Below are 115,343 nucleotides of genomic sequence, written 5' to 3' on the forward strand. Positions count from 1 at the left end.
CGTCATCGCTCTTCCAGGGCCAGCAGAACCCCGGCGGCGTGATCAACATGGTCACCAAGCGTCCGCAGTACGAGACGCACACCGAGATCAGTGGCGAGGTCAGCTCCTTCGGCGGTGGCAATACCACCCTGGACACCACCGGCCCCATCGAGGACACCGGTCTGGCCTATCGCTTCATCCTCTCCCATGAGGATGAGGACTCCTGGCGCGAATACGGCAATGACCGTCGCACCACCATCGCCCCGTCACTGCGTTGGGAAGGCGAGCACAGCAGTGCCCAGATCAGCTACGAGTACCAGGACTACGAGCTGGATATCGATCGTGGCACCGTCTTCTACAACGGCAGCGCCGCCAACGTCACGCGTGGCACGCGTTTCGATGAATCCTGGAACCGCGTCTATGGCCATGACGAGTCCGTCAATGCCTGGTGGAAGCAGGAAGTCACCGACAACTGGGATATGAAGCTGACCTACGGCTGGACGCGTCGTCAGTACAGCGATGCACGCGCCAATGTCACCGATGTCAGCGACAGCGGCGATGTGACCGTGCGCGCCGAAGAGAACCAGGGCTATGATCGCAGCGAGCACTACACGGCGCTGGACGCCATGGGCGATGTCGAGATCGCGGGCCAGCGTCACCAGCTGGTCATCGGGGCGGACTACGAGACCACTCGCGACTATCTTGATGAGCGCTATTTCGGCGATTCCGTCACGGTTTCCACCGTCACCAACGTGAACCACGGCCAGCTGGCCCAGGTGACCTCCGACGACATCAATACCTCGCGCAGCAATCGTCTCGACGAGACCCAGGCCATCGGGGTCTATGTCAGCGACCGCTGGTATCTGACCGACAAGTGGATTCTGGGCCTTGGCGGGCGCTACACTTGGTTCGATCAGCAGAGCGGGCAGGGCGAGGACTTCGTGTCTGACCCCGATTACAGCGACGACCTGTTCCTGCCCTCCGCGAACCTGCTCTATCGCATCGACGATGCCAGCTCCGCCTACATCAGCTACAGCGAATCCTTCGTGCCGAATGGCAGCGACAGTGACAGCGGCGAGAGCCTCGACCCCGAGCTCGGCAAGGGCTACGAGATCGGTTACAAGCGTCAGTGGAATCCGCGTCTGGCGACCTCCGTGGCGCTTTACCAGATCCGCAAGGAAAACGTCGCAGTCACTGACAATGGTGTGACTCGCACCATCGGTGAAGCCGGCTCGCAAGGCCTGGAATTCAGCCTCGAAGGGGCCCTGACGGATCGCACTTCCTTGCTGTTCAGCTACGCCTACACCGATACCGAAGTGCTGGAGGATACCGAAGGCACCGAGGGCAATCGTCTGCCGAATGCGGCGCTCAACGCGGCCAGCCTCTATCTGGCACATGATCTGGCGATCGATCCGTCCTACGGCGAGTGGCGTGTCGGCGGTGGCGTGCGCTATGTCGGTGAGCGTGAAGGCGATGACGACAACAGCTTCTCGATGGATGCCTACACCGTGGCAGATGCCTTCGTCGGCTGGCGTCATGACTTCTTCGGCCCGGACACCGAATTCAAGCTGAATGCGAAGAACCTGTTCGATACGGGTTACTACTACGGCAGCGGCGGCGATACCCGCGTGCTGGTGGGTGACCCGATGGAAATCACCCTGTCAGCCAGCGTCGGCTGGTAATGCGGCTCCCTCTGGCAAGCTGACTCGCCAGGGACGGCTAGATGCCAGGATAGTCACGACATATAGACAGTCACGACATATAGACAGTCACGGCATCCAGACAGGCAAGACAGACGATATAAGCCAGTTTCGGAAGTCGGGTGATCTGGTGACCTGGTCATAGACTGGTGATCTGGTAATGGTCTGGTGATCTGGTAATGGGCTGGTGATCTAGAAATAAAAAGGGGCGCTCATCAGCGCCCCTTTTTGTATGCGTTATCTAACGCCAAGGATCTTCACGCGCCATTTGTCGTCTTGAAGACCTTGTGACAGAAGACGTCGATGCGGCTGGTAGACTGCTGGCATGATGCTCCGTGACTGACTGTCTTCGATCCCGTGTCTTCAATTACGTGTCTTCGGTCGAGTATCTTCGATTGAGTGTCTTGGCGTGCCTGCCTCTGTGTTCCCTCTCGACATCACACCTCTGGAGAGCCCCATGCTCGAGTCGCTTCCTCTGGCCGATATTCGTGCCTTCGTCATGACGGCGGATCATGGCAGCTTCACCCGCGCCGCCGATCAGTTGGGCGTGTCGCGGTCGCAGGTCTCCAAACAGGTGACTGCGCTTGAACAGGCACTGGGCGTGTCGCTGATGCAGCGTTCGACACGCTCGTTGCGACTCACCGAGAGCGGTCATCTGCTGCATGCCCAGTGTCGCAGTGCGTTGGGTGACATCACCCAGATCGTGACGCTGGTACGTGAGGAGCGCAATGCCATGCGCGGGAGGCTGCGCATCAACAGCGTCGGCGGGCCGATCGGCGAGCGGCTGCTGGCACCCGCCGTGCATGCCTTCATGCAGACATGGCCGCAAGTGCAGGTGGAGCTGGATTTCAGCAGTCATCGCGTGAACCTGATTCGTGACGATTTCGATATCGCCCTGCGCATGGGCGCCCTCGAGGATGCCGATTTCATCGCGCGTCCGCTGATGACATTGCCCTACGTGGTGGTGGCCAGCCCCGACTATCTCGCTCGCCATGGCGCGCCGAACACGCCCGGCGAGCTGGTGGATCACCGCTGCCTGGTTGGCTCGGTCTCGCGCTGGTCCTTCACCACGCGCGGGGCAGAGTCTCGCGAGTTGCAGGTGGACGTGGGTGGCCAGCTTGAGTGCCGCAACGGGCATGTGCTGGTCAGTGGTGCCATCGCCGGCAATGGCATCATTCGCGTGCCCAGGCTCTACTGTGAATCAGCCATCGCGAGAGGAGAGCTGCAGGAGTTGCTGAGTGACTGGCAGCCGGCGGATGTGCCGTTGTCATTGATCTATCATCGTGAGCGCCATCGTCCGCTGCGCACGGTGCGCTTGATCGAGCATCTGCTGGAATGGTTCGCGAGATGATATGCGCGCGTCTCTGAGCGCGGTATGCGTCATTGCTGCAATACGAATAAGGTAAAGATTTGATGAAGGAAACATTGAGACACGTCATTATTATCGCCTAATATTCACCAGGTACTTTTTATCACGTGCTGTCTATCAAGTCCTTTTTAGCAAGCCCTTTTTAGCAAGTGCAGGGTCTTGGAAGAGCTGGTCTTCGAAGCGGATATGAAGGCCCGAGCTTGCGAGACGGATGTGAAACACAAATCTAAAAAACGAACGACAAATAGGCATTCGTCATTTTGGGCTGATGCGACCCTATCTGGTGCATCGATCATGCGCCCCCTGATGACTCACGACCCTTGATAGGCAGATTGAACAGGGAGCCCCCATGAAACATGCCCTGTGCGCGACGCGATTCGCGCCCGCCGGTGATGCCCCCTTGCCGGATTACCTCTTCAAGCCGCCGCCCGGGGCGAAGACGCTCGAACCCGGGGTCCTGGCCTTGGCGCGCCTCCTTCATCGTCATCATGGCGATACCCTGGCGCATTCCTGGCGGGTGGCGGGGCTGACGGTATTTCTCTACGCAAGGCTGTTGCCGTCCGGTCAGCGCAAGGTGCCACTGCATGATCTGCATAGCGCGGCCTTGCTGCATGATATCGGCAAGGTCGGGATCTCGACGGAGCTTCTGAATGCCCCGCGTGCGCTCAGTGATGAGGAACGCGTCACGATGCGCGATCATGCCAGTCACGGCGGGCGCCTGTTGTTTACGCTGCGCGGCCCCCTGAGAGCGCTGGCCAGCCTGGTGGCGATCACCCACCACGAGGGTTGGAATGGCCAAGGCTATCCTGCCGGGTCCACCGGGGGTGCCTTGCCACTGCATTGTCAGGTAGCCGCGATGATGGATGTCTTCGATGCCCTGGCCTCGCCGCGCGCCTACAAGCCGGGTTGGTCGTTGAAGCGTCTGGTCGGATTGTTCAGCGAGGAATCCGGCAAGCAGTTTGATCCTCGCCTGATTGCCCGCATGGCGCCGCTCTGGACATCGCTGCACGCCGAACATCGCCGTTTGTATGAGCAGACAAGCCGGGGATAAGGCGGCGATGTCCATTCACGAAATGACAAAGCCCCCTGCCGAGAGTCTCGGCAGGGGGCTTTGTTACATCAGTATTCGATAAAGGCGGTCAGCGTACCAGAAGTCGCATCAGCAGCAGCGCTCACGCTTGATGGCGGCCCAGTCGGTGGTGGGGTGCTGGCGGCCGTGGTTGCCAGCGTAAGCCGCGACCTTGGGCGACTCCCAGCCTGCGAGAACATCGCCTTCCAGTCGGTAGATCTCGACACCGAGCGGGTTGCAGGTCTCGAGCGGGTCACGCGCATCAGGGCCCCACAGGTCCACTGACAGATCGCCACCCGGGCAGCAGGACATCGCGCACAGCAGGTCCGTCTCGGCGAAGAACTCTAGGTAATCACCCTTGCGTGCCGGGCAGGCCTTCATGAAGTACTTGTCTTCATTGTTGAGGCCGGTGCACTGGAAGATGTTGAGCACATCGTGGATATCGAATTCGGTCAGGCCCCAGGGCTCCACTGCACGCACCAGGTTGGAGTGACAGTGGTGATCGAAGTCCTCGCCGGTCAGCAGGCGATTGACGTAGGGGTCGCAGCGCGTGCCCAGCAGGTCATGCACGCGACCGCCTTCTGCATCGACGCCATAGTCGGCGAGGGTGTCATCGATGATGGTCGCCATCGGGCGCAGGTAGGGCAGTGTGGACCACAGGCGATCATAGGTGCTGACATGCGCGCGCTGCAGCTGGCGGGTGCGAGACGCCCACATGCGCTCACGCGGGTTGTGCAGGTTCCACATGTTGAAATCGCCGACCTGTGAACCTTCGGTGATCTTGATGCGCAGCACGTGGCCCGCCGGCACTTCCCACGCCAGGCCATCGCGCAGCGGCACGGTATGGGTCGCGACCAGGGTGCGCTCGGCCTTGCCTTCGGTGAGGCTGTCGTAGAAGTCGCGATCGACGTCCAGAATCGAACCCTTGCTGGCTTGATAGGCGGCAGGTACATCACTCATGACAGGACTCCTCGTAAATCGAAATTGGATCTGATGACCAGGCCGGACTGCCTAGAATTCGCTGCCCGGCTGGGGGCTTTCGTGCACTGCCGGCAAGTGTGATGACCGGCAGTGGCGGTATCTGCAGGGCGCAGGGAGAAATTCTTGATCCCCCTGCGCGGGGTCATGCCTGTTCGCGGCGCCAGTGCTTCATCAGACGGTCGAAGCAGGCGCTGGCGGCAGGTTCTGCGTTCATGCGGCTGACGATGACGACGGCGATCAGGGCGAACAGGAAGCCGGGTACGACCTCGAACATGTCGAATATCTCCAGCGGGCCGCCGCTCAGCGGCTTCCAGATCGCGACGGTGAGGGCACCGACCAGCAGGCCGGCGATGGCGCCATTGCGGGTCATGCCACGCCAGAACAGTGACAGCAGGATGACGGGACCGAAGGCGGCGCCGAAGCCACCCCAGGCGTAGGACACCAGGCCGAGGATGCTGCTGTCACGCTCGCTGCCCATCACGGTGGCGAGCAGTGCGATGCCGATCACGCTGGCACGGCTCAGCCAGACCAGCTCCTTCTGCGTTGCCTTGGGGCGAATCAGGCCACGGTAGATGTCTTCGGCGATGGCGCTGGAGCAGACCAGCAGCTGGGAATCGACGGTGCTCATGATCGCGGCCAGGACGCCGGCCAGAATGAAGCCTGCCACCCAGGGGTTGAGCATGATCTGGCTCAGGGAGATGAAGACACGCTCGCTGTCCGTGAGACCGCCACCCAGCTCACCGCCGAACCAGTAGTAACCCAGCACGCCCACTGATACCGCAGCCGCCATGGTGATGGCGGACCACAGCAGGGCGATACGCCGCGACACCTTGATATCTTCACGCTTGCGCACGGCCATGAAACGCACCACGACGTGTGGCTGGCCACAGTAGCCGATCGCCCAGCCGGCCAGCGACAGCATGCCCAGGAAGGTCACGCCTTCCATCAGGCCACCGATGGGGGCGACATCCTGCGCCGCTGCCGGGGCGGCTGCGCCATCGCCGAACAGCGCCACTGCCGTCATGGCAGCCACGGCACACAGCGAGGCGGCCATCATCAGGCCTTGGATGAGGTCGGTCCATGAGGCGGCGAGGAAGCCACCGAGGAAGGTATAGCCGACGATGACCAGCGCGCCCAACCACAGTGCGACGCGGTAATCGATGTCGAAGAGACCTTCGAACAGCACGGCACCACCGACCAGACCCGCCGAGACATAGAAGGTGAAGAACACCAGCATGACCACGGAAGACAGGGTACGCAGCACGCGTGAGCGGTCTTCGAAACGCGCTTCCAGATAATCCGGCACCGTCAGCGCATTGCCGGCCGCTTCGGTGAACACGCGCAGTCGCTCGGCGACCAGGGTCCAGTTCAGGTAGACGCCGACCAGGGTCCAGACCGCGATCCAGGCTTGCGAGAGGCCACCACTGAAGATGGCGCCGGGCAGGCCCATCAGGGCCCAGCCGCTGAGATCGGAAGCGCCGGCACTCAAGGCCGCGACGCTTGGCGGCAAGCCGCGTCCCCCGAGTATGTAATCCGACAGATTGTGGGTGATGCGATAGAAGTAGATGCCGATGCCCAGCATCAGCAGCAGATAGAGCCCGAACGACAGCAGGACAGGTAAGTTCATCCTAGGAGACCTCATGGTGACGCCGAGGCGTCTTGTTATTGTTCACCAGTGGTGTCGTGTTGCAGCAGGCTTGCGCGGAACAAGCAGCGGGGAGCTGGCAATATCACTGACACCTTCACCTTAGCCATGAGGTGGATTGCAGAAAACTGACCATTTTTCGTTTAACCTATGACTTCATATCATGGGTTGCCGTCACATGCTGGTTGACGCCTTTCTTCCATCAGGGCGCTGCTCGCAAGCACTCAGCCCAGCGCTTGGCACAGGAACTCGGCACCCAGTTTCTGGCACCCGGTTTCTGGCCCCCGGCCAGGCCAGTCATCAAGGACATCCCATGCGACCCAGTCTGTCATCGCTCAATGCCTTCGAGGTCGTGTCACGCCTGGGGAGCATCACCGCGGCTGCGGATGAGCTCAACATCACCCAGTCGGCGGTGAGTCACCAGATCCGCCGCCTGGAGGCCACGCTGGAAGTCAGTCTGCTGGAGCGGGCCGGACGCGGCGTGGTGCTGTCACACGCCGGGCGCCGACTGGCCGATGGCCTGCAGGCCGGCTTTGCCAGAATCGAGCAGTCGGTGGCCGAATTCGAGGTCGACCCACAAGGGGTGCATCAGCGTCGCCAGCTGCGCGTCAGCTGTCTTCCCTCGGTGGCGGTGCGCTGGCTGATCCCGCGGCTCAACAGCTTTCGCGAGCAATGCCCCGATATCGCGGTCAGCCTGCAATATGCCGGCATCAGTGCGCGTGGGCTGCTGCCGGAGCTCGATGTGATGATCACCTGGCAGGACGAACTCCCGGACAAGGCATCACAGGCGTTCCGCTTGTTCTCGGGGGCCACCCAGCCGGTGGCCAGTCCGCTGTATCTGGAGCATCACCGCCGCCCGACCCAGCCGGCAGACCTGTTGAAGCTGGAGCTGATCCACGATCAGTCGCGCCAGCCCTGGCATGACTGGTTCAACAACTGCGGGCTGTATCCCTCCCAGCTCGACAAGGGCGATCTCTATCAGGATTTCAGTCTGCTGAGTGCTGCGGTGGTCGCGGGGCAAGGGGTCGCGCTGTGTCCGCCACGCCTGATCCGCAAGGAGCTTGAGGATGGCACCCTGGAATGCCTGTTCGAGATGGCTGCGAACCGCCAGCGTGCCTACTGGCTATTCCATCACCCGCAGCCCGCCAGGCACGTGCAGCAATTCTGCAACTGGATGCGCGCGCAGATCGCCGCCGAGGGTGAAGCGGCCGACAGCGGAGTCATCGTCAGCCGCCGCCAGCCCTGACGGCGGACATCTCTATCTCGGGCAATGACGCACGCAACGCAAAAGTCCCGCCGGGATTCGGCGGGGCTTTCTTGTGCAAGTGGTCATGTCATGACGGCCTGAGCCATGGCCCTTGGCCAGGAGATGGCGGCCTCTCAGCCGTTGAGCACGCCCAGCCAGGCCCACAGGCCGAGCAGGGTGGCGATCAGCACCGGCGGCGTCAGCACCAGGCCGACCTTCATGTACTGCCCCCAGCTGATGTGATGGCCTTTCTGATCGAGCACATGCAGCCACAGCAGTGTGGCGAGACTGCCGATCGGGGTGAACTTGGGCCCCAGATCATTGCCGATCACGTTGGCGTAGACCATCAGCTCACGCGTCGCGTCACTGACCTGCTGCGTGGTGAGGTGGTCGATGGCCAGCGCGCCGATCAGCGTGGCAGGCATGTTGTTCATCACCGAGGCGGTGACGGCGGCCAGCACGCCGGTGCCGAGGGTGGCGACCAGCTCGCCCTGACTGGCAAGCCAGGCGAGGATGTCGCTGGCGTGATCGGTCAGGCCGGCATTGCCCAGCCCGTAGACCACCAGATACATGCCCACCGAGAACAGCACGATCTGCCACGGCGCGCCGCGCAGCACCGGGCCGAGTTCGATCACGGCATCACCGCTGCCCAGCCAGCGCCCGGCGATGGCCAGCAGAATCAGCGCGGCGCTGCCGGTGACGACGGCGAGCGGAATGCCCAGCGGCGCGGTCACGAAGTAGGACACCAGCAGCACCCCCAGCAGCGGGAAGGCTGCGCGGAATACCTGGCGGTCCTTGATGGCGCTCGATGGTGCCTCGAGCTTCTCCAGCGCGTAGTGCGAGGGCAGCTCCTTGCGGAACATCAGCCACAGCACGATCAGCGTGGCGGCCAGCGCGATCAGATCGACCGGCACCATCACGGCGGCGTAATGCGTGAAGGAGATGTCGAAGTAGTTGGCGCTGACGATGTTGACCAGATTCGAGATCACCAGCGGCAGGCTGGTGGAGTCGGCCACGAAGCCGGTGGCGATGATGAAGGCCAGCGAGGCCGCCGCCGAGAATTCCAGGCGCACCAGAATCGCGATCACGATCGGCGTCAGCAGCAGGGCGGCGCCATCATTGGCGAAGAAGGCCGCGATCACCGCGCCCAGCAGCACGATGAGCGGAAACAGCTTGCGTCCGTTGCCGCCGCCCCAGCGCGCGACATGCAGCGCGGCCCAGCTGAAGAAGCCCGCCTCATCGAGGATCAGCGAGATGATGATCAGCGCCACGAAGGTGAAGGTGGCGTCCCAGACGATATCCCAGACCACCAGCACATCCGGCAGATTGACCACGCCGCAGGCCAGCGCGACCACGGCGCCGCCGAGGGCGCTGGTGCCGATGCCCAGCCCGCGTGGCTGCCAGATCACCAGTGCCAGCGTGATGGCGAAGATTGCCAAGGCAAGCATGACGTCTCCTTGTCGAGGGTGAAGAGTAATTGAGAAGCCGCGTGCGCGACCGCGGATTGCGTCAGATCGTGCTCTGGTTGACGCGACGGGAGACCTCTTCGGCGCTCTCGACACGCTCCGAGTAGCGCTCGGTCAGATAGGCGCTGCGGTCGCGGTTCATCCAGGTGAACTTCATCAGCTCTTCACAGACATCGACGATGCGCAGATACAGCGGCGACAGGCGCATGCGGCCATGCTCGTCGAATTCATTGAAGGCCTTGGGCACGGATGACTGGTTGGGGATGGTCAGCATGCGCATCCAGCGGCCCAGAATGCGCAGCTGGTTGACGCTGTTGAAGCTCTGGCTACCACCACTGACCTGCAGGATGGCCAGCGTTTTGCCCTGGGTGGGGCGCACGCCGCCCAGTGACAGGGGAATCCAGTCGATCTGCGCCTTCATGATCGAGGTCATCGCGCCGTGGCGCTCCGGGCTTGCCCACAGCATGCCCTCGGACCACTGGGCCAGCTCGCGCAGCTCCTGCACCTTGGGATGATCGGCCTCGCAGTCATCCGGCAATGGCAGGCCGGCTGGCGAGTAAAGGCGCACCTCGGCACCGAAGGCACGCAGCAGGCGCACCGCTTCCTCGGCGGCGAAGCGTGAGAAGGAACGCTCACGCAGGGAGCCGTACAACACCAGAATGCGCGGCGCGTGACGCGGGGCATCCGGCCCGACCAAGCGATCGATCTCCAGCGGTCGCCAGTGCTCGGCATCGATATTGGGCAGGTCGGCGAGTGCCGCTTTCATCTCGTCGGTCATGAGTTCATTGGTCATGGTGTCGCCTGTGGGCAGGTGCGACGTGTCGGGAGTGTGTGCGTTCATGATTCAGGTCCTGGGGGCGTGGACGACGTCGCCGTCTTCCTTGGTGTATTGCGCGACCGGGTTGTCCAGCAGCTCCAGTACCGCCTCCGACGGGCGGCACAGACGCGTGGCCTGCGGCGTGACCACGATGGGGCGATTGATCAGGATCGGGTGGGCCATCATGGAGTCGATCAATGCCGCATCGCTCAAGGCCGGGTCATCCAGATTGAGCTCGTCATAGGGCGTGCCCTTGCGGCGCAGCAGCGGGCGCGGGCCACCTCCCATGGCGGCAATCAGGGATTCCAGCGTCTCGCGCGTCGGCGGCGTGACCAGATACTCGATCACCTCCGGTGTCTCGCCGGAGGCCTTGAGCATGGCCAGCACATTGCGTGACGTACCGCAGGCCGGGTTGTGATACATCGTGATCTTGCCGGAAGAACGGGCGGAATCAGTCATCGTTGCGAGGCTCCTGAGAAGCACAGGGGGTGGAAGAGGCGCTGCAGTCGGGCACGGTGAGCGAGGCCAGCAGTGGGTCGCAGACCACCGAGGAGCCCGCGCAGCAGTCACGTACCAGAAACTGCACGGTGGCGAGCATGTGCTCGAGATTGGCGCGGTAGATCAGTGAGCGGCCTTCGCGCTGGGAGTGGATCAGCCCCGCGCGGCTCAATACGCCCAGATGGGTCGAGAGCGTGTTGTGCGGCACCTCGAGACGCCGTGCGATCTCGCCGGCGGGCAGGCCTTGTGGCTCATGGCGGACCAGCAGGCGAAACGTGTCCAGACGCGTGGCCTGGGACAGCGCCGCGAAGGTGTCCAGTGTGGCCTGCGGGTCGGGCAGGCTGTCGGAGTCATTCATTTGATCTGTCCATATGTCGAGACTTGTCGAAATGACGATGGCGTGATGATAGATCAGCGTGCCGCAGATGGGAAGATGCACGAGACGATGCCGGGGGATGCATCCCGGTCAGGCATTTGCCCGGCAGTATTGGTAGCATGTGCGCCATTGATTACCGGACAAGGGAAGATGGCACGATGATGATGGTATTGCAGATTTTGGGCGGCTTCGTGCTGACCGCAGGGGTACTGCTGGCGGCAGTGCCGGAGCTGGTCAACCGCTTCAAGGGCCCGAACGACACGCCGCAGACAGTGCCGAAGGAGACCGGCGCGGCGATCTCGCGGCGCATTCGTTGGGGCTGGGTCATCGCGGTGGGGTATCTGTTGATGTATCCGCCGATCGGCCTGGGTGTGTTGCCGGTGCTGGTGACGCTCGCGGTGGCAGGTATCGCCGGCATCATGACGGCCCGTCTGATGGGGCTGATGCTGGATGGCATCGAGATGCGCCATCTGTTCCGCTTCGCCGCCGAGTCGCTGATTCTGGGCGGCCTGTGGACCTGGTTCGTCAAGCTGTCTGCCTGACGCCATTGCCGCGCACACTGTGCCGTCAGATCGCCATTTACTGCATTCCGGGAGTCCGTCCATGCCGCTCAATGCGTCTACGCAAGCCTTGTTGGCAGGGCTGGAGCGATCGCGCCCGGTACTGGTGACCGGCGCGACCGGCTATGTGGCGGGGCAGCTGATTCGTCGCTTGCTGGAAGAAGGCCTGACGGTGCATGCCGCCGTGCGCGATCCCGGCAATAGCGAACGTCTGGCGGCGCTCATGGCACTGTGCGAGCGCTTGCCGGGGGAGCTACGTGTCTTCGCCAGCGATCTGCTCAAACCGGGTTCCTACGCTCAGGCGATGGCAGGCTGTGGGGTGGTCTTTCATACCGCCTCGCCCTTCGTGGTCAGTGTCCTGGACCCTGAGCGCGATCTGGTGCGTCCGGCAGTGGAGGGCACGCGCAATGTGCTGGAAGAGGCCAATCGTCACGCCAGTGTCGAACGGGTGGTGCTGACCAGCAGCTGTGCCGCCATCTACAGCGACAATGCCGATGCGCTGGATACGCCGCGCGGCTGTTTCGACGAGAGTGTCTGGAACACCACGGCATCGCTTGAGCATCAGGCCTATTCCCATTCCAAGACGCTGGCGGAACAGGCCGCCTGGCAGATCGCCGAGCAGCAGTCGCGCTGGCGGCTGGTGGTGATCAACCCCTCGCTGGTGCTCGGCCCCGCGATCAGCGATGACACGCGCGGCGAATCCTTCAGCCTGATGACCCAGCTATGCGATGGCACGCTCAGGATAGGCGCGCCGGATTACGGCATGGGCGTGGTGGATGTGCGGGATGTGGCCGAGGCGCATCTGGCGGCAGGATTTCTGCCCACGGCCAATGGGCGTCATCTGGTCTCCGGGCACTCCTCAAGCTTCATCGAACTGGGACGCCTGTTGCGTCGTCACGCCGGCCCGCAGTACGCGATTCCCACTCGCCAGTTGCCCAAATGGCTGGTGTGGCTGGCGGGTCCGCTGGCCAACAAGGCAGTGACCCGCAAGGTCGTCGCGCGCAACGTGGGCCATCCCTTCGTCTTCGACAATACCCGCAGCCGCGAGCAGCTGGGTCTGATCTACCGGCCCCTCGAGGCGACGCTGCACGACATGTTCGATCAACTGGAGGCCAGCGGCCGCCTGTCGTGATTCCCACTCGCTGACTTGTCCGCGACGCTGCGGCTTGCGCAGCTCTTCTGTATTTCACTCCCTCAGCGCCTCAGTCCCTCAGCGCCGCCGCAGCGGCTCCAGCAACGCATTCAACCCGTTGTGATCAATCTCGTGCATCAGCGCGAGCAGGCGACCGATCTCGCCCTGCGGAAACCCCTTGCGCGCAAACCAGCCCAGATAATCCCCGGGCAGGTCGGCAATCAGGCGTCCGGCATACTTGCCATAGGGCATCTGGCGGGTCGTCAGTTTCTGCAGGTCTTCAGGGCTCATCCTTTGACTCTCATTCGGTTTCGGTAGGGGGATGCTCTCAGTTGGCGGTGCCATTCTGGCATAGCTGAGTTGCGGTGGTTGGGTTTTGCCACACTATCGCCATGTCTCCTGTAACCCCATAGCACGGAGAGACTCATGCCTCGCGATTACCAGAACCTGGAGCAGCTACCTCTCGCCGGTGAATGGCGTGCCGGACGAGCCGGCAAGACGCTCGAGGTGGTGGACCCCTTCGATCAGAGCTCTCTGCTCTCTATTTCCATGGCCAACGCCGAGGATCTCGACGCCAGCTATCGCAAGGCGCGCGATGTTCAGCCTGACTGGGCCCAGACGCCGGCAAGCGAGCGCGCGGGCGTGATGCACAAGGTGGTGGAGCTGATGGATGAGCGACGCGAGGAGCTGCTCGGCTGGTTGATTCGTGAGTCCGGCAGTACCCGCATCAAGGCGCAGGCGGAGCTGGCCGCGGCTCGCGCGATCACGCTGGAATCTGCCGCGATGGCCAACCGCGTGGCCGGGATGGCGATGGAGGCTCAGGTGCCGGGCAAGGAGAGCCGTGTCTTTCGCAAGCCGCTGGGTGTTATCGGTATCATCAGCCCGTGGAATTTCCCGCTGCATCTGACCCAGCGTTCCCTGGCACCGGCACTGGCGCTTGGCAACAGCGTCGTCATCAAGCCGGCGAGTGACACGCCGCTGACGGGTGGCCTGCTGCTGGCCAGATTGTTCGAGGAGGCGGGCCTGCCTGCCGGCGTCTTGAGCGTGGTGGTCGGTTCCGGCAGCGAGATCGGCGATGCCTTCGTGGATCACGAAGTGCCGAGGCTGATCTCCTTCACCGGTTCCACCCAGGTAGGCAAGGGCATCGGCAAGCGCGCCGTCGGTGGTGATCACCTCAAGCATGTTGCCCTGGAACTGGGTGGTAACAGCCCCTTCGTGGTGCTCGATGATGCGGATATCGATCAAGCCGTGAGTGCAGCCTTGATGGGCAAGTTCCTCCATCAGGGGCAGATCTGCATGGCCATCAATCGCATCATCGTCGATGAGTCGGTCCATGATGACTTCGTGGCACGCTTCGTAGGTCGCGCCCGTGCGCTCAAGATGGGCAATCCCGCAGGTGATGACACCGTCATAGGCCCTATCATCAATGCCAAACAGCGTGACGGGTTGCTCGAGATGATCGAGACAGCCAAGGCCGAGGGTGCCAAGGTGATGCTGGAGGGTGAGACACAAGGCCAGCTGGTGCCGCCGCATGTGTTCATCGATGTCACCAATGACATGAGTCTGGCCCGCAACGAGATATTCGGGCCCTTGGTCGGCATCCAGAAGGCCCGTGATGAAGCGCACGCGCTGGAACTTGCCAATGGCACCGAATATGGCCTCTCGGCATCCGTCTTCACCGCAGATATCGCGCGTGGCGAGCGTTTCGCGCGTCAGGTCGAGTCTGGCATGGTGCACGTCAATGACATGCCGGTGAACGATGATCCGCGCGCACCCTTCGGTGGCGAGAAGAACTCCGGCCTGGGGCGCTTCAATGGCGACTGGGTGCTCGAGGAGTTCACCACCGATCAGTGGGTCAGCGTGCAGGTCGAACCTCGTCAGTACCCGTTCTGATCTCTCTGATCTGTAGTTGACGCATGACAAGCAGCGCCCCGCTCAGCCTGATGCCTGAGCGGGGCGCTTTTGATGGTGGGTAATGCTGACGCGTCGTGATGGGCGGAGCAGGCAACAAGGCCAGCTGAGTGTGATACCCGGGGCATCCCTGTCGAGAGGACAGGGGGGCAAGCTGTGATCATCAGCGCACCGGTCATGATCAACAGCGCAACCGCCAGATGTCCCATGCGCGAGAAGCGGATCAGAGCGTGGCTGGCGGCGGATCAATGACTGATCAGAGAGACACTCCCCAGCCAGGCAAGCCTTAGCGCCAGCAACGACAGCGCCCATTTGAACAGGCCGTCGAAATGCCGGTTGGAGACGCGATCCAGAAAGCGCAGTCCGAGCCGGGTGCCGATCAGGCCCGCGCCGATCATCAGCACGATCAGGGGCAACCACTCCTGGAAGACGAAGCCGGCCATACCGAAGATGAACGCCTTGGTGAGGTGTTGCGCGACCATGCAGGCCGCGAAGGTCGCCACCTTGGTGTGACGCGCGCCGCCGCCTTGCTTGATGAAGCTTGCGACCAGTGGGCCGCTGGCACCGATCAGACTTGAAAGAAAGGTGGTGATGGCACCGGCGATCAAGGTGCCCGTGCGGCTCAAAGCTCGCTTGGGTAGTGCCGGCCCCCAGCAGGTGAACAGCACGAACAGCGCGATGGAAAGCTCCAGCACCCCTTCAGGCAAGCGGATCAATACCCAGGCCGCGACCAGCGCACCCAGCGCCACACCGGGCAGAAAGGCCAGCAGACGGCGCATGTCGATATGGCGCCACGTCATCGCCATGCGCCCGCCGTTGGAGCCCAGCTGCACCATGCCATGCACCGGAATCAGGGCAGCGGCAGGCATCAACTGCGCCATGAACATGATCAGCAGGGTGCCGCCGCCAACCCCGACGGCAGCGGACATGGCTGACGTCAGCAGGGCAAGCAACAACAACGCGCAGACGATAGGCAACGAGAGTGGGAAATACTGCGCGAGGCCCTCAAGCAGGCTTGCGAGGTAGGGAAAATCGGCGGGACTGGCGAGCATTGCGGGCATCCTGTGGAGATAGCCAATAAAGATGGATAGGGGGTCAGGCAGCCGACATGACGTATGACCTGCCTGACAGGCGTGCAAGGCTACCGTGACCAAGAGGCGCTATCCAGCCAAGCGTACGTGGCTGAATAGCACATGGGAGATTCGAGCGGCTTCGCGTGGTGGAGAGATTGCATGTTGCTGTCTTTTCAGCCAGTGATCAGCTTTCCCCTATAGGATGGTGAGGCTTACCATGGCATGTTGGTTTAGCCATATGCCGCAGTGTTCAGTGGGTGTTTTGTGGATCAGGAGAAAGCTGGCATGAAGCTGTTGTTGCTTGAAGATGATGACCTGCTGGCGGAAAGCCTGGCCGAGCTGCTTGAGGACAATGGTTATCGACTGGATGTCTCCTCCAATTTGAATGATGCGCAAGCCTTCATGGCAACCGAGCAGTACGCGCTGGCCATTCTGGATCTGGGACTACCGGACGGCTCCGGGTTGGATTTGCTCAAGCGCTGGCGTCAAGGTCAGGTGGATATTCCGATACTGATTCTCACGGCCCGTGACACGTGGGAAGACAAGGTCGTCGGTTTGCGCAGCGGGGCAGATGATTACCTGACCAAGCCATTTCATGAAGCAGAGTTGCTGGCACGTCTTCATGCGCTGCTTCGGCGTCGTCAAGGGGCAAGTCATGGGTATCTTCAGGTGAGCGGAATTCAGCTGGATGAAGAGGCGCAGCGTGTGTGCTGTGATGGAGAGCAGTGGGCGAGCTTGACGGCCACCGAATTTCGCCTGTTACGGTACCTCATGCATCATCCAGACAGAGTGCACTCCAAGACACAGTTGCTGGATCAGCTATATGCCCTGGAGCAGGACGCCGCGGCGCCCAATCTGGTAGAAGTCTATATCGCTCGCCTTCGCCGCCGCCTGGGCAAGGACTTGATACAGACCCGCCGCGGACAGGGGTATCTGCTTGTTTCACATCGATCGTCGTAGCCTTCGTTTTCGCCTGCTGACCCGCCTGGGAGGTGCATCCCTCGCGGTGGTGTTGTTTGCCTGGTATCTGCATGGCTTCTTTCTCCACGAGCTGGCGAAGGACTTTCTTGGGGAGCGTCTCAAGGATGAGGCATCGCATATCGTCACCTTGCTCAAGAAGGATGAGCGGCCTGTTGCCCAGCTCATGGCAGCGGCCCGTGAGGAATCTCTGAGCTTTCATCATTTCTATGTGTTGCGAGTCGGGGAGAAGGTCAGTACCTCGTTGCCTGCCTTGCCGACGCAGATGCTCCCTTTGCTTGAGGGCAAGGGGGATGCGTTATTCATGCATCAGTTTCAGCAACAGCCACTGTTGGTCTATCGGCACGTCTTCGATATCCGCGGGGACGCGGTGCAATTGTTGATTGCCGAGAATTTCTCGCCAGTGGAGCAGGGCTTGACCCGAGTTCATTGGTGGATCGCCGCCAGCGCCATCCTGTTGTGGGGGATTCTGATATCACTCAATCTGCTGGCGGTAAGGCGGGGGCTCAAGCCGTTGAGTGTCCTGCGCCATCAATTGAGTGAACTTCAGTCCGGGTATCGAAAGCGGATTGAGCTTGAGGCCCCTTCCGAGCTTGATGCGCTGGTATCACAGCTCAACACCTTGCTGGATGAGTTTGATCTTAGGTTGACTCGCTCACGAGAGTCTGTGGCGAATCTGTCCCATGCGCTCAAGACACCTCTGGCGGCACTGACACAGGTGCTGCGTGGCAAGCGACCGATCAATGAGGTACGTCGTGGCAAGATGCTGCAACGTGTAGAGACGATTCATTCCCAGCTGGAGACAGAACTCAGGCGAGCCCGCATTGCTGGCCCGCGCGCCGGTCAGACAACACGCCCGGTTGAAGAGGCCCAGCGCTTGATCGAGATGTTCCAGGGGATCTATCCGCAGCGTACCTTCTTGCTGGAGTGTCTGGGCGTATCTAATGAGCATGCGGATAGCTGGGTGAATGTCGAGACACAGGATTTCACCGAAATGCTCGGCATATTGCTGGATAATGCGGGCAAGTGGTCTGTCAATCAGGTGCAATGCCGATTGACGATAGAGAGTGACCAGATCGTGCTCTGCGTCGAGGATGATGGTCCGGGGGTGCCGCAGGCACAGTTGGCCCATCTTGGCGAGCGTGGGTGGCGTCAGGACGAAACTCACCCGGGTTATGGGTTGGGGCTCTCCATTCTTGCCCATCTCGTCAAGCATTACGCTGGTTGCGTGAGCTACTCAACAGCCGGCGCAGGGGGATTGAGAGCCGAGGTGCATCTGCCCACACGCAAATAGGCACTCCATTCAGGTTCGTTTCAGCTTGCCGTGGCTTCATCCATGTCATGACTCTTCATTCATGACTCGGGAGCAGCAACGGCCATGGCACCAAAACCGTCTGAATTTTCTGTATCACGTCGTCAGTTGCTCAAGGGAGGTTCTGCCCTGGGGCTGGGCGCAATGGTGTCAGGCGTGGCACCCGCCTGGGCCAACCCCTGGGGGCGCACATCAGGTTACTCCCAAGGGGTTGAGCATGGGCCCGAGATCTCTCTTGTCATTCGACGTGAAGACATCGACATTGCCGGGCAATTCGCTCGTCCTATCAGCATCAATGGCAGTAGTCCCGGGCCCATGGTGCGCTTGAAGGAGGGGCAGGATGCTGTCATCAAGGTGACAAACCTGCTCGATGAGCCAACCTCCATTCACTGGCATGGCATCATACTTCCTCCGGAAATGGACGGCGTGCCGGGTATCAGCTTCGCAGGGATAGCACCGGGCGAAACCTTTACCTACCGGTTTCCTGTCACTCAGAGCGGTACCTACTGGTATCACAGTCATTCAGGCCTCCAGGAGCAGGAAGGCCACGCAGGTCCATTGATCATCGACTCCGCAACACCCGAAGCCTTCACCTATGATCGTGAGCATGTCCTGCTGCTGACTGACTGGACATTCGAAGACCCCAAGTCCGTATTTCGCAATCTCAAGACCATGGAAGGCTACTATAACTACCAGGAGCGCACCGTCGCTGATTTCTTTGCGGATGTACGACGGGGTGGTTGGGTGGACACGATCGAGTCGCGCAGCATGTGGGCAGAGATGCGCATGAGCTCACGGGATATTGCCGATGTCACCGGCAGTACCTATACATATCTTCTCAATGGTCATTCACCAGAAGAAAACTGGAGCGCGCTATTCAAGCGTGGGGAAACAGTGCGTCTGCGTGTCGTCAATGGCTCGGCAATGAGCTACTTCGATTTACGCATTCCCGGCTTGAAGATGACCGTGGTGGCGGCAGATGGTCAGCCAGTGCAACCGGTTGAAGTGGATGAGTTCCGTATTGCCGTGGCGGAAGCCTACGATGTGCTGGTGACACCGGAAGATGACAAGGCGTACACCATCTTCGCCGAAGCCATGGACCGCAGTGGCTACGCGCGAGCCACGTTGGCACCCCGCCCCGGAATGGAGGCGCCCGTACCTGAACGACGGCAGATCGCTGATCGCGGGATGGAGGCCATGGGCGCTCATGCTGGAATGGACCATTCGCAGATGGCAGGCATGGATCATTCGCAGATGGCGGGCATGGATCATTCGCAGATGGCGGGCATGGACCATTCGCAGATGGCGGGCATGGACCATTCGAAGATGGCAGGTATGGACCATTCGAAGATGGCAGGCATGGACCATTCGCAGATGGCGGGCATGGACCATTCGAAGATGGCAGGCATGGACCATTCGCAGATGGCAGGTATGGACCATTCGCAGATGGCGGGCATGGACCATTCGCAGATGGCAGGTATGGACCATTCGAAGATGACTGGCCTGCAAGCCGATGCAGCCCAGGGCGGCATGCTGATGGCGGGTGCTGCTCAGCAAGGGGCTCGTTATGACCAGGCAGGAATCGGTCTGGACCAGTCGCTGCGTCGTGTACTGGTCTATCAGGATCTCAAGGCCTATTCACCATGGCCGGACAGACGTGGGCCCATGCGCGAGATGGAGTTGCATCTGACCGGCAATATGGAACGTTATATGTGGTCCTTCGATGGCAAGAAGTTCAGTGAAGTCAATGGCCCTATTCATTTTCATAAAGATGAGCGCCTCCGTCTCATCTTGATCAATGACACCATGATGGAGCATCCCATTCATTTACATGGGATGTGGATGGAGCTCGAGAATGGCCACGGTGACCTGATCCCTCGCAAGCACACCTTGAATGTCAAACCCGGTGAGCGCGTCTCAGCGTTGATCACTGCCGATGCAGAAGGTAGCTGGGCTTTCCATTGTCATCTTCTGTACCACATGGATGCAGGTATGTTCCGTGTCGTAAAGGTTTCCTGAGGAGTCATCATGTCAATCAGTCAGCATTCATTTCGTCTTGCCTGCGTGACGGTATGTCTATTCTCCAGTGCTGGTGCCTCCCAGGCATTTGCCCAGGATGGATATGATGCCCCGGCGTCATGGCCATCGCCCATGGCCGAACATCTCCAGTGGAGCGCAGTTTTCGATCGCCTGGAATATAGCCTTCCGGACAAGGGAGAGGACTCCCTGGTGTGGGATTTTCAGGCCTGGTATGGCGGAGATACCCACCGCGTCTATCTCAAGTCAGAAGGGGAGAATGTCCAAGGCGATGGTGAAGAAGCCGAGTTTGAATCCCTTGAGCTTCTCTACAGTCGCCTGGTTGCCGATTTCTGGGAGTTCCAGGTTGGAGCTGGCTATCAGGGTGGTGTGTTCAACGATGATCATGATGAAGGCGTATATGGGGTCTTCGGCTTTCAGGGGACCGCCCCCTACCGGATCGAGACGGATGCCGCAGTGCAGTACCGAGAGGAAGGTATCGTGACTGCCAGCCTGGAGCTTGAACATGATGTGCGCCTGACCCAGCGCTGGTATCTACAGCCACGTAGTGAAATGGTGTTCGCTGCCAATGAGTCCAGGCAGCAGGGGATTGGGACGGGCCTCAACTCAGTACGAATCGGCTTGCGTGCACGCTATGAGATAACTCGGCGGGTAGCGCCTTACGTCGGCATGTACTGGCAGAGAGAGTATGGCGAAACCGCCGATATGCAGCGTGAAGAAGGTGAGGATGTGGAGGATACGGCTGTCGTGGTCGGTGTGCGCATGATGTTCTAGAGGAGTCAGGATGGCAGTGACATTTTTCAATTGAATAGCGGTGGTGTAGTTGCGTGATCATGTTTTACATGAATATGCAGAATGGCCTTTTGATTGGGAGACTATGTCTTATGGTTTTGTACAATGTGATGATAATCTATTCCATTTTCAGGATGTTTTCAGGTTGTGTTGCCATGATGATAAGTGAACCCATAAAGAGATGATTTTCATGAAAACATCAACGCTGTTACTTGCTGCTACCATGACTTTTTTTACCGCTGTGACGCAGGCCAATGATGAGCATAGCCGTCTTCCGACTCTTTCGGCTGGAGTTTCAGAAACATATGGACTTGTGGCTGGAAAGCCATTGCGTTTCCAAATAGCCGTTGAACATGATGCAGTTCTAAAGATCAGCAGTCGACATTTTGCAGCTGATTCGAGTAAGAACAACCTGATGACTGCTGTGCTACGGGACCCACAAGGAAATGTCGTCGCGACAGCCTCTGATGATAATGGGCATTTTTCACTGGAGCAGGATGTCCAAGAAGGCTATTACCAATTGGAGGTCGCAGGAAATTCAATAAGTGGTTCGGCTGACGAAAATGGGCGTAGCTATTCTCTAAATGTTGCTTTTGAATAAGAGGTGGTTATGGCGAAAGATGATCAATGATAGGTTTAGTGTAAATTGCTGAGCGATATTTGAAAATTATTCATTGATGTTGTGTTGTAAATAAGGCGTCACTCTGGATCGTGTTGATGGCCGGCATTCGTCGGCCTTTTTTTTCGCTTTGGTTGACAGCCTTGTCATTGACTATTCTTGCCGTCTAAAAGGGGGGCGACATGAAGAAATTATTGTTGGGGATGTGTCTGGCATTCATGGTGCTGCTGGCAGCAGGGGCCGGAGTCATTTACTCCGGCGTCGTCAGTGTCGCGGCAGATGATCCGCATGGGTCATGGGTCCATGGAATTCTTGAAACGGCGCGTGAACGTTCGATCGAAAGCCACGCGAGTGATATCGCCGCGCCACCCCTCGATGATGAAGCCATGAAAGTGGCGGGGGCCGGCAATTATGCATCGATGTGTGCCTCCTGCCATCTCGCGCCAGGCATGCAAGAGACAGAGCTCAGCAAGGGGCTTTACCCCAGTCCACCGAATTTTGTATCTTCGGATATGCATGGTGAGCCTGAAGAGCGCTTCTGGGTCATCAAGCATGGGATAAAAGCCAGCGGAATGCCGGCATGGGGCAAGAGCATGCAGGATGAATATATCTGGCAGATGGTCGCTTTCATGCAAGAGCTACCGGACATGAGTGCTGCTCGTTATACGGCTCTTGTGGCAGCAAGTGATGGTCATCAACATGGCGGAGGCGAGACTGCACAATCACCGTCATCGCATCATGACGATGACACCCGCCAACCACATCACGCTAGGGAAGCTGATGGGCCTGCTGATTTACAAGACAGCCATGAGCCGGAGGGCAGTCATGAGCCGAAAGAGAATCATGAGCCGAAGGACAGTGGCCGGGCTGAGGATCATCCTCACTCATCACATGATGCAGAGCATCAACATTGAGGCCAGGGCCAGCATCAGGCATCGGAAGTGACGTACACGGCCAGCCGCAAACAACATGACCTGCCTGACAGGCGTACGATGCCAGAGCCGGCCTCAGCTTGAAGAGGTGGTGCACGGCGACATTCTCGATGTGCTGGCAGAGACGCCGGCATCCTGCGTGGCGATCAGCTGTCGCATCAGTGCCAACTGGCAGCAGGGCGAGCAACTCGCGAGACTCGTCGAGGTGATTCTTCGTCATCCACGCCTGCGAATCGTGATCGATGCCTGTGATGTCGAACGTCTGCCGTTGTCCACGCGCATCGTGTCGGGCAGCGGTCGCCATCAACTGGCCTGGCAGACCCTGTCACGTCACATGCTGGAGCCGGAATGGGGCATGCATGCCGTCCACTGGCGGGGCGAGAAGCCTGATAGGCCGGCATGGGTCAGCGCCTGTGAACCTGCGACGCTGACCCGATGTCTTGCCCGCCAGTTGCCTGGTCATGAGGTGCGTTGTCTGCCGCCCCTGATCCCGCAGGACCCCGGCTTCACGCTCGTCATCACGCCACGCACGCCCTGATTCCCCCGCACGTTCTCATTCTCATGCCGGCCATCGGCGTGAGCTGATGTGTGAGCCAATTCGCGAGCAGAGGCATGCCGTGCCGAATCACGCCGTCTGGGTAGCTTCCTCGACCCGCTCGGCGCGTTCGGCACGCTTGAGCATGCGATAGCGAGAGCGCACCTTGTCACGTTCCAGGTAGCAGCCTTGCAACCAGCGGCTGCCGCTGTCGCCCTCGAAGGCATCGCGGGCGTGCAGCAGGCGGCGATTGTCGAAGATGACCATGTCGCCGGGGGCATAGGTGAAGCGCATGGCGAAGCGCGGCTCACGCAACATGCGCTGTAGCGTCATCAGTGCCTCATAGGCGGTCTCGGTCTGCTCGAACGGCGCCATCATCGGCCCGCGCAGGAAGTCGGCGATTCGCACCTCCAGCAGTTCTCCTGCCTGACCCAGCACGATCATCGGCGAATACCAGACATGATCGGTATTGCGCGAGGTATTGGCGTAGCGCCAGTGCACCGTGGTGAGTGTCGCGTAGGCCTCGGGGTGTTCTTCCTTCAGCGCCGCCGCGATGGCGAAGCCATCCATCATCACCGCCATGCCGCCTTCCACGGTGTTCTCGAGACAGTAGAGGCATTGCAGGCCCGGCTGATATTCCCGGGTCGGCAGGTCCACATGCGGCGGCAAGGCGATGGAGGTATAGGCGTTCGAATCCGGGTTCTGGATTGCGCGGACATTGAAGAGGTGGCCGAAGTTGGTGGTGCGGATCGAGCCGATGCGCTCGGCGACCTTTTCGATGGCGCCTTCTTCCGTCGGCAGGTTGCGCAGGCGCACCAGTCCCTTGCCGAGCAGTTCGTGCAGGGTCGGATACAGAATCTCCGCCTCCTGCGCGCTGCCATGATCGGCCTCGGCCAGGCGGGCGGCATCGATGGTCGGCGGCTGTTCCAGCTGCTCACCGTGCCAGAGCGTCAGCGGCGGCAGTTCCGGCGGCAGCGCGTCCTGGTTGTCATAGTCATTGGCGCGCAGGAAGCCCGGGTGGAAGCGCAGGCGGCGGTCTTCTGGCGTGAACAGTACGCTGAGTGCGCCGTCCTCATCGATGCTGGCCTCGGCGATTTCCGGCCAGGCGGGAATCTGGGAGAGGTCCAGAATGCGTTCGCGCGTCGCCGGATTGACGGTGGTATCGTCCGCGGCGTTCTCGCGCAACCAGACACTATGAAAACGGCTGACGCGGCCATCGCTCCAGGTCACGCTCAGATAGCGTGCTTCGTGAACGACCTTCACGAGAGTCTCGTCAATTGGCCAGCTGTCGTAATCGGGTGTGATCGGGAGCGCCATGGAGAGTCCTTCCTTCTGTCAGGTGAGCGATTCCCCGACAGAATGGCAGCCCACGGCGCTCGCTACTGTGCCCAATTCGACACCGACTGTGCCCAATTCGACATCGCGTTGCGGGTATCGAGCGTGGATCACATCAGAGGACGTGGTGGCTGACGGCGTGCCTGGGTCGGGGTAATGCCGAAGCGACGGCGAAAGGCGCGGGTGAAACTCGAATGCGAGGTGAAACCGCAGGCCAGGGCGATATCGGTGACGCCATGGCGGGTATCGTGAAGCAGGCTGCGTGCGTGCAGCAGGCGACGCTCCCCATGATAGGCGCGAGGCGTGCAGCCGAGCCCTTGCTGAAAGCGGCGCTCCAGCTGGCGCCATGAGAGGCCGAGCTCCTCGGCGAGTGCCTCGATGCTGAGCGGGGCCTCCAGGGTGTTCTCCATGCGCGTGATCGCACGCCTGAGCAGCGGGTCGGCCAGATCGGCCGTCTGCTGACTGATGCCGCGCTGGCGGCTGGCCGGCAGGCGGCCCTGATCGAGAATCAGTTGTTCGCGTACCGCCTGATAGAGCGTCTGACCATGCTGGCGGCGAATCAGCTCCAGGCTCATGTCCAGCGGGGCGCTGCCGCCGGCGCAGAAGAAGCCATCGTCACTGATTTCATACAGTGACTCCACGGCGTCCACCTCATCGAAGCGCTGGCTGAATTCCGGCAGGCTTTCCCAATGCAGCGTCACCGTCTTGCCGGTGAGCAGGCCGGCACGCGCCAGCACGAAGCAGCCGGTGTCTACGCCGCCGAGCTGGCAGCCGCTATGGGAGCGCTCCTGTAGCCAGTGCAAGGTGCGGTCTTCCAGATAGGCTTCCGGGGCAAAGCTGGTGCACACCACCAGCTTGTCCACTGCGGCGAGGTCATCACGTGCGGTATCCACCGGCAGCACCATGCCGTTGGAGGCCTTGACCGACGCGCCATCCTGGCTTGCGAGTGTCCACTGATACAGGCGTGTTCCGCGCAGTCGATTGGCGATGCGCAGCGGCTCGATCATCGAGAACAACGCGACCATCGCGAAGCCCGGCAGCAGGAAGATACCGAGTTGGTGACGGTCAGCGGGGGCAGGCGAGGCAAGGGTGGCGGTCAAGGGCGCGATGCTGGTGGGCTGGTCAGACAACACGCCGTCTTCCGGAAGGCCGAAGGCATAGGACGCATCGGGCGGCGTAGCGCTGGAATCGTGTGAAGGCATGAGGATAGGCAACGACGACGTCGGGTGGCTCAGCAGTAGGGGATGGGCCTGACCTTAGCGTGTTCGCTACCTGAGTGCGAGAGGGGGGATGGCATGACGCGAGGGCTTCGGCGCGAGGGCTTCGGCGCGAGGGCTTCGGTGAGAGGGCTTCGGTGAGAGGGCTTTGGTGAGCGGGCTTTGGTGAGCGGGCTCCGTCCTGCTTGGCGCTCCTGATCAGGACAGGCAGGACGGAGCAATTCACGAATCATTGCGTTACAGCATCCTGAGGCAGTTGCGTCCTTCTTCCTTGGCCGCGTACATGGCTTCATCGGCGCGTGCGATCAACTGCTCGCGCGTGGCACTGTCATCGGGTTCCAGGCAGGTCATCCCGATGCTCAATGACAGGGGCAGACGTTGGCCAGCGTATTCCACGACACTGTCCTTCATGCGTTGTCGCAGCAGGTTGATGCGCGTGGCCGAGTCACTGAGCAGCGAGTCAGGCAGAATCGCCAGGAATTCCTCGCCCCCCCATCTGGCGAGGGTGTCGCCGGGCAGCAGAATCTCCTCGGCGAGCACGCTCAAGTGTTGCAAGGCAAGATCACCGGCGTCATGGCCATGATTGTCGTTGATCTTCTTGAAATGGTCGAAATCCAGCAGTGCCACGCACAGGGGGTGGTCAACCTCGGCGGTGGCCAGTGCCGCGATGCTGTCATCCAGTACTTGCTGGGCATGACGGCGATTGTAGAGGCCGGTCAGCGGATCGGTGATCGCGATCTTCTCGAGCGCCTGATGAGCTGCCTTCAAGGCATTGATGTCATTGGCACGCGCGACTTCGTGGCCGGCCCACAAGGCGATGAGACGTACCAGCTCGATGTCCTGAGCGGTGAAGGGCGGTACAGGGTCAGGACTTGAGAAGTTGAAGGTACCGTAGCGTTCACCATCCACGATCACCGGCGCCCCGATGTAGGCTTCCAGGTTGAAGTTGGCGTAGCAGGGGTGATTTCTGATTTCACTGTTTGCCACATGATGGAAGGCTTGTACGCTATCGGCCTTGTAGACGTGATCGCAATAGGTATCGCTGAGCGAGAAACTAAGTCCCGGCTCCAGCAGGTCTTCCGGGTGACAGGCACGCTGGACGACATAATCTCCGCCTTTGATGCGGCTGAAGATACCGATCGGCAGGCCGAAATGGGCGCAGCCCAGTTTCAGCAGCTCGTCGATGCGAGCATTGAAGTTGAGTTCTCGTGATGAGGTGATGGCATGCAGGCTGTGGAGGGTATGTTCCGCCGTCACGCGGCGTGAGACATCGCGGATCAGCCCGAACATGAAGATGTTGTCGCTGGTGGGGTCCTTGATGGGGCCGCCGAGCGTCTCCCCATAGAAATAGGTGCCATCCTGGCGTCGATAGCGAATGACTCGACCTTCCTTTTCGGGCGGGGCATCGACACGAAAGCGCCTCTGCCCCTGGCGCTCGAACTCATCGCTGGAGGCATACAGCATACGTGTCTGCTTGCCGATCAACGCTTCACGCGGGTAGCCGAATGCCTTCACCGCGCTGTCATTCAGGTAGGTGATGTGGCGCTGATCATCTGCAAGCAAGATGATGTCGTCGATCTGGCCCAGCATCTGGCCCAGCAGGGTTTGAATCATCTCAAAGCGTTGCATGACGCAGGCTCCTTGTGGGGTGCCGCTATCTCGGGAGAGGCATTCCTTGCCGCAGACATCCATCCTGTCGCCGGGAAGGCACGGTATTTCCGTCGTCAAGCTCAGGCTTCACGCCGGATGTTGTACGATACAGAATTCATATTATCGTATGAGGATGCAGACGCGTCTTGCTCTCATCCTGCCCGGCATTCGTATATTCAACGTAAAGGTAATGCAGTGCCAGAGGCCGCATCCGAAGATTCCCGCCACGCTCCTGTTGAACTTCATGGCTTCGTGCTGACACGTCATTGGCGGGACACGCCCGAGGGGGTGGTGATCAGCTTCTGGATTCGCACCGACGAAGGCGCCGTACGTGTCGAATGTGCACCCCAGGAAGTCGTCGCTTTCCTGCCCGCCGAACAGCAGGTACTGGCTCAGACACTGGTGAGCTTTGAGGCCGGCGCCGAGCTGCGTCCGCTGGCACTGGAAGACTTCCACCATCGCCCGGTGGTGGGGCTCTACTGTCGTGAATATCGCACCCTGGGCCAGCTGGCGCGCCGTTTGAAGGCGATTGGCGTCGACGTCTATGAAGCGGATGTTCGTCCGACGGACCGCTACCTGATGGAGCGTTTCATCACGGCAGGCGTCACGGCACGCGGCGAGCGCCAGCCTGATGGCAGCGTGAAGAATGCGCGCCTGACACCGCTTGAGGGCTATCGGCCACCGCTGCGCTGGGCATCGCTGGATATCGAGACCGATGCGCGGGGCAATCTGTATTCCATCGCGCTCGAGGGCTGCGGACAGCGTCAGGTGTACATGCTGGGGCCCCCCAATGGCGAGGAGAACGTCAGCCGCGATTTCTCGCTGGAGTACCGCGATAGCCGGCGTGAGTTGCTGCAATGCCTGCTGGACTGGGTCGCAAGGCATGATCCGGATGTCATCATCGGCTGGAACGTCATCCAGTTCGATCTGCGCATGCTGGTGCGGCTGTCAGAGGCCGAAGGTCTGCCACTGCGACTGGGGCGTGACGCCAGCGTGATGCAGTGGCGCTCTCATTCCCGCCAGGCCGAGCACTTCTTTGCCGAGATCGCCGGGCGTTGGGTGGTGGATGGCATCGAGGCGCTCAAGTCAGCCTTCTGGCATTTCGAGTCGTTCAGCCTCGAGAATGTCTCGCGTGAGCTGTTGCAGGAAGGCAAGGCCATCGATGACCCCTATGGCCGGCTGGACGAGATTCTGCGCATGTTCGCCGAGGACAAGCCTTCCCTTGCGCGCTACAACCTCAAGGATTGCGAGCTGGTCACGCGCATCTTCACGAAGACGCGACTGATGGAGTTTCTGCTCGCGCGGGCGGCAGCCACGGGGCTTGAGGCAGATCGCAGCGGTGGTTCGGTGGCGGCCTTCACGCATCTGTATCTGCCGAGATTGCACCGGCTGGGCAAGGTCGCGCCCAATCTGGGAGACGTGGTGGGGGAGGACAGCCCCGGCGGCTTCGTGATGGATTCCCAGCCCGGGCTTTATGACTCGGTGCTGGTGCTGGATTTCAAGAGTCTGTATCCCTCCATCATCCGCACTTTCCTGATCGACCCGCTGGGCCTGATCGAAGGGCTGCGTGGGTCGGAGAACAGCTCGGATGATGCCCCTGAGGCCGGTGTGCCCGGCTTTCTCGGCGCGCGGTTCTCGCGTGATCGACATTGTCTGCCAGGCATCGTCGCCGAGATCTGGCAAGCACGTGACGCCGCCCGCGCGGCGGGTGACGCCCCGCTGACCCAGGCGCTCAAGATCATCATGAATGCCTTCTACGGCGTGCTGGGATCACGCGGCTGTCGTTTCTTCGATCCACGGCTGGCGTCCTCGATCACGCGGCGTGGCCATCAGATCATCCAGCAGACGGTGGAGTTGATCGAGGCGCAGGGCTATCGCGTCATCTATGGCGATACCGACTCCACCTTCGTGTGGCTGGGCGCTGCGCATGAGGAAGCCGAGGCGAGCCGGATCGGCCGTGAGCTGGCGGCCCATGTCACCGACTGGTGGCGACGGCATCTCAAGGACAGTCTCGATCTCGACAGCGCGTTGGAGCTGCAGTTCGAGACCCACTATCAGCGCTTCGTGATGCCGACCATTCGCGGGGCCGAAGAGGGCAGCAAGAAACGCTACGCCGGACTGCAACAGACAGGCTGCAGCGGCCAGACGGAACTGGTGTTCAAGGGGTTGGAGTCGGTGCGTTCCGACTGGACGCCGCTGGCCAAGACCTTCCAGCAGGGACTTTATCGCCGCATCTTCGAAGGCAGCCCCTATCAGGAGTATCTGAAAGGCTACGTGCAGGATTACCTGCAACGCCATGCCCATGGCGCGGCGGACACCACGGATGTCGAGGCCTTGATCTACCGCAAGCGACTGCGGCGCAAGCTCGACGATTATCAGCGCAACGTGCCGCCCCATGTCCGTGCGGCGCGTCTGGCGGATGACGAGAACCGCCGGCGGGGCCTGCCGTTACGCTATCAGCGCGGCGGCTGGATTCGCTATGTGATGACCACCTCCGGCCCGGAACCCGTCGAATATCTGCGCTCGCCCATTGATGTCGAGCACTACCTGAGTCGTCAGCTCAAGCCCGTCGCCGATGGCATCCTGCCGTTCGTCGACGATGATTTCGATCGGCTGCTGGATCGTCAGATGATGCTGTGGTGAGGCTTACGGCCACAGGAGTGGCCCATGAGCGGGGGTGTTCCTATCGGGGAGTGGTGCAAGAAGAGGGGGGGGGCGCGCGACGGCATCTATAGTCGTTATTCCGTAGTGATAATATTTCTCATTATTTCTTGCATTAAAGTATGCGCGCCGTAAGATTCTCTTTCGGCGCAGTCACATGACCTGCGTCGCCGCCTTTTGGTGGCGGTCTGATTGCCATGATGTCCGGGAGCAGGTGTGACGTTACTGAAAGTGGTTCTTACCCAATATCGCTGGTCCTTTCTTGGTGTGATCTTTCTGAGCCTTGTCAGTGCAGGGCTAGGCATCGGTGTCATTGCCTATATCAACCAGCGACTCATCGCGCATTCTGCCACCGTCCCCCTGGACGAGGGGCTTGCGGCCCATGTCGGGGTGCTTCCGGAGTTTCTTGGGCTGATTCTGCTGTTGCTTGCGATCACGCTGGGGGCACAGTTGGCATTGACGACGCTGGGGCATCATTTCGTGCATGGACTGCGCGGGCGTTTGGTCAAGCAGATCCTCGATACTGATATCGAGCGGCTCGAGCAGCTCGGCAGCGCCAACCTGCTGGCGAGTCTTTCGAGTGACATCCGCAACATCACCCTGGCGTTCGTGCGCCTGCCAGAACTGGTACAAGGCATCGTGCTGACCCTAGGAGCCGTGTTCTATCTTGGCTGGTTGTCTCTCGGCATGATGTTGATCACCGCCATCTGGGTGACCTTGACCATTATGGGGGGCAGCTGGATGGTCACGCGAGTCTATCGCCACCTGGCCGAGGTGCGTGAAGCGGAGAGTCGCCTTTATGCCGACTATGAAGCTGTCATCGACGGGCGCAAGGAGCTGGCGCTCAATCGTCCACGTGCGCGTGACTATTTCGACACCAGCTACAGTGTCAATGCCTGTGAGTATCGCCATCACGTCGTGCGCGCGGACACCTACCACCTGAGCGCCGTCAACTTCTCCAACATCATGATGCTGGGCGCCATCGGTATTGTCTTCTATCTGGCCAATGGCCTGGGATGGGCCAGTGGTGAAGTCGCCGCGACCTTTTCCTTGACTCTGCTGTTTCTGCGCACGCCCTTGATCCAGGCCGTGGGGGCATTGCCCACCTTGCTGGGGGCTGATGTGGCCTTTGCCAAGCTGCGCAAGTTGGCATTGGCACCGGTCAACGCCGATTTCGCGTCTCCTCGACATCCTGAGCCGCGCGGACATGATTCAACCGCAGGCACTTCGGCCGAGTCTGACTGGCAGACCCTGAGTCTACAGGGTGTCTGCTTTCGCTACGCCGGCCGCGAGAATATGGGACAGGACATTGCGAACAATGACACGCAGGCCTTCTGCGTCGGTCCGCTGGATCTTACCCTCAGGCGCGGAGAGCTGGTCTTCCTGATCGGTGGCAATGGCAGTGGCAAGTCGACCCTGGCCAAGCTTCTGACCGGCCTCTATCGGCCAAGCTCAGGCACGCTCTTGCGGGACGGGCACCCGATAGGCGAAGACGAGCGGGAAGCCTGGCGTCAGCAGTTCTCGGCGGTCTTCACTGATTTCCATCAGTTCGATCGCCTGCTGGGTCCGACCGGTGGGCCGGCAGACCCGGCATTGATCGCGCAGTGGGTCGACTACCTGCAGATGCGCGAGAAGCTGGTGCTTGAGGAAAACCGTGTGATCAATACCGAGCTGTCTCAAGGGCAGCGCAAGCGACTTGCGCTGTTGATGGCAGTGGCAGAGCGTCGCGACATCGTGTTGTTGGATGAATGGGCGGCAGATCAGGACCCGCAATTCCGCCGCATCTTCTATCGTGATCTGCTGCCGCGTCTGCGCGAGATGGGCAAGACGGTCTTCGCCATCAGTCACGATGATCATTATTTCGGGCAAGCGGATAGATTGTTCGAGATGCGCGCCGGCAAGTTGCAGGAGTTGTCGGGTGCCCAGCGTGATCGTATCAGTCGGGACGCTGTGGCGCGCCTGGATGAAGCGTGACCGGGAAGACGAAAGCGCATACCTGCCGATGCCCTGCAAGACGTCACACGGGCTGGGCATCGTCTGAGCGCTGGGCAGAAGAACATGGACGAAGATGGAAGACGCGATGCAGGTAGCAGGCGCAAGAAGTCGCAACGCCAGGACGTGAGCCCAGGAGACGGTCTCATGTGATGTGTCAGGGATGATGTCCGGCTGCAGAGTGAATCGCCTTCGGGGTGTTGCAGTCGGTAAGACGCGCCATTCTCGGGATTGCATGCAGGTGCATGCAGAACGGTGTGTCACCGCAAATTACATTTGTTGAATACGAATCATCCTAATTCCATTCCGCATTGGATATGAGCGTGCCAGTGAGAGACGCCACGAGACGGAAGGGGAGATTGACCATAAACGATCGTTACAAGGGAACACGACATGCCAAGATACCTATCATCACGACAGGCAGCTGCCCGGCCGGCACCTGCACCGTATTCATATGCCGCTCTGTCACAAGCCCCACTGTCTCACACCATACGGCTCTGCATCGCGGCATGGCTCCTGTCACAGTCCGCCATCGTGCTGGCCGCCGAGACCGATGACACCATGGTCGTGGTCGGAACGGCACTGAAAGTCGATGCGCCGCTGGTGGAGACGCCGCGTCCGGTCTCGACGGTCAATCGCGAAGAGCTCGACACGCGTAACGTCCAGCAGCTCGATGAAACCTTCCGCTACCGTGCCGGCGTCCTGTCTGGCCATTATGGATCCGATAACAATACCGACTGGTTTAAGGTGCGTGGCTTTGATCAATCCACCTATCAGGATGGCCTGCGCATCTACCGTGAAGGGTTCTATCAGTGGTTGCCGGAGACCTGGGGCCTGGAGCGGGTCGATCTGTTCAAGGGGCCTTCCTCCATCCTCTATGGGGAGGCGCCTCCTGGCGGTCTGATCAATGCCATCAGCAAGCGCCCGACCGATGAGCCCCAGACGGAACTGCAGCTGCAGATCGGCAATCGCGGTCTTCGCCAGACGGGGCTCGATACTAGTGGTTATCTGAGCGAGTACGGGGATGTGCGCTATCGTCTGGTAGGGCTGTATCGCGAACGTGATGGGGATCTGGATCATACTGAGAACGAGCGCTACTACTTCGCACCGAGCCTGACCTGGGACATTTCGGATGCGACCCAGCTGACGCTACTCGCCAGCCTCCAGAAGGATGATGGCGTACCTACCAACGCTTTCAAGCTGGCCTATGGCACCAATGATGATACGCCGTTCGGCAAGGTGGACCCGCAGACCAATTACAGTGAACCGGGGTATGACAAGGATGAGCGTACCCAGACATCCCTGGGCTATGAGTTGCGCCATCAAGTGAACGACACCTGGGCGCTGGAGCAGGATTTCCGCTATAGCCAGCTGGATCTCGACCTGATCAGCAGCTACATCCTCTATCAGTCCTCGGCGCGCGAAGGTCAGCGGGGGCTTCTGTACCGCGAGGGCACCATCGACAGCTATACCGTCGACAACCGGGCCATCGGCAAATGGTATGGCGAGCGCACCGAGAACACCTTGCTGCTGGGCGTGGATTATCAGAATCTGAGCCTGTCGGGCAAGGAAGCGGATGACTATGCCTTCGGCGACCCGATCGATCTGTTTGATCCGCAATACGGCAATTACACCGCATTGAGCGATGAACAGATCACGCGGCGCGATATCGACAAGGAGCAGATCGGTCTCTACGTGCAGGATCAGCTGCGCATCGACGACAAGTGGGTACTGCTGGCGGGGGTGCGCTACGACCAGGCCGAGACCGAGAACGTCAATCAGACGACGGGGTCTCGTGAGCGCTCCGATGATGACGAGATCAGCTGGTCGGGCGGGGTGATGTACCTGAGTGACTTCGGCCTCAACCCTTATCTGAGCTATACCGAATCCTTCGAGCCGATCAGCGCGACCGATGATCGCGGTTCGCTCTATGAGCCTCGCGAAGGTCGTCAGTGGGAGCTGGGCGCCAAGTACCAGCCTGCGGGCTGGGATGGGTATCTTACGGCTGCCGTCTTTGAACTCACCGAGGACAATACTCTTGTCACCACCGGAGGTTTTCAGGTTCAGGAAGGGGAACGCCAGTCGCGTGGCTTCGAGCTGGAGATGGTCGGTTATCTGACGGACCATCTCAAACTGACTTCAGCGTACACTTATACCGATGCACGCTTGGAAAACGATGTGCGTGCCCCGCTGATACCGCGCCATCAGGCCTCCAGCTGGCTGGATTACGCCTTCGAGCGTGGTGCCCTGGAGGGGCTGCGTCTGGGGGCGGGTGCCCGTTATGTCGGCGAATCAGTGGATGGCGATGCCACCGTGTCCGACTATCTGCTGTTCGATGCGATGGTCGGCTATGACTTCACTCGCGAGTTGAGTGCGCAGGTCAATGTCAGCAATCTCACCGACAAGGAGTATGTCGCCAGTTGCAGTTATTGGTGCTATTACGGAGAGTCTCGCAGCATCATCGGGAGTCTGACCTATCACTTCTGAGGCAGCTGGCTGCTTTTGAGTGCTGATGCTCGTGAGAGCATGGCAATCTATCAACGACAAGGCCTCGCAGGCAGCTACCTGCGAGGCCTTGTCGTTCCTGAGGCATTGTCATCTTGAGACATGCGCGTTTGGGGCATGGTTACCGCTTGCTACATCAGCGCCAAGTGATTGTCCCAGTGGGTATTCGCCAGCCGCACCGGGCCAAGCGCCGGCAGCCCCTCCTCATCGATCAGCAGCCACTCGCCACGACCATTGCTGACCACGAAGCCTGCCGGCGTCTGCTGCGTGGCCGGCACGGCTAGAACGCCTGCACAGTCAGCAAAGTCCAGAGTCGTGTCCAGCTCTCCCGTCGCGAGATTCCAGAGCGTGATCAGATTGCCGCGCGGGGCGGTCGCCACGGCCAGTCGCCCATCGGGGGAGACGGCGATGCTGGCGATGTACTGCTTGAATTGTGGGACGTATTCCCGCGGCAACGGCAGTTCCTGCAAGCGGTCACTGCCGGGATGCTTCATCACCACCAGCGGGCGGTGGTCCGCCGCGGGGCCCTGGTACTGATAGCCCGCGACGATGGTGCCCTCACGGCTGACGTCCAGGTGGCGCAATGACAGCTGGTGATGGGAGGGCTCGCCTTGCCATCGTACCTCACCCGAGACACGGTCGAGCAAGGTCAGATTCGACTGCATGCTGTCCAGGTTGAGCTTGACCCGACCGGTGTCAGGCCGCGTCAGGATCCCGCCATTGGCGATAATCAGCTGCTGGCCATCCGGATGCAGGCGAATTTCATGCGGGCCGATCCCGCCACTGGCGAACTCGCCGATCCGCGCGAAGTCGCGATTCACGTCGTAGATGCCGATGCGGCCTTCTCCGGGCGCGATGGCATTCTCGGTGGTGTAGAGCAGGCCGCCATCCGGGCTGAATACGCCATGCCCATAGAAGTGGCGGTCCGGTGCGGCTTCGATGCGTGCGATCCGCTCACCGCTATCGAGGTCGAAGACATTGATTTCCGTCCCCGGACGCCGTGAGAAGATCAGCGCCCACGGCTTGTGAGGATGTCGGGTGGCGCCGTGGGCGCGCTGGCGTATCGGCTGGCGCCAGCGCTCCACTCCCTGATAACTGGTGCAGCTGGCAAAGTGCTGCCCTGTGTCATCGTCACATGCCGAGATGGCCACACCGAGTGGCTCGCGCCCCTGGGCACTGGCGGCGTTGTTGCCGCCCGCCACGGCCATGCCGCCGGGCATGCCCATCAGGGGCGTGCAGGCCAACGCCTTGAGCAGCTGACGTCGCTGGCGGGCGTCGGCTGCGTGTGTGTCTGTCATGCCGTGAGGCATCTCGCCTGGCCCCTTGTCAGTTGTCATTCGCCGCTCTCAATTCACCATTCGCCACTGCCATTCACAATTCCCCGCCCTGATCAGTCGCCATCGGTGCTGTTGAAGCCCAGTGACAGGCCAAGCGCCGGGTTGAGCGTGTCGGCAAAACCGGCCTGCAAGGTCTCGACATGGATCATGGCCTGCTGCAGCTCACCATTGCGCGGGTCATCGCGCAGTATGCCGGCGAGGTCATCCGGCAGGGCGGCGAAGGCCTGCCGGGCATCGACGAAATCGCTGGTGGTGGAGGCCACCATGCGCGGGTCGACCTGGCCATTCAGGTAGCCTTGAATGCCAGCGGCCTCGTCATTGCCGAGCCAGAGGCGTTCCATCATCGCCAGGGTCGCCGCGATGTTGGCAAGCCCCATGCCGCCGCGCCAGGACTCAGCCGCATAGGGGTTGGCCGTGCCGCCGTTGTCGAGGCCGATCGGCCGGCGCAGTTTGCGGTCCTTGATGGCTTCCAGCTGCACGGTCAGCGCGCGAACCAGAGACAGCACGGCGTCACGAGAATCGCTGAAGGCGCCAGTGCCTTCGGCCAGTTGCGGTGCGAACTGCTGCCACTCATCACGCAGCGTCTTGCCGGTATTGGCGGCGTAGGCGGTGTTGGCCGTCATCAACTCGCAGCGGCGCGAGTCGGCCGTCAGGGGCGAGTCGGCATAGCGGGCATCGAACAGCTGATACTCCACGCTGCCCAGCCCCTGCATGACGATGGATTGCTCCGCCAGACTCTCGACCGTGATCGGGACATCACCGGCGAGCAGGGCGCGGGTCTTGCGCGCGACCAGATCCTTCTTGTCCGGCCAGAAATACAGCTGCCACTGACGCGAGTTCTGCAGGATCGGGCCCATTTCCACCCAGTTGACCTGATTCAGCCCCAGCATGGCGCTGCGCCAGTCCTGCTTGAGGGTGTCGAGGCTGACGTCACCCTCGGCGGAGCAGAACGCCTGAGTATGCTGCGCGAGCTGTTGCAGGCGGCTGGCAAGTAGCTGGTGCGCCTCGCTCAGCGTGTCAGCGGCAAACTGGCTGACGGCCGCTGCGCTGTTGGTGTCTGTGGCGGCGTCTGTGTTGGCAGCAGAAGAGTCCGTCGCCGCCAGTGTGCTCGTAGGCAATAGCGCGGCGCCCAGCAGTGTCATGCCACAGGCCATCAGGGCCAGGGGCGAGGTCTTGCGCAGGGCAGGTTTCATCGGGGTTGCAGCTGGGGTGAAGGTGGCGCGGGGCATGAACGGGTATTCCTTGTCAGAGAGTCTCGAGGAAGCGCAACAGGGCTTCACGCTGGTCAGTCGGCAGGGCCACGACGGCATCGCGGCTTGGCTGGGCTTCGCCGCCATGCCAGAGCACGGCCTCGAGCAGGGTGCGTGCACGGCCATCATGCAAGAAGCCCGTGGCAGGGTTGACCGTCTGGGCCAGGCCGATGCCCCACAAGGGCGGCGTGCGCCATTCCTGGCCGCTGGCCTCGAATTCGCGGCGATCATCCGCCAGTCCTTCGCCCATGTCATGCAGCAGCATGTCGCTGTAGGGCCAGATCGTCTGCTCGGCCAGTTGTTCCGCCACGCCGCCGGACTGGGTGGTCAGGCGAGGACGGTGGCAGCTGGCGCATTCAAGCTCGCGGAACAGTTGCTCGCCTTGGCGCACCGTCGGGTCATCGATATCACGTCGGGTGGGCACGGCCAGATTGCGCGAGTAGAAGGCCACGTTGTCCATCACGTTGTCGTCGACCTCGATCTCCCCCCCATCGGGCAATGTCTTGCACTTCTGGAGCGGGGTGCAGTCGGTGGAGCTGACCAGATGGGAGGTCAGCCCCATGTCACCGGCGAAGGCCTTGGCGCTCTGCTGTCGCACATCGGGCTGACCGGCCTTCCAGCCGAAACGGCCCATGACCTCGCGTTGCTCGGCGAGTGACCAGACAGTATTGGCGCGCCCGCTGATGCCGTCGCCATCCGCATCCTGCGGGTCGGCCCACTCGAGCAAGTTCTCGTCGCTGACCGCCTCGAGCAGCCCCAGCCCCACCATGCCGGGGGCGAGACGTGGGGAGAGCGCGATGGCGCCCGGGTCACCGAAGCCGGGTTCGACGATGGAATAGCGCGGCTTGCGCAACGCGATGACTTCCCCGTCCGCCAGAGTCACCGTCACATCCTCGTAATCCACCTGCATGCGGCCTTCGCGCTCGATGCCGGGCACGGCGGCATTCTGCAGCTGGGTGCCATAGACAGGATGCGGCATCACCCCGGCGATACGCCGGAATTCTCGCTCCTCATCGCTCCAGCTGTCCTCGTGGCTGTCCGGCAGACCCAGGCGCAGGAAAAGGCCCACCGAGGGATCGCCCTCGGCCGGCAGGCTGCCGCGGCCATCCTTGACGTGGCAGTTCTGGCAGGCGTTGGTGTTGAACAGCGGGCCGAGGCCATCGCGCGCGGTGGTGCTGGCGGGCGCGATCACCCAGGGGCTCTTGAAGAAGCTGTTGCCGACACTGAAGGACAGGCGCTGATCGAAGCTCAGGTTCTTGGCCGGCAGGGAGTAGGCATTGGTGTCGTGCTTGGGCACGCTGCCGTCGCCACCGCTTCTGTCGGTGACCTGCAATGGCAGTTCGGCCAGATACGCGCTCACGGTCAGCGCTGGCTGGGCGGCCTGTGCTACGCCCAGCGGCAGGGCGGCAAGCGTGATGGCGAGAGACAACGCGTGGAGTGTGGGGTGTTTCGGGACGACGTGTGGCATCAATGTAGGTCCTGGCTTGCGCGGTCAGGCTGCAGGTTCTTCCGGTGCTGCGCAGCAGCCTGAAAGAATCAGCAGACGCGCATCAAATGCTGGCGCGAAAAGCATCAACGCCCGAACCTGTGCGTAGACGGGTTCGGGCGTGGGGCTGCGCTGCATGGGGAGGATCAATCGTCACCCCATGGACTGGCAATCTCGAGCGTGTGCTTAGAACTCATGGTCCGCGGTATCGGCCTTCATGCCGCTGATGCCGACATCGCCGGCGATCTCTTCGATCAGGCGGGTCTGGGCGACCAGATCCTGAATGCTGGCATTGATGATCTCGGCGCCTTCGGCATTGCCCGGGGCGATCATCTGGTCAAACTTCATGCCGCCCTCGGCTTCTGCCGTGTCGACCATCACCTGCAGCTGGCCCATGGTGGTGTCCAGTGCCTCGTGCATCTTCTTGGCCAGTTCCGGATCATTCTGGGCGACGAGTGCATGCAGTGACGGGCCTTCGAAGGTGCGACCGTCTAGGGTCACGTACTTGCCTTCGTAGACGTTCTGGATGCCCTTGGCATTGTAGAAGTGCGAGTAGTGGGTGTTGTCGGAGAAGCAGTCATGCTCGTCTTCATAGGAGTTGGCTTCCAGCGCGACCTTCATGCGCTCACCGGCTAGCTCCCCCAGTGACAGGGAGCCCATGCCGAACAGCATCTTCTCGAGGCCTTCACCGGCCGGCAGCGAGGTCAGTTCCGCGCGGTAGTTGTCCTTCTCGCCCTGCGCCCACTGGCCGACCATGTATTCCAGGTCACTGATCAGCAGGTCGTTGGCGGCCAGCAGGTAGGCGCCACGACGGTCACAGTTGTCGGCGGTACAGGCATCGCCCTTGGCGAAGTCGGTCGCCGGGCGCTCGCCGGCACCGGCCTCAAAGCCGTGCATGTCCTGACCCCAGAGCAGGAATTCGATGGCATGGTAGCCGCTGGCCACGTTGGCCTCGAAACCGCCCAGCTCGTTGAGGGACGCCAGCAGCTCCGGCGTGATCTCGGTGGTGTCGATCTTGTCGGCACCGATCTGCACGCTGTCGCTGGCGATGATGTTGGCGCTGGCACCCGGGTTACCCAGTTCGGCCTGATAGCCGTCGCCTTCGACGTAATCGATCAGCCCTTCATCCAGCGGCCAGGCGTTGAGCTGACCTTCCCAGTCATCGACGATGGCATTGCCGAAGCGGAACACTTCACTCTGCTGATACGCCACGCGCGCCTGCTTCCAGGCGGCACGTGCCGCGGCCAGCGTCTCTTCGGACGGCGACTCGATCAGCGCGGCATTGGCGGCGCGCAGGGCATTGGCACTGGCCAGGGCATCGCTGTAGGTGGCATGTGCGACGTTGGCGTACTGGGCGACGACAGCGTCGGCCGTCAGCGCCTTGTCATGCGCGTCGCCATGATGCTCTGCCAGAGCGGCACCGGTGAACATGGAGGCTGACAATGCGATGGCAGCTGCCAGCGGCTTGCGTGAGGCAAAACGGAAAGAGGCAGTCATGTGGATCCCTTGATCGGTCTGTTGTTATGCAGTGCGCGCAGAACGGCAGTGCGTGGGGCCGCTCGAGAGGGGGCGGGAAGTCATTACACGATCTCTCGATGGTCGGCCCGCATCTCACTGGATCATATTGAGAACCTTTATTATTTGCAATCGACAAAACGTGCGTCTTGCAACGCAGGGGGGGCACTGGCTGCAATGCGGCAATGCCCTGCTCATCACCAGTGGCTGCCCGAGCAGGGCGATTGGCATGCTATGGCAGAGCAGGATAGAGCAGGTCAGGTCAGCCCAATCGGCTTTGGTCAGGCCATGGCAGAGCGTGTCAGAGCGTTTCAGGCCAGCCCCGCGGCCTGTATCAGGGCGCGCGTATAGTCCTCGCGGGGGTTGCCGAGCACTTCTGCCGTCGTGCCCGTCTCCACCAGGCGTCCTTCACGCAACACCATCACCCGATGGGACAGCGCGCGTACCACCGCCAGGTCATGACTGATGAACAGATAGCTCAGGCCACGGCGTGTCTGGAGTTCACGCAGCAGGGCAATCAGCTGTTTCTGCACGCTGCGGTCCAGTGCCGAGGTCGGCTCATCCAGCACCAGCAGTCTGGGCTCGAGGATCAGGGCGCGCGCCAAGGCAATCCGCTGACGTTGGCCGCCGGAGAACTCGTGGGGATAGCGATCGGCACATACCGAGGGCAGTTCGACTTCCTCCAGCACCTGCGCCACACGCTGGCGAACCTCGTCTTCGCTGAGCGTTGGATGATGAAAGCGCAGACCTTCACTGATGATGTCCGCCACCGGCATGCGTGGCGACAGCGAGCCGTATGGATCCTGGAAGACGATCTGCATCTGACGGCGACGCAGGCGCAGCGTGTTGCGATCCAGCGTATCGATGCGTTCGTTCTCGAGGTGGATCTCGCCCTTGGCGGCCTGCAGCTTCAAGAGCGCCAGGGCGAGTGTCGTCTTGCCGGACCCCGATTCCCCGACCACGCCGAGCGTCTCGCCGCGGGCCAGTGTCAGATCCAGCGGATGAACGGCGACGAAGTCCGCGGGGCGCTTCTGGAACAGCTTCTTGCTGCGAGCGAAGCGCACCTCCAGCTTGCGCGCGGCGAGAACCGGTGTCGCGGCGTCCTCGGCACTCAAGTCGCTGGCGAGGCCTTCGGGTTCGGCGGCCAGCAGCTCGCGGGTGTAATCGGCCTGTGGCGCATCGAATACCTCGTCGACGCGCCCTTGCTCGATGCATTCCCCGTCGCGCATCACGATCACGCGGTCGGCATGACGGCGCACCAGATTGAGGTCATGGCTGATCAGGACCATCGCCATGCCCTGGTCGCGGCGCAGGCGATCCAGCAGCTGGAGTATCTCCTGCTGCACGGTGACATCCAGCGCCGTGGTCGGCTCATCGGCGATCAACAGCGGTGGCTGATTGGCCATCGCCATGGCGATCATCACGCGTTGGCGTTGCCCGCCGGAGAGCTGGTGTGGCCAGGCGTCGATCAACTCCTCGGGACGCGGCAGCTGCACCTGGCAGAGCAGTTCCAGCACGCGCTGGCGGGCGGCATTGCCGCGCAGTCCCTGCTGGAGGCGCAGGCTTTCACTGATCTGTTCGCCGACACGCGTCAGCGGGTTGAGCGAGGTCATCGGCTCCTGGAACACGAAACCGATCTGGCCGCCGCGCACCCGCTGCCACTGGCGTGGCGTCAGGGCGGCGAGATCCAGCGTCTTGCCGTCAGGCCGCGTGAATTCGCGCTGCCCGGTGACATGGGCATGCCCCGGCAGCAGGCCAAGACTCGCCAACAGGCTGACGGACTTGCCCGACCCGGACTCGCCGACGATGGCCAGACATTCCCCCCGTCGGACCTCAAGGGAAAGATGCCTGACGACGGGTGTCTGGCCGAAGCGGATGCAGAGATCGTCGAGTCTCAGCACGCTGGCAGCGGTGCCGGTGTTGTCCGCAGGTGAAGAGGGATGACTCATGCGTTCTGCTCCCGGTCACTGATATGACGTGGGTCGAAGGCATCGCGCAGCCCTTCGCCGATGAAGACCAACAGCGTCAGCATGATGCCGAGGCTAAGGAAGGCGGTCATGCCCAGCCACGGTGCCTGCAGGTTGTTCTTGCCCTGGGCGACCAGCTCGCCCAGCGAGGGTGAGCCTGCTGGCAGGCCGAAGCCAAGAAAATCCAGCGCGGTCAGGGTGGTGATGGCGCCGGTGAACAGGAAGGGGATGAAGGTCAGGGTGGCGACCATCGCGTTGGGCAGCACATGACGCCACATGATCAGCCGCGAGGGCAGACCCATGGCCCGGGCGGCACGCACGTATTCCAGATTGCGAGCGCGCAGGAATTCGGCGCGCACGATATCGACGATGCCCAGCCACGAGAACAGCAACATGATGCCGGTCAGCCACCACAGGTTCGGCTCGACGATGCTGGCGAGAATGATCAACAGGAACAGCACCGGCAGGCCGGACCACACCTCGATCAGACGCTGGCCGATCAGGTCGACCTTGCCGCCGAAGTAGCCCTGCACGCCACCGATCACCACCCCCAGCACCAGCGAGCCCGCCGTCAGTACCAGCGCGAAGATCACCGACAGCCGGAAGCCATAGATGACGCGCGCCAGCACGTCACGGCCCTGATCATCGGTGCCCAGCCAATGACGGCCATTGGGGGCCGACGGCGCCGGAGAGCCCAGATTCAGATCCAGGGTGTCGTAGGAGTAGGGAATCAAGGTGTTGAGCATGAAGCCCTGCGCCTCGATGGCCTCGATCACATAGGGGTCGCGATAGTCGGTGGCGGTGGGCAGGAATCCGCCGAAGGTGGTCTCCGGATACTCGTGCAGCATCGGCAGATAGGTCTCGCCCTGATACTCGACCAGGAGCGGACGGTCATTGGCGATCAGCTCGGCCCCCAGCGAGAGCACGAACAGCACGCCGAAGATCAGCAGCGACCACCAGGCGCGACGGTTGTCACGAAAGGCCGCCATGCGCCGTCGGGTGATGGGCGACAGGCGTGAGGCACGCGGGCGTTGCTTCGCTTGCTGGCTTTCGTCGCTTACGTCGTGAGCGGGTGTCTCGTGAAGCGTTGTCTCGTGACGCATATCAGGCCTCCCGTGTCGCGAAGTCGATGCGCGGGTCGATCCACACATACATCAGATCAGAGACCAGCTTCAGGATCAGACCGATCAGGGTATAGAGATACAGGGTGCCGAAGATCAGCGGGTAATCGCGCTGCAGGACAGCCTCGAAGCCGAGCAGTCCCAGGCCGTCGAGGGAGAAGATCACCTCGATCAGCAGCGAGCCGGTGAAGAAGATGCCTACCAGCGCCGCGGGCAGCCCGGCGATGATGATCAGCATGGCGTTGCGGAAGACATGCCCGTAGAGGATGCGGTTCTCGCTGGCCCCCTTGGCGCGTGCCGTCAGGACGTATTGCTTGTGGATCTCGTCCAGGAAGCTGTTCTTGGTCAGCATCGTCAGGGTCGCGAAGCTGCCGATGGCGGAGGCCAGCACGGGCAGGGCGATGTGATGGAAGTAATCCAGAATCTTGCCGGCGGTGGACAGCTCCTCGAAGTCCGGCGAGGTCAGCCCCCTGAGCGGGAACCAGTCCAGATAGCTGCCGCCGGCGAACACCACGATCAACAGGATCGCGAACAGGAAGCCCGGAATGGCGTAGCCGACGATGACGACGCCGGAGGTCCAGATGTCGAAGCGCGAGCCATGCACCAGTGCCTTGCGGATACCCAGCGGGATCGAGACCAGATAGACCAGCAGCGTGGTCCATAGCCCCAGCGAGATGGAGACCGGCAGGCGCTCCAGCATCAGGTCGATCACCGGGCGATCACGGAAGAAGCTGTCGCCGAAATCGAACTGCGCGTAGTCGACGACCATGTCGGTGAAGCGTTCCCAGACCGGCTTGTCGAAGCCGAGCTGCTGCTCCAGCTCCTCGATCAAGGCCGGGTCGACCCCTGAGGCGCCGCGATAGGTCGAGGAGCCACCGCCACCGCTGGTGACACCATCACCGCCGCCACTGTTGAGGCGGGTGCTGGCACCGGCACTCATGCCGTCCAGACGTGACATCAGTTGTTCGATCGGGCCACCGGGGGCGGCCTGAACGATCAGAAAATTCAGCAACAGGATTCCGAGCAGCGTCGGAATCATCAACAGAATCCGGCGCAGAATATAGGCACCCAATGGCAATCTCCCTGCGTGCCCCTCATCGCCGGCATCTGATGTGCGGTGCAAGGGACATCGGTTATTGGTGTCGTGGACGCATCAGCAAGGCGTCAGTCCCGCCAGGCGTCTATGCCTGGCATATGCGCCGAGCGTGTTCTTCAGGCTTGCTGAGCAGGCATGTTCACCCGGCTTATTCACCTGGTTCATTCTCCCGGTTCGAGTGATGCATCCTTGTCGGGCTCGATCCACCAGCTGTCCAGGCTTAGCTGGTATTCCGGGAAGGGCTGCGGATAGCCGAACTTGTTCCAGAGCGCGATACGCGTCGCCGCCAGGTGCCACTGGGGCACGACATGGAAGCCCCAACGCAGTACGCGGTCGAGTGCCCGTGTCGCGCTGAGCAGGTCTTCGCGGGTCTGCGCCTGAATCAGGGCATCGGTGAGCGCGTCCACCACCGGGCTTTTCAGCCCGATCAGATTGCGTGAGCCGGCCACGTCGGCATAGTCGCTGGTCCAGTATTCACGCTGCTCGCTGCCGGGGCTGTTGGATTGCGGATAACTGCCGACCACCACGTCGAAGTCGAAGCTGCGACGGCGGTTGATGTACTGATTGACGTCGACGGTGCGAATCCGCGCCTTGATGCCGATGCGCGCCAGATTGCGAATCCACGGCTGGATGATGCGCTCGAACTGGGTGTCGTAGTTGAGCACCTCAAGCGTCAGCGGCTTGCCGCTGCTGCGGCTGACCAGCTGGCCCTTGACCACTTCATAACCCGCTTCGCGCAGCAGCCCCAACGCCTTGCGCAGGCGAGGGCGCAATTCCTGTGGCTCATCGATCGGCAGGGGCTTGTCGAAGACCGCGCTGGGCAGCTCATCCTTGAAGGGCTCAAGCAGCGCGAGTTCCTTGCCGGTGGGCATGCCATCCGCGGCCATGTCCGAATTCTCGAAATAGCTGTGGGTCTGCTGGTAGGCACCGTAGAAGAGGTTGCGGTTGATCCAGTCGAAGTCGAAGACCAGCGCCAGTGCCTCACGGACTCTCGGGTCCTGGAAGCGCTCACGGCGCTCGTTGAGCACGAAGCCCTGCATGCCCGCCGGGTTGCTGTCCGGGACTTCCAGCTTCTTCAGGCGCCCCTCGTGCAGCGCGGGAGTGTCGTAGGCGGTCGCCCAGTTCTTGGCGCTGCTTTCGACGTGCAGATCGATGCTGCCGGCCTTGAAGGCTTCCAGCGACACGGTCTGGTCCCGGTAGTAGTCGTAGACCAGCGTCTGGATGTTGTGGCGGCCCTTGTTGACCGGCAGGTCCTTGCCCCAGTAGTTGTCGACACGCTCATAGCGAACCTGGCGGCCGGCATCCAGAGATGCCATGCGATAGGGTCCGGAACCCAGCGGGAGTTCCAGGGTGGCGCGCGTGAAGTCGCGGCTCTTCCAGTAGTGCTCCGGCAATACCGGCAGCTGGCCGATGATCAGCGGCAATTCGCGCGCGGCGCCTGGCGCCATCTCGAAGCGCACGGTGTCGGCATCGATCACGCTGACGCCGGTGACATCGTGGTAGTAGCTCTTGAAGAACGGCAGGCCCTCATCCTTGAGCAGGCGGTAGGTGAAGACGACATCTTCGGCAGTCACCGCCACGCCATCATGGAAACGCGCCCGAGGGTCGATATCGAATTCGATGGCGCTGCGGTCCTCGGCCAGGCGGACGCCGCTGGCCAGCAATCCATATTCGGTGAAGGGCTCATCAGCGGAGGGGATCATCAGGGTGTCGTAGATCAGTCCCCCGAAGTAGTTGAGTCCCGCCACCGAATTGCCCTTGAGGATGAAGGGATTGGTGGAGTCGAAGCTGCCGATGGCGGCGCGCGTCATGCGCCCGCCGACCGGCGCTTCTGGATTGACGTAAGGAAAGTGCGTGAAGCCGGGCTTGTGGGCGGGCTCGCCGTAGATGGCCAGGCCATGCACGGTCGGGACGTCCAGCGGTGTCTGCATGTTCGAGGTGGGGATACTGGTTGCCTGCGCGCTGGTTGCCTGCGTGCCTGACGCCGTCTCGGCGCTGGGGCGTGAATCGGCCGATTGCTCGCTATTCGCATTGGGCCCGGCTGCATTGGGCTCAGCCGCGTTGGCCGTGGCAGTGAACGAGCCGCTCACCATCAGCGCCCCCAGGCATAGCGCACGTAGCGCAGCCCAGCGACGTTGGGTGAGTGAAGAAACACGCTGCATCGAAGACTTCCTTGACTGAATGACCCGGGCCTCGCGGCCGTGATGAAATGACCGGCATCTGGGCAGCGGCTGGTTTGCGCCTGACTCGCCATCAACTCTGCTTGCTTGGGTCTCCTCAGCGGTTGTCGACAAGTGTGACGACACCGCTGTCGACACACTATCGTGAGCTGCCGTGAGCTGAAGAAGAACCGCAGGAGAACTGCGGAAGCGGTGCAGCAGGTGCACGCCACGCGCCGGGCTGCGGCCGGTCTCCTTGCATCGACCCCGCCAAGAGTAACGAAGTTCCCTGTCAGCGGCCATGCTGCGGCGTTTGAATCGCAAACGCCCCCACCATCGCAGATGGCAGGGGCGTTGAGGAATCGCCTATCAAGCGTCGTGCAACGACGCGTGAATCGACTGACTCAGTTGGCGCTGTAAAGGGTCAGCATCTGGCCGGGGCGCAGGTAGTCCGCAGATGACAGCTTGTTCCAGCGCGCGAGCTGGCGAGTGCTGACATTGTGACGGGCGGCGATCAAGGACAGGGAATCGCCACTCTTCACGCGCACCTTCTTCTCGCCGTTGGCCGAGGCCAGCTGGGTGGCCACCGAGGCGCCGCGGTCCGGCACCATCAGTGCCTGGCCGATGCGGATGGTGTTGCCCGAGAGGCGGTTCTTCTGCTTCAGCTCGGACAGCGTCAGGCCACTGCGGCGCGCGATGACGGACAGGGTGTCGCCGCGCTTGACGCGATAGCTGGCCCAGCTCTGGCGCGCTTTTTCAGGCAGCGTGGCCAGCTGGCTGAGGAAGGTATCGCGGGCGGTGGCGGGAATCACCAGCGAGCTGTCACCCGGCGTGGTGGCCCAGCGCTTGTAAGCCGGGTTCAGAGCGCGCAGCTCATCTTCACTGATACCGGCCAGCTTGGCGGCGGTGGACAGGTCCAGTTGTCCGCCCGTCTCGACGGCCGCGATTTCCGGCCTGTCGTCAATCTTCGGCAGCGAGAGCCCATATTCCTCAGGGTCGCGAATCACCGCGGCCAGTGCCAGAAGCTTCGGCACGTATTCCATGGTCTCGTTGGGCAGCTTGATGTTCCAGTAATCCTCATCGCCACCGGCGCGGCGGCGTGCACGATTCACGGTGCCGGCACCGGCATTGTAGGCGGCCAGCGCCAGCTCCCAGTCGCCGTCATACCAGCGCTCGCCCTGGGTCTCCAGGTAATCCAGCGCGGCATCCGTGGACAGCAACACGTCCTTGCGACCGTCATACCAGCGGTTGCGTGTCAGCCCCATGGCGTCACCGGTGCGCGGCATGAACTGCCACATGCCGGTCGCACCGCCCGGATGCGCGGCATCCGGATCGTAGGCGCTCTCGATGAAGGGCAGCAGTGCCAGCTCTGCCGGCAGGCCGCGTGCTTCGGTGCGCAGTGTCACGTAGCGAATCCAGGGGCGGGCCTGTTCCGCGATACGCTCCACGTGGTGGGGGTGCTCCTGATACCAGCTGATCCATTTGCGCACGCGTGGGCGACCGGTGTCCTGCTGCAGCTGATAGCCGGCGCGCAGTCGCTCCCAGACGTCGTCGTAGTGCGCGGGAATGGCGTCGACGGCCTCCATGAAGTTCAGCGGGGCGCGCTGATATTCACTGGTGGGCGAGACCCCGGACACCATCGCTGAATTGGCGCTGGCGGTCAGCGGCATCAGGCACAGGGTGGCGCCCAGAGAGGCGAGGCGAATCAGGTGACGCAGTCGAGCCGGACGGAAGGGGGCCTGGGTCGGAGTGACACGACACGGCGTGTCGGCGGCCATCTGGCCGTCGGTACGGAGGTCTTGCTGATGCATTGACGAAATACTCTCTGGCGAGCCGCGGCTGGATGGGTCAGCAGCGGCTCGGCTGGCCGGTCATGCCGGCACGAATCAGTGACTGCGGGGGCCGATCGAGATCAGGAATGTTCTCGACCCGCTGTCACGCGAAATGCCATTCACGCCGCGCTCCAACCGCTCACCTGGGGGGGGCGTCGGAACGGGGGCAATGGCACGCGGGCAGCAGGGCTAGAAGTTGTCCTTCCACTGACGCAGTGCCGTGAAGGCCGCCAGTGGAGAATCTTCCTGACCCGAGGGTGCCGAGAGGCGTCCTTCCTGTTCGAGGTGGCGTTGCAGCGCCACCTCATCACTGCGCAGGAACGGATTGATCTGCTTTTCTCGACCGATGAGGGTGGGCAGCGTGGGGCGGCCCAGTGAACGCAGCTGTTCACATTCTGCGTTGAGGGTGTCTCGCGCTGGGTTGTTCGGCTCGGCGGCACTGGCGAAGGCCAGATTGGCCAGCGTGTATTCGTGTGCCGGGAAGACGAGTGTCTCTTCCGGCAGGGCGGCCAGGCGTGACAAGGAGTGATGCATCTGCTCCGGCGTGCCCTCAAACAGGCGACCGCAACCGCCACTGAACAGGGTGTCGCCGCAGAACAGCAGTCCCGGCATGCCGGAGCTGACAAAGGCGATGTGATCCAGCGTATGGCCCGGCACTTCCATCACCTCGAAGAGGCGGCCCTGCAGGCGGAAGCTGTCGCCATCGCCGACACGCTCGTCGATACCGTGGATGGCCGGATTGTGCGGGCCAACCACGCGAGGCTGATAGCGTTCGATCAGCTCCGGCAGGCCGCCGGTGTGATCCTGGTGGTGATGGGTGATGAGGATGGTGTCGAGGGTCAGGCCTCTGGACTCTAGGGCCTCCATCACCGGGCGTGCATCACCGGGGTCGACGACCGCCACGCGGGGGTTGTCGTCGCTCTGTATCAACCAGATGTAGTTGTCCTGAAAGGCCGCTATGGGCGTTACGCTCATCATGGTGGTCAGGTGCTCTTGATGTCTTGCAGTCGTCGATCGAAGCAATGACAGGCCAGTGACGCGAAAGGGGCTCCATACGTCCTCGCCGAGGAATCGGCCAGGCTGAAGCAGATGAACATGGCATGTCATCGTCGCCTGCAATGCTGATGGGCAGGCGGTTCCATCGACTCCTTACTGAGAGTTAGTTGTCGAAAGCAGCATAAAGTCATGCTCAGAGACGGCTCAGGACGGTCGTGCTCCTGGCCGCTCCCCTGGCCGCATATGTGGGCGGGAGGGGCATTCCGTATGCTCTATGATCGACAACGCATATTTATGGGTCATTCGCAGGATGTTGGGCAACACCTTGCTTCACTCTATCCTGAGTGTCGGGCCGGGCGTGTCGAGACGCTCGGTGCCCGCAGTCCTGTTCAAGACTCGCTTGTCGGCATTTCGTTCCCGGTCAGACTCGCCGTGTGCGATCAGGCGCCGGGTGGCTGATGCCCAGTCCTGCAAGAAGTGTCTTTCAGGAAAAGCCCAACAAGAAGAGTCCAGCAGGAAAAGTCACGACTGGCCGCCGGTGCCAAAGTCCATGAGCGCCATCAATCGCAAGGCCAATAGCCAGTACGATGATGCCCAGTGGATTGATTCGTGGCGGGAATCTGAATTTTCCGGATAACAAGCCTGACGAGCCAGCAGGTAAGTGTCAAACCTCTTATGGTGTGAGAATGTAGACAAGTGTCAAAGCCTGTCTATGCCGTGGGGAGTGTCTCCCCGCCTGAAGCCCGGGAGATGCAAGATGTGGAAAGGCCCCTTTGGTGTGAATGACTCCGGTGCGGACAAGGCCAGCGCGTCCCTGACCGCCGAGGAGCGCCAGCGCCAGCATGCGCGCCAATTGAGTGCCCATGTGCGCGCCATGCGTGCCTTTTTCGAGGGCCCGGATGGGCAGGACATCCTGACGGCGGAGCGCGAGATGCTGGCGCCGCTGTTCGAGCGTTGCTTCGGTTTTCACAGCCTGAACCTGGGGCCGGGCGGCAATGACCTCCTGTCACTCTCCGCCATCCGCCATGCCATCCAATGGAGCCCCGAGGCGGCGCTTGCCGAGTCGCCTTCCACCTTGATCTGCCCGCTGACGCAGCTGGCATTGCCGGACGAGAGTATGGATCTGGTGATGCTCCACCATCTGCTGGAGGTCGCGCCGGAGCCGCACCGTCTGCTACGCGAGGCGGCCCGCGTGCTGCGCTCCAGTGGCTGTCTGGTCATCGTCGCCTGGCAGCCGTTATCTGGCGAGGGGCTGCTGCGTCTGGACCCGCGGCGTCGCCACATCACTCCCTGGGAGGGAAGCTGGCGAACGCCGGCGGCTCTGCGCGATTGGCTGGCCTTCGTGGATTTCGAGATCGAGCGTATCGACTATGCCGGCTTCCACCTGCCGGGGCTACGCCTGCGACACGGTTGGCTTGAACGCATGGGGCGCCGCTACAACCTGCCGCTGGGCAGCCTGATGTTGATACGGGCGCGGCGCAATGTCGGGTACGTGCAACCCTTGAATGCCAAGCGACCGCGAGTCGCTATCCCCGGTGTCTCCATCGGCCAGGCCACGCGGGTGCATTCCCGGGAGGGGCATGTGAAGGGTGAGTCGCGCAGAGACCTGTCCGAGCGCGGCTAGCTCGAGGGCTCGCTGCAGGGCTCCCTTTTCTTCAAGGCTTCAGTCTGACGGAAGCTGTAAAAAAACACAGGGACTTTGGCCATGCTGGATGCGAGTGGGTAGAATGACGCTCATTGTGGCAAGGCCTGCTGTTGCCGCGGGGGCTCCCGGAGAGTGATTGTCAGGGAGCGGTTTCCAAGCCCCGCCTCTGAGAGCCAGGCTTGCCCCTGTCGTGACAGCCAGCGCCGTCGCACTTGCCCGTCTTCGTTTCCTTTGTCGAGAGTGCCGTTTGTGAGCCAGAGTGCATCCACGTCCGAACCCCAGAATCCCTCCGCTGCTGCGACGTCCGAATCCAAGGCGGCGCCGACTCGCGTGGTCATCCACACCGATGGTGCCTGTCGTGGCAACCCGGGGCCGGGTGGCTGGGGTGCGATTCTGGTCAGTGGCAAGCATCGCAAGGAACTCAATGGCAGCGAGGCCCAGACGACCAACAATCGGATGGAGATGATGGCGGCGGTCGAGGCGCTGACGGCGCTCACCAAGCGCTGTCAGGTGGTGCTGTGGACCGACTCCGAATACGTCAAGAACGGCATCACCAAGTGGGTGCACGGCTGGGTCAAGCGCGGTTGGAAGACGGCAGCCAAGCAGCCGGTCAAGAATGAAGATCTGTGGAAGGCACTGCTGGCCCAGAGTGAGCGTCATGATATCGAGTGGCGCTGGGTCAAGGGGCATAGCGGCGATGAGGGCAACGAGCGCGCCGATGCGCTGGCCAACGAGGCCATCGACGAGATGCAGCGCCGCCGCTGAGTGCCTCGGCTGGCAGGTACACCGAGCACGGTGGCCAGTCGTGTTTGAGCACGGACATGCAGGATCCGATATTGAGGCACCCTGATGCGCGGCCCGAAGCTTGAGGCGGATCGATCAGGGAGCTGTCACTGTTTACCAAGAGGTCTGAGATGCGTCAGATTATTCTCGATACCGAAACGACAGGTATCGATCCGAAGGAAGGCCATCGCCTGATCGAGATCGGCGCGGTGGAGATGATCAACCGCCGCCTGACCGGACGCACCTACCATCAGTACGTCAATCCTGAGCGCTTGATCGATGCAGAGGCGATCGGGGTACACGGCATCACCGATGAGCGAGTCGCCAACGAGCCGGTCTTCGCCGAGATTGCCGATGCCTTCTGGGACTTCATCAAGGGTGCCCAGCTGGTCATCCACAATGCGCCCTTCGATGTGGGCTTCATCGATCACGAATTCGGGCTGATCAATTCCGGGCGTGCCAACCCGTTGGGCCCGGTCGCCGATCACTGCGCCATTCTCGATACCCTGAAGCTGGCCCGAGAGAAGCACCCCGGACAGCGCAACAACCTGGATGCGCTGTGCAAGCGCTACGATATCGACAACGGGCATCGTGTGCTGCACGGCGCCTTGCTGGATGCCGAGATTCTCGGCGATGTCTATCTGGCGATGACCGGTGGCCAGACGGCGCTGGGCCTGGACGTGATAGAGGAAGGCGATGGCGAGGAGGGCGGTATCGTCGGGGTTCGTCGCCTGCGTGCCGATCGCCCACGTCTGGTCACGCCTGGGCTTTCCGCGCTGGAACTTGAGCGTCACTCGGCCTGGTGTGAAGAGATTCGCGGCAAGGCGGATGAGTGCCTGTTCGATCGCCTCTCGATCGATGCCTTGGGCAGTCTTGATAGTGCCAGTCTTGATGGCGCCACTCTTGAGGGTGCCAGTCTGGACAGCCGAGGCAACCGCGGAGACGACGCCTGATGTTGATTCGTGATCTCTCGCGTGTGACCCAGCGCCATGGTTATCTGATTCGCGTGGGGCGTGATGGCGTGGCACCTGCGCCGGATGGCGGCATCATCCAGCCCATCGCGGACTGGCCCAGCGGCGCCGTGGCCCTCGGGGAATGGCAGGGCGCGCCGATTGCGGTGTTCGGTGAGAATGGCAGTGCCGACTGGCCCGCCGCACGTCAGTGGCTGCATACGCTGCCACGTGATCAGTTTCCGCTGCTTTCCAGTGCGTTGCAGGTGCTCAAATGGCTGCGCGACCATCGATTCTGTGGTCGTTGTGGCAAGCGCATGAAGCGACTGGAGCATGAATTCGCCATGCACTGCACCGGTTGTCAGCATCGCAGCTACCCGCGTATCTCGCCGTGCATCATCACGCTGATCACCCGGGGCCGCGAGATGTTGCTGGCCCGCAGTCCGCGCTTCGGGCCGGGCATGTATTCGACCCTGGCGGGCTTCATCGAAGCCGGTGAAAGTGCCGAGGAAGCCGTGCGGCGTGAGGTGCACGAGGAAGTCGGTGTCGAGGTCGGGCGAGTCAGCTATTTCCAGAGCCAGTCGTGGCCGTTCCCGCACTCGTTCATGCTGGGCTACTACGCGGAATATGCCGGTGGCGACATCACCATCGATGGTGTCGAGATCGAGGATGCCCAGTGGTTCACGCCGGAAGACTTGCCGGGACTGCCACCGAAGTTCTCGATCTCGCATGCCTTGATCGACAACTTCCTGCGCTCGGTCGCGACGGGCCGCTGATAGTGCGCGCCTCTCCCCAAAGAAAGCGCCCCGACCATTGGTCGGGGCGTTTTCTTTGGCTGGTGCATAAAGCGAACCTTACCATCGGGCTTGTTCGCAACGATGCACCTGCTCAAGCAGACGCTTACTTGTTCGGGAACAGAGACGTCAGCTTGGTGGCCAGCATGATGTTGCCGGTGGCTTTCAGGCGGCCTGTCATGAAGGCCTGCATGCCGTCGACTTCGCCCTTCATCACGCCCTTGAGGGTATCGCTGTCGGTGCTCAGGGTCACGGACGGGTCATCGTGCTCACCTTCGCCGACGTCCAGAGTGCCGTCCTTGACGACCATGTAGTAGTCATCGCTGTCGGTGATGTTGAATTGAAAGACCTCATCCATGCCCTTGGCAGCTTCGGGGTTGAAACGGCTCTTGAGCATGTCGATGACGGCGTTGGCGTCGGCCATGGTGATATTCCTTGTCAGTGCTAGCGGTGGAGAAAGGCCAATGATCACGGGGAAAGATGACGTGCATGGCAAGGGGGAAGGTGTCGTTCATCACCTTGCTCACCATGAAGTGATCACGCTGCTGACCTTCAAGACTGACATCAGACTATTTCAAACGAGCGTTCCAATCAAGTCGTGTGATCGATCTGGCGTGTTCCGCGCTTCAGCGCCCAGCTCTGAACCTGTAGAAGTAACGTGCAGAGATAATGTGCAGAAGTAGCGTACAGAGACAACGTACGGATGGCATCCAGGCCACCTTGAGAGCCCGCGCAGGCGGTACGCCAGTCCCATGACAATACGAGTAGTATGAAATCTACCCAAGCGCTTGCCAGCCTTGCAGGCGGGCAAGCTTGCCCCCATATCGAGTACCATCCCGCACCGGCCCTTTAGCCGGTGATTTCGTTATGGGGTCCTGGTCGTGTGGCAGATGCCTTGACCTTCTGCCTGACAACCATGCACTCGAGAGCGAGCGTTCGCCGCTCACGTGCAGGCGAGAGATCAGACACCTTCTTCAATGTTTCAGGAGCAAGTGCATGCAATGGATTTCACAGTACGGCCTATTTCTGGCCCAGGCGATCACCGTAGTGGTCGCGATCGCGGCCATCGTGCTCATCATTGCACGTGCACGACAGGGGGAAGCGGGGGAGCGCCAGCCCAAGCTGAAGATTCGTCCCTGGCATGAGCGCATCAAGGGCTATCAACGCGAATTGAGCCACGCCGGCCTGGAAGAGGCCGAGTACGCCGCCAAGGAGAAGGCGCGGGCCAAGAAGCACAAGCAGGAAGCCAAGGCGCTTAAGAAATCGCTCAAGGCCAAGGCGAAAGCCAACAAGGGCGACAATGCGGACAAGGACGATGCGCCGGCCAGTACGCGTGGGCGTCGGGTCTTCGTGCTCGACTTCGTCGGCGACATCAAGGCCAGCGGTGTGGAAAGCCTGGCGGAGCAGATCACGGCACTGGAAGGCGTGCTGGGTCAGCAGGATGAGGTCGTGCTGCGACTGGAGTCCGGTGGTGGCCTGGTGCATGCCTATGGCCTGGCCGCGGCACAGCTGGACCGTCTGCGTGCCAGTGGCGCGCGCCTGACGATCACGGTCGACAAGGTCGCGGCCAGTGGCGGCTACATGATGGCCTGTGCGGCGGACCACGTGGTGGCAGCGCCCTTTGCGGTCATCGGCTCGATCGGTGTCGTGGCGCAGGTGCCCAATGTGCACCGTCTGCTCAAGAAGCATGATGTGGATGTCGAGATTCTGACGGCGGGGCGTTACAAGCGCACCTTGACCATGCTCGGCGAGAACAGTGAAGAAGGGCGTGAGAAGTTCCTGTCGGACCTGGCGCGCACCCATGAGCTGTTCAAGCAGCATGTCGGCAGCCGTCGCCCGCAATTGGACGTCGAGGCAGTGTCCCAGGGTGATATCTGGTATGGCAGTGAGGCCATCGATATCGGTCTGATCGACGAGGTCGGTACCAGTCAGGCGTTGCTGGCACGCTATCTGAAGGAAGAGGTCAAGATCTTCGAGGTGAGTCTCGAGAAGCCGCGCCGCGTGATGGACCGTTTCGGCAAGGGCGTGACTTCGAGTCTGGATCGTGTGCTGGATCGCGTGCTGGAGCGCAATGCGGAGTCGCGCTGGCATCAGCAATAAGCGACAGATTGCCGTCGCGGGCGAAGAGAAGAGGCTTGGAAGGCCATTCCGTGGCCTGCCCGATCTTGTTGGAGTCGGCGAGTGATACAGATGTCTAGCGGGTCACGATCAGCGTGACTCAGCGACATTCCCCTCAAAGGGCGTCAGTCACCGGCTGGCGCCCTTTTTCAGTTATAGAGGTCCTGCAGGGCACGAATGACACCTGCGGCATTGGGGCCTTGCAGCGAATAGTAGATGGTCTGCGAAGCGCGGCGCGTCCGCACCATGCCTTCACGACGCAGAATCGCCAGATGCTGCGACAGCGCGGACTGCGACAGTTCCAGGCGCGAGTTGAGCTCGCTCACCGACATTTCGCTGTCGCTGAGCAGGCACAGGATGCGCAGGCGGTTCTCGTTGCCCATCGCCTTGAGCAGGGCAGTGGCTTCTTCGATGACGCGGTCACCGGCCTGGTGCAGGGTGATGGCATCGCTGGACACTGGCATGGGGTTATTCCTTGCAGCTGTAGAAAGTGTTGCGTTCATGCGGTCTCTCCCGGTCGGTCTATCTTGGTGCATCCCGAGGGACGCAATGGGCCATTGGCATGTTGTTATGACCTAACCTTGTTTTAGTGAATGATCAATAACTCCGCGTGCTACGTCCAAGACAATCTTAAACGATAAATCATCGACTTTGTCGTTCTCAGGCTTTGACTTTTTGTCGCATCTGCTGTGAGACCGCGTTCAAGCGTATGTTTTATTGCGCGAATGACGCCTTTCATGCTGTCAGGTCGTCTGCGACCAAGGATTGAGTATAAGACCATCAGACGCTGAAAACGGTGAGCCGAGCACGTTTGAAGGGCGATTTTTGGCCTAAGGTTTCAACGTAACTATCGGTTCAGGTGTCTCTGTACTGCCTGTCCTTCCTCCATCGTCGTCTGTCGCATCGCCGTTGGCGAGCGACATCAATGACGACATGAAAAGAGGTCCGGTCAACGGGCCCCGGAGACAAGGCCTTGCGTCAGGGCAGGCAAGAGATGCCCACAAAGCCATTCGTGGATCACGAGGTACGCCATGCCCGACGCCAATCACTCCTGTGCACGCGAGCGTTATCTAGCTCTGACGGCGAGAGCCAACGAGACGCCAGAAGACTTCTGGGCTGAGCAGGCGCAACGCATCGCCTGGTTTCGCCCGCCGCAGACCATTCTGGCCTGGGATGAGCAACAGCATGCACGCTGGTTCATCGATGGCGAGATGAACATCTGCCATGCCGCGCTGGATCATCATGTCGCCAATGGGCGCGCGGATCAGGTCGCGTTGTACTGGGATTCGCCGGTCACCCAGAGCAAGCGGCAGTACACGTTTCGTGAGCTGCGTGATGAGGTGGCCCTGTTGGCGGGGGCATTGCGCAATCTCGGGGTGGAGAAGGGCGACCGTGTCGTGCTCTACATGCCGATGGTCGCCGAGGCCATGATGGCGATGCTGGCCTGTGCACGTCTCGGGGCGGTGCATTCAGTGGTCTTCGGCGGCTTTTCCCCCAAGGAGCTGGCGGTACGTATCGATGACGCCGCGCCCAAGGTGATCATGGCGGCGTCCTGCGGGGTGGAAGTCGATCGCATCATTCCCTACAAGCCCTGGCTGGATGAAGCCATCGAGCTTGCCGAGCATACCCCGCAAGCCTGTCTGATCCTGCAGCGTGAACAGCAGCGGGCGACACTCGGGCCGCGTGATCATGACTGGCATGAATGTCTGGCCAGCGCCCAGGCCACCGAAGCGGTCAGCATGCTGGGCAGCGAACCTCTCTATGTCCTCTATACCTCCGGCACCACCGGCAAGCCCAAGGGAGTGGTGCGTGATCACGCCGGTTACGCCGTGGCGCTGCATTATTCAATGGAGCTTCTCTATGCGACCCGCCCCGGGGATACCTTCATGGCGGCCTCGGACATCGGCTGGGTCGTCGGGCACTCCTATATCGTCTATGGCCCGCTGCTGATGGGGGCCAGTACCGTCATGTATGAGGGCAAGCCGGTCAAGACCCCGGATGCCGGAGCCTTCTGGCGCTTGATCGAGGAATACCGCATCAACTGCTTCTTCACTGCGCCGACGGCGTTTCGTGCCATGAAGAAGGAAGACCCGGAAGCCAGTCATATGGCCAATTACGACCTTTCCAGCCTGCGCAGTCTGTTCCTGGCCGGAGAGCGACTGGACCCGCCGACCTATCACTGGCTCGCCGATCTCCTGCCGGTGCCGGTCGTCGATCACTGGTGGCAGACCGAAACCGGCTGGCCCATCGCCGGCAACCTGCTGGGCCTCGACATGTTCACCGAAGGCAGCCGCGAGGTGAAGGCGCCGGCCGAGGCGCGTGCCGGTAGCGCCACCTGGCCGTTGCCGGGCTTCAATGTGCAGATTCTCGATGGCATGGGGGATGAGGTGCCCATGGGAGAGCAGGGCAATGTCGTGCTGCGTCAGCCGCTGCCGCCGGGCTGCCTGACCGGACTCTATCAGGACCCCGGACGCTTCCATGCTGCCTATCTTGCCGCCTACCCCGGCTATTACCTGTCCGGTGATGGCGGCTACTTCGATGAGCAGGGCTATCTGTTCGTGATGGGACGCATTGACGATGTCATCAACGTGGCGGGGCATCGCCTGTCGACGGGTGAAATGGAGCAGGTGCTCGGTGCACATGCCGCGATCGCGGAATGTGCGGTGATCGGCATCGAGGATTCGCTCAAGGGCGAGATGCCGTTGGGACTGGTGATTCTCAAGGATGGCTGGCAGGGGGATGAAGCCAGCCTGTGCGCCGAGCTTGCCCAGCGGATACGCCAGGAAATCGGGGCCTTTGCCTCGCTCAAGGAGGTGCTGATCGTCGAGCGTCTACCCAAGACGCGCTCAGGCAAGATACTACGCAAGATGATCCGTCAGATCGCCGCGGGCGAGCAATACCAGGTGCCCTCGACGATAGATAACCCCTCAAGCCTGGAAGATGTGCGTGAGGCGCTGAGCGAGGCGGGCGTCGGTCAGGCGAGTGAGGCACGTAGCGCGTGAGTCGAAGAAGTGATATCGCGGACGCATGACGCGGCCCGCGCTGCTCCAATAATGAAAAAGCCCCCGCCATGAGACATGGCGGGGGCTTTTTTTCAGCAAGGCAGCGATTATTGCATCAGGTGCGTGCCACGACCGGATTGGCCATCTCGCGGCGTGCAAGCCAGGCAATGCTGATGACCAGCAGACCCGCCAGGCTCAACCAGCCGAACAGGGTACTGTCGGTCAGGCCCATCACCAGGTAAGCGATCAGCGATATAGCGGCACCCAGCAGGGCGTAGGGCAACTGGGTCATCACGTGATCGATGTGATGGCAGCTGGCCCCCGTCGAGGACAGTATGGTGGTGTCGGAAATCGGCGAGCAGTGATCCCCGAACACGGAGCCGGCCAGCACCGCGCCCATCATCGGCAACATCATGGCGAGCTCGGTGGCGGCCGCCATGTCACCGGCGATGGGCAGCATGATGCCGAAGGTGCCCCAGCTGGTGCCGGTGGCAAAGGCCATCAGGCCGGAGAGCACGAACAGCAGCATCGGCAGCCAGGTTGGAGACACGACGCCCTCGACCAGCGTGGCCAGGTACTGGCCGGTTCCCAGAGAGCCGATGATGCCGGTCAGCAACCAGGCGAAGACGAGGATATAGACGGCCGGCAGCATGGAGCTGGCGCCCTGGGCGATGGCGCTCAGGCTGCGACCAGCGCCCATGCGATGACGCAGCAGCATCACTACCGCGGCCAGCAGGCCGATGGCGCCGCCGATGATCAGCGACTTGGCGACATCCGTCAGCTCGAAGGCGCGAATCAGGCCGAAGGCCTCACCCTCGGCGGCCAGTGCGCTGGCGCCGGTCTGCACGATCATGAAGAAGGTCGCGATGACCAGCACGATGATCGGGATCAGCAGGTCCATGGGGCGGCCACGCTCGGATTCTTCCACGTGAGTGTTGCCCGGCGGATTGCCGCGCTTGGCATCGAAAAGCTCACCGTCGCGCGCCGCGATGGCATGACGGCGCATGGCACCGAAGTTGATGTCGAACCACGCCGAGGCGATCACCAGCACCAGCGCCGCAATCGCGTAGTAGTTGAGGGCGGACAGCTCGAGGAAGGCACCGAACGGACTCACATCCGTGATGTGGTGCGTCGCCAGGATTCCGGCGATCAGGCTGATGATGTAGGCACCCCAGCTCGAGATCGGCGTCAACACGCAGATGGGCGCGGCGGTGGAATCGATCAGATAGGCTAGGCGCGCGCGCGACAGCCCCTGACGATCGGTCAGCGGACGACAGATATTGCCCACTGCCAGACTATTGAAATAATCATCGATGAAGATGAATACCCCCAGCAGCACGGTCATCAGCTGCGAGCCACGGCGGGTAGTGACACGCGCCCGCGCCCAGTTGCCGAAGGCACGGGTGCCGCCTGCCAGCGTGATCACGCCGACCATGGCTCCCAGTGCCAGCAGGAACAGCAGGATATAGACGTTCCAGCTGTTGAGGCTGGCCTCGGCAAGCTGACCGCTGTCCGGCATCTCGATGAAGACGGCCACCAGCTGCTGCCAGAGATAGTGCAGCGTGACGAGCGGCGAGAAATCATTCAGCAGCAGGGCGCCTGACACGATACCCAGCCCGAGGGAGAGCATGACACGACGTGTCAGTATTGCGAGACCGATGGCTATGATCGGGGCGAGCAGCGAAAGCGGGGACGCCGCGTAGCTGGTCAGTTCCATGTATCACCTGTAATCAAAGGCAGGCGCCGGGACAAAGCGCGCTACCGGGTGCCGTTATGGCGGTTATGGTGCGTGGGTGTCAGGGAGTTGCACCGCCTGATCGCAGCGCACACTCGCGGGATCGCCGTTGCGCAACGGCAATCGATGAGTCGCGAGTCTGCGCCCGATAAGTCCTGGGCCGCCACTGGCAGGCGGCGACTTCCGGAAGGGGGCGCATTATGCCCGAGCCAAACAAGACGTGAAACATTACCGTGTTCATCTAAAGTCTAGGTGGCAGTGAAAAACACCGCCGTTGCGCTATTTTTCCCCTAGAATTCGGGCGTAGAAGTCCGCTTTACAGTGGGCTCTTCTTGCTTATCCCCGTGGGATATGAAGAATGGCGCTCACCAAAGCATGTCGAGCAGCCCGATCGTAGTGGTTGCTCGCTGTCAGTCGCAGGAAAGCCATGGGCTTTCCGTTGCCCTGGCAGCGTCGACAAGACCAAAAACCCGCCAAAGCGAGACCGACATGTCGGAAACAACGTCCATCATTCCAGCGCCGATTCTGGCGTTGATCGATGCAGGCAATGGCCTGCTGTGGGGCAGTGTATTGATTTACCTGCTCATTGGAGCGGGTCTCTTCTTCACGGTCATGACCAAGGGTATCCAGTTCCGTTATTTCGGACATATGTGGAAGCTGCTGGCCACGTCTCGTCAGGGCAGCGAAGGCGGCATCTCTTCCTTCCAGGCACTGGCGACCTCTCTGGCGGCGCGCGTCGGTACCGGTAACCTTGCCGGTGTTGCCGTGGCGATTTCCCTGGGGGGCCCGGGCGCCATCTTCTGGATGTGGATGACGGCGCTGGTCGGCATGTCCACCAGCTTCATCGAGTCCACCCTGGCGCAGGCCTACAAGGTCTCCCACGATGACAACACCTTCCGTGGTGGCCCGGCCTATTACATCGAGAAGGGCCTCGGTCAGCGCTGGATGGCGATCCTGTTCTCCGTGTGTCTGATCATCGCCTTCGGTCTGGCCTTCAACTCAGTGCAGTCCAACTCCATCGCACTGGCCATGGAGCAGGCCTTCAGCGTGCCGCCGTGGATCATGGGGGTGGTGCTGGTCGTGGTCATGGTGCCGATCATCTTCGGTGGCATGAAGCGCATCACGCGTACCGCCGAGCTGATCGTGCCGCTCATGGCGCTGCTCTATCTGCTGCTGGCCATCTTCGTCGTGGCCATCAACATCACCGAGCTGCCGGCGGCGCTGGGCACCATCTTCCGCAGTGCCTTCGGTCTTGAGCAGGCCGCAGGTGGCGCGCTGGGTTACACCATTGCCCAAGCGATGATGAACGGCATCAAGCGGGGGCTGTTCTCCAACGAAGCGGGTATGGGTTCCGCCCCGAACGCCGCCGCGATGGCGACCACCAAGCACCCGGCGTCCCAGGGCTTCGTCCAGATGCTGGGCGTGTTCATCGACACCTTGGTCATCTGCACCGCGACCGCGGCCATCATCATCATGAGCGGCACCCTGGGCAACGATGGCGGCAATGACGGCATCCAGATCACCCAGGCAGCGCTGTCCTCACAGGTCGGTAGCTGGGGTGGCGGCTTCGTGGCCATCGCCATTCTGCTGTTCGCCTTCACCTCACTGGTGGCGAACTACTCCTATGGCGAGTCCAACATCGAGTACATCGCCGGCAAGAAGAACGCCAAGGCCGTCATCATGGTCTACCGCTTCGCCGTGCTCGGCATGGTCATGCTCGGTGCTGTCGCCAGCCTGAAGAACATCTGGAACTTCGCTGATCTGTCGATGGGCGCGATGGCCTTGATCAACCTGATCGCCATCCTGCTGCTGTCGCCGTTGGCCTTCCGTATCTTCAAGGATTACGACCGTCAGCATAAGGCCGGCAAGGAGCCGACCTTTGATCCGGAGCAGTTCCCGGAGCTCAAGGGCAAGGTCGATGCCAGCATCTGGAAGAAGTGACTCTGACACTCGCTTTCATTGCATGGATTTCATTGCATCGCTGTCTTTGCAACGTAAGGGGCGCCGGGGGAGACTGACGGCCTGACCATCTGGCCAGATTTTCCCCGCAGGTACCTGTCAATGGCCGCGCATCGTGATACGATGCGCGGCCATTTTGCGTTCTGGCGATGTGCAAGCCTCGCGGCGGTTGTCAGTGAAGCATGTCGGCTGACGCATGCCTGCAGCGCTCAATCGCTGCGACAAGGCGTCAAGGCCGATGTCAGGCCATGGCAGCTGATGTCAGCATCAACGACGCAAACCTCAACACGCTCGTGACAGGGTTCCCTCACCCCTGGACGACGGCTTTGATCCAAAAAGGACCTGCAATGCTACTCCTCTCGTCTGCCCAGACGCAGCGCGCACTCGTCGCCCTGGCCCTGTTTCACATCCTCATCATCACCGCCAGCAATTACCTGGTGCAGTTGCCGATGACCCTGTTCGGCTTCCATACCACCTGGGGCGCCTTCAGTTTCCCGTTCATCTTCCTGGCAACGGATCTGACGGTGCGTCTGTTCGGCAAGCATCAGGCGCGGCGCATCATTGCGCTGGTCATGCTGCCGGCGCTGTTGGTCAGCTACATGGTGTCGGTGATGTTTCAGGCGGGCAGCTTTGCCGGGGTAGAGGCACTGGCTGACTTCAACCTGTTCGTGGCCCGTATCGCGCTGGCAAGCTTCATTGCCTACGTGATCGGTCAGTTGCTCGACATTCAGGTGTTCGATCGTCTGCGTCGCAATGCCCACTGGTGGATCGCGCCGTTGGCGTCGACATTGTTCGGCAATCTCGCTGACACCTTTGCCTTCTTCTCGGTGGCGTTCCGCAATGGGCCCGATGCTTTCATGGCGGCTCACTGGATCGAGATCGCCTGGGTGGATTACGCGATCAAGCTGGCCATCTCGATATTGCTGTTCCTGCCGATGTACGGATTGTTGCTCAATCGCCTCACGAACCAGTTGCTCAAGCGCGGCCTGGTCGATGAGCGAGAGCCTGTCTGACATAAAACTGTCATATCATTTTCTCCCGTTTCGCCGTTGTCAGTCAGGGACATGGCGCCGGATTGTGCTAACGTTGCACAAACTGGAATGACGGGAGGGAGCCATGAAAATCGCTGCGGTGTACAGCATCAAAGGGGGCGTGGGCAAGACTGCTTCTGCCATCAATCTGGCGCATTGTGCCGCCAACAGTGGCCTGCGTGTGTTGCTGTGGGATCTTGATCCGCAGGCCGCTGCGACCTTCTACGTGCGTACCAAGCCCAAGCTCAAGGGCGGGGTCGAGAAGCTGATCAGCGGCAAGCAGGACATGTCCCGCGTGATCCGTTCCACGGATTATCAGAACCTGGATGTCCTGCCGGCGGAATTCTCCTACCGCAATCTCGACCACATACTCGAGGAAGAGAAGCGCACCCGACTGCGCAAGGTCCTCAAGCCGGTACGCGATGACTACGACCTCGTCATCCTCGATTGTCCGCCGAGCATTTCCAGTCTTTCCGAGCAGGTCTTCGCCTCTGCCGATACCCTGCTGGTGCCGATCATTCCCACGGTTCTGTCGCTGCGTACCCTGGAGCAATTGAACGCCTATCTGGCCGAGATCGATCTCGATGTGCCCGTCTGGCCGTTCTTCACTCTGGTGGATCGCCGCAAGACATTGCACAAGGATGTGATGGAATCGCTCAAGCAGGATTATCCGTTGCAGCTCAGTGGCTTTATCCCGTATTCCAGCGTGGTCGAGCGCATGGGAATCGAGCGCAAGCCCATCGGGACTTTCTCGCGCAACAGCTCACCGGCGGTCAGCTATCGCAGCCTGTGGCAGGAAATCGGCCAACGGCTGAGCCTGCTCAAGGAGCCGACGGTGGCGCCAGCCGCTGCCAAGACTGCTGAGGCTGGATCAACCGCCACCGCGCCTCAAGGTGCTGCCACCGGCAAGGCCAGCGCCAAAGGGGAAGCGGCCAGCAAGTCCGCCGCCAAGCCAGCCAGCAAGGAAGCATCAAGCAAACCAGCGGCCAAGCCTGCCGGCAAGGCAGCTTCTAGCAAGAAAGCGCCCAGCACTGACAAGAAGCCGGCGAGCAAGGATTCTGCCAGCAAAGACGCCAGCAAAGACGCCAGCAAAGACAGCAGCAAGGCGACCAGCAAGTCGGCCGCCAAGGGCAAGAAGAAGGGCGGTAACCTGGGCGATTGATGCCGAGTGTCAGCCAGCCAGAAACACAGAGCCCCGCCAATTGGCGGGGCTCTTGCGTATTGCAGCGGCAGTCTTTCATTAAACTCATGTCATGAAAGTCATGTCATGAAAGTCAGGTCATGAAAGTCATGTCATCACAGCCGCGTCACTACAGTCCTGTATGTGAGTTCTTCACTACAGCCCCGGCAGCCCTGAACTGGCATCGGCCTCTTCCAGCAGGCGCTTGAGCGGGGCATGCAAGGCCGGTGAGGCCACCACGATATTCTCGCCATAAAGCTCATCGGGAATGCCGTCCGGGCAGCGATACAGGTGCCCCGTGCGCGCACCGGCTTCACGCGCGATCAGAAGGCCCGCCGCAAAGTCCCAGGGGGAAACGCTTTCGTAATAGGCATCCATACGTCCGCACGCCACATCACAGAGGTCCAGCGCGGCACTGCCGTTGCGGCGTACATCCTGACAGACCAGCAGCATGGCCGAGAGACGCTTGAGCAGCGGCGGACGGCTGTCACGGTTGTAGGGGAAGCCGGTCGCGACCAGCGCGCGGCTCATCTCATCGGTCTCGCTGACCGAGATGCTCTCGCCGTTGAGCCAGGCTCCCTTGCCGCGGATGGCGGTGAAGGTCTCGCCGAGGAAGGGCGCATGTACGACCCCCATCTGGATCTTGCCGCGCTCGCACCAGGCGATGGACACGGCAACATGGCGCAGACCATGGGCAAAATTGACGGTACCGTCGATGGGGTCGATCACCCACAGGCCACCCTTGGTACCAATCACATCCCGCTCGGGTGACAGCTCTTCGGTAAGGCGCGCATCCTCGGGAAATTCGGCTTTGAGCGCTTCCGCCAGGAAGGTATCGATCGCCACGTCGATGTCGGTGACCAGCTCATCGCCTTTCTTGTAATGGTGCGCGAAACCCTGCTCCTCGCGCGCTTGCACCATGCGTTCACCAGCCTGTCTGGCCAGTTCCGTTGCTCGTTCCAGGCGTTGTTCCAGCGTCATGTGGCTCTCCGGCAGCGATGATCAGGTCGGATGAGGCAACCCTCACTCATCCGATGCCTCCTTGTATAACAGACTCATGTGGCGAGTTCAGCCTCGGGCAGTGAGCGCCGGCGCATGAAACAGGTAATGAAAGCGTCGATTCAGCTCATTCATGCCCCGTCATGGTGCCTGGCAGGCAAGGGATGCACTGTCAAAGCGACACCGGTCAGTGTGGATACCAGAGTTATAGCGTTATCTTGCAGGCATGCCGTCTTTTGCCGAGCTGGCTTTCTGTCACTCGGTTGCCAGGTTGCCTTTTGCCCCTCGATGCGCACGCCATGACAGGGCGGGGGCGCCCGTCGAATACATCAGAAATTCAACATTTGTTTCATTTCTGAAATTCTGGCGCACTTGTTGCAGTAGTCTGAGCATGAGGCTCGGCGAGTTGGCGAGTCTTCCTGCATTCCATGCCCTGCTGCACGAGGAGCGACCGTGAGCCCGACCTTTGACCAGATTCATCCTCCCCAGCGCCTGCTGATGGGCCCCGGTCCGATCAATGCGGACCCGCGTGTATTGCGAGCGCTTTCCGCTCCCTTGATCGGCCAGTACGACCCGGCGATGACGTATTACATGAACGAGACGATGCAGCTCTATCGCGGCGTCTTCGAGACCACCAATGATGCCACCCTGTTGATCGATGGCACCTCGCGTGCCGGTATCGAGGCGGTGCTGGTCTCGCTGATCCAGCCGGGGGAGCGTGTGCTGGTGCCGATCTTCGGCCGTTTCGGTCATCTGCTGCGCGAGATCGCCGAGCGCTGCGGTGCCGAGGTGCATACGCTGGAATGCGAGTGGGGCCAGGTGTTCCGCCCGGAGCAGATCGAAGCCGCCATTCGCGAGGTCAAGCCCAGTGTGCTGGCGCTGGTGCAGGGCGATACCTCGACCACCATGTGCCAGCCGCTGGAAGACATCGGCGCCATCTGTCGCCGCGAAGGCGTGCTGTTCTACAGCGATGCCACGGCCTCGCTGGCGGGCAATCCGCTCAAGACCGATGAGTGGGGGCTGGACGCCGTCACCGCAGGCTTGCAGAAGTGTCTGGCGGGGCCGTCAGGCAGCTCGCCGTTGACGCTGTCGCCGCGTGCGGTGGAGGTGGTGCATGCCCGGCGGCATGTCGAGGCGGGCATCAGCAGCGGCAGTGATCGTCTGGCGGAGCCGGGCGCGCGAATCCGCTCCAACTATTTCGATCTCTCCATGGTGCTCGACTACTGGGGAGAGCTGCGCCTCAATCACCACACCGAAGCCACCAGCATGCTGTATGGCGCACGTGAGTGTGCGCGCCTGCTGGTCAATGAAGGCATGGACAACGCCATCGCGCGCCATGCGCTGCATGGTCAGGCGATGGTCGAAGGCTTGAAGGGGCTGGGGCTTGCGCTGTTCGGCGATCAGGCCCACCGCATGAACAACGTCAGCGCGGTGATGATTCCCGACGGCCTGGATGGCGATGGTCTGCGCCGCAGCATGCTGGAGGACTTCGGCATCGAGATCGGCACCAGCTTCGGCCCGCTGCACGGCAAGGTCTGGCGTCTCGGCGTGATGGGCTACAACGCGCGTCGCGATACCGTACTGACCACGTTGGCGGCGCTGGAGCAGACTCTGCGCCGGGGTGGCGTCAAGACAGTGGCCGGCGGTGGCGTTGGCGCCGCGCTGGACTTCTATCAGGAGCATCAGAGACAGGCGGCCAATGGCCGTGCCAATCCCAGCGCGGGAGGCCAGTCATGAGTGATGCCGGATCCATACCCCCGGACGTCACCGCGCCGCTGGAAACGGCCGCCGATGTGCTGACCGCCTGCGACACCCTGGCGGCGATCTCGAGCAGCGACAGCGGGATCAACCGCCGCTATCTGACGCCGGAACACGCCGCCGCCAATGCCACCACGGCTGGCTGGCTCAAGGCTGCCGGTCTGCGCAGCTGGCAGGATGGCGCCGGCAATCTCTGGGGCCGCTGGTGTCCACCCGCTCTCATCGCTGCCGCTGACAGCGAAGCCGGCGTGCCGCGACTGGTGATCGGCTCGCATCTGGACAGTGTGCCGGACGCCGGCCGTTATGACGGCATTCTTGGTGTCCTGCTCGGGGTGGCCGCCTTGACACATTTCAGGCAGCGCGCCGATGCCGGCGAGCAGAGCTTGCCCTTCGCGCTGGAAGTGGTCGGTTTCGGTGATGAAGAGGGCGCCCGCTTCGGTGCGACCCTGCTCGGCAGCCATGCCATCGCCGGACGCTGGCAGTCGGACTGGGAGCGGGTAGAGGATGAGGACGGCATCCCGCTTGGCGACGCGCTCGAACGTTTCGGGCTTTCCGGGCAGACGGCTGCCAGGGCCAGCCTGCAGGCGAATCCGCCGCTGGGTTATCTGGAAGTACACATCGAGCAGGGCCCGGTGCTGGAAGCCGAGAATCTGGCGCTGGGCACCGTGACCGGCATCGCCGGCGCGCGACGCTTCGCGGTCAACTTCGTCGGCCAGGCGGGGCATGCCGGCACCACGCCGATGGCGCTGCGTCAGGATGCGCTGTGTGCGGCGGCGGAGTGGACACTGGCGGTGGAATCGCTGGCGTGTGATGTCCAGGCGGGCAAGCGCGCTGACATGGCGGACCACTCGTTGGTCGCGACCGTGGGATGTTGCGAGCTGCGTCCCGGGGCGGTGAATGTCATCCCCGGGGGGGCGGCACTGAGTCTGGATATCCGCGCGCTGGACGATGCGCAGCGGGATCGTGCGCTGGATGAACTCTTGAACGAGGCGCATAGAATCGCGGCGCGACGGGGCCTCACCTTCCACTGCGAGCAGACGCATGCGGCCGATGCCGTGGCCTGTGACGAGGGATTGATGCAGGCCGTCGATGCCGGTATCGCGGCTACCGGTCAGGCGCCATTCCGGCTGCCGAGTGGTGCCGGGCATGACGCCATGGCGGTCAGTCATCTGTGTCCGGTGGGCATGCTGTTCCTGCGCTGTGAGCGCGGTATCAGCCACCACCCGCTGGAAGCGGTGACCGAAGACGATGTCGCCAAGGCCCTGGCGGCACTGATCGCCAGTATCGAGGCCGTGGCCGTCAGGCACGTGTAGGACAGCACGCATGAGACAGAACGCGTAAGACAGCACCCATTGGCGGCCGCAGGGGCGCTGGTCACTAACTAGCCTCGAGCAGCCCCGGCAGGCGCACTGCGGCGATCGCATTTATCTGGGCCAGAGCCTCCTGGTATTCCGCCTCGGTGGATTGCGGCAGGCGGCGCTCCAGTTCCTCGAGAATGCTGCTGGCGCTGTGGCCCTTGACGCAGATGATGAACGGAATGCCATGGCGCGCCTGGTAGTCGGCATTGGCCGTCAGGAAGCGTTCACGGGTGGCGTCATCGAGCTGATCGAGCCCTGCGCCACGCTGCTCGCCCTGCGAGGCGGGCGTCAGGGTCTCCAGCTTGCCGGCAGCCAGCTCAGGATGGGCCAGAATCAATTGGTGGCGCTCGGCATCACTGGCCTGGCGTACCGCATTGGCACACGCCGTCAGCAGGACTTCCATGCTCGCGAACGGGCGCTCTGCCGCGGCGCGTTCCACCACCCAGTCCGAGTGCTCATAGAGACCACTCAAGCGTCGTGCCAGCGCCTCGGGTGGCAGGGCGTTGAGCGTGTCCAGCATCACCAGATAGTGCATCGGGGTCTCGATTGGCATGCGCCTTGCTCCAGAGAGGGGGATAGGTTTGAAAAGCTCACGGAATCATCAGCTTGCAAGGCGCATGCCGTCGCTGGCAACGCGTCTGACCAACGCTGTGTCACACGCTGCATCGCCATGCCAGCGGTTGACGACAAGGCTGTATCGCCACTGACCTGCCTGACGGCGCCGAGCGGCGTCTGTCATGGGGCGATACGGCCTGCACCTTGACCGATCGGTCAGAATGCAGCAATGCACTCATCGGGTGCAATACCACCAACCGCTGACGGCAGGCCAGAGCAGGCCTGGCCAGAAAACAGAACACAGTCTTCATTCGTACAGCTTCCATCTGCCCAGATTCGAGTCGTACCCGCCACATCCACACAAGAACAGGAAATCGCCATGCCCAGACTGACGACGCATGTGCTCAATCAGGCCGAAGGCATCGCTGCCAGCGGTGTGCATATCACCCTGGAGCGCCAGGATGCGCAGGGTCACTTTCACGAGATCGCGCAGGTCACGACCAATGCCGATGGGCGTCTCGATGCGCCGCTGCTTGAGGAAACCGAGGCTTCCGCTGATCTCTCCGGCGTCTATCGTCTGACGTTTCAGGTCGGGGATTACTTTGCCAGCCGCACGGTGGGCAAGGGCATGCTCGGCCGGGTGCCGGTCGAGTTCACCCTCGAGGCCAGTGGCCATTATCACATTCCGCTGCTGGTCACTCCGTGGGCCTACAGTGTCTACCGCGGCAGCTAAGGAGCCGGCATGAGCGCATATCTTCTCGATTGGGCGATGCTGCTGACCCGCTGGCTGCATGTCATGGCGGGGATCGCCTGGATCGGCGCATCGTTCTTCTTCATCTGGCTCGACAACCGGCGAAAGCCTGCTGCTCATGCGGTAGATGGCCGCCCCGGCGGCGAGCTGTGGGCGGTGCATGGTGGCGGTCTCTATCATCTGTTTCGCCATGATGGGGTCAGTGAAACGCTGCCCAGCGAGATCCACTGGTTCAAGTGGGAGGCCTATGTCACCTGGCTTTCCGGGATGGGACTTTTCACGCTGATCTACCTGCTTCAGCCGCACGCCTACCTGATCGACCCGCGCGTGTTCGAGATGAGCGGCACGCTCGCCGTGTGCAGCGCTCTGGGCGTGCTCGTCGGCGGCTGGCTGGGCTACGAGGCGCTGTGTCGCAGCCCCTTCAAGCGCCATGCCGGGGCGCTGTTCGTCGCCGTCGGTGTGTGGCTGACGCTGGCAGCGTGGGTGGCGACCGAACTGTTCTCGGGGCGTGCCGCCTTCCTGCTGATGGGCGCGCTGATGGGCAGCATCATGGCGGGCAACGTCTTCAATGTGATCATCCCGGGTCAGAAGGCTCTGCTGGCTGCTGCCCAGCGTGGGGAAACGCCGGACCCGATCCACGGCCAGCGCGCAAAGCAGCGCTCGGTGCACAACACCTTCATCACGCTGCCTGCGGTGCTGATGATGATCAGCAACCACTACCCGCTGCTGTATGCCAATGACTATCGCCTGGGCGTCATTCTGCTGTTGCTGGTGACGGGCGGTCTGATCCGCATCGCCACGGTGGATCACCACAAGGGCGTCAAGCGCCTGTGGGTACCCGTAGGGGCAGTGTTGGCGCTGATCGGCGTGATCCTGCTCTGCGCGCCGCGCTCACAGACGGCGCCTGCAACTGCCGAGACAAGCGCGCCTTCAGTAACTGTGGCGGCCAGCAGCGCCGCTGACAATGAGGCCCCGGGGGAGAATCAGGCCTTGCGAGACAAGGTCAGTCATATCGTCGAGCAACGCTGCGCCGGCTGTCACAGTGACACGCCGAACTTGATCGGCTTGACGGCTCCGGCAGCCGGCGTGGCCTTCAATGGCTGGGATGACATCCAGCGTCAGGCCATGCGTATCCACCAGCGCACGGTGGTCGACAAGAGCATGCCGCTGGCCAACATGACCCAGATGACCGATGCCGAACGCCAGATGCTGGATGACTGGTGGCAGGCGACACGCGACACGCTGAGGGGCGATGGCTGAGAGAGTCATGAATGCGGGCGTACTGACCAGCGGCGCTCCAGTCGCCGCTGGTCTGAGCCCAGTCGTCAGTACTCGTCAGCACCCACTCGTCAGCAGCAACGCTACAGTTCTGAGTCCGGTGGCCGATAGACGTGATACTTCTCTCATGGATCGATCGGGGTATCGCGTAGTGATGACAATAAAAAAGCGTCTGGCCCGCGCCAGTGTCGGCAGCAAGCTCGCCTTGCTGGTATTGATGTTGATGATGGCGGCCTTCACGGCGCTGGGCCTGGTGTTCTCGACGGCCAGCAAGATGCAGGTAGAAGAGGGCACCGAACGCGCTCTCGCTCAGCAGCAGCAACAGATCACCAACACCATCGAGCTGTTCGACACCACCATGCAGTCCAGCGTGACGCGCATGCTCAATGCCTTCCTGGCGACCATTCCTGACAACTTCACGCTGATCGAGGACCGACGTCTGCCGATCGGCGAGCGTGATGCACCGGCGCTGCTCAATGCCGGCTTCATGCTCAACAATCAATCCGGTTATCTGGCCGACTTCGCCAATCGAACCGGTGCGCCGGTCAGCTTCTTCGTGCGCGATGGTGAGGATTTCGTGCGCATTGCCACCACCCTCAAGACCGAAGATGGCTCAAGCCTGCTCGGGCTGACGCTGAGTGGTGGGGTCAAGGATGCGCTGAATGCCGGCCAGCCCTATACCGGCATGCTCTATCTGGCGGGCCGTCACTACATGACGCGCTATCGTCCGATCACCGACTTCAATGACAACCTCATCGGGGCCTCGTTCATCGGGGTGGATGTCGGCGAGCAGATCGATGAGCTGTATGCCACCATCACCAATATCCAGTTGCATGAGAAGGACTTCAGTCTGGTGGCGAGCACGGCGCCGGGCCAGCAGGGCAAGGTGCTGACGACGGGTCAGTGGCAGGGCCGCTCGCTGATGGACTTCAAGAATGCGCAGGGCGAGCCGGCCTTCGCGCCGCTCTTCGCCGCCGACAGCGGTCAGATCGATTACCGCCTGGCGGGTGAAGACAGTGATCGCATCACCAGCTTCCAGCACTATCCCGCCTGGGACTGGGTGGTGGCGACCACGGTCGACAAGCAGGCCATCACCGCCGATATCATCCATCTGCGCAACCTGGTGCTCGGCCTGTCGTTGCTGTTGGCATTGGCGGTGGCGGGCCTGTTGTACTGGTTGGAGCGTCGCTTGATCAGTCGTCCGCTGGATGCGCTGGTGTCACTGGCTCAGGCATTGGCGCGGGGCGATCTGTCCCAGCGCATCACCAGTCAGCGTCAGGATGAGATCGGCAAGCTGACCGCGGCCATGAACAGCGTCGGCGAGGACCTGAGTCGAGTGGTCGGTCAGGTGCGGGGCACCACGGGCGCCGTCAATCAGGCCGCCGGCGAGATTGCCCAGGGCAACGAGGAGCTTTCGGCACGCACCGAGCAGTCCGCTTCCAGTCTGCAGGAAACCTCGGCCTCGATGGAGGAGATCACCACTACCGTGCAGCACAGTGCCGATTCCGCCCAGCAGGCCAGTCAGCTGGTCAATTCGACCTCCGAGCAGGCGCGCCGCGGCAATGACGACATGCGCAAGGCGCAGGCGAGCATGGAAGACATCAACCGTTCCGCCGAGCGCATCAGCGAGATCATCAGTCTGATCGACGGCATCGCCTTCCAGACCAATATTCTGGCGCTGAACGCCTCGGTGGAAGCGGCGCGGGCCGGTGAGCACGGGCGTGGCTTTGCGGTGGTCGCGCAGGAAGTGCGCACCCTGGCGACGCGCTCAAGTGATGCATCCCGCGAGATTCGCGGCCTGATCGACGAATCGATCTCGCACACGCAGCAGGGCGTGGCGCAGGTGAAGGATGCCAGTCAGGCGATGGCCGAGATTCTCTCCAGTGTCGAGCGTGTCAACGACATGATCGCCGAGATCAGTGCCGGGGCGAGAGAACAGAGTGCCGGCGTCGGCCAGGTGAATACGGCGGTGAGCGAGCTGGATGCGATGACGCAGCAGAACACCACCCTGGTCAATCAGGTCAGTGGCGCGGCGCGCAGCATGAGCGCCCAGGCCCAGGCACTGGAGCAGCTGATGGCAGGCTTCAAGGTGGCAGGCGCTCAAGACATGGCAACATCGTCAATGTCGCGCCAATCCGTGTCGCATCAGTCCATGTCGCACATGAACACTCAGCCGATGGGGGATGGCGAGCAGTCTGCCTTCACGCCGCCGGCAACCGCCTCGCGCGGCTCCCAGCGTCGTGAAGAGGAGGAGTGGGAAGCCTTCTGAGCGCGCTCTGCTCCAAGCTGAACCCTGAGCTAGCCCCTGCGCCAAGAGCTTGATCGAGCGCCATTGAATGTGACAGCTAGCCGTTGATGTTTCTGCCAAGCCCTTGCCGACTGCCGTCGGTAAGGGCTTTGTCCTTTCAGGCCGGGTGTCGCGCCGCGAAGCGTTCCAGCTCCTGAGGCTCGCAGCGCTCGCCGACGAAGACCTCGACATACTCGGCGACGCGGCTGATGCGCTCGCTGACGCTTTCCTGAGTGCGCATCGACAGATAGCCGATCTGGGTCAGGTAGGTGGTGCGTGCCCGCACGTTGGCGAGTTGCTCGGGCTGGCCGTAGCGCATCAGCATGCTGGTCAGCGCTTGAATGCGTGCCTGATCGGCGCGGGCGACGGCAGCGGCGACCTCCGCGTTCTGAGAGGCCCAGTTGCGGATCGCCAGCTCGAAGCGTGAATCGAACAGTGACGCATCCAGCCAGCAGTCGAAGACATTGAGCATGGCTTCCACCACCGTGGCGGCGTATTGCTCGCAGCGACCGATCAGGCCGGCGGTATTGTGTGCATCCCAGCGCGCGAGTAGCGCGGTGAGCAGGGCGTCGCGGTCCCTGAAGCTCCAGTAGAAGCTGGTGCGTGACAGGCCCAGCGTCTTGGCCAGTGTCAGGACGCGCACCGAATCCACGCCGCCCAGCAACAGCTGCTGATAGGCGGCTTCCAGCCAGTCCTCGGCCTTGCCGCGCCCGGCAGCCTGGGCGCCGTCACTTGCCGGGGGGACGCTTGGGGACTCTGGCATGGACGGTCTCCTGAAAGGCGGGGGTTGGTGGGGCTCATGTGAGGTCGATCGCGCGATGACAGCATGAGCATGCTGTTTGCGACAGCGACGAGTCTGGCTGCGTCAGGCGGGCGAGAACGGCGTGTCCGGCGACGCATGGTCTGAAGCCTAGGTTTTGTACGAAAAGTCATTTTTGCTAATGTGACCCATGCACATCCAGCATAGGTGCGGTATGACAGGACGATACGAAATCTCGGATAGCCAATGGCAGTTGATCGAAGACATTGTCTCACCGGCTCAATCGATGGGCAGACCCAGGAAAGACGACAGACAGATGCTGAACGGCATCTTTTGGGCCCTCTGCTCTGGTGCCAAGTGGCGTGACCTCCCCGAACGTTATGGCCCTTGGAGCACTGTCTACGCCAGGTTTCGACAATGGCGTGATGACGGCACCTTTGAGGCAGTCTTGTCGCGTCTTCAACTCCAGCTTCGCGAAGATGGCCTGATGGATCTCGAGTCCTGGATGATCGACTCAACCGCCGTTCGTGCAACACGTGCCTCCGCTGGTGGAGGCAAAAAGGGGGATCTGAAGAACCCTTAGACCATGCGTTGGGCCGGAGTCGTGGGGGCATCACGACCAAAATCCATATGATCTGTGATCGTCTTGGCTGGCCCATCGCTTTCACACTATCGGGAGGTCAAGAGTCGGATACCCGATACTTCATGCCCACCCTGGAAAAAGTTCATCTACCGGGGAGTCTCGGTCGGCCACGAAAACGTTGCCGCTACATCGTGGCAGACAAGGGCTATGACAGTGATGAGCTGCGTCGTTACTGCGACCGCGTTCGTATCAAGCCGATCATCGCCCAACGAAGGATGAAGCGAAAACCCCGTCCAGGCCTTCCTCGGGGTTTCGATAAACCCATGTACCGTCAGCGAAACATCGTGGAGCGCTCTTTCAGTTGGCTGAAAGAGTTCCGTCGTATTGCGACGCGGTACGAGAAGTTGGCCCGTAGCTTTTATGCGATGGTATGCCTAGCTTGCATACGTCGCTGCCTACGAGCCGACTTTTCGTACAGAACCTAGGACTATAGTCAGCGTATGTACACAGGTGTACTCAATAAAGACACCCCTGTTCTCGCTGTCTGCTCATCAGGAGGCCACATGGCTCAGGACCCGCTGCTCACGCCGTTCACGCTCAAGCATCTGACCCTCAAGAATCGCTTGATGATGACCTCCCACGAGCCTGCCTATCCGGAAGATGGCATGCCCAAGGCGCGTTACCGCGCCTATCACGAGGAGCGCGCGCGTGCCGGCATCGCGCTGACCATGACGGCGGGCTCTGCCTCGGTGGCGAAGGACAGCCCGCCGGTGTTCAACAACATCCTGGCGTATCGCGATGAGGTGGTGCCGTGGCTCAGCGAGCTGACCGATGCCTGTCACGAGCATGGCACCGCGGTGATGATCCAGCTCACCCACCTGGGGCGCCGTACGCGTTGGGACAAGGCCGACTGGCTGCCGGCGGTCTCGGCGTCCCATCGTCGTGAGGCGGCGCACCGCGCCTTTCCCAAGCGGGTCGAGGACTGGGATATCGCACGGCTGATCCAGGACTACGCCGACGCCGCCGAGCGCATGCAGGCAGCCGGCCTCGACGGTATCGAGCTGCAGGCCTATGGCCATCTGATGGACCAGTTCTGGTCGCCGCTCACCAATACCCTGGAGGGCCCCTACGGCGGCAGTCTCGAGAATCGACTGCGCTTCACCATGGAAGTGTTGAGCGCCATTCGCGCACGGGTGGGCAGCGAGTTCATCGTCGGCGTTCGCTACACCGGAGATGAGTGTCTGAGTGGGGGGCTTGATGCCAGCGATGGCCTGGAAGTCTCGCGACTGCTGCGCGATAGCGGTCAGGTCGATTTTCTCAATGTGGTGCGCGGCCATATCGATACCGATGCGGGCCTCACCGATGTCATCCCGATCCAGGGCATGGCCAGTGCGCCGCATCTCGACTTTGCCGGACAGATTCGCGAAGCGATGGATTTCCCGACCTTCCACGGCGCCAAGATTCAGGACATCGCCACCGCGCGTCACGCCATCGCCACTGGCAAGGTCGACATGGTCGGCATGACGCGCGCCCACATGGCGGACCCGCACATCGTGCGCAAGCTGATGGCAGGGCAGGAGGAGACCATCCGCCCCTGTGTCGGGGCCAACTATTGTCTGGATCGCATCTATCAGGGCGGCTCCGCTTACTGCATCCATAACGCTGCGACCGGGCGGGAGCTGGAGCAACCGCATGACATCACGCCTGCCGAGGTCACCCGGAAGGTCGTGATCATCGGCGCGGGCCCGGCAGGGCTCGAGGCCGCACGCGTCGCCGGTGAGCGCGGCCATCAGGTGGTGGTGCTGGAAGCGGCGGACCAGCCGGGTGGCCAGATTCGCCTCACCGCCCAGAGCGAGCGGCGACGCGAGATGATCGGCATCATCGATTGGCGCATCAGTCGCTGTGAGGCGCTCGGCGTCGAGATGCGCTACAACGTCTTCGCCGAGGCCGAGGATGTGCTGGCGGAGCAACCCGATGTCGTCATCGTGGCCACCGGTGGCTACCCCGAGGAAGACATGCCGCAGGTCGGCAGTGAGCTGGTCGTCTCCAGCTGGGACATTCTCTCGGGCCATGTCACGCCTGGCCGCAACGTGCTGCTGTTTGATGACGCGGGTGACCACGCTGCGCTACAGGCCGCCGAGATGATCGCCAACTCCGGTGCCAGGCTCGAGATGATGACGCCAGATCGCACCTTCGCGCCGGAAATCATGGCCATGAACCTGGTCCCCTACATGCGCAGCCTGCAACGTCTCGCCGTCACCTTCACGCCGACCTATCGCCTCGGCAGTGTCACGCGCAGTGAGGATGGCCAGCTGATCGCTCATATCGGCAGTGATTATCTGGATGACGCCGTGGCGCAGGGCATGGGCACCGGAGCCTACACAGATCAGCGCCTCGTTGATCAGGTAGTGGTCAACTACGGTGCCCGCCCGATGGAAGATCTCTACTTCGAACTCAAGCCTCACTCACGCAATGGCGGGGCAGTGGACTACGACGCTCTGATCGCAGGCCTCGCCCAACCGGTGGACGGCCCGAGCCCGGAACACACCGAGCGCGCAGCAGAGAGCAGCTTCCAGCTCTATCGCATCGGCGACGCCGTCGCGACCCGCAATACCCATGCGGCGATCCATGACGCGTTGAGGCTGATGAAGGTGGTGTGAGGTTATATCTAAAGATTTAATTCTATGGGCAAGAAGATGATTGTCTATTGTTGATTTTGGAGTTTATTATAGCAGCATAAGCTATGAGGTTTGTGAAGCTAGTGATATACTTGGTGATATATGAATTGGTTTCCGAGTAAGTACGGTTATATTTTTCGGCTATTGTCGTACGCTATAAGCTTTTGGTTTACATGGATAATGTTGTTGAAAGTTCATGCTGTAACTTTAGAATAGTGCTAAGAGGCTGCTATTGTGATTGATTTTCAAGAAATAAGTAAATGGTTGACAGATTTTTCTTCAAATATAAAGATGGACTTGTTTTGGACACTAGTTTCGGGTATTTTTCTGTTTTTGTTAAAGCAGTTTTGTGATTATAGAAACGAAGTTTCTGTAAGGACAAGAAAAATTAGCGCATGCAAGTTATTGATACTTCAAGAAACAAAGTTGAATTTAGACTCATTGACCTGCATGCTTTCAATATTAAATGAAATTGAAGCTCTTGAGAGAGAAGGAGGCGAATCAAAATTCACACTCTCGATTAGAGAAATGGGTAATGAGTATTTAATCGGAGAGTTGGACGATGTGTTGAAAATCAGCCGTCCTATACCTCAGAGTTTTGATAACGTATATCACAAAGTGTTGCTTGATGTGGCTGAATTGAACAAGTCATTCTTCTTTTCTGTCCAAAATGGGTATGAAGGATTATCTAAACTCAAGCATATACACTCGGGGTTGATTAAATGTCTGCAAGCTGAACAAAACAATGAGCCCTTCCCTCACAACATTGCTCGAAGCGGTTTTGTTGAGTACGCCAAGAATGAACTAGGTAGGGCTGAAGTACACTTGATTAAACTAAGAGATTATTGTGAGGCATAATGGTTATTTGTGTTGGTTTTTTAATGTTGTCGTAAATATGACTCGGCCTGCCACAGATATAATAAATATTGCCCCCATCTTTTCAGTAGAGGTACTGTCAGGATGGGTGCCTTCCAGCCAGAGCATGCCGTCTGGCTGTATCGCGCGGATGCGCTTGATGATGCGGCCGAAGTGGGGGTGCTGTGCCACCACGATATCGCCGATGCGATAGCGAGATTTCCAGCGTTTCAGCGTCACGACATAATCTCCCGGCGCAAGGCCGGGAGACATGCTGAGTCCATTGACGCGATAGAATCCGATGGGCATCCGTTCACTCTTGATCAATTCACTCTTCATCAGTTGTTAGGCGCGTCATGTCGTTGCCTCTATCCATTACGATAAACTCGACATGGGCGGCTAACATGACGCCAAAAGAAATGAAACTGCGCTTTACCGCATTGCCTGGGGCTGACTTGTAGATGGCCTTGAGGCCTTGGCCCCCTCAAGATACGAGAGCGGTATTGTCATGAGAAATGGAGGGGCTGCTGACGCAACACCAAGGACTCCGCCACGCTACCTTCGCAGAGGGGTATCAGTCGCCAATTGCAGATACTGAGGGTGATATGGTTCATGCCAGCAGGTCATGCCCCTGCGGGGATTGGAAGGGTGCAGGCGCAGCAATCAAGGAAAGAATGGGGAACGCGGTAAAGCCGCCAGGCAAGAAATTAATGGCAGGAAATTCATGGGGGGCATGCATGGCTGGGAATGCACATTCATGATCTGTGTCAGGCGCAGCATGAAGATTGATGCAGTGTCTTGCGACATAGTGCATCGGTGTTCAGAGTTCGGGATATGATGCAATGCTAGAGCGAATATCGAGCACAGGAATCCACTTCATGTGGCTCGCAACAAGGAGAGAGCAATGGCACTGAAGATTCTGGTCTTTCTGGGGTCGGTGCGGACCAGCACACCCCCCGCACCTGCACGTCTTGGGGAAAGGGTCGCCAGGTGCTGCGTCGCACAGCTCGAGGAAAGTGGCCATGAGGCGGTATTGATCGATCCACTCGATTACGATCTGGCAGACCCCTTCAAGCCGCTGTTCTCCTATGCGCAGCGCAATGCCCCCCAGGACTTGCTCAACCTCGCCCAGCAGATCGAAGCGGCGGATGGGTACGTGATGGTCAGCCCCGAGTACAACCACTCCATGAGTCCGGCGCTGGCCAATCTCCTGAATCACTTCGGCAGCTCGCTTTACTCCTACAAGCCCTCGGTGATCGCGACCTATTCCGCAGGGCAGTGGGGTGGAGTGCGAGCAGCGGTCAACATGCGCACCTTCCTCTCGGAGCTGGGCTGCTTGCCGGTCTCGGCGATGATTCACGTGCCTCGGGCGCAGGAAGTGCTCAATGAAGATGGCGGCTACGCCGAGAATCAGGATGCCCGGGAATGGGGCGGCTATCTCGGGCGCGCCTTCGAACAACTTGCCTGGTGGGCGAATGCCGCCAGGCGTTATCACGAGAGCGAAGACGGTGAGAAGCGCCCCGGCGCCTTCACGCGTAATCCCTCGCAGCGCAACGCGCCTTGAAGGAGTGATAGCGTCCCTTGTCTCGAAAAAATGGGTAATACAGCAAAAAGGGACTGCCTAGGCAGTCCCTTTTTGCTGTATTCCTTCAAGGTTCTCGCAAATTCAATCCGTCAGTGCTTTCACGTCAGTGCCGCGCCACCATCACTGCGTAGGTCGTGGGCCGCCTCGACCTGACCGTCCGGGTGGCGCATCACGGCACCGGCGTGCCCCAGGGTGTCGCTGAAGGCCTCATCGAGGACTTCCACTTCATGGCCCATGGCTGCGAGTGTCTGAGCTATTTCGCCCGCGAGGCGCGATTCGAGCTTGAGGCTGGTGCTGACATCGCCCCAGGTGCGGCCGAGCAGCCAGCGCGGCGCGCTGATCGCGGCCTGCAATGACATGCCGTGACGGGCGATGCGCGTGAAGACAGCCGCCTGAGTCTGCGGTTGGCCTTCACCGCCCATGGTGCCGAAGGCCATCACACGGCCATCATCGAAGCAGGCCAGTGATGGATTGAGGGTATGGAAGGGCTTGCGGCCCGGTGCCAGGCTGCGCAGTCTGTCCGGTGCCAGATCGAACGCCAGCCCACGGTTCTGCCACATCACGCCGCTGCTCGGCAGCACCATGCCACTGCCGAACTCCCAATAGACGCTCTGGATGAAGCTGACGGTGGTGCCGTCACTGTCCGTCGCGCCCATCCAGATGGTGTCGCCTTCGGCGGGCTCGTGCGGCCAGCCAAGCGCGGACTGCATGTCGATCATCTCGGCCTGGCGGGCGAGGGCTTCCGGAGAAAGCTGTGCCTGTTGCGTGGCGATGCTGCCTTCGAGGCTGCCCTCGAGCGCCCCCTCGATGCATTCCGGCGAGGTGATCAGGCTGTCGCGTACCAGGAAGGCACGCTTGGTGGCTTCGATCAGCGCATGCAGGTGACGTGGCGTGTTGCCGTCCGCCTCGCTGATGCCGTGCGTCGCGCTCAATGCATCGTAGAGCCCCAGAATCATCAGTGTCGCGAGGCCCTGGGTCGGGGCGGGCAGGTTGTATACCTCACTGTCACGCAGGCGGACCTTGAGCGGCGTGACGCGCTGGGCGCGATAGCCGTTGAGGTCTGCCAGGCGCAGCGGGCTGCCGGCGGCTTCCAGCTCCTGTGCCATGCGCGTGGCAAGCTCACCACGATAGAAGTCCTCAAGACCGGCATCTGCCAGACGCGAGAGCGTTGCGGCCAGCGCCGGCTGACGCAGCCGCGCGCCTTCTTCCAGCGCGATCGGCTCACCTGACTCACTCTGACCCAGATAGCGCTCAGCGAAGCCGGGCTGCTGCGAGAGCACGGCCAGGTGTTTTTCGCTGAGTGCCTTCTGGCTGGCGCTGACGGCCACGCCATCATTGGCATGCCGGATGGCATGACTCAACAATGTCGAGAGCGCAAGGGACGAGCGCTCAGCCGCCGAGGTCTCGTTCGAGAAGGCCAGCGCTTCCTGCCAGCCGCCGATGGTGCCGGCGACCGTCAGAGCCGAGAGCGGACCCCGGCTCGGAATACTGGCGCCATTCATCAGAGGGGCGCCCGTCGTGTCATCGGCGACACCGTAGCCTTGGGCGGCATAGAACTCGCGGCTGGCGAGTGCGGCAGCCGGGCCACAGGCATCGATGGCGATGGGAGCGAGACCGGGACGCTTGATCAGCCAGAAGCCGTCACCGCCGATGCCGTTCATGTGGGGGTAGACCACCGCGATGGTCGCGGCCATCGCGACCATCGCCTCGATGGCGTTGCCACCATCGCGCAGAATATCGCGGCCCGCTTGCGCCGCCAGATGATGGGGCGCGGCGCAGGCGCCGCCAAAACCACGTCGGGTATGAATCATGGCGTCTTGCTCCTGAGGATTCCGTTGTTGTTATTGAGCGTCCAGTGAGTCTCAGCTACCGGTGAACAGGTCGTAGAACATGCGCAGTGCCGTGAACATCAGGAAGATGGCGAAGACCTTCTTGAGCTTGGCGGCGTCCATCGCGTGGGCCAGCTTGGCACCGATCGGTGCACACAGCATGGTGGCCGGCACGATGGCGGCGAAGCCGAGCAGGTTGACGTAGCCGATGGAGCCCGGCAGCAGGTTCGGTTCACCGATGCCATTGAGCAGGAAGCTTGCGGTGCCCGGCAGGCTGATCACCAGACCCAGCGCCGCGCCCGTGCCGACGGCCAGGTGCATCGGGGTGCCCAGGGTGCTCAGGGTCGGCACGCTCAGGGTACCGCCGCCGATGCCCATCAGCGTCGAGACGCCACCGATGAAGGTACCCAGCGCGCCGCTGCCCAGCGGGCCCGGCAGGCCAGTGCCCAGCACGGTGGACTGACGGCGGAACATGTTGAGCGCGACCAGGAAGGCCACGGTGGCAAACAGCCCCATCAGTACCGCACCGCTGAACAGGTTGGAGAGCAGGCCGCCGATGATGACGCCGATGATCACGCCCGGCAGCAGGCGCTTGAGAATCGCCGGGTCAAGATTGCCCTTGGCGTAGTGGGCCCTGGCCGACATGATCGAGGTGGGGATGATGGTCGCAAGCGAGGTGCCGACCGCCTGGTGCATGCGCACCGCTTCATCGACGCCCAGCAGGCTGAACAGGTGAAAGAGCACGGGCACGATGACGATGCCGCCGCCGACCCCCAGCAGGCCGGCCATCACGCCGGCGATCATGCCGGTAACGATCAGCGCGGCGATCAGGCCGAGAATCCAGTGCAGTGGATAGGCTGAGAACAGTTCCATGATGTTTCCTTGTCGTCCCCGTATGGCGCGGGGTGGTTCATTGCTGATGAAGGTTGCCGATGAACGCCATCGGCAGTCGATGCATGTCCCTGGAGCGCTGGCGGGTGTGCTGTCTCCAGGGGAGGCGAGCCGGTGGGCAGGCCACAAGACATTACGCGTTGCTGAATTACCTTTCCAATGGCCTTTGCGCTGAATCCCTCGTCAAGTGTCCCGAAATGCGCCGGTACATGGATTGCCGGCTTACCAGCCGATTGCTTCCGGCAGCCAGGTGGCGAGTCCCGGGAAGCAGAACAGCAGCACGACTGCCGCAGCCTGCAAGCCGACGAAGGGCAGAACACCGAGATACAGATGGCGGGTGGTGACTTCCGGTGGTGCGACGCCCTTGAGGAAGAACAACGCCCAGCCGAAGGGTGGCGTCAGGAAGGACATCTGCAGATTCATTGCCACCAGCACGCCCAGCCATACCATGTCGGTGCCATAGCCGATGAAGACCGGCAGGAACATCGGCAGCGCGATGTAGCTGATCTCGATCCACTCCAGGAAAAAGCCGAGCACGAAGAGTATCACCATCAGGAATATCAGCGCGCCCAGTTCGCCGCCCGGCAGCAGGCTGAACAGGTCGTGCACCATGTTCTCGCCGCCCAGGCCGCGGAAGGCCAGCGAGAAGGGCTGCGCGCACAGCAGAATGAAATAGACCATGGCGGTGATGGTCAGGGTCGAGTGCAGACAGGCCTTGAGCATGGTGAAGTCCAGCCGCCGCGCCAGCAGCGCGATCAGCATGCTGCCCAGCGCCCCCATGGAGGCCGCCTCGGTGGGGGCGGCCACGCCACCCAGAATCGAGCCGAGTACCGCGAACACCAGCAGCAGCGGTGGAATCACGCTGCGTGCCAGATCGCGCAGCAATTCCTTCATGCCGCCGGCGGCGGCGCGTTCTTCCGCGGGAATGGCGGGCACGAGTTCCGGCTTCCACCAGCCCAGCACCAGCAGGTAGACGATGTAGATCACCGCGATGGCCAGGCCTGGCACGAAGGCGGCGGCAAACAGGGTGCCGACGGATTCGCCGAGAATTTCCGACAGCAGGATCAGCACCAGGCTCGGCGGAATGATCTGCCCCAGGGTGCCGGAGGCGCAGATGGTGGCCGAGGCCACGCCCGGGTGATAGCCGCGACGCAACAGGGTTGGCAGCGTCAGCATGCCGACGGTGACCACCGTCGCGCCGACGATGCCGGTAGAGGCCCCCATCAGCACGCCGACCAGGATGATCGCGATGCCCATGCCGCCATTCACGCCGCCCATGGCGCGCCCGATGGTCTCGAGCATGTCCTCGGCGACCCGCGATTTCTCGAGCATGACCCCCATGAAGACGAACAGCGGTATCGCCAGCAGGGTGTAATTGGTGACCACGCCATACAGGCGCGCCGGCATCAGGCTGAACAGCAGCGGGCCAAAGCCTGCCAGTCCCGCGACGAAACCGGCCACGGCCAGGGAAATCGCGACCGGAATGCCGATCAGCATCAGCACCAGGAAGCCGCCGATCATGGCCAGTGCAATCCACTCGTTGGGGCTCATGGCGTCACCTCGCGTTCCAGGTCACCGTCGATGGGCTTGCCGGACAGCACCAGCAGCGCGCGCAGGCAATCTGCCACGCCCTGCAGCGCAAGCGCGGCGAATCCGAGGGGAATGAAGGCCTTGAGCAGATAGCGATAGGGCAGGCCGCCGGGGTCGGGCGAGCCTTCCATCAGCTGCCAGGACTGCTCGGTGTAGCTCAGGCCCAGCCAGGCGATGGCGGCGCCGATGGCGATGGTCATCAGCGCACCGATCAGATCCACCAGCGCGCGGCCCTTGAGAGAGAAACGGTCATAGAAGACATCGACGCGAACGTCGGCGCGATGCTTGAGGGCGTAGGAGATGCCCAGCAGCGCGATGGGAGAAATCAGGTGCCACTCGAATTCCTGGAGTGGCACGGGGCTGATGCTGAAGAAGTAACGCAGCAGCACGTTACCGGCGACCAGCAACACGAGCGCCAACAGCGAGTAACGGGCGATGACGCCCAGTCGCTCGATGATGCCCTCGAGAAAATGGATGACGTACAGCATGGCATGGCCTCATGAACGCCACGACGGGACAGGTCGTGGCGTTGGACAGGGAAGCAGGAAGACGGAAAAGGCGTTTGCGCTCGGGGCTTGTACCTTGAGTTCGCCCCCGCAGCGCAGCGAAGGGCGAGTTCATCGGGCGACGGGTCTGAACGCGAGACGCGAGTCGACAGGTGCGAGCCGCGAGCCGCGAGACCCGAGACACCAGGCGTCAGAGCGCCAGGAAGGTCTTCTCGCTGACGGCGGCCCATTCCTTGTGCTGGTCGCGGAAGGCCATGAAGGACTCGTGGACGCGCGCGGTATCCGGATCAGCCGCCGCCATGTCGGTCAGCGTCTTCTCGGTGACTTCCTTGAGGCGCGCTACTACCGCGTCCGGCAGCGGCTGGGCTGTGACGCCTTCGTGGTCGACCAGATCATTGAGCGCCTCGGCATTCACCGACTCGCACCAGGCCTGGCTCTCGACGTTGCACGCCTGGGCGGCGGCCTTGACGATGGCCTGCAGGTCTTCGGGCAGGCCCTCCCAGGCCGCCTTGTTGATCATCAGCTCGGTGACGTTGGTCGGCTCGTGCCAGCCGGTGGTGTAGTAGTACTTGGCGGCCTTCTGCAGCCCCAGACGGCGATCCTGATAGGGGCCGACGAACTCGGCGGCATCGATGACGCCACGTTCCAGCGCCGGGAAGATCTCTCCGCCGGGCAACAGACGCACGGCCACGCCCAGTTCGGCGTAGACCTTGCCGGCCAGCCCCGGGATACGCATCTTCAGGCCCTTCAAGTCCTCGACCGTATTGATCGGCTTACGGAACCAGCCGGTCATCTGCACGCCGGTATTGCCCATCGGGAAGGCGATCAGCCCCTTGGGGGCGTAGAGCTCATGCCACAGCTCCAGACCGCCACCGTGATACAGCCAGGCGTTCATGCCCTGGGTATTCATGCCGAAGGGCACGGTAGTGAAGTACTGGGCGGCGGGAATCTTTCCGGCCCAGAAATAGGCATTGCCGGCGTTCATCTCCACCACGCCACTGGCGACGGCATTGAAGCCCTCCAGAGCCGGAATCAGCTCACCGGCCGCGAAGTGCTGGATCTTCATGCGCCCACCGGACATGGCCTCCACCTTGCGGCAGAAGTCGGTCGGGCTGCCCGGACCCTCGACATAGAAGGGCGAGCCCGGACCATAGGCATTGGTCATCTTCCATTGATAGGTCTTGTTGGATTCCGCGCGCACGATGGCGGGCGCACCCATCACGAGTCCAGCGGTTGAGGTTGCCAGTGCGGCACCCAGGAACTTGCGACGATCGAATGTCATGGGAGGATCTCCTGCGGACGGATGACCAGTAATGCCCTTGCGACAGACTGCTTTGAATGCTCTGTGTGAAAGAGTCTTCTGTCTCAAGGGGTGCCTGTACGGCATGCCGACATCGAGGCCGGCGATCTTGTTGTGTAGGTGTTTCTGCATGTTCTTGAGTAGCGTTGCCTGTCATTTGTCAGCCAGGAGGCTGCCATTTGTCAGTGGGCTACACGGATGACATTGCAAGGCATGTGCCATTTGGCGCGCAGGGAGATTTATTCTTTATTTTCAATCGATTGCATGGGGATTCTGGGCGTTGTGTTCCGCTGATGGAGCGTGAGTGCGCCCTTGGCGTTGCCCAAGTGAGGCCGAGGCAGCACTGATTGGCAAAGTTCAGGGCCTGACAAATGTCAGGAGATGACGCCTGTCGCGGCATTTGTTCACCGATAGCGACGGGCAGGGTGACATCTGGCTCACGAATGTGGGGTGGGGATGATCAATTGTCATGCTCGCGACCTGATGGTGCGTGCGATCGATCATGGTGCATCACGTCGGCAGGCATCCGGCGTGATCGCACGCGCGCCGCTGACGACAGCCGGAGTGACCGGTGGCATCATGCGGCTTTGTCCCGATGGAGTCCTGGATGTCACCTCATGAACCTGAAGAGCCCGCCGCCCACTCGCTGTCTTCGCCTGTCGCCGCCTCGGTGACGAAGACTGCCGGGTCTCGCCAGCTCATCACGCCCGGGGCGCCCACAGGGGCACCGGTGCCGCGCATCCTGCTGGTCGCCATCCTGGTGGTGATGGCGGTGCTTGCCTGGTGGGAAGCGCCCCAGCAGTGGGCGCTGGATTTTCTCGACGCTACCCTGGGGCAGGCCTTCAGCGCCTTCGCCATCGCCAAGGGCCTGAACGCCACCATCTCGGTGCTGCAGTCCTCGACCATCGATCTGCAGGTCTTTCAGGTCTCGCCCGGGGAAGCACTTGACCCCGCCAATGACATGATCGAACGCTTCTCGTGGGTGATGTTCGCCGCCACCGGTTCGCTGGCCCTCCAGAAGCTGCTGTTGGGCATCTCCGGTTCCGTGATCATCAAGGCGTTCGCCAGTGGGGCCTGCCTGCTGGCGGCGCTGGGGCTACTTACCGGCAGTCGCCAATCGGGCGAGGGGCTGCATCCCCGCCATCGTTGGTGGCAGGTGGCCATCCTGCGCGTGGCCCTGTGGGGAATTGCGCTGCGCTTCGCGGTGCTGAGTGTCGCGCTGGCCAGCGGTGCGGCGGGGCAGGCCTTTCTCGATGACAGTCGCGACACCCAGATGGCGCAGTTGAGCGTGACCCAGCAGCAGCTGGCGGAAGTCGCTGACCAGCAGGTAGGAGGTGCGCAGGAAGAGCGCAGCTGGTGGCAGCAGTTCAAGGGCAGCATGGAAGGCTGGGTCGGTGGGCCGATCACCAGTGTCACCCAAGGCTTCGATGCCATGACCGACAAGGTGATCGATCTCACCATGCTGTTCATCACCCAGACGGTGTTGTTTCCGCTCGGTTTTCTGTGGGCCGGGCTGCGCCTGTTGCGTGGGCTTGGTCGCTTGCGATGAATCTTGCCCTCACGTGATGAACCTTGACCTCATGTGATGAACTTGGCCCTCACGTCGTGAACCTCGTCCTCACATGATGAATCTTGCCCGAATGCCTCAAGCCGTGCCGCGCCTAGAGGCGTGCGCCACCCCGGCGATGCTTGACGCGGGTCATCAGTGACTTGCAGTCCACCGAGAGGATTTCGTCGCGATTGAAGATATGCACGCGCACGAAGGCATCGAAGGCCTCATAGCTGTCGGTGAGAGTGTGGATGTGCAGGCTTTTCAGGTCGCTCATGATGTAGAGGCTGACCACCTCGACGCAGGCGGAGAGTTCCTCGGCGATGCGTTCGATAGCGCTGGGAGCGACGGTCAGATCCACGAAGGTGGAGATGCCCTTGCCGAGCTTGTCGGGGTTGATGACGGCGGTGAACTGTTCGATCACGCCGCTCTCGACCAGCGCCTGGACGCGGCTGCGCGCATGCGCACGCGAAATGCCGAGCTTGCGGGCGATATCGGCGTAGGACATGCGACCGTCCTTGATCAGCAGGTTGAGCAGCTCACTGTCGGTGCGGTTGAGATTCATGGGCCAGGGTCTCGACGGTCTTTGTTGTAGTGGTGCGCATGCCTTATCAAACCTGTGCGATCCGCACTTGTATAGTCCGACTTCCGCCTCTGACGAGGATAGTCCGGCTCTGGAAACCACAACGGGACGCCTTGGCGTCCCGTTGTCATGTGCATGTTTAGAGCAGAGGCCTTGAGCGTCACTGATAGGCGATCTCGCCCTGGGGCGCGTATGCCGCGACGTCGATCGGGCTCTGCTCGGCAAGGTAGGCCTTGAGCACATCGGCATCGACGAAGCCGGTATCCAGGTAACCCGGCAGGTCAGTGACCTTCGGATAGCCATCCCCGCCGGCGGCATTGAAGCTCGGGACGGTGAAGCGATACTGCGCGTCCATGGCCAATGGCTGGCCCTGAATCATCACCTCGGAGACGCTGCCTTCCTCGCGATTGACGCGCAGGCTGACGCCGACGAACTGGGCATAGGCGCCGGAGTCCACCGGTTGGGTGGCCACCGCCTCGAGATACTCGAGCACCTCGCTACCTGACATGGTCACGACCCCCACGGTGTTGCCGAAGGGCAGCACGGTCAGCACATCCTTGTAGGTGATCTCGCCTGCGGGCAGCGAGGCGCGCACGCCACCTGCGTTCATCACGCCGAAGTCGGCCTTGCCGGCCTGCATGGCGGCGGTGGCGATCAGACGTCCCAGGTTGGTCTGGGCAAAGCGCACCACGTTGCGATCGCCTTCCAGCTTGCCGTCGCTCTGCGCGACCGTGACGTTGAGCTGCGCCTGGCCCTTTTCCTGATAGGGGCGCAGGAATTCGCGCAGTTCGCTGTCCTCGGCGATTTCCTCCGCGACCAGCACCTTTCTGCGCTCGCCATTCTCCTCGACGGTCTTCTTGAAATTCACCGGAATCAGCTGATAGTTGACCATGGTCAGCTCGCCATTGCGGAACTCGTAATCGGCGCGTCCCACGTACTTGCCCCATTCATGCGCCTGGACGATGTAGGTGCCGTTCTGGCGGTCCGGCTGGCAATCATCGCCGGGCGCAAAGTCCGCCATCCGGTTGGCGCCCTCCATGCAGACCGGCTCCTGGGAGTGGCCACCGACGATCATGTCCAGTTCGCCATAGGGCAGATAGCGCGCCAGCGAGACATCGCCCGGCGCATTGATGCCATGCTCGGCATTCTGATAGTGGCCCATGTGGGTGACGGCGAAGATCAGGTCCGGCTGCTCATGCTCGTTGAGCTCCTCGATGGCCTTGCGCGCCTCTTCCTTGGGGTCACGGAAGTCGAGATTGCTGAAGTATTCGGGGTTGCCGATACGCACGGTGTCTTCGGTGGTCAGGCCGATCACCGCGATCTGGATGCCATGCTCATCGAAGATCTTCCAGGGCGAGAACAGGCGCTCGCCGCTGGTCTTGTCGTAGATGTTGGCGGCCAGCATCGGGAAGTCGGCCCAGTCGCGCTGCTTGAGCAGCACCTCCAGCGGGTTGTCGAATTCATGGTTGCCCACCGCCATGGCGTCGTAGCCGATGCGGTTCATGCCCCTGAAGTCGGGTTCGGCCTGCTGGAGATCGGATTCCGGCACGCCGGTATTGATGTCGCCACCGGACAGCAGCAGCACGCTGCCGCCTGCGGATTCCACCTCGGCGCGGATGCGGTCGACCAGCGTCTTGCGCGCCGACATGCCGTATTCGCCATCACTGCTTTGCCAGAAGCGTCCGTGGTGGTCGTTGGTGTGCAGCACCGTCAGGTGATAGGTGGTGTCGGCCTGCCATTCATGGCCCGCCTGGCTGGCACAGGCACTCAGCGTACTGAGCAATGCAGCCCCCAGCAGGGCCTTCAGCGCCATGCGCGAGCGGGGGGATGCGCGCAAGCCCGGCGCGTGTGATGAGATGAGTCGAGTATTCAGCATGAGCGATACGTTCCTTGTGTCTGGCTCCGAGGCGCAATGGCGCGTTCCAATCTATAAGTGCTGATTGTAAGAGTACTGATTGCAAGAGTGCTGATTGTAAGAGTGTTGATGGTAAAACTGCTTGAAGGGTGGAGACGGCATGAACAACCCCATGCAGTCTGCCTCATTGCTGTGGAGATTGGATGACCGACACCCGAAGTGCGAACTTTCTAGACCGACATGAAAAAACCGGCCAATGAAGCGCCGGTTCTTTCATGTCTCATTGCTGCGCCTGCGGGTCAGGCGTGCTCCTGGTCCGCGCTAATGCTGTCGGTGGACTCACGCTCACTCGCTTTTGGGTTGAACACCTCGGCGTCTTCCATCTTCGGCAGCAGCAGCTCGGCGATGATGGCGGTCAGGCCGCCCATGGTGATCGGCGAGCGCAGCGCATCGGCGAAGGCGCCCGGAATGGCGTTCAGCACATCCGGCACCATGCCGACGCCAAGCCCCAGCCCCAGGGCCAGCGCGATGATCATCATCTCGCGACGCCCGATGGGCTGCGCCATCAGGATGCGGATGCCGGACACCGCGATCAGCGCGAACATCAGCGTAGTGGTGGCACCGAGCACCGGACGCGGCATCTGGGTCAGCAGGGTGGCGATGAAGGGCGACAGGCCCAGCAGCAGCAGGAAGCCGGCCACGTAGCGGCCCACATGGCGACTGGCGATGCCGGTCAGCTGGATCACGCCGGTGTTCTGACTGAAGGTGGTGTTGGGGAAGGTGCCGGCCAGCGCGCCGAGCGCGGAATTCAGGCCATCGCCCAGCACGCCGCCGCGCAGACGCTTCTGGTGCAGCTCATCATCCACGGCCAGACCCGAGGCGCGTGCGCTGCCGGTGAGGTCACCGACCGTCTCGATGGCGGTGATCATGAAGATGAAGGCCACCGGCAGGAAGGCGGCCAGCGAGAAATCGAAGCCGGTATTCAGGGTCGCCGGATGCGGCAGAGCCAGCAGGACGGTATCGGCCAGCTGCGGTGCATCATAGAGGCCACCGATGGCGGCGATGACGCAACCGACGGCCATGCCGATGAAGATGGAGGCGATTCTCAGCCACGGATGACGCGAGACCTGGCAGGCCAGCACCGTGATCAGCACACAACCGGCCAGCGCCAGATTGGCGGGCGCACCGAAGTCCTCGGCGCCGAAGCCGCCGCCGATATCCGTCATGCCCACTTGGATCAGGCTCAGGCCGATCAGCATCACCACCACGCCGGTGACCACGGGCGTGATGACCCGCTTGAGCCACGGCAGCACCGTGCCCAGCGCCATCTCGATCAGGCTGCCCGCCAGGCAGGTGCCGAACAGCACCGCCAGTACCTGTTCGTCACTGGCATTCTGCGATCGAGCGATCAATCCGGCGGTGATCAGCGCGGACACGAAGCTGAAACTGGTGCCCTGGATGCTCAACAGCCCTGAGCCGAACGGGCCGATGCGCTGGGACTGGATCCAGGTGGCGACCCCGGAGACCACCAGTGCCATCGACAGCAGGCTGGCGGTGTAGGCATCGAGGCCCAGCGCGCTGGTGATGATCAATGTCGGTGCAATGATACCGGCCAGACTGGCCAGCAGATGCTGGGCGCCGGCGAGGGCCGAGATGGGGACCGACGGGCAGCTTTCGAGGCCGAGCAGTGGTTCGTCGATCCCCTTGGAATCGGAAGAGGATTGGCTCATGTGACGCTCCTTGTTCTGCTCGCGGTGCAATGGCGGAAATGGTGTCGGGCACTGGAGTGTTCAGCGCGGGCAGCCAATTATAAGCAAGATGTGAACCAAGTTCAGTGCTCGTATCGATTTTTCCATCACTTGTTGCGTGTCCCGCGGCCAGGCCAGGGGATGAGCAGGCCAAGCCCGTGTGTCACAAACGCAAGATCCCCGCCGGGCGTCATGCCCGGCGGGGATCTGTCTGCGTTCTCGCGGCGCCTTTTCTGAGCGAAGGTACGCCCAGCGGCTCAGCGGCTCAGCGGCTCAGCGGCTCAGGGCGTCAGCAGGCGCTGGATATTGAGGCTGATCTCGCCTTCGCCGAAGGTGCTCAAAAAGCCCTGGAAGTGTTCGGTGGCCACGTGGGCTTCGATAGCGTCTTCATCCCACCATTCTTCCAGTACCACGAAGTCGCCTTCCGGTACCGGCTCACCTTCCGCGACGTTCTTGTCAATCGCGAAGAATTCGTACTGCAGGCAGCCCTTGTCGGACTGGCTCTTCTCGACCAGTTCGGCGAGAGCATCGCGTGCCTTGTCCTGCTGGTCGGCGGGGAAGGTCAGTGTCGCGATAAGCTTGATGGACATGGCATGAATCCTGTCGTGGGCGTAGGAAGTGGACGTAACAGATGGGCGAAACGAATTAGGCACGCAAGCCGGCCATCGCCGCCGGGAATGCACTGCGCTGGCCTGCCACGAAAAGGTGGCATGTCCGACATCGGGATGCAATGCGGCGGGCACGGGCGGCGACTTGCCCCCCGGGCCCGCCGTTGGCCCGCAAGGCGGACACGTCGATGTCTTGCGGACAGCTGCTGTGAACAGATCTTTAGAATCGCGCTCTTGAGCGCGAGCTGCTGAGAGCCCGGCCTTGAGAGCCCGACCTTGAGGGCGAGTCTTACAGGCGAGTGAAGATCTCGTCTGCCGGCAGACGGGACTTGGGCAGCTCGGCATTGAAGTCGTCAGCGGCGCGGTAACCCAGGCTCACGGCGACCAGGGCGTTGAAGCCTTTCTCGCGCAGGCCGAATTCCGCATCCAGCGCTACCGGGTCGATGCCTTCCAGCGGCACCGCATCGATGTTCAGGCTGGAGGCCGCATACAGCAGGCTGCCGTAGTTGAGGTAAACCTGCTTGTCCATCCAGTGCTGCAGGTCCTTGAGGTCATGACGGTGCAGGTCGATGAACAGACGACGCGCGCCGTCCATCATCGCGCTGAATTCGTCATCCTTCTTGAAGCGGCCATCAGACGCTTCGGTGTCCAGCAGGTGGTTCAGGTAGTCGTCGTCCAGGGTGGAGCGAGTGCAGAACAGCACGACGTGAGACGCATTGGTGATCTTCGGCGAGTTGAAGGCGTACTTGTCATCGGTTCCGGCGCGCGCGAAGCGCTGCTTGGCATCGTCGGATTCCAGCACCAGGAAGTGCCACGGCTGGGAATTGACGCTGGAGGCGCTCAGGCGCATCACGTTTTCCAGTTCCTGCCAGTCGGCGGCGCTGATCTTGCGTGCCGGATCGAAGGCCTTGGTGGAATAACGACGTTGCATGATGGCGGTGGGAGTCATGATGATGGTCCTCGTAGTGGCAGGCCAGTCGCTGAGCGTCCATGACCTTTTGGAAGAAGATGTCGCCATCATAGCGAGTGGATTCAGCGTTGAGTATCCGCGTTGCGCGCATCTTTAAGATGAAAAAATGGCACCAATCCCGAGAATTGGTGCCATATGTCAATTACTTGTCATCGCTGTGATGCTTTCATGGCATTAATGCTGCGACAGGCTCTCTGGATGGCGTATCAGAAGAAGCACTCAGCATCAGGCCATGCAGCTTGCGGCACTGGCCCGCCACATGGACTTCGCGTATCACGCGGTCGTCGCCCAGCATCATCAATGCGAACAGCACCTCCTGCAGCGACACCTGGCTGGACTGACCCCAGCGAGTGCGCCGTGCCAGCAAGGGCGTGGCGGCGGGGTCGAGCACGATGACATCGGCTTCCATGCCCGGACGCAGGTTGCCGACCTTGTCTTGCAGGCGCATGGCGCGCGCATTGCCCAGTGTCAGTTGATAGAAGCCCTGCCAGGGTGTCAGCGGTTGGTTGGCGCGTGACGCAAGCCCCGCCACATCATGAGCGACCGCGCCGTGAAGCTGGCCGACCTGATAGGCGGCCTTGAGGCTCTCCAGCTGACACAGGCTGGAGCCACCGCCGACATCGGTGGCGATGCTGATGTTCATGCCCATGGCGCGGGCACTGGTGCGATCGAAGAGTCCGCTGCCGAGAAACAGGTTGGAGGTCGGGCAGAAGGCGATGCTGGCGCCACGATCCGCGATGCGCTGGCGCATGCCATCGTCCAGGTGGATACCGTGGGCGAAGGTGGTGCGCTCATGGCTCAGGCCGACATCCTCATAGACCGCCAGATAGTCCCGAGCGTCGGGGAACAGCTCGGCGACCCACTTCACCTCATCGAGATTCTCGGCCAGGTGGGTCTGCAGGTGCAGGTCCGGCTGGCTCTTGAGCAGTTGGCCGGCAGCCTTCAGCTGCTCGGGCGTGGAGGTCGGCGCGAAGCGCGGCGTCAGCACATAGCCGAGGCGGTCACGCCCGTGCCAGTCGGCGATCAGGCGCTCATCGTCCTTGAGCGCGGCGACTCCGGAGTCCAGTAACTCGGGCGGGGCGTTGCGGTCCATCATCACGCGCCCGGCGTGTACGCGCATGTGGCGCGCCCGGGCAGCCCGGAACAGGGCATCGGCACTGCTGGCATGTGAGGTAGCGAACACCTGGGCGCTGGTCGAGCCATGACACAGCAGCGCATCGAGGAAGGCATCGGCGACCTCGGCGGCATGTGCGGGGGCGGCGAAGCGCTGCTCGGCGGGGAAGGTGTAGGTGTTCAGCCAGTCAATCAGGCAGTGGCCGTAGCTTGCGATGATATCCAGCTGCGGGAAGTGCACATGGGTATCGATGAAGCCCGGCATCATCAGGCCTTCGACGTTGCGCGGCGGACACAGGCGCATCAGCTCGCCCACGGCCTCATGCCGGGCAAGCGAGTGATGATCCCCCACGGCGACCACATGGCCTGCATGCATCACCAGCAGCGCATCGGTGTAGTGTTCGACGGCGCGTGCCAGGGTCGCCGCCATGTCAGAGGCTCGGCTGTTGCTGTTTCCTTGATTGCTATCTTGCTTATCGTTGCCATCGCTCGAGGCCGCCTCACTCAGCATGGCGTCTGCAGGGTCGGCGACGAAATGCAGCAGTGCTCCGCGCAGCAGGCTGACGCAGGAAGCGTCCTTGGCGGCCGCGCGCAGGGCTGCCGTCAGGCGCTGCTCATCCAGGTGGCAGGCCGCAGTGTGCGACGTGTCTTGGTCAGTCATCATTCGGCCTTCTGTGTCGTTTCTGTCTGGTGCATCGCGTCAGGGGCAAAATGGGCGCGCAGCTGGCGGGCACCCTGACGCGTCAGCCCATGGCTGTCCAGTGACGTGCCATGTCCGGTGGCCTTGTCGGACGAGTTCAAGGCCGCTTCGTCACTGCGCCGCGCCTCGATCTGCAGCAGTTCCGCGACGACGCCAATCGCGATCTCCTCAGGGCGTTTGCCGGGAATGCCGGGCACGCCGATCGGGCAGCGAACGCGGGCGATCTGATGCTCCGCGAGATCGCCGCGCAGGCGCTGGCGAAAGCGCGCCCACTTGCTGCTGGAGCCGATCAGCCCCAGCGAGGCCAGGTCATCACGTGGTGCGAGCGCGGCGATCAACGCCTGGTCCTCGACATGGTCATGGGTCAATACCAGCACATGGCTGCCCGCCATCACGGGTAGTGACTCACTGGCGGGCGCGGCTTTCGCGGTCGGCAGGTAAGTCAGGATATTGAACGCCTGACGCTCTACACGGCCCTCACAACCCGCGGGGGTCGTGGCGGCCGTGAGCTGCTCGGGGCGTGAGTCCCGCCAGTCGATCTGCCAGCCCAGCGGTGCCAGCAGCGTGACGATCGCCTGTCCGACATGACCGGCGCCGAACAGGGCCAGCCGTGGCGCAAGCGCCGGGTACAGCTCGATCAGCACCTGCACATGGCCGCCGCAGCATTGCTGGGCATGCTGGCCGAGTGCGATCTCCTCGAGCAGGCAGCCTGACTGCCCTCGGGCCAGCATCTCGCGGGCGCGCTCCACCACCAGCTGCTCCAGCCGACCGCCGCCGAGGCTGTCGTGCAGCGTATCGGGGGTGATCAGCATCTTGCTGCCGGCACCACGCGGAGCAGAACCCGCCACCGTCACCACGGTGGCCAGTGCATGCGCCGTCAATGCTGCCTGGGCCTCGGCGAGCGCCTGATACCAGCGGTCGGTCGCGGCACTCTTTGCATTCATGACGGCACTCTTGTCGACATTCATGACGGCACCTGCGCTGGCTCTGCGCCAGCAGTGCCGTGCTGCTCCTGCCAGTCACGCTGTTCGCGCGCCGCCAGCATCACGCGCTCCGGTGTGGCTGGGGTATCCAGGCGCACCGCGCGGCGATAGTCGGTCAGCGAGGCCAGCGCATCGCGCAACGCCGCCCACACGCTGATGGCGAGCATGAAGGGCGGCTCGCCGACCGCCTTGGAGCGATAGATGCTGGCGGCCGAGTTGGGGTGTCCCTCCAGCAGGCGTACCTTGAGCGCGCCGGCCGGCACGTCACTGATCGCCGGAATCTTGTAGGTCGCCGGGCCATCGGTGAGCAGCCGGCCGTCCTCGTTCCATTTGAGCTCCTCCGTCGTCAGCCAGCCCATGCCCTGCACGAAGCCGCCCTCGATCTGGCCGATGTCGATGGCCGGATTGAGCGAATCACCGACATCATGCAGGATCTCGGCGCTTTCCAGACGGTATTCACCACTCAGCGTATCGACGACCACTTCGCACAGCGCCGCGCCGAAGGCGTAGTAATAGAAGGGGTGACCGGTGCCGCTGGCGCGATCGTAATGAATATCCGGGGTGGCATAGAAGCCTTTCTCGGACAGTGAGATGCGTTCCAGATACGCCGCCTGGATCAGCTCGCCCCAGGTCATCAGCACACCACTCGGTCCATGCAGCTCGCCATCCGTGAGACTCAGGCTGACGCGTGGCTGGGCGAGATGCTCGGCGGCGAAGTCGAGCAGGCGCATCTTGAGGCGCAGGCAGGCATCACGCGTCGCCATGCCGTTGAGGTCCGCGCCGGAGCTTGCCGCCGTCGGCGAGGTGTTGGGCACCTTGTCGGTGCGGGTGGCGGTGATGCGCACCTTGTCCACGCTCAGCCCCAGTTCACGCGCCGCGATCTGGGTGATCTTGGTGTGCAGGCCCTGGCCCATCTCGGTGCCGCCGTGATTCACCTGCACGCTGCCATCGGTGTAGACATGCACCAGGGCGCCTGCCTGATTGAGGTGCTTGGCGGTGAAGGAGATGCCGAACTTGACCGGTGTCAGTGCCAGCCCCTTTCTGACCACCGGATTGGCGGCATTGAAGGCGCGTATCTCGGCGCGGCGCGCCCAGTAGCGGCCACTTTCCTCGAGCTGATCGATCAGGGTCGCCAGCAGCGGGTGCTGATTGACGTGTTGGCCATAGTGCGTGGTCTCACGGCCTTCGCAGTAGAGATTGCGCTTGCGGATCTCCAGCGGGTCACGCCCCAGACGCCGGGCGATATCCTCCATCGCGGATTCGACCGCCAACATGCCCTGAGGGCCGCCAAAACCGCGGAAGGCGGTATTGGACGCCACATTGGTGCGTGCGCGAATGCCGCGCACGTGGGCATTCCCCAGGTAGTAGGCGTTGTCGGCATGGAACATGGCGCGATCGACGATGGCATCCGACAGGTCCGGCGAGTGGCCGCAGTCGCCGGTCAGCTCGATGATGGCGGACTCGATGCGCCCGCTGTCATCGACGCCGAATTCATAGCGATGGTGGAAAGGGTGGCGCTTGCCGGTCAGACGCATGTCATCTGCGCGTGCCAGTCGCAGGCGTGCCGCGCGGCCGGTGCGCCGGGCGATCATCGCGGCCAGACAGGCCACCGGCGCGGCCTGGGTTTCCTTGCCACCGAAGCCGCCCCCCATGCGACGGGTCTCCACCGTAATGGCGTGGAAGGGCACGCCGAGCACCTCGGCAATCAGCTTCTGGACTTCGCTGGGGTGCTGGGAGGAGCTGTGCACCAGCATCTCGTCATCCTCACTCGGCAAGGCCAGTGCGGCCTGGCTCTCCAGATAGAAGTGTTCCTGGCCGCCGCTTTCCAGTTCACCGCTCAATTGCCAGGCGGATTTGGCGAGCTTGGTGCTGATGCTGTCGAGATCGCCGGCGCGGCCATTGGCAAGCCGTGCCTGGGTGTGGGTCGGGCGCACCAGATCACCGCGGTTGGCCGCCTCGCGCGGGTCGAGGCACACCGGCAGGGGCGTGGTGGCGACCTTGGCCAGTCGCGCCGCCTGACGTGCCGCGCGCTCGCTGTCGGCGGCGACCACGAACAGTGCCTGACCATGATGGCTGATGATGTCACTGACCAGCAGCGGGTCGCCGGGGAAGACCGGCCCCACATCGCTGTGACCGGGGATGTCGGCGGCGCTGAGCACGCAGACCACGCCGGGGGCACGGCGCACCGCTTCGAGATCCAGCGCATCCAGAGTGGCGTGCGCGACCTCGCTCATGCCGATGGCCAGATGCAGCGTGCCGGTGGGCAGTGGCAGGTCATCCACATAACGCGCCGAGCCGCTGACATGGCGCTGGGCGCTTTCATGCTGACGTGACTGGAGAACGGGGGCGGCCGGCGCGGCGCTGGCGTCGGACTCAAGACTGTGCAAGGTACGCATCGAGGCTCTCCAGTGGCGTGAGGGAAGTCGTGGTCTGACGCTCATTCAGGATGCGCTGGGCCACGCGGGGAATCAGATGGCTGGCGGCCAGCAGGCGATACTCGCGTGAGCCGCGCACGTCACTGAGCGGTGAGAAATCGGCCTGCACGGCCTGCTCGATCTGCTGGCGAGTCTGCGCCGTCAGCCTGGCGGGAGTGAGAGATTCCAGCGCTTGCAGCGTCAGCAGTGCTTCCAGGTGCGGGGCGCGGGCCGGAACCCCGGCCATGCCGCCGAAGGCCACGCGCCAGTGCTGGGCGCGCCCGCTGGCGTCACGCCGCCAGGCGAAGACGCCGAGCAGGGTGGAGATGTCATCGTCACGCCGCTTGGACAGCTTGTGTACCGCCAGCCGCTGGTTGGGCAGCGGGCGCGGCAGGAAGACCGAGTGGATGATCTCGTCCGGCATCAGCTGGGTACGCTTGTAGTCGAGGAAGTAGTCCTCGAGCTTCAGGATGCGCTCGTTGTCCTGGCTCATCAGCTGGATATAGGCGTCCAGCGCGATCAGCAGCGGCGGCATGTCACCGATGGGCGAGGCATTGCCGATATTGCCGCCCAGGGTGCCACGATGGCGGATCTGTTCACTGCCCAGTCGCGTGAGCAGCTCCGCGCCATCCGGGTAATGCTCCCGCAGCAGCGGCATCAGCTGGTGATAGCTGACCGCTGCCCCGATCCACCAGCCTGCCTGACCGGCGTGCTCGCCTTCCTCTATCTTGCCAAGCGCCGCGACCTGGGTGGTGTCGATCAAGGCCGGGAAGTCGCGCAGGCGCTGGGTGTGCTCCAGCATCAGGTCCGTGCCACCGGCGATCAGCGTGGCATCCGAGCGCTCGGCGCGCAGCGCCAGCAGGGCCTGCAAGGTGACCGGCCGATAGAAACGCCCGGTGTCTCGCTCGTCATCAGGGGCGGTGTCGTGCGCTTCCGCTGTGCTATCGCCAGCGTCCTGCAGGCAGGCTGGCCCGAATTCGCCTTGCAGCAGACGGTGAGCGGCCTCGCGGATCGGGCGATAACCGGTGCAGCGACACAGATTGCCGCCCAGTGCATGGTCGATCATGGTGTCGCGTTGCCGGGCATCGATCACTTCGCCCTGATCGATCTGGCGCTGATGACGGGCATGCAGCACCGCAAGGCTCATGGCGATGCCCGGGGTGCAGAAGCCACATTGGCTGGCGTGTGTGCTGACCAATGCCTGCTGCACCGCCGAGAGGGTTGGCGCCTGGCTGGCATCCGCCAGACCCTCGACGGTGATCAAGTCACAGCCGGCCAGCTGGTGGGCGGGCATCAGGCAGGCGTTGGCGGTGCTCACATTGTGGCCCGGCCCCTGCAAGGCAATGGTGCAGGCGCCGCAGTCGCCGGAGGCACAGCCTTCCTTGGTGCCGTCTTGCCCAAGTGAGGTGCGCAGCACTTCGAGTACGCTCGTTCCCGGTGCAGGTGTGGGCAGTCGGCACGCGCGCCCGTTCAAGGTGAAGTCGATCATGCGGGCATCCTGTCAGGTCGTATTGTCATTGTGGTGCCTTGTTGCGTACAGCGTACTTCCAACGCTCAAGTCCTCTGTTCTACGCTGCCGGCGGGCTGGGGCTGTCTTGCCAGCGGGCCTGTTCTATCCAGGCGACGAGCGTTGGTCTGCAGGCTGTTGTCTCTATCAATGTAACAGGTCGTATTGTGATTCCTGCAAGAATCTGACCAAATGGTCAGTGCATGTTGTGGTATTTTGTTCGCCGGTGTCTCAACGGGCTGTTTTCACTGCTGTTCCAACGCCACGTGATAGTCGCTTGACCAGAGCCTCCTGCTTGCGCACATCGTCGCTGACTGGCGAGTGAGACAGACAGGGGACTGTCGCCAAGAGACTCGAATGCTTTTTTCTGACCTGATGAGTGATGCCGATGCCCGCGGATTCTCCTTCTTCCCTTTACGCTGAAGTCCGTCGTACCCGTAGCGCGGAATTGAGCGTGCCGCCTGCCAGCTCTCCGCGTGAGCAAGCCGAGAGCCGTATTCTCGAGGCCGCCGAATGCGTATTCGCCTGTCACGGTTATCGCGGCAGCACCTTGAAGCAGATTGCGGAAGTGGCCGAGTTGCCCAAGGCCAATCTGCTCTATTATTTCGGCTCCAAGGAGAAGCTCTACGTTCACCTGCTGGAGCAGACCCTGACGCGCTGGAATGCTTCGCTCGAGGATATCTCGCCCGATGACGAGCCACGTGAGGTGCTGGAGGCGCTGGTGCGCGTCAAGCTCAAGCTGGCACGCCAGGCACCGCAGGCCTCGCGTCTGTTCGCGGCGGAGGTGATCAGTGGGGCGCCTTTCCTGCGCGATTATCTCAGTGGCGACCTGCGCGACTGGGTGCAGGCGCGCTGCGATGTCATGAAGGCCTGGATGGCCGCGGGCAAACTGCGCGAGGCGGAGCCGATGTGGGTGATCTACCTCATCTGGTCCACCACTCAGCATTACGCGGATTTCGCCGCCCAGATCGATCAGCTGGGGGGAGCGCCGCAGAGCGATGAAGACTGGGAGCAGCTGGCGGATTTCGTGGCCAGCACGCTATGTGATGGTCTGTGCCCGCGACAGCCATGAGCGGCATGAGCGGCATGAGCGCTTGAGCCGGCGGATTCGGCGCTCTGTCGGTCGCCTGTTTCAGCTGTCTGTTGTCAGTACCTCGCCGCACAGCAAAAAGCCCGCCCCGGTATCCGGGGCGGGCTTTTTTGGTTCTTGAGTCTAGAGTCGTTCTTGCGTCGCTCGCTCTTGCGTCATTCTGGAAATGTGAAGGATAAGGCCATCAGGCGATCAGCTTGCCATCTCCAAGGGCATGCCAGCATCGCGATCCAGCACTGCTTCTTCCTCTTGCTTGGTCCCCGACAACTCGGCTTTCTCCAATTGAGAGATGTCACAGTGTTGATGCATCTGCCAGCCATCGCGGGCATCGTCGGCAAGATAGATCAGCGCGGCATCGGCGCTTGCCCACAGCCGCGCGAGGTCACGTTGGTGGCGGGTGCGGTTGGCCAGCGGCAGCGCATCGGCGGTGACTACCACCACCGGCGCCTTGCGCAGCCAGCGCGGCGCATGACTCGGCCAGCTGTGATGCACGGCGTCCAGCCAGGGCGCCTGGGGATGGCCGGGCGATGACTGCCAGCGCCAGCCACGCCCGACCTCGGTGATCCCGCGCGCCGTCCAGATCAGGCTGCGCCGCGGCAGCTGCGCCTCCAGGCTTTTCAGCAACGCATCGTCGCTATCCGTCAGCGGCTGGATGGCTCCTGACATCATGCTCAGGTACTCGCCAGCGTGCTGGCCGGCGGTCAGTTCCAGCTTGATGCGAGGCGCCGGGGCGAGGGCGATGCTGTTCTCCAGCGGTATGTGCATGCCGCATTCCATGCCGATGGTATAGACGCTCATGCCAGCATTCCTCGACGCGTCATGCTCTGACGCAGCAGGGTGTGGTGGCGGTGCATCGCCTCCCAGTCAGCGTGAGCCTTGTGGTTGATGTCAGGATTGAAGACGGCTTTCTGCTGCGCGATGGGCGATGCTGTCGGAGTCGGTGTCTCGGCTGAGGCCTGGGCCGCCACGGCCGAGGCGGCAATGTCGGCCTGGCTGCGCGTGTCATGGGCCGGTGAAGGCGTCGTGGGGGCCGTCGTTGTCTTCAGGCTCAGCGGCGGTGCCTCGTAGCCCATCGCCATCACGCCCAGCAATTGAGCGGACTGGGCATTGGCGACATCCTGTGTGGCGCTGCTAGAGCGGGGCAAGAGGGTGAATGTCTGTGTCGTGACCTTGGCTGTCATGGCTCGGCAGGTATCGAGGAGGGCAGTCATCGTTGAGGTGGCCATGAGAATGCTCCTTGCGCATCGCGAGCGCTTTATCGGGAATATTGCAGTCCGGCAAGGGTCGTTGGCGTTACTGCGCGGCGTATGACCTGTCGGCTGGCTAGTCTTGATCAAGCGGCTTGCGTGCCGATTTGTTGTGATGAACAGTAAAAACAGGCGCTTGTGTCTGTCGCGCGGTGCGGATGGTTGGCGTCGTGCAGCGCTTGAGGGCGTCAGAGGCGTTCAGGATGAAGAAAAAGCGCTCATCTCGAGGGTTACGCCTTTCGTCTATGCACTGTCAGTCAGCACCTGGCCCAGGCTTTGCACTGTCTTGATGCAATCGTTGATGCAATCGTTGCTCTGCGCTCACGCAGAATCTTTTCAGGAGTGTGTCTTCATGCCACGAGCGCCCATAGATCACAGCGCGCCCCCCGAGGATGACGTGTCCGGTAAATCCCGGGCAGTGCACCCGGATGGGGAAGCGCCTGCCCCCGATGCCGATGCCAGCGTCAATCTTGCTACCAGTCTCGCTCGCCATGCCGCAAGCCAGGGCACCAGGAGCCTGAGCCTGCATCAGCGTCTGACCCGTTCGCTTGAGGAGCTCACACCGAATGAGCAGCGCATCGCGCGCTTTCTGCTCGCGCATCAGGATGAACTGGCGCTATACAACGCCGCGGAACTGTCACGCCTGACCGACGTCTCCAAGGCGACGGTCAGCCGCCTGTTCCGCCGTCTTGGCTATCAGGACTTCCGTGAGGCGCGGGACCAGGCGCGTAGTCTGCGTCATTCGGGTGTGCCGGTGGCGGCAGCGCCGACGGCAGACCATCACCAGCGCCACTATGAGCAGGAGTGTCGCAACCTGCGTCAGGCACTGGCGGCGCTGGACATGCTCGATATGGAGGCCTTGAGCGGCGCTCTGGCCAAGGCCGAGCGGCTGCAGATCATCGGCTTTCGCAATGCTTATCCACTCGCGCTGCACCTGCGCCAGCAGTTGCTGCAGTTGCGCGAGCAGGTGGCGGTGTTGCCGCAACCCGGCCAATCACTCGGCGAGGAGATCGCACGCCTGGGCGTCGATGACGCCGTGGTGGTATTCGCCATGCGCCGGCGACCGCATGGGCTGGCACGATTGCTTGAATGGCTGGGGCAGGCGCCATGTACGGTGCTGCTGGTCTGCGATGACAGCCTGAGCACCATCCCCGCCGGTATCGAGCATGTCCTGCGCTGCCCGTTGGACAGCGTCAGCGCCTTCGACAGCTACGCCGCAGCCATGAGCCAGATCAATCTGCTGGCCACGCGCCTGCTGCATGACGACCTCGTCGGCGGGCGCAGTCAGATACGCCGCGTGACGGATACCTTCGATGCGCTGGAGGAACTGGGCGACGGCTGATCGTCCAGCTTGAAGTGCTCCTGCCTTTCCTTCCTCTCTATCTATCTCCCTGTGGGCCGCCAGTCTTGCTTCTGATCTGTGCGGCGGCCCGATTCGACCCGGCGCGCTCTGCGCACCCGCAGGGCGCATATGCCTCCCTGACTGCACCATCTGCTGCCATGTCGCTGATGTCGGCGCCCTGATCTCGCCGCCAGGCGAGGGCGTCATCCGCGATTTCGCCTCCCGCAGGCGTGTGTCTCTTCTTATCGTAGCTACTCATTTCTTCTCGCTGTTTTGCTTTCAGGCCTGTTCTCGATCCTGTGCTGAGGCGCGTGCTCAAGTGCGTTCGCAAGCCCATGCACAGGCGTGTGAGCTGCTGGTGACTCTGCGCTGCCTGCAACTCGATCACCTTGTTGAGCACCTGGCGGAAGTGCTTTGGCACACCTGTTGCAAAGATTGATAAGGGAATCACTCGTTTCATTGGTCAGGTTCTGAAGACGAATGCGACAAGGAGTCAATGGACCTGACTCGGCGAGACACTCGGCAAGACGATCAACAACAACCAACAACAATCCACTGCCGCAAGGCACCAGGTGAATGACGAGTCGTCCTCGCATCAGCGCCTGGCATTGACGGATACCGGAGTCGACCGATGAGCAAGCGTCACGAGAGCAAGGCCCAGCAGCGCGCCACACGGACAGGCAACAAGCAGCGTCTTGGCAACTGGGTCCGCAAGGGAATATTGCTGGCCCTGTGGGGCACGTTGGCGTCCACCGCCCTGAGTGCACACGCGGATGCACTGAGTGACATCACCGATAGCGGGGTGCTGAAAGTGGCGGTGCCACAGGACTTCCCGCCCTTCGGCTCGGTCGGCCCGGACCTCAAGCCGCGTGGCTACGATATCGACATGGCGCGCTATCTGGCAGACGAGATGGACGTGAAGCTTGAGCTGGTGCCGGTCACCTCGGCCAATCGCATCCCTTACCTGCAGACCCGCAAGGTCGATCTGGTGATCTCGAGCCTGGGCAAGAATCCCGAGCGTGAGAAGGCGATCGATTTCTCCGATGCCTATGCGCCGTTCTTCCTCGGCGTGTTCGGCGAGAAGGGCAGTGAGGTGGACTCCGCGCAAGGACTGAGCGAGAAGACCATCGGCGTGACACGTGGCTCGGTGGAAGACATGGAACTCAGCAAGGTGGCACCGGAATCGACCACCGTGAAGCGCTTCGAAGACAACAACACGACCTTGTCGGCATTTCTGTCAGGCCAGGTCGAGATGATCGCCACCGGCAATCTCGTCACCGCCGCCATCGCCGAACGCAATCCTGCCCGCGTGCCGGTCAGCGTGCTGCCGCTCAAGAATTCTCCCTGCTATGTGGGCATGCGGCATGACACGCCGGCGCTCAAGGCGCGCGTGAATGAGCTGATCGCCCAGGGAATCGAGGATGGCACGCTCAATACGCTCTCCGAGATCTGGTTCAAGGCGCCACTGCCGTCACTGGATGCCTGACTCGAGACGTCACACGTCTGATCCCTTTGCCCGTGAGGCTTGATCGATGAATTATCTCCCGGATTTCCCGCGCCTGTTGCCGTATTTGCCCGACCTGATGGCCGGGCTGATGACGACGGTCTGGCTGACGGCGCTGACCACCACGCTGGGGATACTCGGCGCGGTGATGTGTGTCTGGCAGCGCCATCGTGCGCCGACCAGCATCTTCAGCCGGCTGCTGGGCATGCTGGTGGAGCTGCTGCGCAACACGCCTTTCATCGTCCAGCTGTTCTTCATCTTCTTCGGTCTGCCGGCGCTGGGACTGTCACTCAGTGCCGAGATGGCCGCTGTGATCGCGATGACACTCAACCTGGCGGCCTACAGCAGTGAAATCCTGCGTGCCGGGGTCGATGCCACCGGTCGCGGCCAGTGGGAAGCCGGGCGGGCACTGGGGCTTACCCGCTGGCAGAGCTATCGCCATGTGGTGCTGATGCCGGCGCTGGAACGCATGTATCCGGCGCTGACCAGCCAGTGCGTGATCGTGATGCTGGGCTCCGCCGTGGTCTCCCAGATCAGCGTGGCGGATCTGACCTTCGCGGCCAACTTCATCCAGTCACGTACCTTCCTGAGCTTCGAGAGCTACGTGGTGACGGCAGGCATGTACCTGCTGTTGGCCATCGCGATGCGCGCCTTGCTCAACCGCATCGGGCGTCGCCTGTTCGGCTTTCGCCACCTGACGCCCGCCCCGCGCAGCTGTCTGTCTTCCCATGTCCTGAAAGAGGCCCACTCATGATCGACTTCACGCTGTGGGACATTCTGCGCAACCTGTTGCTGGCGGCGCGCTGGACACTGGCGCTATCCCTGATCGCCTTCATCGGCGGCAGTCTGGTCGGGCTGGCGCTGACCTTTCTGCGCCTGACCCGCTGGCCGGGGGCGGCGCTCTTCTGTCGTCTCTATACCGAGCTGTTCCAGGGCACGCCGCTGTTGATGCAGCTGTTCCTGGCCTTCTTCGGCGTGGCGGTCTTCGGGCTGGATGTCTCGGCCTGGACGGCGGCGGCCGTGGCGCTGACGCTGTTCAGCAGTGCCTTCCTGCATGACATCTGGCGGGGCTGTGTCGAGGCGGTGCCCAAGGGGCAGTGGGAAGGGGCGCGGGTGCTGGGGCTCGGCTACCTGAAGACCATGCGTCACATCATCCTGCCGCAGGCGCTGCGCATGGCCATCGCGCCGACCGTCGGCTTCTCGGTGCAGATCATCAAGGGCACCGCGCTTGCCTCGGTGATCGGCTTCGTCGAGCTGACCAAGGCCGGCACCATGCTCAACAACGCCACCCTGGAACCCTTCACCGTCTTCGCGCTGGTCGCGTTGCTGTATTTCGCCATGTGCTATCCGCTGTCGCGGCTGGCTCGCCACCTGGAGGCACGTCTCAATGTCACTGCTCGCTGAAGTCTCTGCGCTGGATAGCGCCTCATCCGACGCTGCTGTCTCCGAGAAGGCCGCCGTCACCGAGAGCGCTCCCGTCTCCGACAGCGCCCTTGATACCGAGAGCGCCAAGGCACCGCTGGTCAGCCTGTCGGCGCTGACCAAGTCCTTCGGTGACGTGGCGGTCCTCAAGGGGATCGATCTCGAGGTGCGTCCGGGTGAGGTGGTGTCGATCATCGGGCGCAGCGGTTCCGGCAAGAGCACCTTGCTGCGCTGTATCAATCAGCTTGAACAGCATGACGGCGGCGCCATTCATGTCGCCGGCAAGCTGCTGGACGGTAGCGAGATGGACGCCGCCGCCCTGGCGCAGGATGTCGGCATGGTGTTCCAGAGCTTCAATCTGTTTCCCCACAAGCGCGTCGGCGAGAACGTGATGCTGGCACCGATGCTGGTCAAGGGTGTCGCCCGCGATATCGCCGAGCGCGAGGCCCGCGAGATGCTGGCCAAGGTCGGGCTGGGGGAGAAATTCGATGCCTGGCCGAGTCAGCTCTCCGGTGGTCAGCAGCAGCGGGTGGCGATCGCGCGCGCCCTGGCGATGCACCCCAAGGTGCTGCTGTGCGATGAGATCACCTCGGCTCTGGACCCGGAACTGGTTGGCGATGTGCTCAAGGTGCTGGAACAGCTCAAACGTGAGGGCATGACGCTGATTCTGGTCACCCATGAGATGAATTTCGCCCGTGATGTGGGCGATCGCGTGATCTTCATGCACCAGGGGCGTGTGCATGAGTCGGGCGACCCCGCGACACTGTTCGCCAATCCGGCCACGGAAGAGCTGCGCCAGTTCCTCGGCGCGGTGCTATGAGTGCAGCGTCTTGAGCGTGCAGCGGTGGACCACATCATGAGTCGAAAGGAGTCGCTCCCAGTGGACAAGCGTATCTATGTAGCGCCGGCACGTTTCTCGGGGCCGCGGGGTCAGGGGTGGCAGGAAGAAGGCCCGCTGAATGGCCAGCGACTGGTGGTCAAGGACCTGTTCGCGATCAAGGGCGAGCGCATCGGCCAGGGCAACCCTGACCTGCTGGCCAGCGCCCCCATCGAGCGGCAGACGGCGCCTGCTGTCCTCGCGCTTCAGCAGGCGGGGGCCGATTATCGTGCCCGTACCACCACCGATGAGCTGGCCTACAGCCTCAATGGCACCAATGCGCATTTCGGCACGCCGCAGAACCCTCGCGCGCCGCTGAGGTTGCCGGGCGGCTCGAGCGTGGGCTCTGCGGTGGCGGTGGCGCGCGGTGAGGCGGAGGTCGGACTGGGCACCGATACCGGCGGCTCCATCCGCGTGCCGTCCAGTTACTGCGGGCTTTATGGGCTGCGCCCGACCCATGGTCGTATCAGCATGACCGGGCTCAAGCCGCTGGCGCCGCGCTTCGACACCGTCGGCTGGATGACGCGGGATCTGGGGACGCTGACGCAGGTCAGTGAGGTGCTGATGCCGGCGGCGACAGCCACTCGACTGCCGGCGCGCATCATCCTGCTGGTGCCGGAAGGGCTCGCCGCTGGGCCTTATCAGCGCCTGCTCGGGCCGCTGTCTCGGCGCCTTGAGTCACTCGGCTTTCAGTGCGAGCGGCGCATGCTGAGTCAGACCTTCATGGCGCGCGCCAGTGAAGCCTTCCGGATTCTGCAGGGCTGCGAGATTCGGCGTACTCACCAGGCGTGGTTGAGTACGCCGGAGCAGGGGCCCGAATCGCGCTGGCCGCGCCTCAACCCGGATATCGCGGCGCGTCTCAAATGGTGCATGACGCTCAGCGATAGCGACGAGCAGGCAGCAGAAGCCAAGGCGGATACCGTTCGCCGCTGGTTTCGCCAGCAGCTGGCAGCCAGTCATCAGGAAGGCAGCGAGGCACCAGCGGAGGCTGGCAGTCGCGCGCTTCACGCCCAGGCCGAAGCTACCAGCGAGGCGGTCTTCATGTTGCCCACCACGCCGGGCGCCTCACCGCTGCTGGGTGCAAGCCTTGAGGTAATGGAGGCCTATCGTCATCGCCTGATGGGACTCACCGCACTGGCGGGCTTGAACGGTGCGCCGCAGCTGAGTCTGCCGTGGCTTGCCGACTCGGCGGCACGTCTGCCACAGGAAGCCGCGCCCCCGCCCTGGGGCGTGTCATTGCTGGGCCTGCCGGGACGTGATGAGAGTCTGCTGGCACTGGCCAGCATGTTGGAAAACTGACCTGCATGTTGGAAGACTGATCTGCATGTTGGAAAACTGACCAGCGCTGCCTTGCATGTGCGATTGCAGACATTGTCTGGAGTTGAACAGAAACGCCGCATCCCGAAAGGGCTGCGGCGTTTCTGATGCTGGCACTTGGGATTGAGGTGATGGTTCGTCAGCTGGCGGGGGTATAGGGATGCTCGCGTTGCCAGTGCTCGGCGATATCGATGCGTCGCGTGATCCATACATTGTCGTGGGACTGGATGTAATCGAGGAAGCGTTTCAGCGCCGCGAAGCGTCCCGGGCGGCCGGCGATCCGACAGTGCAGCCCGACGGAGAGCATCTTGGGCGCCGTGTCGCCCTCGGCATAGAGCACATCAAAGGCATCGCGCAGGTACTGGAAGAAATCCTCGCCGCTATTGAAGCCCTGGGCGCTGGCGAAGCGCATGTCATTGGTGTCCAGGGTATAGGGCACGACGAGATGCGGCACCTGTTCACCATTGGCGGTAGTCACCTCCATCCACAGCGGCAGGTCATCGCCGTAGTAATCGCTGTCGTAGGTGAAACCGCCGTGTTCCACCACCAGTCGGCGGGTATTGGGGCTGTCGCGCCCGGTGTACCAGCCCTGTGGCGCATGACCGACCAGCTCGCGATAGCTTTCCACCGCGCGTTCCAGGTGGGCGCGCTCATGGGCCTCATCCATGTGCTGATAATGAATCCAGCGCCAGCCATGACTGGCGATCTCGTGACCATCCTCCAGGAAACGCGCCACCAGATCCGGATGGCGCGCCAGCGCCATGCCGACGCCGAAGACGGTCAGCGGCAACTCGCGGCGCTTGAATTCATCCAGAATCCGCCACACGCCACTGCGCGAGCCATATTCGTAGATCGACTCCATGCTCATGTGCCGCGCGGGGTAGGCCTCGGCACCGATGATCTCGGAGAGAAACTTCTCGCTCTCGCTATCGCCGTGCAGCAGGCAGTTCTCGCCGCCTTCCTCGTAGTTGAGCACGAACTGGACCGCGATCTTCGCGCCACCCGGCCAGTTGGCATGCGGTGGCGTGTCGGCATAACCGATCAGGTCACGCGGATACTCATCGCCCCACAGGGCATTGTCGGTGTCTGGCATCGTGCGGCTTCCTTGCGGGTGGATAACGAAGACAAGAGCGTAATGAAGAGCGAAGACAAGAGCGAAATGAAGTGCGAAATGAAGACCCAATCACATCTCCATTGATGTGCAGGCTTTGTGCCATCACGGCGCATCGTGGCGGCGTCACGCTTGCAGCCCGCATCAATTCGTCGGTGACCACCAGCGTGGCAGCAACCGTGCGACTTCCGGGCGCATGAAGCGGTCATCGATCAAGTGGATCACGCCCTGATCCTGCTCGCTGCGAATCACTCGGCCGGCAGCCTGCACCACTCTGGTGAGCCCCGGGTACAGATAGGTGCAGTCATCGGCATTCAAGGGCTGGATGACCGGGTACGGTGCGCGCGTATCGTCGTGTGGGTCGCCTTCAGCCTGTTCCGGCTGGCTACGCCGCTGTGCGTCGTTGTCGAGCCACGTGGCAAGACGCTGCTTGAGTGCTTCATTCTCGGGACTGAAACCGGCCAGTCCGAGGGTGGCGATGAAGGCCCCGATCAGACGCGAGCCGGGCAGATCGATCCCTTCGCCGAAGGCGCCACCCAGCACCGCGAAGCCGATGCCTTGTCCCTCGGGCGTGAAGCGCTGAATGAAGCCGGTGCGCTCCGCTTCCGTCATGGCGCGGGTCTGGCGCCATTGGGGAATCTCCGGCGCCAGCTGTTGCAGGGTGCTGGCGACCTGTTCCAGATAGGCGAAGCTCGAGAAGAACGCCAGATAGTTGCCCGGGCGTTGCCGGTATTGGCGCGCCATCAACTCGGCGATCGGCCGGCAGGAGGCGTCGCGATCCCGCAGGCGTGTCGAGAGCCGATGACGACTGACCTGCACCTGGGCCGCGCTGAACGGGGAATCGACACTCAGCCAGACGGCATCGTCCGCCAGACCCAGCAGGCGATGGTGATAGGCCGGTGGATTGAGTGTGGCCGAGAACAACAGGATGGCGTGACTGGCGCGCAGGCGGGGTGCCAGCCACGGCGCCGGACTGACGCAGCGCAGTCGCGGCTGGATCTGGCGCACGCTGCGCCCGCGGGCCTTGTGTGGCCGGGCTGACGCGTCAGCTTCTGTTCCTGCATCCGATGCTGCGCCGGAACTCGAGCTTGAATCGCTGGCAAGCGACGCCTGCCGCGCAGGGGGCGTGGCGGAGAGTTCGACCTCGAACAGCGAGTGATCGCCAAAGCCTTCGGCGAGTCGCGCCAGGGTCAGTGCCGCAAAGTAGGCCTCCATCATCTCGACATCGGGTTCCACGCGGCGCCTGGCCGTGGAAGAGGCCGAGCCGGAGACTGTCGTTGCAGTGCCTGTATCGGTAGCACTCGGAGCAGCAGAGGGGGCATCGCTTGCGATCAGGCACAGCTGTTCGGGGGCTTGTGTGGCTGTCGCTGGCTGTTGCCTGGCCGCAGCAGGGTTTGCGGCCTTGTCAGGCTCCGCCAACCAGTCGGCCATCGCGCCGGTCCATTGGCTCAAGGCCTTGAGGAAGTCGCCGGGTAGCGCCTCCAGTGCAAGGCGCTGCGCCTTGTGGCCTGCGTCCTTGCTATCGACCTTGCTTGCCTGTGTCTCGCCGTCAGCACCCTGCTTGAGCTGCTCCAGCGCTCGCCATTGCCGAGCCAGTGCGCGTGAAGCCGAGCGCAGCGGGGCCGGATGGCCCTTGCGGCTCAACTGCTTGAGCAGGAAGTGGAACTGGCGGGCGTCGAGCTCGGTGCTGTACATGCCGCGGGCGCGCTCGATGAGGTTGTGGCTCTCATCGACCAGCACCACCGTGCGCCAATCATTGGCCTGGCTCAGGGCGAACAGCAGCGCATGACTGTCGAAGTAGTGGTTATGGTCGCCGATGATGACATCCGCCCAGCGCGAGAGCTCCTGGGCGAGAAAGTAGGGGCAGATGTCGTGGGCCAGGGCGTGGCGGCGTGTCGTCGCCAGATTCAGGGGGCGTTGGTCGGCGAGCGCGGCGTCGCGTGCCGCGGGCAGGCGATCATAGAACCCGCGCGCCAGCGGGCAGGACTCGCCATGACAGGCGAGGGACGGGTGCTCGCAGGTCTTGCTGCGCGCGCCCAGTTCCAGAATGCGCAGCGGTGTCGCCGGTGTCTTTTTCTGCCCCTCGCTGTCGTCAGCGGCTGGTGCCAAGGTGGCCAGCGCGTCGAGTGCCAGCGCGCGGCCCGGGGTGCGGGCGGTGAGGTAGAAGAGTCTGTCCGTGCCGCTTGCGGGCATCGCGCGCAGTGCCGGATACAGCGTGGCCAGGGTCTTGCCGGTACCGGTCGGCGCCTCGGCGAGCAGCTCGCGGCCGGTCATCACCGCCTTGTAGGCATGCTCGGCCAGTTGGCGTTGACCGGGGCGCCAGCTCGGCCACGGAAAGGCCAGGCGGCTCAGCGCGCTGTCGCGGGCACTGCGATGGGCCAGCTCATTGGCGGCGAACTCGCTGAAGCGTGCCGCCAGACGTGCCAGCTCCGCCTCCAGCGCCTCACGGCTCCACCAGGCTTCCAGACGCTGCTCATCAGGCTGTGCCTTGCGGCTTTTGGGGTCAGCCTGGTCAGTCTGCTCGTTCTGCTCGTTCTGCTCATCATGCTCGCTCTTGGTGCCCCTGGGCGCATCCGCCGCGATGTCCAGATAGACCAGCGCGAGCGTGATACCTTCGAGGTCCCGGCTGCGACACATCAGTGCGCCGTAGACGCGTGCCTGGGCCCAATGCAGGGCGCGATGGTGCGCGGGCTGGCGGGAGAGGTCGCCGCGATGGGTCTTGATCTCCTCGAGGCAGTTGCGCTTGGGATCATAGCCATCGGCGCGCCCACGGATGGTCAAATTGCCGATGTCACCGCTGAGCGAGATCTCGCTTTCATAGTCCTTGCCGCGTCGGCGCACGATACGCTGATGACCACGGATGCCCTGCTGGGCGGTAGGCGATGGCGTGAAGCGCAGGTCCAGATCGCCCTCGCGCGCGGCAAAGGCACACAGTTCGCGTACTGCGATCCGGTAGCGTGCGGGCTCAGCGTGGGTCTCGTCCGCCTTGATCATGATGCAGGAGGTGCCTTGTGCCGGGAGCATTCGTCCGCTGAGGCCTCGGTCGCGCTCAGCCATTCGACTCGACATTCCAGCGCCGGAATCGCATGGCGTGCGAACAGGGCCAGCCATTGACGCTGGTTGTCCTGCAGACGGTCGGTGGGCGCCTTGACCTCGATCAGCCGATAACGGTCGCTGCTGTGCTCGGGGAAGAACTGGATCAGGTCCGGCAGGCCAGCGCGATGTTCACGAGGGTTGGCCAGCAGGTGGCGGAAACAGGCTTCCAGATGCGCGGGCGGAATGCAGTCCAGTGCGTGGTTCAGCAGTTCCTCGCTCAATAGCTCCCAGTGCACGAAGGGTGCCTGAATGCCCTGTTTCTGCTGATGGCGTTCACGGATCACCGTCCGGTAGCTTTCGTCCTTCAGGCGCGCGAAGCAGGCCTCGAAAGCGGCCTGGCGACGGCTGACGAAATCAGGGCGATAGAGGTCCGCCGGGCCGGTGTGGAAGGCGTGGAAGAAGGCCCCCGGCAAGGGGGCGAACAGCACCTCCCAGCACAGCAGGGTGAAGAGCGCGGGAATCAGGCCATTCTCGACATAGAAGACCGGTGCCTCGGGCGTGGCCAACGCATGGGCGGCCGCGCGCTCGACCCCGTGGATACCGTCAGCCGCCGAGGTGGCAAGGTCGGGCACCGTGAGGGCGATCTGTGGCGTGGTCGGCGCCCTGGCGCGTCTGGGCGCGGGCAATCCGAGGCCACGGCACAGACGCGGCAGGGCGCGTTCGAGTGCCAGCTGCTCGTCCAGCGTGATCTCGGCGCGCGCCAACCGCTCGCTGGCCAGCGCGTGAGCTGCGCTGATATCGCCCGACAGCTCCAGTGCTCTCACCCGGCGCGGCATGGCACGCGGGGCATATGCGGAATCCTCGAGACAGGCGTACTGGCGGGCAGCCGCCTGATGCCAGCCCTGACGCTCGGCGTCGCGGGCCAGCGAGAAGCGCAGCCGGTCACGCCGCTGCGCCAGCCAGGCATTGGCACGATCATCAATAGCACGCCCGCCAGTGGCATGAGCGTCAGTGAGCTGATGAGTCGCGGACGGCTCACTGTGGAGCTCGTTTGCCGCTGCAGACGCCGTCGCATCCAGCGCCGCGACAATGCGCTGCCAGTGCCGCTCAAGTTCAGCGTTCGCCGTGCGGTCCAGCCGCTCGCTGGCTTGCTGCCAGTCCTCACGCAGTTGCTCCAGCGCCAGATAGCGATCCACCTCCCAGCGATGGGTGAAGGCGCGAGAGGCCGGCGACAGGGCGACCGTCTCGCAACGCAGCAGGCCCAGCTCGCTGAGTACGAAGTCCGACAGATTCTGGCGCAGGTTGCCGAAGAACATCAGGCTCAGGCGTCGCGACAGCTCACCCAGCCCGACACTCAAGGTGTCGGCTGCGGGGTCGTTCAACCAGGCTGGCAGTGGCCGTGGCGTGACGTCACCCAGCAGCTCGCTGATGGCATCATGCATGCGGCGCTTGGGCGTGCTTCTGGGCAGCTCGGCAAAGGCTGCCCGGAGGCGCGGCAAGGTCACCAGCGCCAGCATCTTGTCCAGACTCAGGTCGGCATTGTGGCGGCACAGGCCGTCAGGCGTGGCACTGTCGGCGAGCGGTGTGATCAATGGCTGGCATGCGGCCTCGATCGCACCGATCTCGGGATAATGCAGCTGCGAGCGTTCGAAATGATCGCCCTTGCGCATCAGCAGTCGCACCAGCAAGGCCCGCGAGGCATCCGGCAGGCGAGTGATGGCGTCCACCGTGGCACGCTCCGCCTCTGTCAGCAGATCGGCGTGACACTGGCAGACCCAGTCGATCAGGGTGTCGAAGTTGGCCAGGTAGTAGCGCGGATTGTCGAGGGGAGCGGCTTGCATGGCGACCTGTCGAAGTGGCGGGCAGTGCGGCAGTTTGCCCGAAAGCATGGGGTTATATACAGTATATGGCCATCTGTCGCGCTGCAATCTCTTGCAAAGCCTGTCACGAGTCACCACCTGACTGTCATCCAGTGGTAAAATCGTTTCATCTGCATGTCTTGAAAGCTTCATGACACGACAGGTGGGCAGGCGTGACAGCGCGTCGACCGCGATTCCTCCCCTCGGAGGCATTTCCGCGATGGTTCAGGACGGACCATCGATCATCATTCAAGCAGGGCAGGAAGGCAGTCCATGTTTCTTGATCAGTTTCACCGGGTCGAAGATGGCCGCGTGCGGATCACCGCCGAGCAGGCAAGTCGTTTCGCCAAGCAGATGGCGGGGGATTACAACCCCATTCATGACCCGGACGCGCGACGCTTCTGTGTGCCCGGCGACCTGCTGTTCTCCCTGTTGCTGGCGAAATTCGGTCTGTCGCAGTGCATGACCATCCGTTTCTGCGGCATGGTCGGCAACGATGTGCCCTTGATCTTCGAAGCGCTGGACGCCCCCGACGAGAATGGCGTGTCCCTGCTGGTGCGCGATGAAGCCGGCAAGGTCTACCTGACGGTCGAGCGCAGCGG

General features: G+C 62.2%; 91 protein-coding genes (2 of these 91 cut by a window edge). 44 read left to right on the top strand and 47 right to left on the bottom strand.

The genetic code is table 11. The annotated features are described in order from the left end of the window. The 3 genes from R1T44_RS09430 to R1T44_RS09440 form a co-directional block, all read left to right on the top strand. Nucleotides 1-1,661, top strand: the 3' portion of a protein-coding gene (locus R1T44_RS09430; RefSeq protein ID WP_242007778.1) for a TonB-dependent siderophore receptor. Its footprint begins 490 nt before the window's first position; 1,661 of the gene's 2,151 nt are visible here — the last part of the coding sequence; the start codon falls outside the window, past its left edge; it ends in the stop codon at nucleotides 1,659-1,661. Nucleotides 1,662-2,136: 475 nt separating this feature from the next. Next, nucleotides 2,137-3,030 (top strand): LysR family transcriptional regulator, encoded by an 894-nt coding sequence (locus R1T44_RS09435; RefSeq protein WP_153635655.1) that lies wholly within the window; start codon nucleotides 2,137-2,139, stop codon nucleotides 3,028-3,030. A gap of 367 nt (nucleotides 3,031-3,397) precedes the next feature. Next, nucleotides 3,398-4,099, top strand: coding sequence for an HD-GYP domain-containing protein (locus tag R1T44_RS09440; protein ID WP_054556024.1), 702 nt, complete (start codon nucleotides 3,398-3,400; stop codon nucleotides 4,097-4,099). A gap of 108 nt (nucleotides 4,100-4,207) precedes the next feature. Here the strand turns inward: R1T44_RS09440 and R1T44_RS09445 are convergent, their stop codons facing one another. Further along, the gene (locus R1T44_RS09445; protein ID WP_054556025.1) at nucleotides 4,208-5,077 is read right to left on the bottom strand and encodes an urea carboxylase-associated family protein; all 870 of its coding nucleotides are present in this window, start codon (nucleotides 5,075-5,077) and stop codon (nucleotides 4,208-4,210) included. 163 nt (nucleotides 5,078-5,240) lie between these two features. Then, nucleotides 5,241-6,725, bottom strand: a complete 1,485-nt coding sequence (gene putP, locus R1T44_RS09450; RefSeq protein ID WP_153635656.1) for a sodium/proline symporter PutP — start codon at nucleotides 6,723-6,725, stop codon at nucleotides 5,241-5,243. A 331-nt stretch (nucleotides 6,726-7,056) separates the two neighbouring features. On the opposite strand from putP, the gene R1T44_RS09455 reads away from it, so the two are divergent. Continuing rightward, a complete protein-coding gene (locus R1T44_RS09455) occupies nucleotides 7,057-7,989 on the top strand; it encodes a LysR substrate-binding domain-containing protein (RefSeq protein WP_172978652.1) in 933 nt (310 codons plus the stop codon). 134 nt (nucleotides 7,990-8,123) lie between these two features. Here R1T44_RS09455 and R1T44_RS09460 read toward each other — a convergent pair whose 3' ends face one another. The 4 genes from R1T44_RS09460 to R1T44_RS09475 all read right to left on the bottom strand — a co-directional run bounded on the left by R1T44_RS09460 (nucleotide 8,124) and on the right by R1T44_RS09475 (nucleotide 11,128). Beyond that, nucleotides 8,124-9,437, bottom strand: a complete 1,314-nt coding sequence (locus R1T44_RS09460) for an arsenic transporter (RefSeq protein WP_153635658.1) — start codon at nucleotides 9,435-9,437, stop codon at nucleotides 8,124-8,126. A gap of 61 nt (nucleotides 9,438-9,498) precedes the next feature. After that, nucleotides 9,499-10,248, bottom strand: a complete 750-nt coding sequence (arsH, locus tag R1T44_RS09465; protein WP_317291917.1) for an arsenical resistance protein ArsH — start codon at nucleotides 10,246-10,248, stop codon at nucleotides 9,499-9,501. 51 nt (nucleotides 10,249-10,299) lie between these two features. Beyond that, nucleotides 10,300-10,731, bottom strand: coding sequence for an arsenate reductase (glutaredoxin) (gene arsC, locus R1T44_RS09470; RefSeq protein WP_153635659.1), 432 nt, complete (start codon nucleotides 10,729-10,731; stop codon nucleotides 10,300-10,302). Then, a complete protein-coding gene (locus R1T44_RS09475; RefSeq protein WP_052384434.1) occupies nucleotides 10,724-11,128 on the bottom strand; it encodes an ArsR/SmtB family transcription factor in 405 nt (134 codons plus the stop codon). Before R1T44_RS09475 ends, arsC begins: the two co-directional genes overlap by 8 nt. A gap of 176 nt (nucleotides 11,129-11,304) precedes the next feature. Here R1T44_RS09475 and R1T44_RS09480 point away from each other — a divergent pair, with 176 nt between their 5' ends. Together R1T44_RS09480 and R1T44_RS09485 are read left to right on the top strand one after the other, a co-directional pair. Then, complete coding sequence (locus R1T44_RS09480) at nucleotides 11,305-11,688, top strand: hypothetical protein (RefSeq protein WP_043332759.1); 384 nt, start codon at nucleotides 11,305-11,307, stop codon at nucleotides 11,686-11,688. Between the two features lie 61 nt (nucleotides 11,689-11,749). Next, nucleotides 11,750-12,838, top strand: a complete 1,089-nt coding sequence (locus R1T44_RS09485; protein WP_153635660.1) for an NAD-dependent epimerase/dehydratase family protein — start codon at nucleotides 11,750-11,752, stop codon at nucleotides 12,836-12,838. A gap of 78 nt (nucleotides 12,839-12,916) precedes the next feature. Here the strand turns inward: R1T44_RS09485 and R1T44_RS09490 are convergent, their stop codons facing one another. Further along, entirely contained in the window at nucleotides 12,917-13,129 is a 213-nt protein-coding gene (locus R1T44_RS09490; RefSeq protein WP_052384432.1) for a DUF3820 family protein, read from the bottom strand. A gap of 135 nt (nucleotides 13,130-13,264) precedes the next feature. On the opposite strand from R1T44_RS09490, the gene R1T44_RS09495 reads away from it, so the two are divergent. Continuing rightward, entirely contained in the window at nucleotides 13,265-14,731 is a 1,467-nt protein-coding gene (locus tag R1T44_RS09495; RefSeq protein ID WP_153635662.1) for an aldehyde dehydrogenase family protein, read from the top strand. A gap of 263 nt (nucleotides 14,732-14,994) precedes the next feature. Here R1T44_RS09495 and R1T44_RS09500 read toward each other — a convergent pair whose 3' ends face one another. Beyond that, nucleotides 14,995-15,801: a sulfite exporter TauE/SafE family protein gene (locus R1T44_RS09500; RefSeq protein WP_153635663.1), complete on the bottom strand. Its 807-nt coding sequence runs from the start codon at nucleotides 15,799-15,801 to the stop codon at nucleotides 14,995-14,997. Nucleotides 15,802-16,107: 306 nt separating this feature from the next. Here R1T44_RS09500 and R1T44_RS09505 point away from each other — a divergent pair, with 306 nt between their 5' ends. From R1T44_RS09505 to R1T44_RS09535, 7 genes are all read left to right on the top strand, one after another. Beyond that, complete coding sequence (locus R1T44_RS09505) at nucleotides 16,108-16,782, top strand: response regulator (protein ID WP_153635664.1); 675 nt, start codon at nucleotides 16,108-16,110, stop codon at nucleotides 16,780-16,782. After that, a complete protein-coding gene (locus R1T44_RS09510; protein WP_242007780.1) occupies nucleotides 16,760-18,094 on the top strand; it encodes an ATP-binding protein in 1,335 nt (444 codons plus the stop codon). Before R1T44_RS09505 ends, R1T44_RS09510 begins: the two co-directional genes overlap by 23 nt. An 84-nt stretch (nucleotides 18,095-18,178) precedes the next feature. Then, a complete protein-coding gene (locus R1T44_RS09515; RefSeq protein ID WP_153635666.1) occupies nucleotides 18,179-20,131 on the top strand; it encodes a copper resistance system multicopper oxidase in 1,953 nt (650 codons plus the stop codon). Between the two features lie 9 nt (nucleotides 20,132-20,140). After that, nucleotides 20,141-20,923, top strand: a complete 783-nt coding sequence (locus tag R1T44_RS09520) for a copper resistance protein B (RefSeq protein ID WP_084589316.1) — start codon at nucleotides 20,141-20,143, stop codon at nucleotides 20,921-20,923. A 208-nt stretch (nucleotides 20,924-21,131) separates the two neighbouring features. Continuing rightward, on the top strand, nucleotides 21,132-21,542 hold the full coding sequence (locus R1T44_RS09525; protein WP_153635667.1) for a hypothetical protein: 411 nt from the start codon (nucleotides 21,132-21,134) through the stop codon (nucleotides 21,540-21,542). A 200-nt stretch (nucleotides 21,543-21,742) separates the two neighbouring features. Further along, nucleotides 21,743-22,474: a c-type cytochrome gene (locus tag R1T44_RS09530; protein ID WP_153635668.1), complete on the top strand. Its 732-nt coding sequence runs from the start codon at nucleotides 21,743-21,745 to the stop codon at nucleotides 22,472-22,474. Between the two features lie 109 nt (nucleotides 22,475-22,583). Next, nucleotides 22,584-23,030 (top strand): hypothetical protein, encoded by a 447-nt coding sequence (locus R1T44_RS09535; protein WP_153635669.1) that lies wholly within the window; start codon nucleotides 22,584-22,586, stop codon nucleotides 23,028-23,030. A gap of 87 nt (nucleotides 23,031-23,117) precedes the next feature. Here the strand turns inward: R1T44_RS09535 and R1T44_RS09540 are convergent, their stop codons facing one another. From R1T44_RS09540 to R1T44_RS09550, 3 genes are all read right to left on the bottom strand, one after another. Next, nucleotides 23,118-24,344: a TauD/TfdA family dioxygenase gene (locus R1T44_RS09540; RefSeq protein ID WP_317291918.1), complete on the bottom strand. Its 1,227-nt coding sequence runs from the start codon at nucleotides 24,342-24,344 to the stop codon at nucleotides 23,118-23,120. Nucleotides 24,345-24,472: 128 nt separating this feature from the next. Continuing rightward, complete coding sequence (locus R1T44_RS09545) at nucleotides 24,473-25,564, bottom strand: GlxA family transcriptional regulator (protein WP_242007781.1); 1,092 nt, start codon at nucleotides 25,562-25,564, stop codon at nucleotides 24,473-24,475. 252 nt (nucleotides 25,565-25,816) lie between these two features. Then, nucleotides 25,817-27,208, bottom strand: coding sequence for a sensor domain-containing diguanylate cyclase (locus tag R1T44_RS09550; protein ID WP_317291919.1), 1,392 nt, complete (start codon nucleotides 27,206-27,208; stop codon nucleotides 25,817-25,819). Between the two features lie 216 nt (nucleotides 27,209-27,424). On the opposite strand from R1T44_RS09550, the gene R1T44_RS09555 reads away from it, so the two are divergent. The 3 genes from R1T44_RS09555 to R1T44_RS09565 all read left to right on the top strand — a co-directional run bounded on the left by R1T44_RS09555 (nucleotide 27,425) and on the right by R1T44_RS09565 (nucleotide 34,369). Then, nucleotides 27,425-29,872: a DNA polymerase II gene (locus R1T44_RS09555; RefSeq protein WP_317291920.1), complete on the top strand. Its 2,448-nt coding sequence runs from the start codon at nucleotides 27,425-27,427 to the stop codon at nucleotides 29,870-29,872. A 234-nt stretch (nucleotides 29,873-30,106) separates the two neighbouring features. Continuing rightward, nucleotides 30,107-31,864 (top strand): multidrug ABC transporter permease/ATP-binding protein, encoded by a 1,758-nt coding sequence (locus tag R1T44_RS09560; protein WP_153635673.1) that lies wholly within the window; start codon nucleotides 30,107-30,109, stop codon nucleotides 31,862-31,864. 579 nt (nucleotides 31,865-32,443) lie between these two features. Beyond that, complete coding sequence (locus tag R1T44_RS09565) at nucleotides 32,444-34,369, top strand: TonB-dependent siderophore receptor (protein ID WP_240548795.1); 1,926 nt, start codon at nucleotides 32,444-32,446, stop codon at nucleotides 34,367-34,369. A gap of 149 nt (nucleotides 34,370-34,518) precedes the next feature. Here R1T44_RS09565 and R1T44_RS09570 read toward each other — a convergent pair whose 3' ends face one another. The 10 genes from R1T44_RS09570 to gloB all read right to left on the bottom strand — a co-directional run bounded on the left by R1T44_RS09570 (nucleotide 34,519) and on the right by gloB (nucleotide 49,128). Beyond that, entirely contained in the window at nucleotides 34,519-35,685 is a 1,167-nt protein-coding gene (locus R1T44_RS09570; RefSeq protein ID WP_172978654.1) for a DUF1513 domain-containing protein, read from the bottom strand. Between the two features lie 92 nt (nucleotides 35,686-35,777). Further along, a complete protein-coding gene (locus R1T44_RS09575) occupies nucleotides 35,778-36,953 on the bottom strand; it encodes an imelysin family protein (protein WP_172978655.1) in 1,176 nt (391 codons plus the stop codon). 16 nt (nucleotides 36,954-36,969) lie between these two features. Then, nucleotides 36,970-38,442 (bottom strand): di-heme oxidoreductase family protein, encoded by a 1,473-nt coding sequence (locus R1T44_RS09580; protein ID WP_153635677.1) that lies wholly within the window; start codon nucleotides 38,440-38,442, stop codon nucleotides 36,970-36,972. Nucleotides 38,443-38,646: 204 nt separating this feature from the next. Beyond that, nucleotides 38,647-39,957, bottom strand: a complete 1,311-nt coding sequence (locus R1T44_RS09585) for an imelysin family protein (protein ID WP_172978656.1) — start codon at nucleotides 39,955-39,957, stop codon at nucleotides 38,647-38,649. Between the two features lie 329 nt (nucleotides 39,958-40,286). Further along, entirely contained in the window at nucleotides 40,287-41,924 is a 1,638-nt protein-coding gene (locus R1T44_RS09590) for an ABC transporter ATP-binding protein (RefSeq protein ID WP_153635678.1), read from the bottom strand. Then, on the bottom strand, nucleotides 41,921-43,045 hold the full coding sequence (locus tag R1T44_RS09595; protein WP_153635679.1) for an ABC transporter permease: 1,125 nt from the start codon (nucleotides 43,043-43,045) through the stop codon (nucleotides 41,921-41,923). Before R1T44_RS09595 ends, R1T44_RS09590 begins: the two co-directional genes overlap by 4 nt. A gap of 1 nt (nucleotide 43,046) precedes the next feature. Then, nucleotides 43,047-44,135, bottom strand: a complete 1,089-nt coding sequence (locus tag R1T44_RS09600) for a microcin C ABC transporter permease YejB (RefSeq protein ID WP_153635680.1) — start codon at nucleotides 44,133-44,135, stop codon at nucleotides 43,047-43,049. A gap of 185 nt (nucleotides 44,136-44,320) precedes the next feature. After that, nucleotides 44,321-46,321 carry an extracellular solute-binding protein gene (locus R1T44_RS09605; protein WP_317291921.1) on the bottom strand — a complete coding sequence of 667 codons (2,001 nt, stop codon included), beginning with the start codon at nucleotides 46,319-46,321 and terminating at the stop codon, nucleotides 44,321-44,323. 401 nt (nucleotides 46,322-46,722) lie between these two features. Further along, on the bottom strand, nucleotides 46,723-48,129 hold the full coding sequence (locus tag R1T44_RS09610) for a LysM peptidoglycan-binding domain-containing protein (protein WP_242007784.1): 1,407 nt from the start codon (nucleotides 48,127-48,129) through the stop codon (nucleotides 46,723-46,725). A 210-nt stretch (nucleotides 48,130-48,339) separates the two neighbouring features. Beyond that, nucleotides 48,340-49,128, bottom strand: coding sequence for a hydroxyacylglutathione hydrolase (gene gloB, locus R1T44_RS09615; RefSeq protein WP_107334887.1), 789 nt, complete (start codon nucleotides 49,126-49,128; stop codon nucleotides 48,340-48,342). Between the two features lie 775 nt (nucleotides 49,129-49,903). On the opposite strand from gloB, the gene R1T44_RS09620 reads away from it, so the two are divergent. From R1T44_RS09620 to nudC, 4 genes are all read left to right on the top strand, one after another. After that, on the top strand, nucleotides 49,904-50,770 hold the full coding sequence (locus R1T44_RS09620; protein WP_172978657.1) for a class I SAM-dependent methyltransferase: 867 nt from the start codon (nucleotides 49,904-49,906) through the stop codon (nucleotides 50,768-50,770). Nucleotides 50,771-51,121: 351 nt separating this feature from the next. Then, a complete protein-coding gene (gene rnhA / locus R1T44_RS09625) occupies nucleotides 51,122-51,556 on the top strand; it encodes a ribonuclease HI (protein ID WP_054556047.1) in 435 nt (144 codons plus the stop codon). A gap of 149 nt (nucleotides 51,557-51,705) precedes the next feature. Further along, nucleotides 51,706-52,527 (top strand): DNA polymerase III subunit epsilon, encoded by an 822-nt coding sequence (dnaQ, locus tag R1T44_RS09630; protein WP_153635682.1) that lies wholly within the window; start codon nucleotides 51,706-51,708, stop codon nucleotides 52,525-52,527. Continuing rightward, nucleotides 52,527-53,300 carry an NAD(+) diphosphatase gene (gene nudC, locus R1T44_RS09635; RefSeq protein WP_107334885.1) on the top strand — a complete coding sequence of 258 codons (774 nt, stop codon included), beginning with the start codon at nucleotides 52,527-52,529 and terminating at the stop codon, nucleotides 53,298-53,300. Before dnaQ ends, nudC begins: the two co-directional genes overlap by 1 nt. Nucleotides 53,301-53,424: 124 nt before the next feature. Here nudC and R1T44_RS09640 read toward each other — a convergent pair whose 3' ends face one another. Beyond that, nucleotides 53,425-53,742: an SCP2 sterol-binding domain-containing protein gene (locus tag R1T44_RS09640; protein ID WP_043332726.1), complete on the bottom strand. Its 318-nt coding sequence runs from the start codon at nucleotides 53,740-53,742 to the stop codon at nucleotides 53,425-53,427. Between the two features lie 572 nt (nucleotides 53,743-54,314). On the opposite strand from R1T44_RS09640, the gene sohB reads away from it, so the two are divergent. Continuing rightward, the gene (sohB, locus tag R1T44_RS09645) at nucleotides 54,315-55,418 is read left to right on the top strand and encodes a protease SohB (protein WP_153635683.1); all 1,104 of its coding nucleotides are present in this window, start codon (nucleotides 54,315-54,317) and stop codon (nucleotides 55,416-55,418) included. Between the two features lie 167 nt (nucleotides 55,419-55,585). Here sohB and R1T44_RS09650 read toward each other — a convergent pair whose 3' ends face one another. After that, on the bottom strand, nucleotides 55,586-55,900 hold the full coding sequence (locus R1T44_RS09650) for an ArsR/SmtB family transcription factor (RefSeq protein ID WP_054556050.1): 315 nt from the start codon (nucleotides 55,898-55,900) through the stop codon (nucleotides 55,586-55,588). 567 nt (nucleotides 55,901-56,467) lie between these two features. Between R1T44_RS09650 and R1T44_RS09655 the strand changes: the two genes are divergently transcribed. Next, nucleotides 56,468-58,438: an AMP-binding protein gene (locus tag R1T44_RS09655; protein WP_153635684.1), complete on the top strand. Its 1,971-nt coding sequence runs from the start codon at nucleotides 56,468-56,470 to the stop codon at nucleotides 58,436-58,438. A 115-nt stretch (nucleotides 58,439-58,553) separates the two neighbouring features. On the opposite strand, the gene R1T44_RS09660 is transcribed toward R1T44_RS09655, so the two are convergent. Then, nucleotides 58,554-60,155, bottom strand: coding sequence for a Na+/H+ antiporter NhaC family protein (locus R1T44_RS09660; protein ID WP_287021035.1), 1,602 nt, complete (start codon nucleotides 60,153-60,155; stop codon nucleotides 58,554-58,556). Between the two features lie 507 nt (nucleotides 60,156-60,662). Here R1T44_RS09660 and R1T44_RS09665 point away from each other — a divergent pair. The 3 genes from R1T44_RS09665 (at nucleotide 60,663) to R1T44_RS09675 (ending at nucleotide 64,325) form a co-directional block, all read left to right on the top strand. After that, nucleotides 60,663-62,114, top strand: a complete 1,452-nt coding sequence (locus R1T44_RS09665; RefSeq protein ID WP_043332717.1) for an alanine/glycine:cation symporter family protein — start codon at nucleotides 60,663-60,665, stop codon at nucleotides 62,112-62,114. 365 nt (nucleotides 62,115-62,479) lie between these two features. Further along, nucleotides 62,480-63,145 (top strand): 7-cyano-7-deazaguanine/7-aminomethyl-7-deazaguanine transporter, encoded by a 666-nt coding sequence (locus tag R1T44_RS09670; protein ID WP_043332715.1) that lies wholly within the window; start codon nucleotides 62,480-62,482, stop codon nucleotides 63,143-63,145. A 103-nt stretch (nucleotides 63,146-63,248) separates the two neighbouring features. Beyond that, nucleotides 63,249-64,325 carry a ParA family protein gene (locus tag R1T44_RS09675; protein ID WP_153635686.1) on the top strand — a complete coding sequence of 359 codons (1,077 nt, stop codon included), beginning with the start codon at nucleotides 63,249-63,251 and terminating at the stop codon, nucleotides 64,323-64,325. A gap of 174 nt (nucleotides 64,326-64,499) precedes the next feature. Here R1T44_RS09675 and R1T44_RS09680 read toward each other — a convergent pair whose 3' ends face one another. Further along, on the bottom strand, nucleotides 64,500-65,324 hold the full coding sequence (locus R1T44_RS09680) for an inositol monophosphatase family protein (RefSeq protein ID WP_153635687.1): 825 nt from the start codon (nucleotides 65,322-65,324) through the stop codon (nucleotides 64,500-64,502). A 471-nt stretch (nucleotides 65,325-65,795) separates the two neighbouring features. Between R1T44_RS09680 and R1T44_RS09685 the strand changes: the two genes are divergently transcribed. Beyond that, nucleotides 65,796-67,079 (top strand): pyridoxal-phosphate-dependent aminotransferase family protein, encoded by a 1,284-nt coding sequence (locus tag R1T44_RS09685; RefSeq protein ID WP_277876254.1) that lies wholly within the window; start codon nucleotides 65,796-65,798, stop codon nucleotides 67,077-67,079. Continuing rightward, nucleotides 67,076-68,413 (top strand): allantoate amidohydrolase, encoded by a 1,338-nt coding sequence (locus R1T44_RS09690; protein WP_153635688.1) that lies wholly within the window; start codon nucleotides 67,076-67,078, stop codon nucleotides 68,411-68,413. Before R1T44_RS09685 ends, R1T44_RS09690 begins: the two co-directional genes overlap by 4 nt. Nucleotides 68,414-68,477: 64 nt before the next feature. Here the strand turns inward: R1T44_RS09690 and uraD are convergent, their stop codons facing one another. Next, nucleotides 68,478-69,011 carry a 2-oxo-4-hydroxy-4-carboxy-5-ureidoimidazoline decarboxylase gene (gene uraD / locus R1T44_RS09695; protein ID WP_153635689.1) on the bottom strand — a complete coding sequence of 178 codons (534 nt, stop codon included), beginning with the start codon at nucleotides 69,009-69,011 and terminating at the stop codon, nucleotides 68,478-68,480. A 381-nt stretch (nucleotides 69,012-69,392) separates the two neighbouring features. Between uraD and uraH the strand changes: the two genes are divergently transcribed. The 3 genes from uraH (at nucleotide 69,393) to R1T44_RS09710 (ending at nucleotide 73,311) form a co-directional block, all read left to right on the top strand. Then, nucleotides 69,393-69,746, top strand: a complete 354-nt coding sequence (uraH, locus tag R1T44_RS09700; protein ID WP_153635690.1) for a hydroxyisourate hydrolase — start codon at nucleotides 69,393-69,395, stop codon at nucleotides 69,744-69,746. Between the two features lie 9 nt (nucleotides 69,747-69,755). Then, on the top strand, nucleotides 69,756-71,024 hold the full coding sequence (locus R1T44_RS09705) for a urate hydroxylase PuuD (protein ID WP_153635691.1): 1,269 nt from the start codon (nucleotides 69,756-69,758) through the stop codon (nucleotides 71,022-71,024). A gap of 145 nt (nucleotides 71,025-71,169) precedes the next feature. Beyond that, the gene (locus R1T44_RS09710; protein ID WP_317291922.1) at nucleotides 71,170-73,311 is read left to right on the top strand and encodes a methyl-accepting chemotaxis protein; all 2,142 of its coding nucleotides are present in this window, start codon (nucleotides 71,170-71,172) and stop codon (nucleotides 73,309-73,311) included. 136 nt (nucleotides 73,312-73,447) lie between these two features. Here R1T44_RS09710 and R1T44_RS09715 read toward each other — a convergent pair whose 3' ends face one another. Then, complete coding sequence (locus tag R1T44_RS09715) at nucleotides 73,448-74,092, bottom strand: TetR/AcrR family transcriptional regulator (protein ID WP_215824357.1); 645 nt, start codon at nucleotides 74,090-74,092, stop codon at nucleotides 73,448-73,450. Nucleotides 74,093-74,303: 211 nt separating this feature from the next. Between R1T44_RS09715 and R1T44_RS09720 the strand changes: the two genes are divergently transcribed. From R1T44_RS09720 to R1T44_RS09730, 3 genes are all read left to right on the top strand, one after another. Then, nucleotides 74,304-75,157, top strand: a protein-coding gene (locus tag R1T44_RS09720; RefSeq protein WP_317291923.1) for an IS5 family transposase whose coding sequence is annotated in 2 segments (ribosomal slippage) — nucleotides 74,304-74,646 and nucleotides 74,646-75,157 — 855 coding nt in all. Because the reading frame shifts where the segments join, the coding sequence is not laid out codon by codon here. A gap of 78 nt (nucleotides 75,158-75,235) precedes the next feature. After that, entirely contained in the window at nucleotides 75,236-77,332 is a 2,097-nt protein-coding gene (locus R1T44_RS09725; protein WP_215824358.1) for an NADH:flavin oxidoreductase, read from the top strand. A gap of 252 nt (nucleotides 77,333-77,584) precedes the next feature. After that, complete coding sequence (locus R1T44_RS09730; protein ID WP_215824359.1) at nucleotides 77,585-78,208, top strand: hypothetical protein; 624 nt, start codon at nucleotides 77,585-77,587, stop codon at nucleotides 78,206-78,208. 3 nt (nucleotides 78,209-78,211) lie between these two features. On the opposite strand, the gene R1T44_RS09735 is transcribed toward R1T44_RS09730, so the two are convergent. Then, a complete protein-coding gene (locus tag R1T44_RS09735; RefSeq protein ID WP_215824360.1) occupies nucleotides 78,212-78,514 on the bottom strand; it encodes a S26 family signal peptidase in 303 nt (100 codons plus the stop codon). A gap of 595 nt (nucleotides 78,515-79,109) precedes the next feature. On the opposite strand from R1T44_RS09735, the gene R1T44_RS09740 reads away from it, so the two are divergent. Beyond that, nucleotides 79,110-79,769 carry an NADPH-dependent FMN reductase gene (locus R1T44_RS09740; RefSeq protein ID WP_317291924.1) on the top strand — a complete coding sequence of 220 codons (660 nt, stop codon included), beginning with the start codon at nucleotides 79,110-79,112 and terminating at the stop codon, nucleotides 79,767-79,769. A 119-nt stretch (nucleotides 79,770-79,888) separates the two neighbouring features. Here R1T44_RS09740 and R1T44_RS09745 read toward each other — a convergent pair whose 3' ends face one another. The 5 genes from R1T44_RS09745 to R1T44_RS09765 form a co-directional block, all read right to left on the bottom strand. Further along, nucleotides 79,889-81,601, bottom strand: a complete 1,713-nt coding sequence (locus R1T44_RS09745; protein WP_317291925.1) for a gamma-glutamyltransferase family protein — start codon at nucleotides 81,599-81,601, stop codon at nucleotides 79,889-79,891. Between the two features lie 51 nt (nucleotides 81,602-81,652). Next, the gene (locus tag R1T44_RS09750) at nucleotides 81,653-82,492 is read right to left on the bottom strand and encodes a sulfite exporter TauE/SafE family protein (RefSeq protein ID WP_054556070.1); all 840 of its coding nucleotides are present in this window, start codon (nucleotides 82,490-82,492) and stop codon (nucleotides 81,653-81,655) included. Nucleotides 82,493-82,732: 240 nt separating this feature from the next. Then, entirely contained in the window at nucleotides 82,733-84,061 is a 1,329-nt protein-coding gene (locus R1T44_RS09755) for a TRAP transporter large permease (protein ID WP_317291926.1), read from the bottom strand. Then, a complete protein-coding gene (locus tag R1T44_RS09760; RefSeq protein ID WP_317291927.1) occupies nucleotides 84,058-84,588 on the bottom strand; it encodes a TRAP transporter small permease subunit in 531 nt (176 codons plus the stop codon). Before R1T44_RS09760 ends, R1T44_RS09755 begins: the two co-directional genes overlap by 4 nt. Before the next feature lie 208 nt (nucleotides 84,589-84,796). Next, the gene (locus R1T44_RS09765) at nucleotides 84,797-85,888 is read right to left on the bottom strand and encodes a TRAP transporter substrate-binding protein (protein WP_317291928.1); all 1,092 of its coding nucleotides are present in this window, start codon (nucleotides 85,886-85,888) and stop codon (nucleotides 84,797-84,799) included. Nucleotides 85,889-86,513: 625 nt separating this feature from the next. On the opposite strand from R1T44_RS09765, the gene R1T44_RS09770 reads away from it, so the two are divergent. Further along, nucleotides 86,514-87,455, top strand: coding sequence for a hypothetical protein (locus tag R1T44_RS09770; RefSeq protein WP_317291929.1), 942 nt, complete (start codon nucleotides 86,514-86,516; stop codon nucleotides 87,453-87,455). Nucleotides 87,456-87,567: 112 nt separating this feature from the next. Here the strand turns inward: R1T44_RS09770 and R1T44_RS09775 are convergent, their stop codons facing one another. The 9 genes from R1T44_RS09775 to R1T44_RS09815 all read right to left on the bottom strand — a co-directional run bounded on the left by R1T44_RS09775 (nucleotide 87,568) and on the right by R1T44_RS09815 (nucleotide 99,918). Continuing rightward, complete coding sequence (locus R1T44_RS09775) at nucleotides 87,568-88,020, bottom strand: Lrp/AsnC family transcriptional regulator (protein ID WP_317291930.1); 453 nt, start codon at nucleotides 88,018-88,020, stop codon at nucleotides 87,568-87,570. A 178-nt stretch (nucleotides 88,021-88,198) separates the two neighbouring features. Next, the gene (gene ushA, locus R1T44_RS09780; RefSeq protein WP_317291931.1) at nucleotides 88,199-89,914 is read right to left on the bottom strand and encodes a bifunctional UDP-sugar hydrolase/5'-nucleotidase UshA; all 1,716 of its coding nucleotides are present in this window, start codon (nucleotides 89,912-89,914) and stop codon (nucleotides 88,199-88,201) included. Nucleotides 89,915-90,192: 278 nt separating this feature from the next. Continuing rightward, entirely contained in the window at nucleotides 90,193-91,623 is a 1,431-nt protein-coding gene (locus R1T44_RS09785; RefSeq protein WP_317291932.1) for a uracil-xanthine permease family protein, read from the bottom strand. Nucleotides 91,624-91,922: 299 nt separating this feature from the next. Then, the gene (locus R1T44_RS09790) at nucleotides 91,923-92,231 is read right to left on the bottom strand and encodes a putative quinol monooxygenase (protein WP_052384416.1); all 309 of its coding nucleotides are present in this window, start codon (nucleotides 92,229-92,231) and stop codon (nucleotides 91,923-91,925) included. A 307-nt stretch (nucleotides 92,232-92,538) separates the two neighbouring features. Further along, on the bottom strand, nucleotides 92,539-93,198 hold the full coding sequence (locus R1T44_RS09795; RefSeq protein ID WP_043333519.1) for an oxygen-insensitive NAD(P)H-dependent nitroreductase NfsB: 660 nt from the start codon (nucleotides 93,196-93,198) through the stop codon (nucleotides 92,539-92,541). A 187-nt stretch (nucleotides 93,199-93,385) separates the two neighbouring features. Next, on the bottom strand, nucleotides 93,386-94,996 hold the full coding sequence (guaD, locus tag R1T44_RS09800; protein ID WP_317291933.1) for a guanine deaminase: 1,611 nt from the start codon (nucleotides 94,994-94,996) through the stop codon (nucleotides 93,386-93,388). Further along, nucleotides 94,993-95,976 (bottom strand): xanthine dehydrogenase accessory protein XdhC, encoded by a 984-nt coding sequence (gene xdhC / locus R1T44_RS09805; RefSeq protein ID WP_317291934.1) that lies wholly within the window; start codon nucleotides 95,974-95,976, stop codon nucleotides 94,993-94,995. The genes guaD and xdhC overlap by 4 nt, the downstream gene beginning before the upstream one ends. 20 nt (nucleotides 95,977-95,996) lie before the next feature. Beyond that, nucleotides 95,997-98,411: a xanthine dehydrogenase molybdopterin binding subunit gene (xdhB, locus tag R1T44_RS09810; protein ID WP_317291935.1), complete on the bottom strand. Its 2,415-nt coding sequence runs from the start codon at nucleotides 98,409-98,411 to the stop codon at nucleotides 95,997-95,999. Next, complete coding sequence (locus R1T44_RS09815) at nucleotides 98,389-99,918, bottom strand: xanthine dehydrogenase small subunit (RefSeq protein ID WP_225348053.1); 1,530 nt, start codon at nucleotides 99,916-99,918, stop codon at nucleotides 98,389-98,391. The genes xdhB and R1T44_RS09815 overlap by 23 nt, the downstream gene beginning before the upstream one ends. A 406-nt stretch (nucleotides 99,919-100,324) precedes the next feature. On the opposite strand from R1T44_RS09815, the gene R1T44_RS09820 reads away from it, so the two are divergent. Beyond that, nucleotides 100,325-101,008 carry a TetR family transcriptional regulator C-terminal domain-containing protein gene (locus R1T44_RS09820; protein WP_153635709.1) on the top strand — a complete coding sequence of 228 codons (684 nt, stop codon included), beginning with the start codon at nucleotides 100,325-100,327 and terminating at the stop codon, nucleotides 101,006-101,008. Between the two features lie 210 nt (nucleotides 101,009-101,218). Here the strand turns inward: R1T44_RS09820 and R1T44_RS09825 are convergent, their stop codons facing one another. Continuing rightward, on the bottom strand, nucleotides 101,219-101,824 hold the full coding sequence (locus tag R1T44_RS09825) for a hypothetical protein (protein WP_153635710.1): 606 nt from the start codon (nucleotides 101,822-101,824) through the stop codon (nucleotides 101,219-101,221). Continuing rightward, nucleotides 101,821-102,252, bottom strand: coding sequence for a hypothetical protein (locus tag R1T44_RS09830; RefSeq protein ID WP_153635711.1), 432 nt, complete (start codon nucleotides 102,250-102,252; stop codon nucleotides 101,821-101,823). The genes R1T44_RS09825 and R1T44_RS09830 overlap by 4 nt, the downstream gene beginning before the upstream one ends. A gap of 373 nt (nucleotides 102,253-102,625) precedes the next feature. On the opposite strand from R1T44_RS09830, the gene R1T44_RS09835 reads away from it, so the two are divergent. The 6 genes from R1T44_RS09835 (at nucleotide 102,626) to R1T44_RS09860 (ending at nucleotide 108,717) form a co-directional block, all read left to right on the top strand. Continuing rightward, on the top strand, nucleotides 102,626-103,615 hold the full coding sequence (locus tag R1T44_RS09835; RefSeq protein ID WP_175088720.1) for a MurR/RpiR family transcriptional regulator: 990 nt from the start codon (nucleotides 102,626-102,628) through the stop codon (nucleotides 103,613-103,615). Between the two features lie 631 nt (nucleotides 103,616-104,246). Next, nucleotides 104,247-105,101, top strand: a complete 855-nt coding sequence (locus R1T44_RS09840) for a transporter substrate-binding domain-containing protein (RefSeq protein ID WP_279836510.1) — start codon at nucleotides 104,247-104,249, stop codon at nucleotides 105,099-105,101. Nucleotides 105,102-105,147: 46 nt separating this feature from the next. Then, on the top strand, nucleotides 105,148-105,873 hold the full coding sequence (locus R1T44_RS09845; protein WP_153635714.1) for an amino acid ABC transporter permease: 726 nt from the start codon (nucleotides 105,148-105,150) through the stop codon (nucleotides 105,871-105,873). Next, nucleotides 105,870-106,523 carry an amino acid ABC transporter permease gene (locus R1T44_RS09850; protein WP_077376658.1) on the top strand — a complete coding sequence of 218 codons (654 nt, stop codon included), beginning with the start codon at nucleotides 105,870-105,872 and terminating at the stop codon, nucleotides 106,521-106,523. Before R1T44_RS09845 ends, R1T44_RS09850 begins: the two co-directional genes overlap by 4 nt. Then, on the top strand, nucleotides 106,507-107,361 hold the full coding sequence (locus R1T44_RS09855) for an amino acid ABC transporter ATP-binding protein (protein ID WP_153635716.1): 855 nt from the start codon (nucleotides 106,507-106,509) through the stop codon (nucleotides 107,359-107,361). The genes R1T44_RS09850 and R1T44_RS09855 overlap by 17 nt, the downstream gene beginning before the upstream one ends. Nucleotides 107,362-107,421: 60 nt before the next feature. Beyond that, nucleotides 107,422-108,717: an amidase family protein gene (locus R1T44_RS09860; protein WP_284726113.1), complete on the top strand. Its 1,296-nt coding sequence runs from the start codon at nucleotides 107,422-107,424 to the stop codon at nucleotides 108,715-108,717. Between the two features lie 157 nt (nucleotides 108,718-108,874). Here R1T44_RS09860 and puuE read toward each other — a convergent pair whose 3' ends face one another. The 3 genes from puuE to R1T44_RS09875 all read right to left on the bottom strand — a co-directional run bounded on the left by puuE (nucleotide 108,875) and on the right by R1T44_RS09875 (nucleotide 114,723). Further along, a complete protein-coding gene (gene puuE, locus R1T44_RS09865; protein ID WP_225348057.1) occupies nucleotides 108,875-109,828 on the bottom strand; it encodes an allantoinase PuuE in 954 nt (317 codons plus the stop codon). A gap of 162 nt (nucleotides 109,829-109,990) precedes the next feature. Further along, nucleotides 109,991-112,840, bottom strand: coding sequence for a helicase C-terminal domain-containing protein (locus tag R1T44_RS09870; protein WP_317291936.1), 2,850 nt, complete (start codon nucleotides 112,838-112,840; stop codon nucleotides 109,991-109,993). Then, on the bottom strand, nucleotides 112,837-114,723 hold the full coding sequence (locus tag R1T44_RS09875) for a VRR-NUC domain-containing protein (protein WP_317291937.1): 1,887 nt from the start codon (nucleotides 114,721-114,723) through the stop codon (nucleotides 112,837-112,839). The genes R1T44_RS09870 and R1T44_RS09875 overlap by 4 nt, the downstream gene beginning before the upstream one ends. A 291-nt stretch (nucleotides 114,724-115,014) precedes the next feature. Here R1T44_RS09875 and R1T44_RS09880 point away from each other — a divergent pair, with 291 nt between their 5' ends. After that, nucleotides 115,015-115,343: the start of a DUF3581 family protein gene (locus tag R1T44_RS09880; protein ID WP_054556084.1), read on the top strand. 394 nt of this gene lie beyond the right edge of the window; only the first 329 of its 723 coding nucleotides appear in the window; it begins with the start codon at nucleotides 115,015-115,017; its stop codon lies off the right edge, out of view.

Origin of the sequence: Cobetia amphilecti (assembly GCF_032923285.1) — a bacterium.
GTDB lineage: Bacteria > Pseudomonadota > Gammaproteobacteria > Pseudomonadales > Halomonadaceae > Cobetia > Cobetia amphilecti.

Bases quoted from the DNA above. Each gene is read 5' to 3' on its own strand.
- R1T44_RS09840 (WP_279836510.1), top strand. From the start codon at position 104,247: ATGAGCAAGCGTCACGAGAGCAAGGCCCAGCAGCGCGCCACACGGACA.
- R1T44_RS09495 (WP_153635662.1), top strand. From the start codon at position 13,265: ATGCCTCGCGATTACCAGAACCTGGAGCAGCTACCTCTCGCCGGTGAA.
- R1T44_RS09590 (WP_153635678.1), bottom strand. From the start codon at position 41,924: ATGAGTCATCCCTCTTCACCTGCGGACAACACCGGCACCGCTGCCAGC.
- R1T44_RS09760 (WP_317291927.1), bottom strand. From the start codon at position 84,588: ATGCTGTACGTCATCCATTTTCTCGAGGGCATCATCGAGCGACTGGGC.
- R1T44_RS09715 (WP_215824357.1), bottom strand. From the start codon at position 74,092: ATGCCAGAGTCCCCAAGCGTCCCCCCGGCAAGTGACGGCGCCCAGGCT.
- R1T44_RS09580 (WP_153635677.1), bottom strand. From the start codon at position 38,442: ATGCCACACGTCGTCCCGAAACACCCCACACTCCACGCGTTGTCTCTC.
- R1T44_RS09440 (WP_054556024.1), top strand. From the start codon at position 3,398: ATGAAACATGCCCTGTGCGCGACGCGATTCGCGCCCGCCGGTGATGCC.
- R1T44_RS09855 (WP_153635716.1), top strand. From the start codon at position 106,507: ATGTCACTGCTCGCTGAAGTCTCTGCGCTGGATAGCGCCTCATCCGAC.
- R1T44_RS09515 (WP_153635666.1), top strand. From the start codon at position 18,179: ATGGCACCAAAACCGTCTGAATTTTCTGTATCACGTCGTCAGTTGCTC.
- R1T44_RS09670 (WP_043332715.1), top strand. From the start codon at position 62,480: ATGCTACTCCTCTCGTCTGCCCAGACGCAGCGCGCACTCGTCGCCCTG.
- R1T44_RS09770 (WP_317291929.1), top strand. From the start codon at position 86,514: ATGTCACCTCATGAACCTGAAGAGCCCGCCGCCCACTCGCTGTCTTCG.
- R1T44_RS09845 (WP_153635714.1), top strand. From the start codon at position 105,148: ATGAATTATCTCCCGGATTTCCCGCGCCTGTTGCCGTATTTGCCCGAC.
- R1T44_RS09575 (WP_172978655.1), bottom strand. From the start codon at position 36,953: ATGCCCCGCGCCACCTTCACCCCAGCTGCAACCCCGATGAAACCTGCC.
- R1T44_RS09605 (WP_317291921.1), bottom strand. From the start codon at position 46,321: ATGCAGCGTGTTTCTTCACTCACCCAACGTCGCTGGGCTGCGCTACGT.
- arsC (WP_153635659.1), bottom strand. From the start codon at position 10,731: ATGACTGATTCCGCCCGTTCTTCCGGCAAGATCACGATGTATCACAAC.
- R1T44_RS09490 (WP_052384432.1), bottom strand. From the start codon at position 13,129: ATGAGCCCTGAAGACCTGCAGAAACTGACGACCCGCCAGATGCCCTAT.
- R1T44_RS09545 (WP_242007781.1), bottom strand. From the start codon at position 25,564: ATGCCTTCACACGATTCCAGCGCTACGCCGCCCGATGCGTCCTATGCC.
- R1T44_RS09830 (WP_153635711.1), bottom strand. From the start codon at position 102,252: ATGGCCACCTCAACGATGACTGCCCTCCTCGATACCTGCCGAGCCATG.
- puuE (WP_225348057.1), bottom strand. From the start codon at position 109,828: ATGCCAGACACCGACAATGCCCTGTGGGGCGATGAGTATCCGCGTGAC.
- R1T44_RS09735 (WP_215824360.1), bottom strand. From the start codon at position 78,514: ATGCCCATCGGATTCTATCGCGTCAATGGACTCAGCATGTCTCCCGGC.
- uraH (WP_153635690.1), top strand. From the start codon at position 69,393: ATGCCCAGACTGACGACGCATGTGCTCAATCAGGCCGAAGGCATCGCT.
- R1T44_RS09530 (WP_153635668.1), top strand. From the start codon at position 21,743: ATGAAGAAATTATTGTTGGGGATGTGTCTGGCATTCATGGTGCTGCTG.
- R1T44_RS09480 (WP_043332759.1), top strand. From the start codon at position 11,305: ATGATGATGGTATTGCAGATTTTGGGCGGCTTCGTGCTGACCGCAGGG.
- R1T44_RS09505 (WP_153635664.1), top strand. From the start codon at position 16,108: ATGAAGCTGTTGTTGCTTGAAGATGATGACCTGCTGGCGGAAAGCCTG.
- R1T44_RS09595 (WP_153635679.1), bottom strand. From the start codon at position 43,045: ATGCGTCACGAGACAACGCTTCACGAGACACCCGCTCACGACGTAAGC.
- R1T44_RS09585 (WP_172978656.1), bottom strand. From the start codon at position 39,957: ATGACTGCCTCTTTCCGTTTTGCCTCACGCAAGCCGCTGGCAGCTGCC.
- R1T44_RS09680 (WP_153635687.1), bottom strand. From the start codon at position 65,324: ATGACGCTGGAACAACGCCTGGAACGAGCAACGGAACTGGCCAGACAG.
- xdhB (WP_317291935.1), bottom strand. From the start codon at position 98,411: ATGCGTACCTTGCACAGTCTTGAGTCCGACGCCAGCGCCGCGCCGGCC.
- R1T44_RS09500 (WP_153635663.1), bottom strand. From the start codon at position 15,801: ATGCTCGCCAGTCCCGCCGATTTTCCCTACCTCGCAAGCCTGCTTGAG.
- R1T44_RS09655 (WP_153635684.1), top strand. From the start codon at position 56,468: ATGCCCGACGCCAATCACTCCTGTGCACGCGAGCGTTATCTAGCTCTG.
- R1T44_RS09475 (WP_052384434.1), bottom strand. From the start codon at position 11,128: ATGAATGACTCCGACAGCCTGCCCGACCCGCAGGCCACACTGGACACC.
- dnaQ (WP_153635682.1), top strand. From the start codon at position 51,706: ATGCGTCAGATTATTCTCGATACCGAAACGACAGGTATCGATCCGAAG.
- R1T44_RS09775 (WP_317291930.1), bottom strand. From the start codon at position 88,020: ATGAATCTCAACCGCACCGACAGTGAGCTGCTCAACCTGCTGATCAAG.
- R1T44_RS09690 (WP_153635688.1), top strand. From the start codon at position 67,076: ATGAGTGATGCCGGATCCATACCCCCGGACGTCACCGCGCCGCTGGAA.
- R1T44_RS09745 (WP_317291925.1), bottom strand. From the start codon at position 81,601: ATGATTCATACCCGACGTGGTTTTGGCGGCGCCTGCGCCGCGCCCCAT.
- R1T44_RS09795 (WP_043333519.1), bottom strand. From the start codon at position 93,198: ATGACTCCCACCGCCATCATGCAACGTCGTTATTCCACCAAGGCCTTC.
- R1T44_RS09435 (WP_153635655.1), top strand. From the start codon at position 2,137: ATGCTCGAGTCGCTTCCTCTGGCCGATATTCGTGCCTTCGTCATGACG.
- arsH (WP_317291917.1), bottom strand. From the start codon at position 10,248: ATGACCAATGAACTCATGACCGACGAGATGAAAGCGGCACTCGCCGAC.
- R1T44_RS09740 (WP_317291924.1), top strand. From the start codon at position 79,110: ATGGCACTGAAGATTCTGGTCTTTCTGGGGTCGGTGCGGACCAGCACA.
- xdhC (WP_317291934.1), bottom strand. From the start codon at position 95,976: ATGAATGCAAAGAGTGCCGCGACCGACCGCTGGTATCAGGCGCTCGCC.
- uraD (WP_153635689.1), bottom strand. From the start codon at position 69,011: ATGCCAATCGAGACCCCGATGCACTATCTGGTGATGCTGGACACGCTC.
- R1T44_RS09520 (WP_084589316.1), top strand. From the start codon at position 20,141: ATGTCAATCAGTCAGCATTCATTTCGTCTTGCCTGCGTGACGGTATGT.
- R1T44_RS09675 (WP_153635686.1), top strand. From the start codon at position 63,249: ATGAAAATCGCTGCGGTGTACAGCATCAAAGGGGGCGTGGGCAAGACT.
- gloB (WP_107334887.1), bottom strand. From the start codon at position 49,128: ATGATGAGCGTAACGCCCATAGCGGCCTTTCAGGACAACTACATCTGG.
- R1T44_RS09640 (WP_043332726.1), bottom strand. From the start codon at position 53,742: ATGGCCGACGCCAACGCCGTCATCGACATGCTCAAGAGCCGTTTCAAC.
- R1T44_RS09485 (WP_153635660.1), top strand. From the start codon at position 11,750: ATGCCGCTCAATGCGTCTACGCAAGCCTTGTTGGCAGGGCTGGAGCGA.
- R1T44_RS09785 (WP_317291932.1), bottom strand. From the start codon at position 91,623: ATGAGCCAATCCTCTTCCGATTCCAAGGGGATCGACGAACCACTGCTC.
- R1T44_RS09870 (WP_317291936.1), bottom strand. From the start codon at position 112,840: ATGATCAAGGCGGACGAGACCCACGCTGAGCCCGCACGCTACCGGATC.
- R1T44_RS09650 (WP_054556050.1), bottom strand. From the start codon at position 55,900: ATGCCAGTGTCCAGCGATGCCATCACCCTGCACCAGGCCGGTGACCGC.
- R1T44_RS09765 (WP_317291928.1), bottom strand. From the start codon at position 85,888: ATGACATTCGATCGTCGCAAGTTCCTGGGTGCCGCACTGGCAACCTCA.
- R1T44_RS09550 (WP_317291919.1), bottom strand. From the start codon at position 27,208: ATGCAACGCTTTGAGATGATTCAAACCCTGCTGGGCCAGATGCTGGGC.
- sohB (WP_153635683.1), top strand. From the start codon at position 54,315: ATGCAATGGATTTCACAGTACGGCCTATTTCTGGCCCAGGCGATCACC.
- R1T44_RS09725 (WP_215824358.1), top strand. From the start codon at position 75,236: ATGGCTCAGGACCCGCTGCTCACGCCGTTCACGCTCAAGCATCTGACC.
- R1T44_RS09525 (WP_153635667.1), top strand. From the start codon at position 21,132: ATGAAAACATCAACGCTGTTACTTGCTGCTACCATGACTTTTTTTACC.
- R1T44_RS09875 (WP_317291937.1), bottom strand. From the start codon at position 114,723: ATGCAAGCCGCTCCCCTCGACAATCCGCGCTACTACCTGGCCAACTTC.
- R1T44_RS09820 (WP_153635709.1), top strand. From the start codon at position 100,325: ATGCCCGCGGATTCTCCTTCTTCCCTTTACGCTGAAGTCCGTCGTACC.
- R1T44_RS09750 (WP_054556070.1), bottom strand. From the start codon at position 82,492: ATGGAACTGTTCTCAGCCTATCCACTGCACTGGATTCTCGGCCTGATC.
- R1T44_RS09815 (WP_225348053.1), bottom strand. From the start codon at position 99,918: ATGATCGACTTCACCTTGAACGGGCGCGCGTGCCGACTGCCCACACCT.
- R1T44_RS09610 (WP_242007784.1), bottom strand. From the start codon at position 48,129: ATGCATCAGCAAGACCTCCGTACCGACGGCCAGATGGCCGCCGACACG.
- R1T44_RS09565 (WP_240548795.1), top strand. From the start codon at position 32,444: ATGGTCGTGGTCGGAACGGCACTGAAAGTCGATGCGCCGCTGGTGGAG.
- R1T44_RS09755 (WP_317291926.1), bottom strand. From the start codon at position 84,061: ATGAGCCCCAACGAGTGGATTGCACTGGCCATGATCGGCGGCTTCCTG.
- R1T44_RS09570 (WP_172978654.1), bottom strand. From the start codon at position 35,685: ATGACAGACACACACGCAGCCGACGCCCGCCAGCGACGTCAGCTGCTC.
- guaD (WP_317291933.1), bottom strand. From the start codon at position 94,996: ATGATGACTGACCAAGACACGTCGCACACTGCGGCCTGCCACCTGGAT.
- R1T44_RS09660 (WP_287021035.1), bottom strand. From the start codon at position 60,155: ATGGAACTGACCAGCTACGCGGCGTCCCCGCTTTCGCTGCTCGCCCCG.
- nudC (WP_107334885.1), top strand. From the start codon at position 52,527: ATGTTGATTCGTGATCTCTCGCGTGTGACCCAGCGCCATGGTTATCTG.
- R1T44_RS09445 (WP_054556025.1), bottom strand. From the start codon at position 5,077: ATGAGTGATGTACCTGCCGCCTATCAAGCCAGCAAGGGTTCGATTCTG.
- R1T44_RS09665 (WP_043332717.1), top strand. From the start codon at position 60,663: ATGTCGGAAACAACGTCCATCATTCCAGCGCCGATTCTGGCGTTGATC.
- R1T44_RS09710 (WP_317291922.1), top strand. From the start codon at position 71,170: ATGGATCGATCGGGGTATCGCGTAGTGATGACAATAAAAAAGCGTCTG.
- R1T44_RS09455 (WP_172978652.1), top strand. From the start codon at position 7,057: ATGCGACCCAGTCTGTCATCGCTCAATGCCTTCGAGGTCGTGTCACGC.
- R1T44_RS09540 (WP_317291918.1), bottom strand. From the start codon at position 24,344: ATGGCGCTCCCGATCACACCCGATTACGACAGCTGGCCAATTGACGAG.
- R1T44_RS09620 (WP_172978657.1), top strand. From the start codon at position 49,904: ATGTGGAAAGGCCCCTTTGGTGTGAATGACTCCGGTGCGGACAAGGCC.
- R1T44_RS09460 (WP_153635658.1), bottom strand. From the start codon at position 9,437: ATGCTTGCCTTGGCAATCTTCGCCATCACGCTGGCACTGGTGATCTGG.
- ushA (WP_317291931.1), bottom strand. From the start codon at position 89,914: ATGCTGAATACTCGACTCATCTCATCACACGCGCCGGGCTTGCGCGCA.
- putP (WP_153635656.1), bottom strand. From the start codon at position 6,725: ATGAACTTACCTGTCCTGCTGTCGTTCGGGCTCTATCTGCTGCTGATG.
- R1T44_RS09850 (WP_077376658.1), top strand. From the start codon at position 105,870: ATGATCGACTTCACGCTGTGGGACATTCTGCGCAACCTGTTGCTGGCG.
- R1T44_RS09790 (WP_052384416.1), bottom strand. From the start codon at position 92,231: ATGTCCATCAAGCTTATCGCGACACTGACCTTCCCCGCCGACCAGCAG.
- R1T44_RS09825 (WP_153635710.1), bottom strand. From the start codon at position 101,824: ATGAGCGTCTATACCATCGGCATGGAATGCGGCATGCACATACCGCTG.
- R1T44_RS09835 (WP_175088720.1), top strand. From the start codon at position 102,626: ATGCCACGAGCGCCCATAGATCACAGCGCGCCCCCCGAGGATGACGTG.
- R1T44_RS09705 (WP_153635691.1), top strand. From the start codon at position 69,756: ATGAGCGCATATCTTCTCGATTGGGCGATGCTGCTGACCCGCTGGCTG.